A 112797-nucleotide genomic window follows, 5' to 3' on the forward strand; every position below is an offset into this window, starting at 1 on the left:
CGGTGACCCCGGTGAGGTAGTCGTCGAACCCCTCCACCGGCAGCGGCGGGTGCTCCGGGTCGGCCAGGTGCGCGTAGAACCAGGCCAGGGAGACCACATGCGCCAGCATGTCGGCCATCGACCAGTCGGCCGTGCACATGGTGTCGGGCCGGCAGGACCCGACCAGACCGGCGAAACGCTCGGTCTGGTCGGCCAGCGCCGTCCGTGCCGCATCCCACTGCTCGGTGGTGACCGTCGCCGTCATGCGCCCCCCTCTGGCCGCCATGCCGTCGACCAAAAGCTACATCGGACAGTCACGTCGCGGTGACCGCACGCAGTCAGCCGGCGGTGCGTTCCCAGTCCACAGTGGGCAGTCCCGCGTCGGCGAGTGCCTTGTTGGCCGCACTGAACGGCCGGCTGCCGAGGAAACCGCGCGGGTTCATCGGGCTCGGATGCCCGGCCTCCAGCACCACGTGAGCCGGGTTGGTGACCAGAGCGGCCTTCTTGCGGGCGTACCCGCCCCAGAGCAGGAAGACGACCCGCTCGTCGCGGGCGTCGAGGGCCCGGATGGTGGCGTCGGTGAACTCCTCCCAACCGGAGTTGGCGTGCGAGCCCGGGGTGGCCTGCCGGACGGTGAGCACCGAGTTGAGCAGCAGCACACCCTGCGCCGCCCAGCCGCCGAGGTTGCCGCTAGGTGGCTTCGGCACGCCCAGGTCCTCGCCGAGTTCCTTGAAGACGTTACGCAGCGACGGCGGCACCGACACCCCCTCGCGGACGCTGAAGCTCAGCCCGTGCGCCTGCCCCGCCTTGTGGTACGGGTCCTGCCCGAGGATCAGCACCCGGCACTGCTCCGGCCCGCACAGCCGGTAGGCGGAGAAGAGATCCTCCACCGGCGGGAAGACGGTCTGGGTGGCGTACTCCCGGGCGACGAACGCGGCCAGCGCGGCGGTGCGGGCCGGGTCGAGGTGCGGGGTGAGCACGGCACGCCACGCCTCCGGTAGCAGTGCCAGCAGGTCGAGGGTGGGGGCGTCGTCGGGCATCGGCAACCTTTCGCAGTCGGTCCCGGGCACTCTAGGCAGCGGGTACGACAGCACTCAGCGCAGGGCGTCCAGGCGGCCCACCCAGTCGCCCCCGACCGGCTCCAGCCCGACCACCCGGGTGTCGTCCTCGCGCCGGTCGATGCGGACCCGCAGGTGGGCGTCGACCAACTGCTCGACCAGCCCCTCACCCCACTCGACCACGGTCACCGAGTCGTCCACCGAGGCGTCCAGGTCGAGGTCGTCGATCTCGGCACGCGGGTCGGCCGCGCCACCCAGCCGGTACGCGTCGGCGTGCACCAGCGCCACGCCCCGCCCCCGGGCCGGGTCGGGCCGGTGCACCCGGGCGATCACGAAGGTCGGCGAGGTGATGTCGCCGAGCACCCCCAGCCCGGCACCGATGCCCTGGGTGAGCGCGGTCTTGCCGGCCCCCAGTGGGCCGGTGAGCAGGAGCAGGTCGCCCGCACGCAGCAGGTCGGCGAGCCGGCGGCCGAACGCGTGCGTCTCCTCGACCGTCGACAACGTGACGGTCACACTCATAGACCCTCCAGGAACTCGGTCAACGCCGCGTTGACCTCGTCGGCGTGCTCCAGCATCACCACGTGTCCACTGTCGTCGACCTTGACGTACCGGGCGTGCGGCAGCCGGCGGACGATCTCCTCCGAGTGGGTCACCGGCGTGATCATGTCCTTGTCGCCCACCACGACCAGCACCGGCGTGCCACTCAGCGCGGCCAGCGCCGGGAACCGGGAGTGGCTGGCGAGGGTACGCAGGTAGCGGGTCACCGTGTCCGCCGACGTCCGGGAGTTCATCCGCTCGACGTACGACACCAGGGCCGGACTGGGCCGGCGGGTACCGAAGCCGTACCGGCGGGTGAGCAGCCAGGCCACGTTGGACGTGGACTGCCGCGCCTTGTCGATCACCGTGCCGCCGTACCGGGCGGCGTTGCTCATCATGTAGAGCACCGGCGAGCCGACCCGGTTCAGCAGCGCCGGCGCGACCAGCCTGGTCTCCGCGAGCAGGCCGCCCGAGGTGGCCATCAGCACCGTGCCCACCACCCGGTCGCCGAACATCTCCGGGTACAGCTCGGCGAAGGCCATGATGGTCATCCCGCCCATCGAGTGGCCGACCAGCACCAGCGGCCCCTCCGGGGTGGTCCGGTCGATCACCCGGCGCAGGGTACGGCCCAGCGCGGTGAGGTCGTACTCACCGGACTCCAGCCGGCCGGAGCGTCCGTGCCCCGGCTGGTCGTACGCGACGATCCGGTGCTCGCCCCACTCGGCGAGCATCTTGCGCTGGAAGTGGAACGTCCCCATGTCCAGGCAGAAGCCGTGCACCAGCACCACCGTCGGGCGTCCCGGCACCGGCCGGGTCGGCTCGACCACCTCGACGTGGATGTCGGTGCCGTCCTCCAGCTCCAGCCGGAACGAGTCGTCGTACCGCTGCTCGCCGAAGACCTCCTCGGCGTACCGGTCGGAGGGGTCGGCCTTGAGCCGGCGGACCAGCGCGCGCTCGGTGGCGACACCGGCAGCGAGACCGGCGGCGGCGACACCGACGGTCGCCAGCGCGCCGGCCACCTTCCCGGCGGCGGTCCGCGGCCGGGGGACGCGGAAGCGGTGCGACGCGCTCACGGTGTCAGCTCAGTTCGCGACTGCGGGGCTCGCAAAACCGGCTCACTCCTCGCGCTCACGATGCCAGCCCAGGTTCCCGACTGCGGGGCTCGCAAAATCGGCTCACTCCTCGCGCTCACGATGCCAGCCCAGGTTCCCGACTGCGGGGCTCGCAAAATCGGCTCACTCCTCGCGCTCACGGCCGCTCGCCGTCGTAGACCCGGGGCACCCGGACCCCGCCGAACCGGGTGACGATCTCGTAGTTGATGGTGCCGACCGCGTCGGCCCAGTCGTCGGCGGTGGGCTCGCCGTCGGCGCCGCTGCCGAAGAGGGTCGCCACGTCCCCGGCGGTCACCTCGTCCGTGCCGCAGTCCAGCACGAACTGGTCCATGCAGACCCGGCCGGAAATGGTGCGCCGCCGGCCGGCGAGCTGCACCGGGCCGACGTTGGAGCCGTGCCGGGGCACTCCGTCGGCGTAGCCGAGCGGCACCACGGCCAGGTTCGTCTCGTCCTCGGTGGTGTAGGTGTGCCCGTACGAGACGCCGGTGCCGGCCGGGACGCGTTTGGTGATCATGACCCGGGCCCGCGCGGTCATCGCCGGGCGCAGCCCGAAGCGCTCCCCGGCGATCGGTGACAGCCCGTAGACGGCGATGCCGGGGCGGACCAGGTCGAAGTGGGTGTCGGGGCGGGTCAGCGTGGCGGCGGAGTTGGCCAGGTGCCGGTAGCGCGGGCGCAGCCCGGCCCGCTCGACCATGGCCAGGCCCTCGTGGAAGACCGCGAGCTGGCGGTCGGTGGTGGGGTGGCCGGGCGAGTCGGCGTACACGAAGTGGCTCCACACGCCGACCACCTCGACCAGACCCTCGGCCTGGGCGTTCGCGGCGGCCTCCAGCAGGTTCGGCCAGTCCGCGACGGTGGCCCCGCCCCGCGACAGGCCGGTGTCGATCTTCAGGTGCAGCCGGGCCGGGCGGTTCGCCACCCGACCCGCCTCGATCATCTCGGCGAGCTGCGGCAGGCTGGCCGCGGCCAGGTCCACCCCGGCCGCGACCCCCTCGTGCAACGGCAGCCCCGGGTCGAGCAGCCAGGCCAGCACCGGGACGGTGATCCCCGCCCGGCGCAGGGTCAACGCCTCGTCCAGGGTGCAGACACCGAGCCAGTCCGCCCCGGCGTCCAGCGCGGCGCGGGCCGAGGGGACCATGCCGTGGCCGTACCCGTCGCCCTTCACCACCGCCATCAGCTCGGCGCCGGTGCCCGCCCGGAGCCGGGCCACGTTGTCACGGATCGCGTCGAGATCGACGCGCACCTCGGCCTGCCACATACGCCCAGCCTACTTGCGCCGGTGATCACCCGGCCCGCTCCCGGCTCAGCGGGTGAGCACCGTCCCGTCGGACCGCGTCGACATCGACCTCGCCGACCCGCGCCCGCGCAGTACGGCCCCGGGCGGCGAAGCGGTTCAATCCAGCAGCGGCGCGATCACGGGGCGCAGCGCGGCCGCCACGTCCGGCGCGGTCACCGGGCCGCCCCGGGCCGCCTGCCGACCGGCCAGCCCGTGCAGGTACGCGGCGGTGGCCGCCGCCTGCTCCGGGGCAAGCCCGGCGGCGAGCAGCGAGCCGAGCAGCCCGGCCAGCACGTCGCCGGTGCCCCCGGTGGCCAGCGCGGGGCTGCCGGTCGGGTTGACGTACGCCCGGCCGTCCGGCGTGCCGATCACCGTGCGGTCCCCCTTGAGCAGGACCGTCGCGTTCATCCAGGCGGCCAGCCGCAGCACGGCGGCGACCCGGTCGGCGCCCGGCTCCTCGCCGCAGAGCCGGGTGAACTCGCGGTCGTGCGGGGTGACCACGATCGGGGCGTCCCGGTCGCGCAGCCGGTCGGCGAGCGAGCCGTCCACCAGCAGGGTGAGCGCGTCCGCGTCGAGCACCACCGGCACCGGGGCGGCCAGCACCGCGCGCAGCTCGGCGGCGGCCTGCTCGCCGGTGCCGAGGCCGGAACCGCACACCCAGGCCTGGACCCGCCCCGCGCCGGCGACCCGGTCGGTGGCGATCACCGACGGGTGCCGGCGGACCACGTCGGACCGCGCTCCCCCGGCGTACCGGACCAGGCCGGTCGGGCCGGCCAGCGCGCCGGCCACCGAGAGCACGGCTGCGCCCGGGTACGTCCGCGAGCCGGTGGCCACCCCGACCACGCCCCGGCTGTACTTCTCCGAGGACGGGCCGAGTCGCGGCCACCAGCCGACGACGTCCGACCACTCGACGACCTGCAGCGCGGGGGTGCCGCGCAGCCACGGCCCGAGCCCGATGTCGACCAGCTCGACCTGTCCGGCGAGCGGGGCGGCCGGGCCGACCACCAGCGCCGGTTTCCACGCGCCGAACGCGACCGTCACGTCGGCGCGGACCGCGGCGGGCCGGCCGGAGGCGGCCAGCGGCACATGCCCGGTGTCGACCGCGACGCCGCTCGGCACGTCCACCGCCACCACGGTGGCCCGGTCGCCGTCGCGCCCGCAGTACCGCACCAGGCTGGCCGCCAACTGCTCGGCGGTCTCCCGCAGCCCGCCGGTGCCGCCGATCCCGAAGATCCCGTCCAGCACCAGGTCGACGACGGCCGGTGGCCGGTCGACCAGCCGGCCGCCCGCGGCGCGCAGCGCGGCGAGCCCTTCGGCATGCGCCCGGCCGGGGGTGACCAGCAGCGCGGAGACGGCGGCGCCGCGGCGGGCCAGGTGCGCGCCCGCGTACAGGGTGTCGCCGCCGTTGTCGCCGGAGCCGACCAGCAACAGCACCCGGGCGCCGTACACCCCGCCCCGGTCGGCGAGCAGCAGCGCGCAGCGGCGGGCCAGGCCGGCGGCGGCCCGCGCCATCAGCGTCCCGGGCGGCAGGGTGGCCATCAGGCCCGCCTCCGCCGCGCGTACGTCCGCGACCCGCCACACCGCTTTCATGCCACCCGTCCCGTCGATCGGCCGGTGGGCGGGCCGGGTGGCCCACCCGGACGTATCAGCGTTCCGCGACCACCATCGCCGAGGCGATCCCGCCGTCGTGGGAGAGCGAGAGGTGCCAGCGGTTGATCCCGCGTTCGGTGGCGGCGTCCGCCACGGTGCCGGAGACGGTCAGCCACGGCCGGCCGTCCGGATCCGGCACGATCTCGCAGTCGTGCCAGCTCAGCCCGCCCGGGGCGCCCAACGCCTTGGCGACCGCCTCCTTCGCCGCGAACCGGGCGGCCATCGACTCGGTCGAGCGCGGGTTGCCGGAGCCGGTGTAGCGCTCCGCCTCGGTGAAGAGCCGGTCGGCGAGCAGCGGGGTGCGGACCATGGCTCGGGCGAACCGGTCCACCAGCACGACGTCGATACCGACCGCGACGATCACGGGACCCACCCTACCGGCGGTGCGGGCCGCAGATTAGCCGCCGGCCGCACGGCGGGCAACGCCTGTGGACAACCCGGGGGTACGACCACCGCCCGCTGTCCACAGGCCCGCCCGTCCGGCGGCGCAGCCGCCTAGCGTCGGCCCCGGTCGAGGTCACCGGGACGGGGAGGCGTGCGGGGTGGAGCCGTTGGAGGTACGACCGGAGGTGCTGCGCGAGGTCGCCGGCGGCCTCACCGACGAGGCGTACGCGCTGGCGCACGGGGTGGCCGCCGTGCCGGGGCTGGTGGTGCCCGTCCCCGAGTGGCGGGCCGCCGGCGCCCTGGCCCGGCTGGAGTCGGCGGTGCACTCCTGGCACGGCGTGCTGGGTGGTCGGGTGGCGCAGACGGCCGACGCCCTGCGCGCCGCCGCCGGCGCCTACGAGGCGGTGGACGACCGGGCGGCCGGTCGGCTCGCCGCGCTGCCCCGGTGACCGGGTACGCGCAGCTCTGGCGGGCCGCCCCGGCGGACTGGAGCGGTGCCGGGGCGGCCTGGCGCGGGCTGGCCGACCCGGTGGGGCGCCGCCGTCGAGGGCTCGCGGCGGGAGCGGGCAGGCTGCGTACCGGGTGGTCGGGTGGGGCGGCCGGCGCGGCCGGTGGGCGGCTCACCGGGCTGCGGGCCGAGCTGGCCGGGCTGCTGCCGGCACTGATCGAGGCGGACCAGGCGCTCACCGAGTTCGCGGTCCGGCTGCGGGCGGCCAAGGCCCGGCTGGCCGCGGCGGTGGCGCTGGCGGACCGCAGCGGGGTGCAGCTCGACCGGCACGGCATGGCCGGCGCCGCCCCCACGCCGGCCCGCCCGGTGTGGACCGGCCCGGAGTCGGGCGTCCTCCCGTCGGGCCTGCCGACCCGGTCACCGGGTGCGGACGGCTGGTCCCGGGGTCCCGGCGGCGTCGGTGCGCACGGAGCTGCCGGACCGCCCGGCGCGGGCCGGACCGTCCGGCCGCCGAGCGCGAGGGGACCGGTGGCGGTGGGCACCGGGAGCGGGCCGGCCGGGCCGACGGAGGTGGCACGGGTGGCGGCCGCCGTACGGGAGGCGCTCGCGCTGGCCGACGCCGCTGACCGGGAGGCCGCCGCCCGCCTCGACGAGCTGGCGGCGGCGGGCCGCACCGGCTGGGTCGCCCCGCCACCGCCCGGGCGGCCGGCGGCCGATGCCGCTCCCGCCCTGGTCCGCACCTGGTGGGCCGGCCTCACCCCGGCCCAGCGGCGCTGGTTGGTGCTGCACGAACCGGGCCGGGTCGGCCGCCTGGACGGTATTCCGGTCGCCGCCCGCGACCAGGCCAACCGGCTGCTGCTCGCCGATCGCCGGGACGCCCTCTCGGCCGACCTGCGGGAACTGTCGGCCGGGCCGGGCGACCGGGCGGCGCGACGCCGGGTCGAGGCGGCGCTGGCCGGGTTGGACGGGCTGGCCGGGCGGCTGGCGGTGGCGGGGCCGCCCCGGGCGTACCTGCTGGGGCTGGACGAGGGCGGGGACGGGCGGGCGATCGTCGCGCTGGGCAACCCGGACCGCTCGGCGCAGGTGCTGACGTACGTGCCGGGGATGACCGCCGACCTCGCCGACGCCCCGGGCGAGCTGAGCCGGGCCGCGCGGGTGCTCGCCCGGTGCGCCGACGTCGCACCCGGCGAGGAGACCGCAGCGGTGCTCTGGCTGGACTACGACGCGCCGGACTTCCTGCACGAGGCGGCCTGGCCGGCCCAGGCGCGGGACGCCGGCCCGGCGCTGCACCACTTCCAGGAGGGGCTGCGGGCCACCCACGAGGGTCCACCGGCCCGGCAGACCGTCCTCGGGCACAGCTACGGCTCGGTGGTGGTGGGCAACGCCGCCCGCGACCACGGGCTGGCCGCCGACGCGCTGGTCTTCGTCGGATCCCCGGGCGTCGGGGTGGACCGGGCGGAGGCGCTGCGCCTGCCGCCCGGTCAGGTCTGGGCGAGCACCGCGGCGGACGACGTGATCCGGTGGGTGGAGCCGCCGGCGCAGCTCACCGGCCGGGCGGCACTCGCCACGTCACCGCTGGCCACGGTGGTCTCGCTGCTGCGTCCCGACGACCACGAGCTGTGGTTCGGCCACGATCCGGCCGATCCCGGCTTCGGCGGCCGCACCTTCCCCAGCGCCCGGTACGGCCACACCGGCTACTGGGAGCCCGACAACCCGGCCCTCAACGGCATGGCCCGGATCGTGCTCGGCCGGCCGGTGACCCCGTGACCGCACCCCGGGGGACACGGCCGGGCCCCGCCGGCCCTGGGTACGGCGGGCGGGGCCCGGTGGACGTCGCGGTCGGATCACTCCACGGTGACCGACTTCGCCAGGTTGCGCGGCTGGTCCACGTCGTGCCCACGGGCGGCCGCGATCTCGGCGGCGAGCACCTGCAGCGGCACGGTGGTCACCAGCGGGGCGAGCAGCGTCGGCGTACGCGGCACGTAGATCAGGTGGTCGGCGTAACGGACCACCGCCTCGTCGCCCTCCTCCGCGATCACGATGGTCCGGGCGCCCCGGGCGCGGACCTCCTGGATGTTGGAGACGACCTTGTCGTGCAGCATGCCCCGGCCCACCGGCGACGGGACCACGCAGATCACCGGGGTGCCCTTGTCGATCAGCGCGATCGGGCCGTGCTTCAGCTCACCGGCGGCGAAGCCCTCGGCGTGCATGTACGCCAGTTCCTTGAGCTTGAGCGCGCCCTCCAGGGCCACCGGGTAGCCCACGTGCCGGCCGATGAAGAGCACGGTCGGCTCGGACTTCAGCTCCCGGGCCAGCTCGCGCACCGGCTCGATCCGGGCCAGCAGCTCGCGCAGCTTGCCCGGCATCTCCTGGAGCTGGGCGACCACCGCGCCCACCTCGTCGGCGAACTTGATGCCGCGTACCTGGGCCAGGTGCAGGCCGATCAGGTAGCAGGCGACGAGCTGGGTGAGGAACGCCTTGGTGGAGGCGACCGCGATCTCCGGCCCGCCGTGGGTGTAGAGCACCGCGTCGGACTCACGCGGGATGGTGGAGCCGTTGGTGTTGCAGATGGCCAGCACCCGGGCCTTCTGCTCCTTGGCGTGGCGCAGCGCCATCAGGGTGTCCATGGTCTCGCCGGACTGCGAGATCACCACGATCAGCGTGGAGCGGTCCAGCACCGGGTCGCGGTAGCGGAACTCGCTGGCCAGCTCGACCTCGCAGGGGATACGGGTCCAGTGCTCGATGGCGTACTTGGCGACCAGACCGGAGTGGTACGCGGTGCCGCAGGCCACGATGAAGATCTTGTCGACGTCGCGCAGGTCCTGGTCGCTGAGGCGGACCTCGTCGAGGGCGATCTCGCCGGTCTCGGTGAGCCGGCCGAGCAGCGTGTCGGCGATCGCCTGCGGCTGCTCCTCGATCTCCTTGAGCATGAACCAGTCGTAGCCGCCCTTCTCCGCGGCCGAGGAGTCCCAGTCGATGTGGAAGTCCTTGCCGGTGGCGGGCTGGCCGTCGAAGTCGGTGATCTCGATGTCGTCGCCGGTGATCAGCACGATCTGGTCCTGACCCAGTTCGACCGCCTCACGGGTGTGCTCGATGAACGCGGCCACGTCGCTGGCGAGGTAGTTCTCCCCGTCGCCCCGGCCGACGACCAGCGGCGAGTTGCGCCGGGCGCCGACCACCGCGCCCGGGATGCCGGCGTCGACGGCGAGCAGCGTGAAGGCGCCCTCCAGCCGCCGGCAGACCACCCGCATGGCCGAGGCGAGCAGCTGCGGGCTGTCGGCCTCCCCGGCCGCGCGCAGCTCGGCCAGGGCGTTGGCGAGCAGGTGGGCGGCGCACTCGGTGTCGGTGTCGCTGGCGAACTGGACGCCGTCGGCCTCCAGTTCGGCGCGGAGCTTCGCGAAGTTCTCGATGATGCCGTTGTGGATCACCGCGACCCGGCCGTCGGGCGCCTGGTGCGGGTGGGCGTTGCGGTCGGTCGGGCCGCCGTGGGTGGCCCAGCGGGTGTGGCCGATGCCGGTGGTGCCGTCACCGATGCCGATCGGGCTGGCGGCGCAGGAGGTGGGATCGGCGGCGGCCCGCTCGGACAGCACCTTCTCCAGGTTGGCCAGCTTGCCGGCCTTCTTCTCGGTCAGCAGCTCGTCGTCGCAGACGATCGCCACGCCGGCCGAGTCGTAGCCGCGGTACTCCAGCCGCCGCAGTCCGTCGAGCACGATGCCGAGCGCCGGGCGCGAGCCGGCGTAACCCACGATTCCACACATGGTCCGCAGCCTAACCCAGTTTCGCTCATCTCGCGTGCGCAGAAGTCGGCTAAACAATCACTGAATTTGAGCGATCGGCCAGCCGGAGTCGGCGCCCGGACAATCGTCCACGCGCTCCGGCCCGTCGCGCCCACGCAACCGGGTTGCGGGTCCGCTCCCGGTACGACAATCTCTCGGCGGATCCGGCACGTCCCTGGGACGGCCCCTTCGCCCCATTCCCCTCCCGTCCCGGAGCAGACATGTCCGACGCGTCCCCGCCCGCCGGGCCGTCCTCCCCCGAGCCGACCGGCGCGGAGCCGACCGGCGGCCCCGCCGTCGAGCCGACCGGCGGCCCCGGCACCACTCCGGCCGACCCGACCGCCGCGCCCGCCGGGCACCAGTGGGCGCCGTCGGATCCCTTCGCCGCGCCCCGGCCCTGGACCGCGCCGGAACCGTGGACCTCGTCCATGCCCACCGTCCCGGCCGACCCCGGTCGCTGGATGCCTCCCACCACACCGCCCGGCGCCGCGCAGCCCGGCGCGACCCCTGAGGCCGCTGAGGCCGCTGGCACGGCTGGGACCGGCCCGCACGACACCCACCCCGGCCCGCACGACACCCACGCCGGGCCGCACGGCACCCACGCCGGGCCGCACGGCACCCCGGCCGGGCCCGCCGGAGCGGTGCCCGCCGGCTGGCCGCCGGCGGCGTACCCGCCGCCGTACGCCCACCCCGGCCACCCGTCCGGCGGCTCCTCGGTCGGTGGACGCCAGGTGGTCGGCATCGTCATCGCGGTCGTCGCGGTGCTCGTCCTCGTCGTCTGCGGCTGCCTGGGGGTGGGCAGCGCACTGGTCGGGCGGTACACCCCGGGTCCGGGTCCAGGTCCGATCGCCGAGGACCCCTACTACGACAATCCGTACTACGAGGAGGACACTCCCGTCCCGACCTGGACCCCGCCCACGCCCAGCGAGCCGGCGACCGCCGCCGCCACCCCGTCCAGCGGTCGCGGCCGGATCAGCGTGACGTACGAGGTGACCGGGAAGGGCCGGGGCGACATCCGGTACTACGACGCCAACGGCGAGTTCATCCGCCTGGACGGGGTGCGGCTGCCCTGGCGCGAGAAGATCCGCACCGACGATCCGAGCCGGGTGATGGTGATGGCCTACAGCACCGGCGACGACACCCCGATCGCCTGCTCGGTCCGAGTCGGCGACCGCCGGTCGGTGACCGACGAGCATCCGCTGGGGTACCAGGTGACCTGCACGGGGAGGTGACCGGACGGGGTCGGGCCGTAGGCTGGCCATCGTGACGACAACCCCCGACGTCGATCCCCTCGTCGCCCGGATGCGTCCCTTCGGGACGACGATCTTCGCCGAGATGTCCGCGCTCGCGGTCCGCACCGGCGCGGTGAACCTCGGGCAGGGCTTCCCGGACAGCGACGGCCCGCCGGAGATGCTGGCCGCCGCGGCGGAGGCGCTGCGCACCGGGCAGAACCAGTACCCGCCGGGCCCGGGAATCCCCGCGCTGCGCCGTGCGATCGCCGAGCACCAGCGCCGCTTCCACGCTCTGGCGTACGACCCGGACGGCGAGATCGTCGTCACGGCGGGCGCCACCGAGGCGATCGCGGCCAGCATCCTCGCCCTCTGTGAGCAGGGCGACGAGGTGGTCTGCTTCGAGCCGTACTACGACTCGTACGCCGCCTCGATCGCGCTGGCCGGCGCGGTGCGGCGGCCCGTGACGCTGCGCCCCGGCGCAGCCCACGCCGATGACCGGCTGGTCAGCCGCGCCGGCCGGGACGACGGCCGGTACGCCTTCGACCCGGCGGAGCTGCGCGCCGCGTTCGGGCCGCGGACCCGGCTGGTCCTGCTCAACTCCCCGCACAACCCGACCGGCAAGGTCTTCACCCCCGACGAGCTGGCCCTGATCGCCGAGCTCTGCCGCGAGCACGACGCGTACGCGGTCACCGACGAGGTCTACGAGCACCTGGTCTTCACCGACGCCACGAGCGGGCATGTGCCGCTGGCGACGCTGCCCGGGATGCGGGAGCGGACGCTGCGCATCTCGTCGGCCGGCAAGACGTTCTCCTGCACCGGTTGGAAGGTGGGCTGGGTGAGCGGCCCGGCACCCCTGGTGTCGGCGGTGCTCCGGGTGAAGCAGTTCCTCACCTTCGTCAACGCCGCGCCGCTGCAACCGGCGGTCGCCGTGGCGCTGGCCCTGCCGGACAGCTACTTCACCGGGTTCCGGGACGACCTGCAGCGGCGGCGGGACCAGCTGGTGGCCGGCCTGACCGACGCCGGCTTCGACGTGCTCAGTCCGGAGGGGACGTACTTCGTCACCGCCGACGTGAGCGCGCTCGGCGGCCGGGACGGGGTGGACTTCTGCCGGTCGCTGCCGGAACGTTGCGGCGTGGTCGCCGTCCCCACCCAGGTCTTCTACGACGACCCGGAGGCCGGCCGGCGGCTGGTCCGGTTCGCCTTCTGCAAGCGGCCCGAGGTGCTGTCCGAGGCGGTCACCCGACTGCGCCGGCTGGCAGCGGCCCGATGACCGACGGGTACGCCGAGCGGGCCCGGCAGATCACGGCGTTGCGCGGCTGCGACCGAATCCTGACCCGCGCCCGGCCCACCTCGGTCCACGACCAGCTCGCGGTCATGCGGGCCACCGCCGACCCCGACGGCCTGCCGGACATCTACGGCGAGGGTGGTGCGGTGACGGCGGTGGAGCGCCGGGTGGCCGAGCTGCTCGGCACGGCGGACGCGGTCTTCTTCCCCACCGGCACGATGGCTCAGCAGGTCGCTATGCGCTACGGCGCCGAGGTCACCGGCCGCAGCGCCGTCGGCCTGCACCCGCTGAGCCACCCGCTGGTGCACGAGCGGGACGCGTACGCGGTGCTCGGCGGGCTGCGGGCGGTGCTCACCACGCAGATGCCGCGGAACCCGAACGCCGACGAGGTGGCCGCACTGGCCGAGCCGGTCGGCACGCTGCTGCTCGAACTGCCGCTGCGGGACGCCGGTTTCGTGCTGCCGAGCTGGGACGAGCTGACCGCGACGGTGGCGTCGGCCCGCGACACGGGGGCGCGGGTGCACGCCGACGGGGCCCGGCTGTGGGAGTCCACCACCCACCTCGGGCGGTCGCTGCCCGAGGTGGTCCGACTCTTCGACAGCGTCTACGTCTCGTTCTACAAGTCCCTCGGCGGCATCTCCGGGGCCGCGCTCACCGGCGACGAGGCGCTGGTCCGCTACGCCCGGGCCTGGCGGCACCGCTACGGCGGTCAGGTGTTCCAGCAGTGGCCGGCGGCCCTTTGCGCGCTGGCCGGGCTCGCCGAGGAACTCCCCCGGCTCGCCGGATACGTGGCGCACGCCCGGACCGTGGCGGCGGCGCTGGCCGAGCTGCCCGGCGCGCGGGTGTTCCCGGCACCGCCGCACACCCACCAGTTCCGGCTCTGGCTGCCGCATCCGGCCTGGCTGCTCGACGAGGCGAATCTCGCCCTCGCCGAGGAGGAGAAGGTGTGGTTCGCCGGTGGCTGGCAGGACAGCGAGGTGCCCGGCCTGGCGATGACCGAGGTGACGGTGGCCGGCCCGGCGCTGGAGTTCGACGCCGCCGCCGTGGCGGAGCTGGGCGAGCGCTTTTTGCGCCGGGTCGCCGCGGCCTGACTGCTCCGGCGGGTCAGCCGGCCGCGCGTGCTGAGCCCGCATCTTCGGTGGACGTCACGACGGGGCGCGCAGCGAGCCGGCTGAGCAGCGCGCTGCCGTCGGCGAGCAGGACCGACTCGGCGTCGTCGACGAAGGCGAGGTCCGCCTCGACGTGCCGGGCGGCGGCGGCGAGCAGCAGGCCGACCACCGGGTCCTCGGCGCGGCGCCGCAGCCCGTCGAGGTTGCGCAGCTCGCGCATGAGGTGACCGCGCTGGTTGCTCAGGACCGTCCGTACGATGGCCGGCTCACCGGAGCGGGCCGCGGCGGTGACCTTGAGAAAGAAGTCGTCCCGGAAGCCGCCGCTGCGCGGGCTGGGTTCGGTGAGCCAGCGGTCCAGCTCGACCCGGCCGCCGTCGGTGATCTCGTAGACCACCCGGTCCGGCTTGACGGGCTGGGCCTGCCGCTCGGCGACCACCAGGCCGTCCCGGGAGAGCCGGTCGAGAATCTGGTAAAGGTGCCCGATGTTCAGCGTGCCCCACTGTGGGCCGACCGCCTGCTCGAAGGCGCCCTTGAGCTGGTAGCCGTAGCTCGGGCCACGGGCGAGCAGGGCCAGGACCGCGTGCTGGATCGCCACCGTCTCCTCCAATCCGGCCCGGACCGGTCAGCCGGGCGGGTCTTGCATTGTCACAATGTATCGCGCACAGTGTGTTCAGCACACGGGGAGGCGCGACATGTTCCGATTGATCTGGGGACAGCTACGTGGCCGTGCGGGGCGGTCGGTGGCGCTGCTCGCCGGCGTGCTGGTGGCGACCACCGGCTTCGTCGTGCTGACCGGCGCCACCACCACCTCCCGGCTGGAGGTCACCGGCACCGTCGAGCGGGAAACCCGCGCGGCGTACGACATCCTCGTCCGTCCGCAGGGCGCGCGCACACCCCTGGAGGCCGCGCGTGGGTTGGTGCGGCCCAACTACCTCTCCGGCCGCTACGGCGGCATCACCACCGACCAGGTCGACCAGGTCGCGGCGGTGGCCGGCGTTGACGTGGCCGCGCCGATCGCGATGGTCGGCTACTCGACCACCCCGATCGACATGCCGGTCGACCTGACCGACACGATCGACCGGCGGCTCGACCGCCAGGTCATCCGGGTCGACCGCACCTTCTTCGCCGAACGCGGCCTCAGCCACGCCCCGGCGGACCCGTTCTACCTGTACGTGACGAAGCACCGGCTGCTCCACCCGACGTTCGACGACAGCTACCACCCGGACGCCGTGCGCTACACCGACGGCCGGACGTACGACACCCAGGAGTGCGGTCTGGTCCCGCGTGAGGTGCTGCCGGACGGCCGTAACGCCGCGGTCTGCGACCCGGGCGCGGCACAGGACCCGGTCCTGTACACCCTCACCGAGCGGCAGACGTGGCGGGTGCAGACGTTCCGGCTGCTGCCCGACGGACGCTTCGAGCGTTCCACGCCAGGCGGCGGGCCGGGCAGCCCGCAGGTCACGGTCGAGGACCGGCTCGTGCTGCACCTGCGTCTCAACGTGCCGTTCCTGCTCGCCGCCGTCGACCCGGAGGCCGAGCAACGGCTGGTCGGCCTCTCCGACGCCGTGGTGGACGGCCGGCCGCTCGCCGGCGACGACCGGGCCTCCGACAATCGCTACCAGGGCGGCCTGCGCTCGCGGACCCTACCCGTGCTGACCACCAGCCGCCCCTTCCTCGACGGCACGCTCCGCGCCGGCTACACCCGGATCGTCCCGGGCCGCAGCATCGCCGGGGTACGCCCGGAGGACCTGGCCGGGACGCTCCGTCGGGCACCCGCCCTCGCTGTCGGCGGCAGCACCCAGGACGCCGTCTCGGCGTACCGGAAACAGCTCGCCACCGGGCTCGACGGGCGCACCTGCTGCTTCGGTGAACTGCAACGAGTCCTGCAACCCGGCGAGACGGGCTACGACGAGCGCCCCGACGGCGCCCTGCGCGCCCGCGCCACCACAATCGACCCGTCCGTCTACGCCGATGCGGAGCTGGCCACCTGGTTCGCCCGACCGTGGCTGACCGAGGACACCTCGTTCCGGCCGGTGTCCGTGGTGAAGATGCCGCCCTCCCTTCAGGACGCCCGGCAGTGGAAGGCGGTGGGTGTCTTCGACCCGCAGAAGCTGGCCGGCTTCGCCGACCTGGGCCGGGTCCCGCTGGAGACGTACGAACCGCCGCAGGCCGAGGGCGCCGACGACCGCAGCCGGGCCGCCCTGGGCGGCCGACCCCTGGAGCCCAGCGGCAACCCGGCCGGTTACCTCTCCGCACCGCCGCTGCTGCTGACCAACCTGACCAGCGCGCAGGCGCTGCTGGCCGGCACCGGTCCGCAGGCCACGGCGCCGATCAGCGCAATCCGGGTCCGGGTGGCCGACGTGGACGGCTACAGCGAACGCTCCGCGGAGCGGGTTCGGCTGATCGCCGAGCAGATCAACCGGGTGACCGGGCTGGACGTGGACATCACCCTCGGCTCGTCCCCCGCCCCGCAGACCGTGGAACTGCCGGCCGGTGCGTTCGGCCGGCCCGAGCTGCGGTTGACCGAGAACTGGTCCGCGCTCGGTGTCGCGTCGGCAATCACGAAGGCGGCGGACCGCAAGAGCGTGGCGCTCTTCGTACTGGTGCTGGTGGTCTGCGTGCTCTTCCTCGGCAACGCGGTCTCCGCCGCGGTCCGGGACCGCCGGCCGGAACTGGCGGTGCTCGCCTGCTTGGGCTGGCCGGCCCGACGGATCGGCGCGCTGATCCTCGGCGATGTCGCCCTGCTGGGGCTGGTGGCCGGGCTGCTCGCCGTCGGCCTGGCGTTCCCGTTGGGCGCGGCGCTGGGCATCGACGTCGACTGGCGGCGGGCGCTGCTCGCCGTACCAGTGGCCCTGCTGTTGGCGCTGGTCGCGGGGCTGGCGCCAGCGCTGCGGGCCGCGCGTGCCCACCCGGCCGCGGCGCTCCGGCCGCCGGTGGCGACGGCCCGCTGGGTACACCGACCGCGCACCCTGCCCGGCCTGGCCCTGGTCAACCTGGTCCGCAACCCCGGGCGCACCCTGCTCGGCGCCGGTGCGCTGGCCATCGGGGTGGCCGCGCTGACCCTGGTCACCGCCGCCGCGTACGCCTTCCGCGGCGCGATCGTCGGCAGCCTGCTCGGCGACACTGTCTCGCTGAACGTACGCGGCGCGGACACCATGGCGGCGGTCGCCACCGTGCTGCTCGGCGCCGCCGCCGTCGCCGATGTGCTCTACCTGAACATCCGAGACCGGGCGTCCGAGCTGGCCACCCTGCGCGCGGTCGGCTGGACCGACGCCGCGCTGGGCCGCCTGATCGGGTACGAGGGAATCATCCTCGGTCTGCTCGGCGCCGTCAGCGGCGCGGCCCTCGGCCTCGGCGGCGCGGCTTGGCTGGTCGGCGACCTGCCCCGGTCGCTGGTGCTGGTCGCCGCCGCGGTGGCGCTGGCCGGGGTACTGGTCACCTCGCTGGCCGCCCTGGTTCCGGCCGCGCTGCTGCGCCGCCTCCCCACCGCACGACTGCTCGCAGAGGAGTGACCATGGACGCGACCAGGGGCAGTACGGTCCGGGCGGCCGGGCTGGTCCGGCAGTTCCGCACCGGCGTCGAGCGACTCACCGCCATCGACGACGTGACGCTGGACGTCGCCGCCGGTTCGGTGGTGGCGCTGACCGGCCCGAGCGGGTCGGGCAAGTCGACGCTGCTGCACATGATCGGGGCGATTGAGCAGGCCGACCGGGGCACCATCACGGTGGACGACGTCGAGGTGACCGCCCTGCGCCGGGCAGCCCTGGCCCGCTACCGGCAGCGGGTCGGCTTCGTCTTCCAGCGGTACCACCTGCTGCCGGCGCTGACCGTGCTGGACAACGTGGTCGCCCCGGTGCTGCCCCGCCGGGGCCACGGCGACCACGCCGCCCGGGCCCGGGAGCTGCTCGACGCGGTGGGCCTGGCCGGGCGGGAGCGGGCCCTGCCGGCACAGCTCTCCGGCGGCCAGCAGCAGCGGGTGGCGATCGCCCGCGCGCTGATGGGGGCGCCGCGGCTCCTGCTCGCCGACGAGCCGACCGGCAACCTCGACTCCACCACCGGTGGGCAGATCCTCGACCTGCTGCTGGACCTGCGCGGCCGGCACGGCATGACGATCCTGCTGGCCACCCACGAACGGGCCATCGCCGCCCGCTGCGACCGGCTGGTCCGGCTCGGCGACGGCCGGATCGTGGAGGACCTCGACCTCACCGAGGGCGAGGACCCGGCCGACACCTTCGACCGCGCCGCCCGGCTGCGGCTCTGACCTCCCGGCAGGTGCCGACCGGCCGAGCCCCGCCCGCCCGCCGACGCCGGTCCTCCCGGCAGGCCGCGGGTCCGATCAGCTTCTCCACGATGTCGATCTGATGGCGTGAAGGACAGGCCGGTTCGAGCACGGCGGCGGGGCCAGGCAAGCGGGTCAGGCGGTCGGGCTCGCCGCCCGGACCTGCTCGGCGATCCGCTCGGCCACCGCCCGGGCGGTCGGCTCGGTGGCGGCCTCGACCATCACCCGTACCAGCGGCTCGGTGCCGGAGGGGCGCAGCAGCACCCGGCCGGTCTCGCCCAGCTCGGCCTCGGCCCGTTCGACCTCGGCGCGGACGGCGGGGGCGGCCGCGCCGGCGGTACGGTCCCCGACCGGCACGTTGATCAGCACCTGCGGCAGCTTGGTGACCACCGAGGCCAGCTCGGCCAGCGACCTGCCGGTGTGCGCCATCCGCGCCATCAGGTGCAGCCCGGTGAGCACCCCGTCGCCGGTGGTCGCGTACGCCGGCATGACGATGTGGCCGCTCTGCTCGCCGCCGAGGGCGAGCCCGGAGGCGCGCAGCTCCTCCAGGACGTACCGGTCGCCGACCTTGGTCTCGACCAGCCGGATGCCCTCCGCGGACATCGCCAGCCGCAGACCGAGGTTGCTCATCACGGTCGCGACCAGGGTGTCGCGGGTGAGTGTGCCGGCCTCCCGCATGGCAAGGGCGAGGATCGCCATCACCTGGTCGCCGTCGACCACGTCGCCGTCGGCGGTGACCGCCACGCACCGGTCGGCGTCGCCGTCGTGCGCGATGCCCAGGTGGGCGCCGTGCTCGACCACGGCGGCGCGCAGCGCGTCGATGTGGTTGGAGCCGCAGTCGTCGTTGATGTTGAGCCCGTCCGGCTCTGCGTAGATGGCGACCACCTCGGCGCCCGCCTCCCGGTACGCCACCGGGGCCACCTCGGCCGCCGCGCCGTTGGCGCAGTCGACCACGACCTTGATCCCGTCCAGCCGGTGCCCGACGGTGCCGACGAGGTGCTGCACGTAGTGGTCCGCGCCGTCGAGCAGGTCGTGCACCCGGCCGACGCCGGCGCCGATCGGACGTTCCCAGGCGGTGGTGGCGTTCGCCTCGACCGCCGCCTCGATCCGCATCTCGATCTCGTCGGGCAGCTTGTGACCCCCGGCGGCGAAGAGCTTGATGCCGTTGTCCGGCATCGGGTTGTGCGAGGCGGAGAGCATGACGCCCAGGTCGGCCTTGGCCTCGGCGGTGAGGAACGCCACCGCCGGGGTGGGCAGCACCCCGACCCGGACCACGTTGGCCCCGGCGCTGGTGAGCCCGGCGACCACGGCGGCCTCCAGCATCTCGCCGCTGGCCCGGGTGTCCCGGCCGACCACGGCCAGCGGGGGATGGCTCTTGTCCGACTCGGCGAGCGTGTGCGCGGCGGCCACCGCCACCGCGAGCGCCAACTCGGGGGTGAGATCCGCGTTCGCCCGCCCGCGTACGCCGTCCGTGCCGAACAACCGGCCCATACCCGCCAACCTCCTATGAAACGGTCCCAGGGAAACAACGGACGGCCGGGCCACCTCCCGTCGAGGGGAGGCGGCCCGGCCGTCCGTCAGAAGTACAACGTGTCGCTGAAGGTCAGCGCTTCGAGTACTGAGGAGCCTTACGGGCCTTCTTGAGGCCGTACTTCTTGCTCTCCTTGACCCGGGCGTCACGGGTCAGGAAGCCGGCCTTCTTCAGGGCCGGGCGGTCGTCCGGCTCGCTCACGATGAGCGCCCGGGCGATGGCGAGCCGCAGCGCGCCGGCCTGGCCGGTGGTGCCGCCGCCTCGCAGGTTGGCGATGACGTCGAACGCCTCGGGCTTCTCGGCGGTGACCAGCGGGTCCTTGATGAGCTGCTGGTGCACCTTGCTCGGGAAGTAGGCCTCGAGGTCACGACCGTTGCAGGTGATCTTGCCGGTGCCGGGGACGATGCGGACCCGGACGATGGCCTCCTTGCGGCGGCCCACGGTCTGGATCGGCCGGTCACCACGAGGCGCGTGGGCGACGGGCGCCGGCGCCTCGGTGGCCTCGGGGGCGACCTCGGTCTCGGTGATGTCGGTCATGCTGTTTCCTTCGCCCGCGCTCACTGCGCGATCTGCTTGATCTCGAACGGCACCGGCTGCTGCGCGCCGTGCGGGTGCTCGGCACCGGCGTAGACCTTCAGCTTCTTGATGAGCTGACGGCCGAGCTTGTTGTGCGGGAGCATGCCCTTCACGGCCAGCTCGATGGCCCGCTCGGGACGCTTGGTCAGCAGCTCGTCGTAGCCGACCCGCTTCAGACCACCCGGGTAACCGGAGTGGCGGTAGGCGATCTTCTGCTGGCGCTTGTTGCCGGTCAGCGCGACCTTGCCCGCGTTCACGATGACGACGAAGTCGCCCGTGTCGACGTGCGGCGCGAAAGTCGGCTTGTGCTTACCACGCAGCAGCGTGGCGGCGTGGGTCGCGAGGCGGCCCAGCACGACATCAGAGGCGTCGATAACGTGCCACTGACGCTCGATCTCACCCGGCTTCGGGCTGTACGTACGCACAGGTCTACCTTGTCTCGTCGTCGGTCTGGGGTCGCGCGCCGAGGTGACCAGGCGCGCACGAACGACCAAGCGTACCTGATGCGGCACGCCTCTGAATGTCGTACAACAGCAGGCAACGATACCCGCCGCCCCGCCGGCAGGTCAAAACGGGGGGTCACCCAGCGTGGCCTGCGGCGGGACGATGAGCCAGATCACACGCCGGCCAGCCGGCGCGGCCCCGGCCGCAGGTACACGGCCCAGGTGAGGCCGAAGCAGAGGGCGTACCAGCCGATGAAGGCGACGTAGGCCGCCTCGGCGTTGCCGGAGGTCAGGAACGACTGCCGGAAGGCCACGTTGACCAGCACCCCGCCGAACGCCCCGACCGCCCCGGCGATGCCGATCAGCGAGCCGGAGAGCCGGCGGGCCCGCCGCTCGGCGGCCTCCGGGTCACCGGTCAGCTCCCCCTCCGTGACCGCCCGGGCCCGGAAGATCGCCGGGATCATCTTGTAGGTCGACCCGTTGCCGATCCCGGAGAAGACGAAGAGCGACATGAACCCGGTCAGGTAGAGCGGGAAGGACTCCTCCCGCGCCGCGTACAGCACCAGGCCGGCCCCGATCGCCATGCCGACGAAGTTCCAGAAGGTCACCCGCGCCCCGCCGAGCCGGTCGGCGAGCTGACCGCCGACCGGCCGGATCAGCGAGCCGACCAGCGGGCCGAGGAAGGTCAGCCAGGCGGCGTCGATCGGGGTCGGGAAGCGGTCCGCGAACTGGAGCTGGAGCACCTGCCCGAAGGCGAAACCGAACCCGATGAACGAGCCGAAGGTGCCGATGTAGAGCAGGGACATCACCCAGGTGTGCGGCTCGCGGGCGGCCTCGCGCAGCGCGCCCGGCTCGTTGCGGGCGTCGGGGAGGTTGTCCAGCCAGCGCGCCGAAGCCAACGCGGCCAGCACGATCAGCGGCAGGTATACCGCCGGCACCAGGCGGGGGTACGCGGCCCCGGCGGTGGCGAGCACCGCCAGCCCGACGAGCTGCACCGCCGGTACGCCGAGGTTGCCGCCGCCCGCGTTGAGCCCCAGCGCCCGGCCCTTGAGCCGCTCCGGGAAGAAGAGGTTGATGTTGGCCATGGAGGAGGCGAAGTTGCCGCCGCCCACGCCGGTCAGGCAGGCCAGCACCATCAGCGTGGGGTACGACACGCCCGGTTCCAGCAGGATCGCCATCGGCACCGCCGGCACCAGCAGCATCAGGGCGCTGACGATGGTCCAGTTCCGCCCGCCGAAGCGTGCCACGGCCAGGGTGTACGGCAGCCGCAGCACCGCCCCGAGCGCGGCCGGAACGGCGGTGAGCAGGAACTTCCCCGCCGGGTCGATGCCGTACGCGGGCCCGAGGAAGAGCACCGTGACGGACCAGAGACTCCACACGGAGAATCCGACGTGCTCGGCGAAGATCGAGACCCAGAGGTTACGCCGGGCGATCCGCGCGCCGGTCGTACGCCAGAAGGTGGGGTCCTCGGGTCGCCAGTCGGTGATCCGGTGCCTGCCCCCGGCGGTGGCCGCCGGTTCGGCGGTGACTGTTGTCGTGCTGGCCAGCGTACTCACGGCGGCTCCTCCTCGTCGGTGTGACGAGCAGGACGCTAGGAACGGCCGGTTACGGCGCGAGTCCCGTCAGGAGTCGTTCCGGAAACGGGGATCGCACGTCCGCCGGGCGGCGGTGGTGAGACGTCTCAGAGCTGCTGGAGGATGCGCAGCGCCCGGCCCACCCGCTGCATGGTCTCGGTGTCGGCGACGTCCACGCACTCACTGAACCACTTCTTCATCGGCGAGGAGAGCCGGTCCGGCATCACCACGTACCCGCCCATCCGCACCGCGAGCGGGGAGTCGCGCAGCAGCGCCTCCTCCACCACCTCGGCCACGATGACGATCGGCACGTCGGTGGAGTTGTAGACGTCGGAGCTGATCACCAGCCCGAGCCGCTCCCGGGCGCCCTCGATCCGCCAGATCTCCCCCCTACGCAGCACGCGGACGCCCGCCGAAGAGCGCGTCGTCGACCATGGCGACCTCCCGCGCGTCGGCGAGCGCGGCGGACTCCAGGTCGATCCCGGCCCGGCCGACCGCCTCGGCGTGCGCGGTGAAGACCTCGCGCAGCGCCTTCTCCCGGGCCGCCTGGTCCATCCATGCGGAGAGGCTCAGCCCTTCGCGCTTGGCGAACCGGCGTGCCTCCTCGATCGTCTCGTCGGAGAACGACAGGGTCACCTTGGCAGTCATGCGGCTGAGACTACCCAGTGGTATGACCATCAGTCATCCCCGCTCGCGTCGGCCGCCGAACCGGTCAAACCTCCCCCGGCGGCGAGGACGACCCGGCGGGTCGGCCCAGGGGGCGGGCGGTGGACGCCGCCTGGACTGGTCGTAGCTGCCCGCCACCGCGTCGAAGGCCGCCGCCACGCTCATCGTCGTCTACTGAACAATGAGAAGCCTGTCTCAGGGAATAGACCCAGCTGACCGGTCGCATGCTCCCGTGCGGTGTGAGGCGCTCTTGACAGGGCCGAAACAAAAGGGACCCGGACCGGAAACCGCCCGGCGGCACGCTTCGATGGCATGACAGACGGTGCACACGCCGCGACGCGACCGGGGGTACGGCCCCGTGAGGCGGAAACGCACTGCCCGTACTGCGCCCTGCAGTGCGGGATGGTCCTGCGCGCCGAGGGCGACCGGGTGGAGGTGCTCCCCCGACAGTTCCCCACCAACCGGGGCGGACTGTGCCAGAAGGGCTGGACCGCCGCCGAGCTGCTGGACCACCCCGACCGGCTGACCACCCCCCTGCTGCGCGACCCGTCCGGTGAGCTGCGCCCCGCGACCTGGGACGCCGCGCTCGACCGGGTCGCCGCCGGCATCCGCGCCGTCCAGTCCGGACACGGGCGGGACGCGGTCGCGGTCTTCGGCGGCGGCGGGCTCACCAACGAGAAGGCGTACGCGCTCGGCAAGTTCGCCCGGGTGGCGCTACGGACCCGGCACATCGACTACAACGGCCGGTGGTGCATGTCCTCGGCCGCAGCGGCCGGCATCCGCGCCTTCGGCGTCGACCGGGGGCTGCCCTTCCCGCTGGCCGACCTCGGCCGGGCCGACACCCTGCTGCTGGTCGGCGCCAACCCGGCGGAGACCATGCCGCCCCTGATGCGGCACCTGACCGACCAGCGGCGCCGCGGCGGCCGGCTGATCGTGGTCGACCCCCGGGTCACCGCCACCGCCCGCCAGGCCGACCTGCACCTGCAACCGCTGCCCGGCACCGACCTGGCGGTGGCCAACGCGCTGCTGCACATCGCGGTCATCGAAGGCCTGGTCGACAAGGCGTACGTCGACGCCCGCACCACCGGCTTCGAGCAGGTACGCCGAACCGTCGCCGGGTGCTGGCCGGCCGAGGTGGAACGGCTCTCCGGCGTGCCGGTGGCCGACCTGGAGGCGACCGTCCGGGCGCTCGCCGGCGGCAGCGCGATCATCCTCACCGCCCGGGGCGCGGAGCAGCACGCCAAGGGCGTGGACACGGTCAGCGCCTTCGTCAACCTGGCGCTCGCCCTCGGCCTGCCCGGCCGCCCCGGCTCCGGGTACGGCTGCCTGACCGGTCAGGGCAACGGCCAGGGCGGCCGGGAGCACGGACAGAAGTCGGACCAGCTCCCCGGGTACCGGAAGATCGACGACCCGGCGGCCCGCGCGCACGTTGCCGGGGTGTGGGGCGTCGACCCCGACGAGCTGCCCGGGCCGGGGGTACCGGCGTACCGGCTGCTGGACTCGCTCGGCACGCCCGGCGGGCCACGCGCGATGCTGGTCTTCGGCTCGAACCCGGTGGTCTCCGCGCCCCGGGCCGCCCGGGTCACCGAGCGGCTGCGGGGACTCGACCTGCTGGTGGTGGCCGACTTCCTGCTCTCCGAGACGGCGGCGCTGGCCGACGTGGTGCTGCCCGTCGCCCAGTGGGCCGAGGAGGAGGGCACCATGACCAACCTGGAGGGCCGGGTGCTGCGCCGGCAGGCGCTGCGCCGGCCACCGCCCGGGGTGCGCACCGACCTCGACATCCTCGCCGGCCTGGCCGCGCGCCTCGACGCCGGCGACCCGGAAGCCGGGCGGTTCCCGACCGACCCCCGGGTGGTCTTCGCCGAGCTGCGGCGGGCCTCCGCCGGCGGGCCGGCCGACTACGCCGGGATCACCTGGGAGCGGATCGAACGGGACGAAGGCGTCTTCTGGCCCTGCCCGGACCCGGACGGCCCGGACGCGCCACGGCTCTTCGCCGACCGGTTCCCCACCCCCGACGGGCGGGCCCGGTTCCACCCGGTGACCCACCGGCCGGCGGCCGAGGAGGTCTGCGCCGAGTACCCGCTGCACTTCACCACCGGCCGGGTGCTCGCCCAGTACCAGTCGGGCACCCAGACCCGGCGGGTCGCCGCGCTGCGCCGCGCCGCCCCCGGCGGCTTCGTCGAGCTGCACCCGGACCTGGCCGACCGGCTCGGCGTCGACGAGGGGGACGAACTGGTCGTCACCTCCCGCCGGGGCGAGCTGCGCGCGCCGGCCCGGCTCAGCCCGACGATCCGCCCCGACACCGTCTTCGCGCCGTTCCACTGGGCCGGCGCGGCCCGGGCCAACTCCGTGACCAACGACGCGACGGACCCGGTCTCCGGGATGCCCGAATTCAAGATCTGCGCCGTACGGGTGGAGAGGGCATGAGCGATCGGATCATCCGGCACCGCGCCGCCGCGTCTCGCGGCCGGTCGGAACGAAGCGGAGGACGGCCATGCGCGTCGTGATCGTGGGGTACGGCATGGCCGGCTCCCGGCTCGCCGCCGAGCTGCACGCCCGGGGCGGGGAACACAAGGTCACCGTGCTCGGTGCGGAGCCGCACCGGGCGTACAACCGGATCATGCTCTCCACCCTGCTGGCCGGGAAGATCGGCGAGCCGGACGTGGAGCTGGCCGAGGTCGCCGGTCAGGGCGTGGACGTCCGCACCGGTGCGGACGTCACCGCGATCGACCGGGCCGCCCGCGAGGTGCGCACCGACGACGGCGACCGGATCGGCTACGACCACCTGGTACTGGCCACCGGCAGCCGGGCGCTGGTGCCGCCGCTGCCCGGCCTCGACCCGACCGACCTGCCCGCCCGGGTGGCCGCCTTCCGCACCCTGGACGACTGCCGGCGCATCCTCGCCGTGGCGCGCGACGCACGCAGCGTCCTGGTGCTCGGCGGCGGGCTGCTCGGGCTGGAAGCGGCCCGGGGGCTGGCCGCCCGGGGGCTCGACGTGACCGTGGTGCACCCCGTGGGACACCTGATGGAGCGGCAGCTCGACCCGGCCGCCGGGGCGGTGCTCGCCGGCACCCTCGCCGGGCTGGGCGTCCGGACCGAGCTGGCGGTCGGCGGGTCCGGGGTCCAGGTGGACGCCGACGAGGTCCGGCTGCGGCTGACCGACGGCCGGACGCTCGCCGCCGACCTGCTGGTGCTCTCCTGCGGCGTACGCCCCGAGACCGGGCTGGCCGCCGCCGCCGGGCTGGCCGTCGAGCGGGGCGTGGTGGTCGACGACCGGCTGCGCACCACCGACCCGCACGTCTCGGCGATCGGCGACTGCGCCCAGCACGACGGCACGCTGACCGGGCTGGTCGCCCCGGCCTGGGCGCAGGCCCGGGTGGTGGCGCAGCTGCTGACCGGCGAGGACCCGACCGTCCGGTACCGGGCCCGGCCGGCGGTGACCCGGCTGAAGGCGGCCGGCATCGACCTCGCCGCGATGGGCGACCCGACCGACGGCCCCGGTGAGGAGCTGACCTTCGCCGACCCGGCCCGGGGCACCTACGCCCGGCTGCGCATCCACGACGAGCGGCTGACCGGGGCGATCCTGCTCGGCGACAACCCCACCGTCGGCACGGTGGTGCAGCTCTTCGACCGGGGCGGGCCGGTGCCGACCGACCGGCGGGCGCTGCTGCTCGGCCGGGCGGTCGGGGCGACGGCGGCGGCGCCGGCCGAGTCCCCGGCGCTGATGCCGGACGCGGCGACCGTCTGCCAGTGCAACGACGTGCGCAAGGGGGCGCTGGTGGCCTGCTGGCGCGACGGGGCCCGGACGGTCGACGAGGTGGTCGCCGCGACCCGGGCGTCCACCGGCTGCGGCGGCTGCCGGGAGGCCGTCGCCGGCATCGTCGACTGGCTCTGCGAGGCCGACTCGGTGGGAGCGGCCCGATGACCGGCCGGCGGGGTGGGCAGGTCCGCCGGGCGGGGCGGGTGACGGGACACGGATCTGACGCGATGGACCGCGAGGAGGTGACGCGATGACCGGCAAACGATTGGTCGTCGTCGGCAACGGCATGGTCGGGCAGCGGTTCGTCGAGGCGCTGCGCGCCCGCGACCACGACCGGCGTTGGCAGGTGACGGTGCTCGCCGAGGAGGACCGGCCGGCGTACGACAGGGTGCGGCTCTCGGCGTTCTTCGACGGGGTGAGCGCCGAGGAGCTGAACCTGCACACCCCCGACGACGGAGTGGAGCTGCGCCTCGGCGAGACGGTCACCGGGATCGACCGGGCGCGGCAGGTGGTGACCACCGCGGCCGGCGAGCACCCGTACGACATGCTGGTGCTCGCCACCGGGTCGTACCCCTTCGTGCCGCCGGTGGACGGCGCGGGCCTGCCCGGCGTCTTCGTCTACCGGACGTTGGACGACCTGGCGGCGATCCGCGACCACGCGGCCGGCCGGCGGGTCGGCGCGGTGATCGGCGGCGGCCTGCTCGGGCTGGAGGCGGCGAACGCGCTGCGCCTGCTCGGGCTGGACACCCATGTGATCGAGTTCGCGCCCCGGCTGATGCCGGTGCAGGTGGACGAGGCCGGTGGCGCGATGCTCCGCCGGTACGTCGAGGAGCTGGGGGTGCGCACCCACCTGGGGGTGGCCACCACCGCGCTGCGTCCAGGCCCGGACGGCACGGTCGCCGCGCTGGCACTCTCCGACGGCGCCACGGTCGACACCGACCTGGTCGTGGTGGCCGCCGGCATCCGCCCCCGTGACGAGCTGGCCCGCTCCGCCGGGCTGTCGCTGGGGCCGCGCGGCGGGGTGCTGACCGACGCCGCCTGCCGGACGTCCGACGAGCGGATCTGGGCGGTCGGCGAGTGCGCGGCGGTCGAGGGCAGCTGCCACGGCCTGGTCGCTCCCGGGTACGCGATGGCGGAGGTGGTCGCCGACCGGCTGCTCGGCGGCGCGGCCACCTTCCCCGGCGCGGACACCGCCACCAAGCTCAAGCTGCTCGGCGTGGACGTGGCCTCCTTCGGCGACGCGCACGGCACCACCCCGGGCTGCCTGGACGTGACGTTCACCGACCCGGCCACCCGGTCGTACGCGAAGCTGGTCCTCTCCGACGACGCGAAGACGCTGCTCGGCGGCGTGCTGGTCGGAGACGCGACCGCCTACCCGACGCTGCGGGCCAGCGTCGGCGGGCCGCTGCCCGCTCCCCCGCTGGCGCTGCTGGCGCCGGCCGGCGGGGCGGGGGCCGGCGCGGCCGCGCTGCCCGGCGCGGCGCAGGTCTGCTCCTGCAACGCGGTCACCCGGGACGACATCGACGCGGCGATCTCCGGTGGCGCGTGCGACGTGCCGGCGCTGAAGACGTGCACCCGGGCCGGCACGAGCTGCGGCTCCTGCGTGCCGATGCTCAAGCAGCTGCTCGACGCGGCCGGCGTGAAGCAGTCCACCGCGCTCTGCGAACACTTCGACGCCAGCCGGCAGGAACTCTTCGACATCGTGCGGGTACGCGGCGTCCGCACCTTCTCCCAGCTCGTCGCCGAGCACGGACGGGGGCGCGGCTGCGACATCTGCAAGCCGGTGGTGGCCTCGATCCTCGCCTCGCTCGGCACCGGGCACGTGCTCGACGGCGAGCAGGCGTCGTTGCAGGACACCAACGACCACTTCCTGGCGAACCTGCAACGCGACGGCAGCTACTCGGTGGTGCCCCGGATTCCCGGCGGCGAGATCACCCCGGACAAGCTGATCGTGATCGGCGAGGTGGCCCGCGACTTCCGGCTCTACACGAAGATCACCGGCGGGCAGCGGATCGACCTGTTCGGCGCGCGGGTGGAGCAGCTGCCGCAGATCTGGCGCCGGCTGGTCGACGCCGGCTTCGAGTCCGGCCACGCGTACGGCAAGGCGCTGCGCACGGTGAAGTCCTGCGTCGGCGAGACCTGGTGCCGGTACGGGGTGCAGGACTCCGTCGGGCTGGCCGTCGCGCTGGAGCTGCGCTACCGGGGGCTGCGCGCCCCGCACAAGCTCAAGTCGGCGGTCTCCGGCTGCGCCCGGGAGTGCGCCGAGGCGCGCAGCAAGGACTTCGGCATCATCGCCACCGAGACCGGCTGGAACCTCTACCTGGGCGGCAACGGCGGCTTCCGCCCCCGGCACGCCGACCTGTTCGCCACCGACCTGAGCACGGCCGACCTGGTCACCCTGATCGACCGGTTCCTGATGTTCTATATCCGCACCGCCGACCGGTTGCAGCGCACCGCCGCCTGGATCGAGGCGATGGAGGGCGGCCTCGACCACCTGCGCGCGGTGATCGTCGACGACTCGCTCGGGCTCTGCGCCGAACTGGACGAGGCGATGGCCCGGCATGTGGCGTCCTACTCCGACGAGTGGCGCGACGTCCTCGACGACCCGGAGCGGCTACGCCGCTTCACCTCCTTCGTCAACGCCCCGGACGTGCCCGACCCGTCGATCAGCTTCGCCTCCGAACGCGGCCAGCCGGTGCCGGTCCGTGGCGGTCCACCGCCCGGCGGGGACCACCGCCGGCAGCCGGTCACGCTGGGGATGCCCGAGGTGCGGCGATGACCGACATGATGACGCTGGAGTGGACCGCGGTGTGCGGGCTGGACCGGCTCGACCATGAACGGGGGATCGCCGCCCTGGTCGACGGGGTGCAGGTGGCGCTCTTCCGCACCGGCGACGAGCTGTACGCCGTGGACAACCTCGACCCCGTCGGCGGCGCGTACGTGATGTCCCGGGGCATCGTCGGTAGCCGGGGCGGCGTGCCGACCGTCGCGTCCCCGCTGCACAAGCAGGTGTACGACCTGCGGACCGGGCACTGCCTGGACCTGCCCGGCGTGGCGCTGCCCGTGCACCAGGTCCGCTGCCGGGACGGGCTGGTCGAGGTGCGGTTGCGACGGGAGGAGTAGATGCGGGACGAACTGGCCGGCTTCACCATCGGGGTGACCGCCGACCGGCGACGGGACGAGTTGGCCGCGCTGCTCCAGCGGCGCGGCGCCCGGGTGGTGCTCGCCCCCGCCCTGCGGATCGTGCCGCTGGCCGACGACAGCGAACTGCGCGACGCGACCCGGGCCTGCCTGGACCGGCGGCCGGACGTCCTGATGGCCAACACCGGCATCGGGATGCGCGGCTGGCTGGAGGCGGCCGAGGGGTGGGGGCTGGCCGAGTCGCTGCACGCGGTGCTCTCCCAGGCGTACGTGGTGGCCCGGGGTCCGAAGGCGCGCGGCGCGATCCGGGCCGCCGGGCTGCACGACCAGTGGTCGCCGGACTCGGAGAGCTGCGACGAGGTCATCGAGCACCTGGTCCGGCGCGGGGTCGCCGGCCAGGTCATCGCCATGCAGCTGCACGGCGACCGGCAGCCGGAGTGCACCGAGGCGCTGGAGGCGGCCGGGGCCACCGTGATCGAGGTGCCGGTCTACCGCTGGGCGCCGCCGACCGACCCGGCTCCGCTGCACCGGCTCATCGACCTGGTCGCCGGCCGGCTGGTCGACGCGGTCACCTTCACCTCCGCCCCGGCGGCGGAGGCGCTGCTGCGGGCGGCCGGCGACCGCACCGAGACGGTGCTGGAGGCGCTGCGCGGGGACGTGCTGGCCAGTTGCGTCGGCACGGTCACCGCCGAGCCGCTGGTGCGTCGGGGGGTGCCGGTGAGCGCGCCCAGCCGGGCCCGCCTCGGCGCGCTGGTCCGGCAGATCGTCGACGAGCTGCCCCGGCGTACGGTGACCGTGAAGGCGGCCGGGCACCTGCTGACCCTGCGCGGGCACGCCGCCGTCGTCGACGGTGAGCTGCGCCCCCTGGCACCCGCCCCGATGGCGGTGCTGCGGGCGCTCGCCGCCACGCCCGGGAAGGTGCTGTCCCGGACCGCCCTGCTGCGTACCCTGCCCCGGGGCGCGGACGAGCACGCGGTGGAGATGGCGGTGGCCCGGCTCCGGGTCGGGCTGGACGCCCCCCGGGTCGTGCAGACCGTGGTCAAGCGGGGTTACCGCCTCCGGGTCGAGTAGACCCGGAGGCGGTTCAGCCCACCGGGGCGTACCCTCGGCCGTGCTCGTTCTGCAGGCGCAGCATGGCGTGCTCCACGACGGTCACCAGCACCTGCTTCACCGAGTCCCGGTGCCGGGCGTCGCACATCACCAGCGGCACGTCCCGCGAGATCGCCAACGCCTCGCGGACCTCCTCCAGCTCGTACTGCGGCGCGTCGTCGAACCGGTTGAGCGCCACCACGTACGGCAGCTTGCGGTTCTCGAAGTAGTCCAGCGGCGCGAAGGCGTCGGTGATCCGGCGGGTGTCCACCAGGACGGCGGCACCCACCGCACCCCGGATGATCTCGTCCCACATGAACCAGAAACGTGTCTGGCCCGGGGTGCCGAAGAGGTACAGGATCAGGTCCTGCGCCATGGTGATCCGGCCGAAGTCCATGGCGACCGTGGTGGTCTCCTTGCCGGGCACCTTCGACGAATCGTCGATGCCCACCCCGGCCGCCGTCATCAGCGCCTCGGTGGTCAGCGGCGTGATCTCGGAGATCGCCCCGACCAGGGTTGTCTTGCCCACGCCGAAGCCGCCCGCGACCACGATCTTCGCGGAGATGATCTCCCGGCTGCGGCGCGCCCCGGCGGGGTCATAGTTCGCGAAGTCCACTTAGCACCCTTCCCAGCAGGTTCATTCGCTCCTCGTAGCCCGTGGCGGGAGCGGCAGTGTGTAGCGTCAGCAGGCCCTCGGCCACCATGTCGGCGACCAGCACCCGGGTGACCCCCAACGGCATCCGGGTGTACGCGGCGATCTCCGCCAGCGACTGCGCACGACCCTCGCAGACCGTGGCGATGCGGTACTTGTCGTGCCCGGCGAAGCGTGCCTCGGTGGCCTGGGTCGCGTTGGCCGACAGCACCGCCTCCAGGGCGATGTCCCGACTCGGTTCGGTACGGCCCCGGGTGACCGCGTACGGGCGCACCAACGCCCCGCGCGGGTCCCGCCGTGGTTCCATCTCCGATCACCTCCCCAGCCCGGAGCCACCACGGCACCGGATGCCCTGTTCCCGACCGGGCGCGGTCGCGCCCGGCCGTCGTACCGTCCGTCTCAGGAACGCACGGCGTCGCGCGGCAGCGGCACCAGCGCGGCGCCCACCCGTTCCACCAGCAGCGCCATCTCGTAGCCGACCTGCCCCACGTCGCAGCTGCGGGCCGCGAGGACGGCCATCGACGACCCGTCGCTGATCGACATCAGGAACAGGTAGCCGCTGTCCATCTCGATCACCGTCTGGAGCACGCCCCCGGCGCTGAACATCCGGGCGGCCCCCTCGGTCAGGCTCACCACGCCCGAGGTGATCGCCGCCAGCTGGTCCGCCCGGTCCGGTGGCAGGTCGCGGGAGGAGGCGAGCAGCAGCCCGTCCGCGGACACCGCCACCACGTGGGCGATGCCCGCCACGCTGTCGGCGAAGTTGGTGAGCAGCCAACCCATGTCCTGCATGGCCGCTGGCCTGTTCATCGGCGCGTCTCCTTGGTCGAGGTGCTGTTCTGGTCCGTACCGGCCGATCGGCCGCGCTGCACGCCGCGGTGGTAGGCGGAGAGCAGGCCGCGTACCTCGTCGGGGGTGCGGCGACTGCGGTCCCGCCCGCTCTTCGGCTCGATGCCGCCGGGGACGAGTTGGGCCTGGGGCACCCGCTTGGGCAGACCCGAGCGGGTGGTGCCACCGGCCGAGGGCTCGGCGGCCTTGGTCGCCCGGGTCCAGCCGTCGTCGGCCGCGGTGCGCCAGGCGTCCGCCGCGCCACCCGACGAGGGTGCGGAGGGCGCCGGCGGCGCGGTCGGCACCGACGGCGGGGCGTACGACGGGGGCGGCGCGGCGGCCGACGGCTCCGCGGCCGGGGCCGGGGCCGGGGCCACCGACGGGGTGCCGGCGGCGGTCGGCGCGCTCGGCACCCGGGTCGGCAGCTTGGGGCGCGGCGGGGCGGCGTCGTCCTGCCGGGCGGCCGGCGGGGCGGCGTCGAAGTTGGGCCGGGTGAAGATCGCGGTGGCGTCGTCCCCGTGGGAACGGAACCAGACCGCCTCCATCTCCCGGAATATCGGCGAGTCGGCCGGCCGTTCCGGGCGGGCCACCGCCGGGGCGGCCGGCGCGGCGGCCGGCGGCGTGTACGGCACCGCCGGGGCGGTCGGCGTCGGGGCCCCGGCGAACGGGAGGGCCGGCGCGGCCGGGGCGGCGGCGTACGGCGCGGCCGGGGCGGTGAACTGCGCGGGTGGGGCGAGCGGCTCGGCCGGCGCACCGGCGACCGGCCCGAGCGGGAGGGCAGGGGCGGGCTCGGCGGCCGGGGCACGCTTCGGCAGCGGGTCGAGGACCGGGTTGGCCACCGTCGGGGTGCCGACGGAGAAGCCGTACGACGGCTCGGCCGGCGGAGCCGAGGCGGGCACGGCCGACGTCGGCGCGGCCGAGACCGGGGTGCCGAGACCGACCGCCGGGGCGGTGTCCCGCGCGTCGACCGGCGGCCGCCACGGGGCCGGGGCCGGCGGGGTGGTCCGCCACGAGTCGGTCATGGTCGCCGCGCCGGTACGCCCACCGACCGCCGGCTCGCCGGGACCCGCCGTGGCGGCCGGGGTCTGCTCGACCGCCAGCGGCTGCCGCTGCCGGGGCAGCGAGGCGTCCCGACCCCGGTTGGCGGGAAGCACCACGGCGGAGTTCGGCAGGGTCACCTGGGCGACGGTGCCGCCCTCGACGTTGCGGCGCAGCTCCACCCGGATGCCGTACCGGGAGGCGAGCCGGCTCACCACGGCCAGACCCATCAGCCGGAACGCGGCCACGTCCACGCTCGGCGGCGCGGCCAGCCGGCGGTTGAGCGAGTCGAGCTGCTCGTCGGTGAGGCCGAGACCACGGTCCTCGACCTGGATCAGCACGTAGTCCCGGATCCGGCGGCCGTCGGCGACCACGGTGGTGGTCGGCGGCGAGAAGCGGGTCGCGTTGTCGAGCAGTTCGGCGACGAGGCGGACCACGTCGTTGACCGCGTGGGCGGCGACCGAGACGTCGGTGTCGACGGTGCCGAACTCGATCCGGTTGTAGAGCTCGACCTCGGACTGGGCGGCCCGCAGCACGTCCACCAGCAACGCGTCGTCGCGGCGCGGCACGGCCGAGTCGGCGCCGGCCAGGACGAGCAGGTTCTCGTCGTTGCGGCGCATCCGGGTGGCGAGGTGGTCGAGTTCGAAGAGCTGGGCGAGGCGCTTCGGGTCCTCCTCGCCGCGCTCGATCGCGTCCAACTCGCCGATCATCCGGTCGACCAGGGTCTGCGAACGGCGGGCCAGGTTGAGGAACATCGCCGAGACGCTGGTCCGCAGGGCGGCCTGTTCGGCGGCGACCCGGACGGCCTCCCGGTGGACGACGTTGAAGGCCAGCGCGACCTGCCCCACCTCGTCGCGGTTCGTCAGGCGGATCGGGTCGCGGACCTGACGGACGATCTCCTCCACCCCGCCGTCGCCGACGCTGCCCATGTTCTGCAGCCGCTTCACCGCGTCCGGCAGGTCGTGGTTGGCCACCGAGAGGGCGCCCTCGCGCAGCCGGCGCAGCGAGTGGTTGAGCGAGCGGGCCAGCACCACGGCGAGCGACACGGCGATGATCAGGGTGAGCAGCACCAGCACCGACTCGACGACGGCCTGCCGGATCACGTTGTTGCGGGCGTCCTCGGCCTGGCGGAGCAGGCGGTCCTGGAGCTCGACCTCGGTCCACCGCATCAGGTCGTTGACCGCGCCGATCGAGGCGACCGCGTCGCCCGCGGTGACCAGCGGCTGCTGCCCGACCGAACGGTTGATGTCGGCGGCCACCCGGTCGGCGAGGCCGACCGCGTCGCCGGAGACCGCCCCCTCGACCAGGTCACGCTGGTCGGGGGCGGCGGCCAGGGAGAAGGAGACCAGCGCCTCCTGCTGGCTGGTCAGCGTGGTGATGAAGGCGGAGAACTGTTCCTCGTCGACCCGACCACCGCTGAGTGCGGTGAAGGCGACCGCCTCCTCCTCGGCGACCGCGGCCTTCGCACGGCTGAACGCGGCCACCGCGCGGCGGGCGTCCGCCAGGCCCTCCTGGCCGGGAAGCTGGGCCAGGGTGTCGCCGTACGAGACCAGGTCGGTCAGAACGATGCCGTACCGCAGGGTGGCCTCGGCGACCGGCATCTGCCGGCGGTCGAGCACCTTCTGGCGGGTGCTGTTGAGCGTCTCCAGGTGGTCGTCGATGACCTTCAGCCGCTCCCGGACGGAGGCCGGGACCTCGCCGATCCCGTTCCGCTCGGCGCGGTACTCGGTGATCCGCTGGTCGGTGGCCCGCACCCGCAGGTTGTAGTCGTCGGCCCGCTGCTGCGAGTTGGCCAGGTAGAGCGCCGCGGCCATCCGCTCCTTGTGCAGGTCCTGGGTGAGCGCGGAGACGTCGGTCGAGAGCGCCGTGAGGGACCTGAGCCGGGTGGCGTCGACCGCACCTTCAACGGTGGAGACAAGTCGGATAGTCGCCAGAGCAATGACGGCGGCGACGGGGACCACCAGAATGAGGGCGAGCTTGGAACGGATCCGCGCATCCCTCAGTCGGGGTAGCCGGCGTCCCCGGTCACGATCGGCGGTGTCGCCGATTTCGGGCAGGGTCGTCGGTCCGGTGCTCACGACATCGCCTCCGTCGTTTCTTCCGCGCCTGCCCCGCCGACCCGTGCCGGTGCAGCGGAGAGCGCCACGCGCGGCACGGCCGCGATTTCATCAGAGATGATCGCGTTTGGGAAGCCGCGGTGAGACAGGAAACGGTCAACCGGCGACCTCGTCACCTTATGACCTCATTCCCGCGCACGCTCTGAACAGGCATTGTCACTCCAGAGTGGTCGTTTGTATCTCCGGAGTGAGCATCCGTAAATATCTGATGACCCCAACATGTGGGAAAGCCGTCCCGAAACCGCTCCCGGCACCCCGCGCTTGACCGCACGGCCCGGCATTGGCAAGGTTTTGCAGGCTTCGCGCACACCGTACGGCAGACAATCCCGTTTCTCCACTGAGGACGGATACTAGCGGCGGTGACCGGGCATCGCCCGTGCCGCACCTGGAGGACTGAGTTGAGCCCCATCCGCTCCGCGACCATCGTGGCGCTCGCATCGGCCGTGCTGGCCACCACGCTCACCGGCTGCTCGTTCGACGCGGGGCAGGAGGACCTCACACCGATCGTCATCGGCGCCGACCTGGAGCTCTCCGGCGCGTCGGCGCCGGTCGGCAAGGCGTACCAGCGTGCGCTGGAACTGAAGGTCGAGCAGTTGAACGCCTCCGGCGCCCTGGGTGGCCGCAAGCTCGAACTGCTGGTGAAGGACAACCGTTCCGACGCCAGTGAGTCGCTGCGCAACATCGGCGACTTCAGCAGCGATTCCAAGGTCAGCGCGATCATCATGGGCGGCTGCAACGAATGCGCCGTCGGCGCGGCCCTCACCATCAACGAGAAGAAGATCCCGACCATCGCGCTCGCCGCGTCCAGCGCCATCGTCAACCCGGTCGCCGATCGGCGGTACGTCTTCAAGCTGGCCCCGAACGCTGAGGACAGCGCGGCGGCGCTCACCACCGAACTGCGCCGAAAGGGCATCCGCAGGGCCGCGCTTCTGCACAGCGACGACGACTACGGCCGGGAAGGCCTGACCGCCCTGCGCGGTGAATTCGACAAGGCCGGAATCCGACTGGTCCGCAACGAGTCCGTCCGCTCCACGGACACGAACGTATCGCAGCCCGTACGCCGGCTGACGGCCACCAGCACCACCAACAAGCCGCAGGCGCTGATCATCTGGACCCCGCCGGAGCAGGCCGGGCTGGCCGCCACCAGCGCCCAGGAGGCGAAATTCTCCGGGTCGCTCTTCCTCGACGCGGCGGCCGCCGGCGACCTCTTCCTCGGCGGTTCCGCCCGGTCCACCGAACGGGCCACGCTGATCTTCACCCAGACCATGGTGATCGACGACGTCATCGCCACCACCCCGGCGAAGGCCGCCCGGCGGCAGTGGTTCCAGGACTACACCGCCCGGTTCGGCGGCTACAACGGGTTCTCGTCCTTCGCCGCCGACGCGGTGCAGCTCATCGCCGACGCGAACCTGCGAGCCGGTGGCGACGGGGTCAACCGGGACGGCGTCCGGGACGTGCTGGAGACCTCCCAGATGGACGGCCTCTCCGGCCCGATCCGGATGACCCCCGACAACCACTCCGGCCTGATGCCCCAGGCGCTGACGACGCTCGTGGCGCGGGGTGGGCGGTGGCGGCTGGCCGGCTAGTGGTCTGTGGTGGGGTGTGGCCGCGGTGAGTGGTCGCGGTGGGGTGTGGCCCCGGCACAACCGGCTCCGGGCGGTCAGGCTTGATCCCTCCGCCGGTTGCGCCGGGGCCACACCTCGGGTCGTTCGCCGTCCGGCCCCGCCTGGTGGATCTTGTCAGTTCAACGGTCGACGTCGGGGTGCCCGTTCGACGGGGGCTACCGGGCGCTGGTGGTGGCTCTGACCCAGGGCAGGGCGAGGCGCTCTACCAGGGAGAGGGCCGAGTAGAGCAGGATGCTCATCCCGGCGATCAGCACGATCGCCGCCCAGGCGGTCGCGGTGTCGCCGATGCCGTTGTACTGCAGGATCTGATAGCCCAGCCCCGGCCTGTCGGAGTAGAACTCCCCGATCACCGCGCCGATCGCGGCCAGCGGCATCGCCACCTTGAGCCCGACGAAGATCTGCGGCAACGCCGCCGGGAAACGCACCTTGCGGAACGCCTGCCACCACGAGGCGTTCAGCGACCGGGCCAGCTCCGCCAGGTCCGCCGGGGTGGTGGTGAGGCCGGTCGCCGTGGAGAGCACGATCGGAAAGAAGCAGAGCAGGAAGACCATGGTCAGGATGGGCTTCTCACCCCAGCCGACCGAGACCACCAGCAGCGGGCCGAGGGCGATCTTCGGCACCGCGTTGATCGCCACCAGCAGCGGCGCGAACATCCGCTCGGCCCGCCGGGACGCGGCCAGGGCCATCCCGATCAGCACCCCGGCGACCGTCGAGAGCAGGAAGCCGAGCAGCGTCAGCAGCGTGGTGAGGCCCAACGCCGGCAGCAGCACGTCCGCCGTGCCGGTCAGCGACGTCCAGACGTCCTGCGGGGGCGGCAGGGACACCGGGTGGACCAGGCCCAACCCGGCGGTCACCAGCCACCAGACGGCCAGCGCGATCAGTAGGCCGAGCAGGGGCAGGCCCACCGTCTCCGGGCGTACCCCGGACCACCGTGACGCGGTGGCGCCCGGCGGGGTCGCGACCGGGCCCGGGTCGACGGTGGCCGGCTCCGTCCCGGCCGCTCCGGAGCGGGTACGGGTCTCCGTCACGTTCTCCTCCTCTCCTGCCGGCACCGGCCGGCACGGCGACGGGGGCACGACCACCGGGCGTCCCGGTGACCGCACCCCCGTGTCCGGTCGGTCGGTGATCAGGCCTTCGGCGTGAGGTTGAAGTCGATGATCTGGTCCGGGTTGATGGCCGACTTCAGCGCGCCCGCGCCCTGCAGCAGGGCGATGCTCTTGGCCACCCGCTCCTGGTCCAGGGTGCCGAGCGCGGTGCCGGAGTTGCTCGACCGGACGTACGCGGCCATCAGCTGGAGCTCGGCGGCGGCCGCGCCCGTGTTGGTGGCGTTGACGTTCTTCTTCAGCAGGTCGGCGGCCTCCTGCGGGTTGGCCAGGGCGTACTCCAAGCCCTTGAGCAGCGCCGCGGTGAAGCGCTTGACCATCTCCGGCTTCTCCTTGGCGAGCTTGCTGGAGGTGATCAACGCGTTGCCGTAGAGGTCCGTCATCACGTCGCTGTACGGCAGTACGACCGGCTTCTTCTTCGTGACCACCTCGACGGTGGGCTGGCCGACCACGAACTGGCCGATGCCGTCCACGGTGCCGGAGCCGAGCATGCCCATCAGGCTCTGCGCCTCACCGTTGACGAAGGTGACCTTGCTGGCGTCCACGCCGGCGAGCCGGGCGTACGTCGGGAAGAGCAGCCGGACCACGGAGGTGGGGGTGTCGGCGAGCTTCTTGCCCTCCAGGTCCTTCGGCGTGGCGATGTTCTTGCCCTCGACGGTCACGATCGCCGCCATGGTGCGCTGCTGGATCGCGGCGACCGCCACGAAGTCCTTGGCGGCGCCGTTGCCGAGCTGGAGCAGGCCACCGGTCAGGTCGATCGGCCCGAAGTCCGCCTGGCCACCGACGATGGTCTGGATGACCGAACCGGTGCCCTGGCCCGGTTTGATCTCCACATCGAAGCCGGCCTCCTTGAAGAAGCCCTTCTCCTTGGCCACCCAGGCGTACGAGTCACGGCCGAAGTTGCCGAACGAAGTGAGGTAGGTCACCTTCTCCAGCGCCTTGCCCTCACCCCCCTTGGCCTCGGAGGAGTCGTCCCCGCTGCTGCACGCGGAGACCAGGGCGAGGGCGGTGGCCAGGGCCGCCGCGGCGACCGTACGGGTCAGCCTTCTCATCAGGCACCATGTCCTTTCCGACCGGGTGCTCGTCACCCGGAGGGGTCGTCGGTCCGGCGGTGCCGGCATGGGGGGGGGAGCCGAAACCACCGTAGTGAAGGGACTCTTCGCGCCGACAGCGTACGAGACACCCACCGTCACGACGCCAGGCGGATCGGGTTGCGGAACGGAAACAACTCACGGTCCACTCCGGACGGTGCGCATCGGACACGATCCGGATAGTGTTTGCCGGATTCCTGACCCACCACTCAGTGGAGGCCCGGCGGACATGATCCGACTCGCCGACGTGTCGCGTACCTTCGACGGCCGCTCCGGGCGGGTGGAGGCGCTGCGCGGCATCGACCTGGAGGTCGACGAGGGCGAGTTCGTCGCCGTCCTGGGCCGCTCCGGCTGCGGCAAGTCGACCCTGTTGCGCATGATCGCCGGTCTGCTGCCGGTGAGCGGCGGCGAGATCACCGTCGGCGGCGCCCCGATCACCGGGCCGCGCCGCGACATCGCCATGCTCTTCCAACGACCCGCCCTGCTCCCCTGGCGCACCGTGCTGGACAACGTGCTGCTGCCGGTGGAGATCTTCGGCTGGAGCCGGGCGAAGCACCGGGACCGGGCCCGCCGGCTCCTCGACGTGGCCGGGCTCGGCGGCTTCGAGAAGCGGCTGCCGCACGAGCTCTCCGGCGGCATGCAGCAGCGGGTGTCGCTGTGCCGGTCGCTGATCGGCGAGCCCCGGGTGATGTTGATGGACGAGCCCTTCTCCGCCCTGGACGCGCTCACCCGCGAGGAACTCTCCGGCGAGCTGCAACGGGTGCACATGGAGACCGGGGCCACCGTCGTCTTCGTCACCCACTCCATCGACGAGGCGGTGCTGCTGGCCGACCGGGTGGTCGTGCTCAGCCCGCGCCCCGGCCGGATCCGCAAGGTCGTCGAGGTGGCCATCCCCCGACCGCGCACCCTCGGCCGCAACGCGCACCTGGCCGACGTCGCCCGGGTCAGCGCGGAACTGCACGAACTGCTGATGGAACGCGATACGCCGGTACCGACCGGGACGAAGGGACGATGAGCATGCGGGTGGCCGTCTTCACCGAGCCGCACCGGGGCGCCGGCTACGACGACCAGCTGCGCTTCGCCCGGCTGGTCGAGGCGGGCGGCTTCGACGGCTTCTTCCGGGCCGACCACTACCAGGCGATGGGGGACGAGCCGGGGCTGCCCGGCCCGACCGACGCCTGGCTCACCCTGGCCGCGCTGGCCCGGGAGACCTCCCGGATCCGGCTCGGCACCCTGGTCACCTCGGCCACCTTCCGGCTGCCCGGCCCCCTGGCCGTGATGGTGGCCCAGGTGGACCAGATGAGCGGCGGCCGGGTCGAACTGGGCATCGGCGCCGGCTGGTACGAGCGGGAGCACACCTCGTACGGCATCCCCTTCCCGGCGGTCGGCGAACGCTTCGACCGGCTCGCCGAGCAGCTCGAGATCGTCACCGGCCTGTGGCGCACCCCGGTCGGCGAGACCTACAGCTACACCGGTGACCACTACCGGCTGGTCGACGCCCCCGCGCTGCCCAAGCCGGTGCAGCGGCCCGGCCCGCCGGTGATCGTCGGCGGACGCGGCCCGAAGCGCACCCCCGAACTGGCCGCCCGGTACGCCGACGAGTACAACATGCCCTTCAAGTCGGTCGAGGAGACCGCCGCCGCGTTCGAACGGGTCCGCGAGGCCTGCGACCGCACGGGCCGTACCAGCTCGGGGCGGGCGCCGCTGGTGCTCTCCGCCGGAGTCGTGGTGGCGATCGGGCGCACCGACGCCGAGGCGCACCGGCGGGCCGCGCCGCTGCACGTCAAGAGCGCCCTGCCGCCGGAGGACCCGGTGGTCGGCTCCCCCGCCCAACTGGTCGACCGGCTCGGCGAGTTCGCCGCGATCGGAGCCACCCGGGTGCACCTGCGCCTGATCGAACTGGACGACCTGGACCACCTGGAGCTGATCGCCGGCGAGGTGCTCCCGCAGCTGGACGGCACGCGATGACCGACGTGACCCACGAAGAACTCGGCCCGGTCGGGCAGGAGATCGTCTTCGAGAACGACCGGGTCCGGGTGTGGCACATCCGACTGGAGCCGGGCGAGCGGCAACCGCTGCACCGGCACGACCACCCGTACCTGGTGGTCGCGATCCAGGGGGCGAAGAATGTCGTGCAGACGGTCGACGGCACCCGGATCGACGCCGACGAGCCCACCGGCGGAGTGGTCTACCGCGACCCCGGTGCCGTCCACATGCTCACCAACGTCGGCGACACGACGTACCTGGCCCGCCTGGTGGAGTTGAAGTAACCCCAGGCTGACGCCCCGCCGCGCCACAGTGGCGATCGGGCGCACCGGGCCGTAACGTGCCCGACATGGCCTTTCGGACGTGGGGCAGACTGCTGCTCACCGCACTCGGGGTGAGCGTGCTGGCCGGGGCCGGTCAGCTCGGCATCGCGTACGGCTTCGGGATCGTCCGACTCACCGGCGCGTTCACCGACGGCACCGTCGACCGGTGGCCCGCCCAGCTCGCCTGGGTGGGCTGGTTCGCGGCGTCCGCCGCCGTCGTCGGCGCCGTGGTCACCGGGCGGCTCGCCCGCCGGGACGGGGTGCCCGAGCAGACGAGCGTGCAACTGGCCATCTCCGGCGCGGCGGCGCTCGGTGCGACCGTCGTCGCCCCGCTCTGCATGCAACCCGCCCGGGCGGCCGAGCTGAGCACCGTCGACCCGGTCTTCGCCGTCGGCATCTGCGCGGTCGCCGGGGCCGTGGTCGGTGCGGGGGCCGCCTGCGCGGTGCTGCTGAAGCCGCCGCTGGGCTGGAACATCGCCATGCTGACCGGCGTGGTCTGGCTGGTCGCACTGGTCTCGGTCGCGCCCGGGCTGTTCTCCGCCGGGCCGCTGCGCACCGTACGCCTCGGCGTGCTGGAGCCGACCTGGCTGGACGCCGACGCCGCACAGCGCCTGGCGATGCTGCTGCTGCCCACGACGGCGCTGCTCGCCGGCGCGGCGACCGGCGCGCTGGCCCGCTGGCAGGGGCACGTCCCGCTGATCGGCGGGGCCGCCGGCGCGGCCGGCCCGGTGCTGCTCGCCTTCGCCTATCTGACGGCCGGCCCGGGCGACTCGGCCGACCGCTACCAGCTCGCCCCGTACTACGGGGCGGTCATCGCCGTCGCGGCCGGCGCGCTCGGCTCGACCGCCGCCACACTGGTGCGCTGGCCGCTCGTCCCGGCGCGCCCGAATGACGGGGCGATCGCGCCCACCGACATCCTGCGCCCCCTCCCCGGCGGGCCGACGACGGCGACCGCCGGGGCGACCACGGTCGACCTGGTGAACACGGCCGGCGGGGCCCGGACCGCCGCACCCGGGCAGCCGGGAGCCGCCACCCCGGCGCACTGGGACTGGCCGGTCACGCCCGGTTCCCCCACCCCCGCGCCCGACCCTTCCGGAACGCCGCCCGCCCCGGCCGCCGACGGCCGTCCCACCGCCCCGCTCCCGGTCGACCCGTCCCCGGCGCAGGCCGCGACCCCGCCGACGGCCGACCCGCTGGTCGAGGCCGAGGCGTCCGCCGTGACCGGTACGTCCAGGCCGCCCGCCGCCCCGGCCTCCGCACCGGTTCCGGCTCCCGACCCGACGTCGCCACGGGCGGGCCGCGGCGATCACCGTGAACCACCGGTCGTCCTCGGGGACGCACCGGCCGCCGCCCCGGCGGCGGGTTCCGTCAGCCCACCGGGCGACGCCGCGCCGGTGGACTCCGACACGGTGGGGCCGAACCCCGCAGGACCGGCCGCGGTGGAACCGGTGGCCTCCACCGATGTGGCCGCCCCAGACCCCACGCCGGATTCCCCGCTCCCGTCGACCGGCGCGACCGGCACCGGCCCCCGGGCCGAGCCGGTGGAAAGCGGCCCGGGCGTCGCACCCCGACCGCGGCCGAAGCGGCCCCGCAAGGCCCGCGCCACCGAGGCCGACCCGACGGCACCAGGCCGGCCGACCGCCACGCCGACCGACCAGACATCGGGGCTGCCGCCGACCGACCCGGCGTCGGGTGCTCCGGCCGAGCCCACACCGGTCACACCGGCCGGATCCACCGCCACCACGCCGGCCGGGTCGGCACCGGCCGCGAGTGCGGCGACATCCGGCCGGGACACCGAGGAGACCGCCCCCCGCCGCGCCACCCCGACGGCCCGCACCGACGGCCCCACTCCGCGCGCCCCCCGGCAGCCGACCGGAAGCACCACCGAGGAACCGACCGGGAGCATCGCCGCAGACCCGGCCGGGAGCACCACCGGAGCCGGCCCGACGGCCACCGGCGACGCCACGAACCGGCCGGCCGGCACCGGTGGGCCCGGCGTCGACGGCGAGCGGACCGGGATGGGCGCGGCCGGCGTACCCGTCGCCCCGCCGGCCGCCGCGGAGCCGGTGCCCCGCCCGCGACACCGACTGCCCGACCTGGCCAGCGCGGGCGACTGGGAGGCCTTCGGCGTCCGCACCTCCCCCGCCGGTGGGACGCTGCCCTTCCCCGCCCCGCCCCCGGACGCGGCGGCCCCGAAGCCGGTCGCCTTCCGCTGGGACGCCGACGTCGCGGATCCCGCTGCCGCCGCCCCGGCCGACGACCGGCACACCGGCGCGACGGCCGGCCCGTCCGCCACACCCGCCGACGCGGAACCCGCCACCACGGCCCGGCCCCGGCGCGGCCTGTTCCGGCGTGGCAAGGGCAAGGGCGGCGACCCGGCCCCGGAGGTTCCGGAGAGCGAGCCGCTGGCCGCGCAGGACGAGGAATTCGTCGACTGGGTCGCCGGGCTGAGCAAGCCGCTGGCCGACAACGAGCCGGAGCGGGAGAGCGGCCGCCGGTCACTGCGGTCCAGCGGCCGCCACCACCGGGACTGAGTACGACACGCAACGGGGCCGGGACGTCCGAGACGTCCCGGCCCCGCCGCACTCGATCGTCAGGCCAGCGGGAGGTAGACCTTCCCGCCCGAGGAGACGAACTCCTCCGACTTGTCCTTCATGCCCCGCGCGGCGTAGTCCTTCAGCTCCTGGGTGATCTTCATGGAGCAGAACTTCGGCCCGCACATCGAGCAGAAGTGTGCGGTCTTCGCCGGCTCGGCGGGCAGCGTCGCGTCGTGGTACGACCGCGCGGTCTCCGGGTCCAGCGAGAGGTTGAACTGGTCCTCCCAGCGGAACTCGAACCGGGCCTTGGAGAGCGCGTCGTCCCAGGCCTGCGCGCCGGGGTGGCCCTTGGCCAGGTCCGCCGCGTGCGCCGCGATCTTGTACGCGATCACGCCCGCCTTGACGTCGTCCCGGTCCGGCAGGCCGAGGTGCTCCTTCGGGGTGACGTAGCAGAGCATCGCGGTGCCGAACATGCCGATCATCGCCGCGCCGATGGCGGAGGTGATGTGGTCGTACGCGGGCGCGATGTCGGTGGTCAGCGGACCGAGCGTGTAGAACGGGGCCTCGTGGCACCACTCCTGCTGGAGGTCCACGTTCTCCTTGATCTTGTGCATCGGCACGTGACCCGGGCCCTCGATCATCACCTGGACGTCGTACTCCCAGGCGACCTTCGTCAGCTCACCGAGGGTGCGCAGCTCGGCGAACTGCGCCTCGTCGTTGGCGTCCGCGATCGAGCCGGGGCGCAGCCCGTCACCGAGGGAGAAGGTGACGTCGTAGCGCGCGAGGATCTCGCAGAGCTCCCGGAAGTTGGTGTAGAGGAAGTTCTCCTCGTGGTGCGCCAGGCACCAGGCCGCCATGATCGAGCCGCCCCGGGAGACGATGCCGGTGACCCGGTCCACGGCCAGCGGCACGTACGGCAGCAGCACCCCGGCGTGCACGGTCATGTAGTCCACGCCCTGCTCGGCCTGCTCGATGACGGTCTCCCGGAACACCTCCCAGCTCAGCTTCACCGGGTCGCCGCCGACCTTCTCCAACGCCTGGTAGATCGGCACGGTGCCGATCGGGACCGGCGAGTTACGCACGATCGCCTCGCGGGTCTCGTGGATCCGCTTACCGGTGGAGAGGTCCATCACCGTGTCCGCGCCCCACCGGGTGGCCCAGGTCAGCTTCTCCACCTCCTCGGCGACCGAGGAGGTCACCGCAGAGGTGCCGATGTTGGCGTTCACCTTCACCAGGAACGCCTTGCCGATGATCGCCGGCTCGCACTCCGGGTGGTTGACGTTGAGCGGCAGCACCGCCCGCCCGGCGGCGATCTCGTCCCGGACGAACTCGGGCGCCACTCCCTCCCGGACCGCCACGAACTCCATCTCCGGCGTCACCACACCCGCCCGGGCGTACGCGAGCTGGGTGGGGCGCCTGCCGTCCGTGCCGGCCAGCGGCGTCCCCGCGCCGCGCGACGGGGCGACGTCGCCGCGCTCGGCGATCCACCCACCGCGCAGCGGCGGCAGCCCCACCTCGGGGTCCGACCCCGGCCCGGAGGTGTCGTACAGGCGCAGCGGGGGGTTGTCCCCGGTCAGCACCACCTCGGCGAACGGCACTCGGATGTCCGGCCGTGACCCCTCGACGTAGACCTTGCGACGTGCCTGCATGACAGCCTCCCTGATGGTCAACAGGACCAGCCGAAGTGGTCCAACGGGCCGCGTCCCGCGCCCAACTCCCAGTCCCGCGCGCCGGTCAGCGCGCGGGTGACGTACTCCTTGGCGGCGGCGACCGCGACCGGCACCGGGTCGCCGGCGGCCAGCCGGACGGCGACCGCCGCCGAAAACGAGCAACCCGTGCCGTGGTTGTGCCGGGTGTCCACCCGGGGCGCGCGCAGCAGCGTGGTCGTCCCGCCCCCGCAGAGCACGTCCACCGACTCGCCGTCGGCGTCCACGTCCCCGCCGGTCACCACCACGTACGCCGGGCCACCGGCCGCGAGCGCCTCGGCCGCCGCGACCATCTCCTCGACCGTGGTCACCGGGCGTCCGGTGAGGGCGGCGGCCTCCGCGCAGTTCGGCGTCGCCACCTGCGCGTACGGCAGCAGCCGCTCGACCGCCTCCACCACGCCGAGCGGGTGTCCACTGGTGGCGACCAGCACCGGGTCGACGACCAGGTGCGGCAGCCGGCCCGCCTTCGCCGCCTCGGCGATCGCGTCGGCGACCGCCGGGTTGCCGAGCATGCCGGTCTTCACCGCCCGTACCCCGAAGTCGCCCAGCACGCTGTCGAGCTGGTCGGTGACGGTGCGCGGGGGCAGCGGCAGCACGGCGTCCACGCCCCGGGTGTTCTGGGCGGTGATCGCGGTGATCACGCTGGTGCCGTACGCGCCGAGCGCGGCGAAGACCTTGAGGTCGGCCTGGATGCCCGCTCCCCCACCGGAGTCGGATCCGGCGATGCTGAGCACGGTCGTCGGCGTCACTGGTTCTCCCGTCGTCGCGGTTGGGGCTGCGGCCGACCGTGCCCACTCCGGGCGGTCAGGCTTGATCCCTGCGTGGGCACGGTCGGCCGCAGCCCTCTCGTGGTGACCTCCGCCGGGATGTGCCGGCTGCGCGACCCGGGGGCGACCGCCTCTTCGAAGGCTCCGCCCAGGGTGGTGGCCGCCTCGGCGGGGTCGTCGGCGCGCATGATCGCGCCGAGCACCGCCACCCCGGTGACCCCTGCCTCGACACACGCTCTGACCTGGTCGGGAGTTTCGATGCCGCCGAGGGCAAGGACCGGGACCCGGCTGTTCTCGATCAGATTGCGCAGGCCGTCGGGGTACAGGGGTGGGCCGTAGCCCGGTTTGGTCCGGGTGGGAAAGACCGGGGACAGCGTCACGTAGTCCTCGGTGGTGAGTCGGGCCAGCTCCGCCGCGTCGTGGCAGGAACGGCCGACGAGCCCGACAGCCGGCGGCGGGTACGGGCCGGCGGCGGGCAGGTGGACGGCGTCGCCGTCGAGCGGGTCCGGACCGGCGACGACCAGGGTGCCACCGGTGTCGGCGAGGACCGCCCGCAGCTCCGCCGCGAGCGCGGCGCGCTCGGCGCGGGGCAGGTCCTTCTCCCGCAGCACCACCCAGCGCACTCCCCCGCCGACGGCCCGGGTGACCACCTCGACCAGTGGCCGGCGGGCCACCCGCCGATCCGTCAGCAGCACGACGCCGGACGGCGCCGCCGCGGAGATCCGGGAGGCTTCCGGCCGCCGGAAGGACCCCAGCCTGCCGAGATCCGCCGGAGCCGAGGATGACGTGCCGAGGTGCACGGCGGTGCGGCCCGGCGTCACAGGTCGGGCCTTCCGTCATCGGGGGTGGACGCCAGGGCGTGGAAGCGGCGGGCGATCCGGCCCGCGCCGTACGCGAGCCGTCCGGCCTCGACGGCGTACCGCATGGCGGTGGCCATCGCCACCGGGTCGGCGGCCCGGGTCACCGCGCTCGCCAGCAGCACCGCGTCGCAGCCCAGCTCCATGGCGAGCGCGGCGTCGGAGGCGGTGCCGATGCCGGCGTCGAGGATCACCGGCACGTCCACGCTCTGCCGGATCAGCCGGATGTGGTGCGGGTTGTTGACGCCCAGCCCGGAGCCGATCGGTGCGCCGGCCGGCATCACCGCCGCGCAGCCGACGTCGGCCAGCCGGCGGGCCAGGATCGGGTCGTCGGACGTGTACGGCAGCACGGTGAACCCGTCGGCGACCAGTTCCTCGGCGGCGCGCAGCAGCTCCACCCCGTCGGGCAGCAGCGTCCGCTCGTCGCCGATCACCTCCAGCTTCACCCAGTCGGTGTCGAACGCGTCGCGGGCCAGGTGCGCCACCTTCACCGCCTCGGTGGCGGTGTAGCAGCCCGCGGTGTTGGGCAGCAGCCGCACCCCGCACCGGTCCAGCAGGTCGAGCAGCCCGCCGGCGGTGCCGGGCGCCGTGTCGACCCGGCGCAACGCGAGGGTGACCAGCTCGGTGCCGGACGCCCGGATCGCCTGCTCCAGCACGTGCAGGTTGGCCGCCCCACCGGTGCCGAGGATCAGTCGGGAGCCGAAGGTCACGCCGCCGATCTCGAAGCTCACCGCGCTCACCCGCCCTGGGCGGCGCTGAGCACCTCGACCCGGTCACCGTCCCGCAGCACCGTGGCCGGCCAGCCGGTACGCGGCACCACCTCGCCGTTGACCGCGACCGCGAGACCGCGCTGCTGCCCGGTGACCTGGCGGACCACGTCGGCCACCGTCGCTCCGCCGGGCACGGTCCGCCCGGCGCCGTTGACGATCAGTTCCACGTGCGCTCCTCCTCGGTGCTCGATTCGGGTCCGGCGGGCCCGACCCGGGCCGACCCCGGGTGCGTGGCGTCGGGCGGGCCGAACCGGTCCGGCGTGAACGGCGCGAGCAGCGGGTCCGCCTCCCCGGTGACGACCAGCTCGGTGATCAGATCGGCGGTGACCGGGGTGAGCACGATGCCGTGCCGGTGGTGCCCGGTCGCGACCAGCACACCGGGGTGGCCGGGCAGCGGACCGAGGATCGGCGCGTTGTCCGGGGTGCCGGGGCGCAGCCCGGCGGACGCCTCCACCAGGTCGTACTCGGCCAGGTCGGGGACCAGGTCGACGGCGGCGCGGAGCAGACGCAGCACCGCGCCGGCGGTCACCTCGGTGTCGGCACGTTCCTCGACGGTCGCCCCGACCACCACCTCGCCGTCGGCGCGGGGCACCAGGTAGACCGACTCGCCGTCGGCGTACCCCCGGATCACGTGCCGGAAGTCCGGCGCGGCGCGATCGGGCGCACGCAGCCGCAGCACCTGCCCCTTCACCGGCCGCACGGGCAGGCCGGTGAGGGCGGCGGCACCGCAGCCGGCGGCGACCACGGTGACCCGGGCGTCCACGTCGGCGAGCCGGGCGACCGGGCCGGGGGGCAGCGTGGCGCCGGCCCGCTCGGCCGCCGACCGCAACGCGACGACCAGCCGGCGCGGGTCGACCTGGTGGTCACCGGGCGCGACCGCACCGCCGCGCACCCGGGGCGCCAACGCCGGCTCGCGGTCGCGCAGCTGCGAGGGGCGCAGTGGGGTGATCGGCAGTCCCAGCCCCTGCTGGTACGACCACAGCCGGCGTGCCTCGGCCAGGTCGTCCGAGGTCAGCCCGACGACCAGGGTGCCCTCGGTCCGGTGGCCGAACTCGACTCCGGCGGCCTGGGCCAGCTCGGCGGCGAAGCCGGGCCAGCGGGCGGCGGACTCGGCGAGCAGCCCGGTCAGCTCGTGTTCCCCGAAGTACGCCTCGGCGACCGGGGAGAGCATCCCGGCGGCGACGTGCGAGGCGCCGGAACCCGGGGCGGGATCGTGGACGACGACACGCAGCCCACGCGACGCGCACCGCCACGCGATCGCCAGCCCGACCGGTCCCGCCCCCACGACGGCGACGTCCGGCCGGGTCAGCACGTCAGTGCCTCGACGAGCGCGGCGGTCGTACGGGCGGGATCGGGGCTGGCGGAGAGCGCCCCGACCACCGCCACCCCGTACGCCCCGGCGGCCCGCAGCTCGGGCACCGATTCGGCGGTCACCCCGCCGATGGCGATCACCGGCACGTTCACCGCCCCGGCGACGGCGCGTACCCCGGCCGGACCGATCGGGTCGGGCAGGCCGGCCTTGGTGGCGGTCGTGTGGCAGGGGCCGACGCCCAGATAGCTGGCCCCGGCGGCGACCGCCCCGGCGGCCGTTCCCGGCTCCCGGGCGGTCGCGCCGAGCACGGCGGTGGGGCCGAGCACCCGGCGGGCCGCCGCCACCGGCAGGTCCTCCGCGCCGACGTGCCCGCCGGCGGCACCCACCGCGAGGGCGACGTGCAGCCGGTCGTTGACCAGGCACGTCGCCCCGTACGGCACGCAGAGCGCAAGCACCCGCCGGGCCAGGTCGTACGCCTCGCGGTCGGTGGCGTCGTCGGTGACCCGGACCTGGACGACCAGTTCGGCGCGGGCCACCGGCAGGGCGGCGCGCAGCACGGCGAGCGGATCGCGCCCCGGCCGGGTGTCGGTGATCAGATGCAGTCGTCCGAGGGACGGCACGGCAACACTCCTCCCTGCGCCGGCATTACCCGGATCAGGTTCGACGGTCGGGGGCTTCAGCCCCCCTCTCAGCCCGGTGCACCGGGCTCCCGTGGGTCACTTGCGGGCCTACCGTACGACGTCCGTCCGGACGGCGGAAGACTGGGTGACGTTTTTCCCACTGACCGTCCGCTGTCGACGGCAGGGGCGGCACGTGACCGTCCGGCCCGACGGAGCGCTGATCGCGGCGGCGGCGGGCAGCAGCCGGCGCGCGGGGCGGAATGCGAGTCAGAGAACGGCGTCGAGGGCGTCCAGGTCCTCGTCGGTGGGCTGCCACTGCCCTGCCGCGGCGTTGTCGCGTACCTGCTCGGGGGTGGTGGCACCGGCGATCACCGAGGTCACCGCGGGCCGGGCGGCGAGCCCGCCGATGGCCACCTGGAGCAGGGTCAGCCCCCGCTCGGTGGCGTACTCCTCGATCGCCTCGATGGTGTCCCAGTTCGCGGCGGCGAGGCGCTGGGCGTACCGGCCGCCGCCGGAGAGCCGGCTGCCGGCGGGCGGGGCCTCACCGCGCTTGTACTTGCCGGTGAGCAGGCCGTTGGCGAGGGGGAAGAACGGCAGCATGCCCAGGCCGAACCGCTCGCAGGCGGGGATCACCTCGGCCTCGACGTCCCGGTGGAGCAGGTTGTAGTGGTTCTGGGCACTGATGAACCGGGTGCGGCCCTGCGAGGACGCCGTCCAGTCCGCGTCGGCGATCTGCCAGCCGGCGAAGTTGGAGTTGCCCAGGTAGCGGACCTTGCCGGCGCGGACCAGGTCGTCCAGCGCAGCGAGCGTCTCGTCGATCGGGGTGCCCGGGTCGGGCTCGTGCATCTGGTACAGGTCGATGTGGTCGGTGCCGAGCCGGCGCAGCGACGCCTCCACCGCGCGGGCGATGTAGCGGCGCGCGCCCCGGGCACCGAAGTCCGGGCCGTTCAGGCCGTGCATGTCCATGCCGAACTTGGTGGCCACCACCACGTCGTCGCGGCGGCCCTTCAGCGCCTGCCCGAGCAGTTCCTCGGAGCCGCCCTGCGGCTCGCCGTAGATGTCGGCGGTGTCGAAGAAGGTGATCCCGGCGTCGAGCGCGGCGTCCACGACCGCGCGGGTGCCGTCGAGGTCGAGCTTGCGGCCGAAGTTGTTGCAGCCGATGCCGACCACGGACACCACGAGCCCGGAGTCGCCCAGCCGGCGGTAGGTCATCTCAGTCACGAGATCCACCCTATGCCGGCCCACCCGGCCGTACCGGGCCGGTCGCCGGGGCCGGGCTGCCCGTCCATCCGCCCCGGGCGGCCGGCTCGACGTCAGGCGGCGACGTCCCACACCGGCTCGGGCGTCTCCACCACCTCGCCGTCGCCCCGGAACAGCACGAACCGGTCGAAGGAGCGGGTGAACCAGCGGTCGTGGGTGACCGCGACGACCGTCCCGGAGAACGCGGCCATCCCCGCCTCCAACGCCTCTGCCGACGCGAGGTCCAGGTTGTCGGTGGGCTCGTCGAGCAGCAGGAGGGTCGCCCCGGACAGCTCCAGCAGCAGCACCAGGAACCGTGCCTGCTGGCCACCGGAGAGGGTGCCGAAGCGCTGGTCGCCCTGGCCGGCCAGCTCGTACCGGCTGAGCGCGGCCATCGCCGCGTGCCGGTCCATGCCGGCCCGGTGCTCGTCGCCCCGCCAGAGGATCTCGACCAGCGTCTTCTCCATCAGCTCCGGCCGGTCGTGGGTCTGGGAGAAGTGGCCGGGGCGGACCCGGGCGCCGAGGCGGGCCACCCCGTCGTGGGCGACGGGGGCGAGCGCCGCCGCGCCGACCGGGGTCTGCGCCGGGTCGGGGTCGGTGCCGCCCCGGGCCAGCAGCCGCAGGAAGTGCGACTTGCCCGTGCCGTTCGCGCCGAGTACGGCGACCCGGTCGCCGTACCAGAGTTCCAGGTCGAAGGGGTAGGTGAGGCCGTCCAGCTCCAGCTGCTCGCAGACAACCGCGCGCTTGCCGGTCCGCCCGCCGGCCAGCCGCATCCGGATGTCCTGGTCCTTCGGGGGTACCGGCGGCGGCCCGGCCTCCTCGAACTTGCGCAGCCGGGTCTGCGCGGCCTGGTACCGCGACGCCATCCCGTCGTTGTACGCCGCCTTCTGCTTGTACATCAGCATCAGCTCACGCAGCTTCTGGTGCTCCTCGTCCCAGCGGCGGCGCAGCTCGTCGAGGCGGGCGTGCCGGGCCACCCGCGCGTCGTGCCAGCTCGCGAAGCCGCCCGGGTGCACCCAGGCGCTGCCGCCCTCGACGGCCACCACCCGGTCGGCGGTCTGCGCCAGCAGCTCGCGGTCGTGCGAGACGTACAGCACGGACTTGCCGGACTCGCGCAGCCGCGCCTCCAACCACCGTTTGCCGGGCACGTCGAGGAAGTTGTCCGGCTCGTCGAGGAGCAGCACCTCCTCGGTGCCGCGCAGCAGCAGCTCCAGGGCGAACCGTTTCTGCTGGCCGCCGGAGAGGGTACGCACCGGACGGTCCCGGGTGGCGTCCCACGGCAGGTCCAGCACGATGGTGGCGACGGTGTCGAAGAGCACCTCGGCGTCGTACCCGCCGGCCTCGCCCCAGGCGGCGAGCGCATCCGCGTACGCCAGCTGGGCCTTGCCTGCGGCGGTGCTGTACTTGCCGCGCAGCTCGGCCGCCCGCATGGCCGCCTCGGTCGCGGCGAGCCGGTGGCCGGCGTCGCGCAGCGGCGGCGGGGCGAGCGAGAGCGCCAGGTCGGCGAGGGTGGACTCGTCCCCGATCATGCCGATGAACTGCCGCATCACGCCGAGGCCGCCGGAGCGCGCGACCACCCCGGTCCGCACCGGAAGGTCGCCGGCGACCATCCGCAGCAGGGTGGTCTTCCCCGCTCCGTTCGGGCCGACCAGGGCGACCTTGGCGCCCTCACCCACCCGGAAGGACACGTCGGCGAAGAGCTCCCGACCGTCCGGGAGGATGTGCCCGACGCCTGCCACGTCCACGTAACCCACGCCGGCATCCTGCCGGAGCGGCCGGGGCGGGCGACACCGGATTACCGGGTGACCCGCAGCACCCGGTAGCCCTTCTGGCTGGCCGGCCGGTCGACCTGCCAGCCTTCGTCGACGAGCCAGCGGTGCAGCGAGTCGCCGCCGAGGTGGCGGGCGACCACCAGCCAGGCCACCCCGTCCGGGGCGAGCCGGGGCAGCCAGCGGCGCAGCAGCTCGTGCAGCTCGGCCTTGCCGATGCGGATCGGCGGGTTGGACCAGATCTGGGTGAAGGTGACGCCTGCGGGCACCTCGTCCGGGGCGACCGCGCGGATCCGGTCGGCGGCGCCGACCCGGCGCGCGTTCTCGGCGGTCAGGGCGCGGGCCCGCTCGTTGACGTCGACCGCCCAGACGGTGACGGCGGGCGCGGTGGTGGCGAGCACGCAGCTGATCGGTCCGAACCCGGAGCCGATGTCGAGCAGGTTGCCGCCGGTGCCGGCGGCCGGCAGCTCGGCCTTGCGCAGCAGCACCGCGGTGCCGGGGTCGAGCCGGGCGGCGGAGAAGACCCCGCTGGCGGAGGCGAGGGTGTAGTCGCGCCCGGCGACGTGGAACTCGACCTCCCGCGGGTGGGCCGCGGCGGTGGGTTCGGTGGAGAAGTAGTGGTCGCCGGTCACGACGGGCATTCTCGCACCGGCCCGGAGCCGGGTCGCGGTCGCCTCGGTCGGCAGGATCCGACGCGCCGTACCACAATTTCCCATTATTACCCTCTAAAGGGACAATGACCCCTACTCTAGCTCACATGGTGTATCGGTACGAGTCCGATGAGGACGCCTTCGTGGAACATCCGGGGTCCCGGTCGGACCTGCCGGACGTCGCCCCCGGCCCGCCCGCGCCCGCCGGGCCGTCCCCGTCCCGCTTCCCCACCCCGTCGCTGCCCCGGGCCACCCCGCCGGCACTCGGGGCCCCCGAGCCGGCCCCCGCCGCCGAGCCACTGCCGCGCCCCGAGCCGTTCCCCGTCCGCTCGTCCGTCCAGGTCCCACCGCCGCCACCCACCCAGGGGTACGCCCCCACGGAACCACTGGACCTGCCCCGGTCCCGCCGTTCCGGGCGGGGCGGCGGCCGGCTCTGGCAGGTGCTCGTCGGCGGCGCGGCCGTGCTGGTGCTGCTGGCGCTCTGCGGTCTCGGCGCAGCCGCCCTGCTGGTGGAGCGCAACTCCGACACCGACCGGGCTGCCCCCGGCGCGTCGGCCAGCGCGGCGGCCCTCACCCCGGAACCGTCCTCCGGGGACCTGGACTCCCGCGACACCGACCAGCAGCCGCTCACCGCCAAGGAGGTGTTCCCCGGCAAGAAGCTGGTGGTCGCCGACGGGCAGCCCGCGTACGAGGTGCTGAAGACGCACTCCGGCGGCAGCTGCGCGGTGGCGGCCACCGGGGAGATCGCCGACCTGCTGGGCCTTCTCGGGTGCAGCCAGGTCGTCCGGGCCACCCTCCGCTCCCCCGACCGCGAGCACCTGGTCACCGCCGGCCTGCTCAACCTGCCCGACGCGGCCACCGCCCAACGCGCCCGGGACCGGATCCGGCAGATGCTCGACGCGCGGCAGGGCCGCTTCCGGGGCCTGGCCGCCGGCGAGGACACCGAGGCGATCACCACCGCCGCCGCCCGGGTCGGCTGGCAGGTACGCGGCCACTACGTCGCCTACTGCCTCGTCGTACGAGCCGACGGCGACGCCGTACCGGCCGGCGACGGCACCGTCCGCGAGATCCTCTACGACATGATCGAACTGCACCTCAACCGGGGAGTGCTCGACCGGCGGGCGGCCGGCGGCACGGCCGTGCAGCCCACCGCCGGGAGCCGCGACTCCGACCAGAACGGCGAGGAACTCCCCGGCGACTGACCCGCCCACCCGCCAGCACGGCGGCCCGGCCCGCACCCCGCGGACCGGGCCGCCGTGCACCGCGGGTCAGGATTCGGCGGGGACGCGGAGCCGGCGGGTCAGGTCGGCGCGGCGGGCGTACTGCGCCGGGTCGTCCGGATAGCCGACCTCGACCAGGGCCAGCCCGTGCGCGGGCGCGACCGTCACCTCGCTGGAGCGTTCCCGCCGGGTGAGCAGGCTGGCCGGCCACTCGACGGGGCGGCGGCCGTCCCCGGCGACCAGCATCGCCCCGACCAGGCTGCGCACCATGTTCTGGCAGAACGCGTCGGCCTGCACGGTGGCGACCAGGATGCCGTCCGGGTCACGCCGCCAGTCCAGCCGGGTCACCTCGCGCAGCGTGGTGGCGTTCTCCTTGCGCCGGCAGTACGCGGCGAAGTCGTGCTCGCCCACCAGCCCCGCCGCCGCCGCGTTCAGCGCGGCCAGTTCCAGCGGCTTCGGCCAGGCCAGGGTGTCCCGACGGCGCAGCGGCTCGGCACCCCACGGCGCGTCGGTCACCCGGTACTCGTAGCGGCGGAACGTCGCCGAGAACCGGGCGTCGAAGTCGCCGGGCACCTCGGTCATCGCCCGTACCCGAACGTCGGTGGGGAGCAGCCGGGCCAGCCGGCGCAGCAGCCGCCCCTCGTGCTCCCGCCACACGGGGGCGGGCAGGTCGAGGTGGCAGACCTGGCCGGCGGCGTGCACCCCGGCGTCGGTCCGGCCGGCCACGGTCAGGCCGGTCGCGGTGCCCGCCCCGAGCACCAGGTCCAGTGTCGCGGTGAGCACCCCGGCGACGGTACGGCGGGTCGGCTGGGCGGCCCAGCCGGAGAAGTCGGTGCCGTCGTACGAGACGTCCAGCCGCAGCCGGGTCCGCTCGTCCACCTCGTACCTCCTCACGGCGTCGGGCCCGGCACCCCAGGAAGGGATGCCGGGCCCGACGATGATGCCTCTTGCTCAGGCCTTGTTCTCGGTGCCCTCGGCGGCCTCGTCGCTGTCCTGGCGGGCAGCGGCGGTGTCACCGGACGCCGACACCGGAGCCTCGGCGTCCTGGTCGTCGTCGGTCGACTTCGGGGTCTCGTCCGCGGGGGCGAGCGCCTCGACCTTGTCCTGCTGGGCGGCCTTGCGGGCGGCGGTCTTCTTGTTCGCCTTCGGCTCGGCGACCTGAAGCTCCTCGACCAGCTCGATGATCGCCATCGGAGCGGCGTCACCCTTGCGCGGACCGGTCTTCACGATCCGGGTGTAGCCACCGTTGCGGTTGGCGTACCGGGGCGCGATCTGGTCGAACAGGGAGTAGACCACGTCCTTGTCCTTGACGACGCCCAGCACCCGACGCCGCGAGGCGAGGTCGCCCCGCTTGGCCTTGGTGATGAGCTGCTCGGCCAGCGGGCGCAGCCGACGGGCCTTCGTCTCGGTGGTCTGGATCTTGCCGTGCTGGAACAGCGCGGTGGCCAGGTTGGCCAGCATCAGCCGCTCGTGCGCGGGGCTGCCGCCGAGGCGGGGGCCCTTGGTGGGCGTGGGCATGCTTGGTGCTCCTCAGGTGTGGCGGCAGCGCGGACTAGAGCTGCTCGGTCTCGCGGTAGTCGTCGGTGTCGTAGTCGGCCTCACCGAAGGCGTCCACGACGTGCGCCGGGTCGAAGTTCGGGGCCGAGTCCTTCAGCCCCAGACCCATCCCGGCGAGCTTCATCTTGACCTCGTCGATCGACTTCTGACCGAAATTCCGGATGTCGAGGAGGTCGGCCTCGGTGCGCCCGATCAGCTCACCAACGGAGTTGATGCCCTCGCGCTTGAGGCAGTTGTAGGAGCGGACGGTGAGGTCCAGCTCCTCGATCGGCAGAGCCAGGTCGGCCGCCAGCTGGGCGTCCTGCGGGGACGGCCCGATGTCGATGCCCTCGGCGGTCTCGTCCAGCTCCCGGGCCAGGCCGAAGAGCTCCACCAGCGTCGAGCCGGCGGAGGCCAGCGCGGTCCGCGGGCCCATCGACGGCTTGGTCTCGACGTCGATGATCAGCCGGTCGAAGTCGGTCCGCTGCTCGACCCGGGTCGCCTCGACGCGGTACGTCACCTTGAGCACCGGCGAGTAGATCGAGTCGACCGGGATCCGGCCGATCTCGGCGCCGGCCTGCTTGTTCTGCGCCGCCGTGACGTAGCCGCGACCCCGCTCGACGGTCAGCTCCATGTCGAGCCGGCCCTTGCCGTTGAGGGTGGCGAGCTTCAGGTCCGGGTTGTGCACCGAGACGCCGGCCGGGGGCTGGATGTCGCCCGCCGTCACGTCGCCCGGGCCCTGCTTGCGCAGGTACATGCTGACCGGCTCGTCGTGCTCGGAGCTGACGCACAGCTCCTTGATGTTCATGACGAGCTCGACCACGTCCTCCTTGACCCCGGGGATGGTGGTGAACTCGTGCAGCACACCGTCGATCTTGATCGAGGTGACCGCCGCACCCGGGATGGACGACAGCAGCGTACGACGCAGCGAGTTGCCCAGGGTGTAGCCGAAGCCGGGCTCCAGCGGCTCGATGGTGAACCGGGACCGGGTCTCGTTGATCGACTCCTCGGAGAGAGTCGGTCGCTGGCTGATGAGCATTTCTTCTCTTCTCTTCCGGGACGCCCGCTATATGACGCCCACGACAAAACTGTTCCGGTGGCCCGCCCTCCGGGGGCGGGCCACCGCAACGAGCCCTTACTTCGAGTAGAGCTCGACGATCAGCTGCTCCTGGACCTGGGTGTCGATCACCTGGCGGGCCGGGAGCGAGTGCACGAGAACCTTCATCTGGCTGGGGATGGCCTCCAGCCACGCCGGAACGGTCTTGGAGCCGGCCTCGGCCTGCGCGACGATGAACGGGGTGAGCTCCTTGCTCTTGCCCCGAACCTCGATGATGTCGTGCTCCTTGACGCGGTACGACGGGATGTCGACCTTCTTGCCGTTCACGGTGAAGTGACCGTGCTTGACCAGCTGGCGGGCCATGTCCCGGGACTTGGCGTAGCCGGCCCGGTAGACCACGTTGTCCAGCCGCGACTCGAGGATCTGCAGGAGGACCTCGCCGGTCTTGGCCTTCTTGCCCACGGCCTCCTCGTAGTAGCCGCGGAACTGCTTCTCCAGCACGCCGTAGACCCGGCGGGCCTTCTGCTTCTCACGGAGCTGGAGCAGGTACTCCGTCTCCTTGGTGCGGCCGCGGCCGTGCTGCCCGGGCGGGAACGGCCGGGACTCGAACGGGCACTTCGGGCCATCGCACTTGCTGCCCTTGAGGAACAGCTTCATCTTCTCCCGCCGGCAACGGCGGCAGTCAGCACCGGTGTAACGAGCCATCTCTCTCTAACCTCTCAGACCCGGCGACGCTTCGGCGGACGGCACCCGTTGTGCGGCTGCGGGGTCACGTCGGAGATCTGCCCGACCTCGAGCCCGGCTGCCTGCAGCGAACGGATGGCGGTCTCCCGGCCGGAGCCGGGGCCCTTGACGAACACGTCGACCTTGCGCATGCCGTGCTCCATGGCCCGACGCGCGGCGGCCTCGGCGGCCAGCTGCGCGGCGAACGGGGTCGACTTGCGGGAGCCCTTGAAGCCCACCTGGCCCGAGGAGGCCCAGGAGATGACCGCACCGGTCGGGTCGGTGATCGACACGATGGTGTTGTTGAAGGTGCTCTTGATGTGCGCCTGCCCGTGGGCGACGTTCTTGCGTTCCTTGCGCCGGACCTTCTTGACGGCGGCTCCGGCACGAGCCTTCGGTGGCATAAGTCTGTGCGCTCCTAGTTACTTCTTGCCGGGCTTCTTCTTGCCGGCGACGGTCCGCTTCGGGCCCTTGCGGGTCCGCGCGTTGGTCTTGGTCCGCTGGCCACGCACGGGCAGGCCCCGGCGGTGCCGGATGCCGGCGTAGCAGCCGATCTCGACCTTGCGGCGGATGTCAGCGGCGACCTCGCGGCGCAGGTCGCCTTCAACCTTGTAGTTGCCCTCGATGTGATTACGGAGCTGCACGAGCTCCTCGTCAGTGAGGTCCCGAACGCGCTTGTCCGGCGAGATGCCGGTCGCGGCGAGCGTCTCCAGGGCGCGGGTACGGCCGACCCCGAAGATGTAGGTGAGCGCGATCTCCATCCGCTTCTCGCGGGGGAGGTCGACGCCGACTAGACGTGCCATGTGCGGGCGTACTCCTCGTGATGTTGTGGCGGAGGTGTGGACCCGTCCCACCCCGCTACCGACCGTCCCGTCCTTCCGACGCCATCGGCGCCGGCGACCGGGAGTGGTCGCTGCCCAAGCGGGCCCCGGCCTCCGACCGGGGGTCGGCCACGATCGAGTACGCGCTGCGTACCGCTCGCGGCTGGGACGAGCTGGTGATGTGTTGTCCGGATCTGCGGCCCGGGCCTCGTTCCGCCGCCGCTCGTCACGGTCGGCGGACTCGGCTCAGCCCTGGCGCTGCTTGTGGCGCGGGTCGGTGCAGATGACCATGACCCGGCCGTGCCGGCGGATCACCCGGCACTTGTTGCAGATCCTCTTGACGCTCGGCTTGACCTTCACGGTTGCCTTACTTCCCATCTGGCCCGGAGACGCGACCACGCGCGACGCCGGACGTCGAAGACGGACACGGGGACGTCCCGGCCGCCGTCAGGCTTACTTGTAGCGGTAGACGATGCGCCCGCGGGTCAGGTCGTACGGCGAGAGTTCGACGACGACCCGGTCCTCCGGCAGGATGCGGATGTAGTGCTGCCGCATCTTGCCGCTGATGTGAGCCAGCACCTTGTGGCCGTTCGCGAGCTCCACCCGGAACATTGCGTTCGGCAGGGGCTCGATGACCCGACCCTCGATCTCGATGGCTCCGTCTTTTTTCGGCATGTCCTCCGCTGTCCTGACGTCGGTTGCTCCGGATGGCCCACAACGTCTTACACGGGTCTCCGACCATGATCGAAAAGCCCGCGCCAGCCGCGGCTCCGACTCCCACCGAAGCGCGGGGTGGGCATGCCGGAGTGGACGCTGTGCGCCGATCTGAAAGTGTACGCCCGCCTGCGGGTGGTCGCCAAACCGGCCACCATACTCGCCGTGATTCCGGGCGAAATCCCCCGACCGGGCAGCCCGTCCACCGCGTCGTCGGCGTGTCTCGACGTGGCGGTGGCGGTCGGCGGGTCCGGTCTCGACGTGGCGGTGGCGGTCGGCGGGTCCGGTTCTCCCGGCCGCCACACGGCACGCCGGCACCACAGGTCACACCGCCGTCGCAGGCCCGGGTGCTGCTCACGGGTGCCCGAGGCGGCCCGCCGTCGCGGCCTGTGGCCACCCAGCCGGGGTGTGATCGACTCCACGGCGGCGAGATGGCGGTGTCGCGGCCGGCGGGACACCGCAATGTCGCCGCCTCCGAGTCGATCACCTGCCGAAACGCGGGGCAGAGCGGCTGTGGGGGGGACGCGAGGGCCCGTCGCCCGACCGGGCGGGGGCGGGTCAGGCCGTCGGCGAGTCGGCCGGCTGCCGAGCGGTGACCAGGTCACCGAGGCGGGCCCGACCACCGTCGAACGCGGTCAGCACCCACACCCCGTCCGGGAGCAGCGCCATCGAGTGCTCGACGTGCACCGCCATCGAACGGTCCCGGGTGACCACGGTCCAACCGTCGGCCAGCTCCACCGTCCGGGGGGAGCCCATGGTGATCATCGGCTCGATGGCCAGGGCCATCCCCGGGACCAGCCGGGGACCCTTGCCGGGGCGGCCGTGGTTGAGCACGTGCGGGTCCTGGTGCATCTCCGTGCCGATGCCGTGCCCGCCGTAGCCGTCGACGATGCCGTACCGACCGCCCTTACGGACGGCGTTCTCCACAGCGTGCGAGATGTCGGTGAGCCGTCCCTTGCCGCTGGCGGCCCCACGGGCGGCGGCGGCGATGCCGGCCCACATGGCGTCCTCCGCGACCGCGGCCATCTTCAGCAGCGCAGGCTCGACCTCACCCACCCCGACGGTGATAGCCGCGTCGCCGTGCCAGCCGTCCAGCACGGCACCGCAGTCGATGGAGATCAGGTCCCCGTCGCGGAGCACCTGCTGCGCCGACGGGATGGCGTGCACCACCTGCTCGTTGACCGACGAGCAGATCGAGGCAGGAAACCCGTGGTAGCCCTTGAACGACGGGACCGCTCCGGCCTCGCGGATCGTCGCCTCGGCGATCGCGTCCAGGTCGGCGGTGCTGACCCCGGGAGCGACGGCCTCGCGCATCCGGCGCAGGGCCTCGGCGACCACCAGGCCCGCTGCCCGCATCTTGTCGATCTGGTCGGGGGTCTTCAGCTGGATGTCCAGCTGGTGACGGCGCATGGAGCAGTTACCTTTCGTTGCCGAACAGCGGGGCACGTCGCACGTACCCCGCTGTTCGCACTCTATCCGCCGGACGTCGGCGGGACCTCATCCGCCGTACGAACGCAGCGCGTCGATGGCGCGGACGGTGACGTCCTCCACCGGCCCGGTCGCGTCGATCCCGACCAGCTTGCCCTGGGCGCCGTAGTAGTCGACCAGCGGCGCGGTCTTGTCGGCGTACTCCCGCAAGCGGGCCGCGATCGTCTCCGGCTTGTCGTCGTCCCGCTGGAACAACTCGGCGCCGCACCGGTCGCAGATGCCCTCACGGGTGGTGGCGTCGAACTCGACGTGCCAGATCTTGCCGCAGCCGCGACAGGTACGCCGGCCGGAGAGCCGCCGGATCACCTCGTCGTCGTCGACGACCAGCTCCAGCACCAGGTCCAGCGCGGTGCCGAGATCGGCGAGGAGCTTGTCCAGCGCGGCGGCCTGCGGCGTCGTACGCGGGAAGCCGTCGAGCAGGAAGCCCTCGGCGGCGTCCGGCTCGGCGAGCCGGCCCCGGACCATGTTGATGGTGACCTCGTCGGGGACCAGCTTGCCGGCGTCCATGTACCGCTTGGCCTCGACACCCAGCGGCGTGCCCTGCGAGACGTTCGCCCGGAAGATGTCCCCGGTCGAGATCTTCGGCACCGAGAGGTGAGCGGCGATGAACTCCGCCTGTGTGCCCTTGCCCGCTCCCGGCGGGCCAACCAGAACGAGTCGCATCTACCGCAGGAACCCTTCGTAGTTCCGCTGCATGAGTTGGCTCTCGATCTGCTTCACGGTCTCCAGACCGACGCCGACCATGATGAGCACAGCGGTGCCGCCGAACGGGAAGTTGAGGAACTGCTCGCTGTTCAGCCAGATGAAGAAGAAGTTCGGCAGGATCGAGATGACAGCGAGGTAGAGCGCGCCCGGCAGGGTGATCCGGCTGAGGATGAAGTCGAGGTACTCCGCGGTCGGCTTGCCCGGGCGGATGCCCGGCACGAAGCCGCCGTACTTCTTCATGTTGTCCGCGACCTCGGTCGGGTTGAACGTGATCGACACGTAGAAGTACGTGAAGAAGATGATGAGCAGGAAGTAGATCGCGATGTGCTCCGGCGCGGTCGCCTTCACGATGTGGTTCTGGATCCAGGCCTGGACCTTGCCGGGGTCGTTCGGGTCGAAGAACTGGAGCGCCAACGTCGGCAGGTACAGCAGCGAGGAGCCGAAGATGACCGGGATGACACCCGCCTGGTTGACCTTCAGCGGGATGTAGGTCGAGGTGCCGCCGTACATCCGCCGGCCGATCATGCGCTTGGCGTACTGCACCGGGATCCGGCGCTGCGCCTGCTCGATGAAGCAGACCGCGGTGATGACCAGCAGGACCAGGACGAGCACCAGGCCGAACTTCGGCCAGCCCTCGTTGGTCTTGATCTTCCAGCCCTCGCTGGGCAGCCGGGCCGCGATCGAGGTGAAGATGAGGACGGACATGCCGTTGCCGACGCCGCGGTCGGTGATCAGCTCACCGAGCCACATCACCATGCCGGTGCCGGCGGTCATCGTCATGACCAGGATGCTCAGCGTCAGCCAGTTCGGGATGCCGGTGCCCTCGGGGACGATCGGGAACTCGTCGCACTGGTTGTTGAAGAGCTGCCCGGAGCGGGCCAGCGCCACGAACGCCGAGGACTGGAGGACGCCCAGGCCGAGGGTCAGGTAGCGGGTGTACTGGGTGATCTTCGCCTGGCCGGCCTGGCCCTCCTTGCGGAGCTGCTCCAGCCGCGGGATGACCACCGTCAGCAGCTGCAGGATGATCGACGCGGTGATGTAGGGCATGATGCCCAGCGCGAAGACCGAGAGCTGCAACAGCGCCCCGCCGGAGAAGAGATCCAGCAGGTTCAGCACCCCACTGCTGCCACCGGTCTGGACCTTGTCGAGGCACTTCTGCACGTTGCCGTACGAGACGCCCGGGCTGGGCAGCGTGGCGCCCAGCCGGTAGACCGCGATGATGCCTACTGTGAACAGCAGCTTCTTGCGCAGGTCAGGCGTACGGAACGCACTGAGAAAGGCGGACAGCAACTTCTTCCTCCTGCGCGAGGCGGGCCGCCGGTGTTCCCTGGCGGGGCGGGGTGGGTGCCGGGCGAGTGCCCGATATCCGTAGCTGGGAAGGGACTCTAACAGCCCGATCCCGGTCCGGGCAGATGTGCCCGGCTACATAAACCGAATCCGATGTTACTTGGCGCACACAGACCATGTAGACCATGGCGCCCGCCCAGTCGGTGACAACTGAGCGGGCGCCATGTTCGTCCTTACAGCTCGGTGACGGAGCCACCGGCGGCGGTGATCTTCTCCTTGGCCGACGCGCTGAACGCGTGCGCCGACACCTGGAGAGCCACACCACCGAGGTCGCCGGTGCCGAGGACCTTCACCGGCTGGCCCTTGCGGACCGCGCCGGCGTCGACCAGCTCCTGCGGGCCGACCTGGCCGCCGTTCGGGAACAGCTCGGCCAGCCGGTCCAGGTTCACGACCTGGAAGACGACCTTGAACTTGTTCTTGAAGCCCTTCATCTTCGGCAGTCGCATGTGGATGGGCATCTGCCCACCCTCGAACGCCGCCGAGATGTTCTTGCGGGCCTTGGAGCCCTTGGTACCGCGCCCGGCGGTCTTGCCCTTGGAGCCCTCACCGCGACCCACCCGGGTCTTGGTGGTCTTGGCACCGGGCGCCGGGCGCAGGTGGTGAACCTTGATCGTCATTACTCGACCTCCTCGACCTTCACGAGGTGGTTGACCGCGAAGATCATGCCGCGGATCTCCGGACGATCCTCCTTGACCACCACGTCGTTGATCCGCTTGAGACCGAGCGAACGCAGCGAGTCACGCTGGTTGCGCTTGGTCCCGATCTCGGACCGGACCTGGGTGACCTTCAGGCGTGCCATCAGGACGCCACCCCCGCCCGCGACGCCAGCATGGCCGCCGGCGCGACGTCCTCGACCGGCAGGCCACGACGGGCCGCGACCTGCTCCGGGGACTCGAGCCCCTTCAGGGCCGCCACGGTGGCGTGCACGATGTTGATCGGGTTCGACGAGCCGAGGCTCTTGGAGAGCACGTCGTGGATACCCGCGCACTCCAGCACGGCACGGACCGGACCACCGGCGATGACACCCGTACCGGCCGAGGCCGGCTTGAGCAGCACCACACCGGCAGCGTCCTCGCCCTGCACCGGGTGCGGGATCGACTGACCGATCCGCGGCACCTTGAAGAAGTGCTTCTTGGCCTCCTCGACGCCCTTGGCGATCGCCGCGGGCACCTCCTTGGCCTTTCCGTAGCCCACGCCGACGGTGCCGTCGCCGTCGCCCACGATCACCAGGGCGGTGAAGCTGAAGCGACGACCACCCTTCACGACCTTGGCGACGCGGTTGATCGCGACGACCCGCTCGAGGTGCGGGGTCTTCTCGACGGGCGCGTTTCCGCGGCCGCCCTCACGGCGGTTGTCGCGGCGACCACCCTCGTTGCCACCGGACCCGCCGCCACGGCGCTGTTGACCTGGCATCAGCAGCCTTCCTTCTCTCTCGTGACGGGGTTTCTAGAACTCGAGCCCGGCTTCGCGGGCGGCGTCGGCAAGCGCGGCAACCCGCCCCGCGTACCGGTTGCCACCACGGTCGAAGACGACCCTGGAGACGCCGGCCGCCTTGGCCCGCTCGGCGAGCAGGGTGCCGACCTTGCCGGCCAGGGCGCTCTTGTCGCCCTCCGCACCGCGCAGCGACGCGTCCAGGGTCGAGGCCGACGCCAGGGTGTGACCCTTGGTGTCGTCCACGATCTGGGCGACGATGTGCCGCAGGGAACGGGTGACCACCAGGCGGGGCCGCTCGGCGGTGCCGCTGATGTTCTTGCGGACCCGGAAGTGCCGGCGCGCACGCCCGACGGCGCGCTTGGCGGCGACGCCGCGGCGGCGCTTGAGCAGCGTGGCGCTCACTTCTTACCTGCCTTTCCAGCCTTGCGGCGGATGACCTCGCCCTGGTACTTCACGCCCTTGCCCTTGTAGGGCTCCGGCGGGCGGATCTTCCGGATGTTGGCGGCAACCTCGCCGACCTGCTGCTTGTCGATGCCGGCCACGTGGAACAGCGTCGGCTTCTCCACCGTGAAGGTGATGCCGTCCGGGGCCTGCACCAGCACCGGGTGCGAGAACCCGAGCGCGAACTCGAGGTCCTTGCCCTTGGCGGTGACACGGTAACCGGTGCCGGCGATCTCCAGGCTCTTGCGGTAGCCCTCGGTCACTCCGACGATCATGTTGGCGACCAGGGTACGGCTCAGGCCGTGCAGCTCCTTGGCCTTGCGCTCGTCGTTGGGCCGGTTGACGTGCAGCTGGCCGTCCTCGGCCCGCTCCGCCGTGATCGGCTCGGCGAGCGTGTGCGACAGCTCGCCCTTCGGGCCCTTGACCTTGACGGTCTGGCCCTCGATCGTGATGTCGACGCCGGCCGGTACCGGGATCGACTTACGTCCAATACGCGACATTTCTACCTGTCTCCCGTTACCAGACGAAGGCGAGGACTTCCCCGCCAACGCTCCGCTTGCGGGCCTGCCGGTCGGTGAGCAGCCCCTGGGACGTCGAAATGATCGCCACGCCCAGCCCGCCGAGCACCCGCGGGAGCCCGTCCGACTTGGCGTACACCCGGAGACCGGGCTTGGACACACGCTTGATGCCGGCCAGGCTGCGCTCGCGATTCTGGCCGTACTTCAGCTCGACGACCAGTCGCTTGCCGACGGCGCCCTCCTCGGGCTCCTCGACCGACCAGGTGGCGATGTAACCCTCGGTCTTCAGGACCTCGGCGATGTTCGCCTTGATCTTGGAGTAGGGCATCGTCACCCGGTCGTGGTACGCCTGGTTGGCGTTACGCAGACGCGTGAGCATGTCTGCGATCGGGTCGGTCATCGTCATGAATTCGTCAACCTTTCTCGCCGGGGTTCCCCGGGCTGGGCCCGGGGCCTACGGCGAAGAGACAGTTCAGCTGACGCGCCGGAGCGCGCCGGGCTATTACCAGGAAGCCTTGGACACGCCGGGCAGCTCACCGCGGTGGGCCATCTCCCGGATGCACACCCGGCAGAGACCGAACTTGCGGTAGACCGCCTTCGGACGCCCGCACCGCTGGCAGCGGGTGTACGCGCGAACCGAGAACTTCGGCTTCGCGGCCGCCTTGAGGATCAGCGCCTTCTTGGCCATTCGCTCAGTTCTCCTTGAACGGGAAGCCCAGGAGCTTGAGCAGCGCCCGGCCCTCGTCGTCGGTCGTGGCGGTCGTGACCACCGTGATGTCCATGCCCCGCTGGCGATCGATCTTGTCCTGGTCGATCTCGTGGAACACCGACTGCTCGGTCAGACCGAACGTGTAGTTGCCGTGCCCGTCGAGCTTGCGCCCGTCCAGGCCGCGGAAGTCGCGGATACGCGGCAGCGCGATCGACAGCAGCCGGTCCAGGAACTCCCACATCCGGTCGCCGCGGAGGGTGACCTTCGCGCCGATCGGCATGCCCTCACGCAGCTTGAACTGCGCGATCGACTTGGTCGCGCGCCGCACCTGCGGCTTCTGGCCGGTGATGGTGGCCAGATCGCGGACCGCGCCGTCGATCAGCTTGGCGTCGCGAGCGGCCTCGCCGACACCCATGTTGACGACGATCTTGACCAGCCGCGGAACCTGCATGGGGTTCGCGAAGCTGTGCTGCTTCTGCAGCTCGGCCACGATCTCGTTACGGTACCGCTCCTTGAGGCGCGGCATGGTCTTGGTTTCGGTAGCCGTGGTCATCACAGGTCCTTACCGGTGCTACGCGCGATGCGGACCTTCTGGCCGTTGTCGTCGATCCGGTAACCGACGCGGGTCGGCTTCCCGTCGGAGTCCAGGACCATCACGTTCGAGACGTGGATCGGGGCCTCCTGGGTGACGATGCCACCGGTCTTGGCGCCACGCTGGGTGGTGCTGATGCGGGTGTGCTTCTTGACCCGGTTCACGCCCTCGACCAGGACCTTGTCCTGCCGCGGGTAGGCCGCGATGACCTTGCCCTTGGCACCCTTGTCCTTGCCGGCGATGACGACGACCGTGTCGCCCTTCTTGACCTTCACGGTCACAACACCTCCGGCGCGAGGGAAATGATCTTCATGAACCGCTTGTCCCGCAGCTCACGACCAACCGGGCCGAAGATACGGGTACCACGCGGGTCCCCACCGTCCTTGATGATGACGGCGGCGTTCTCGTCGAAGCGGATGTACGAGCCGTCCGGCCGCCGCTTCTCCTTGGCGGTGCGGACGACGACGGCCTTGACGACGTCGCCCTTCTTCACACCAGCGCCCGGGATCGCGTCCTTGACCGTGGCCACGATGACGTCGCCGATGCTCGCGTAGCGCCGACCGGAGCCACCGAGAACCCGGATGCACAGGATCTCCCGGGCACCCGTGTTGTCGGCGACGCGCAGTCGCGACTCCTGCTGAATCACGTCTATCTCCTATGTCTGCCGGTTCTCCGGCCGCCCGGGGGCGGCCGGAGCCTGGCGGAACCTGCGCCCGACCGATGCCGGCCGAGCTCGAGCCTTCGCTACTTGGCCTTCTCGAGGATCTCCACGAGCCGCCACCGCTTGGTGGCGGAGAGCGGCCGGGTCTCCATGATCAGGACCCGGTCGCCGATGCCGGCCGAGTTCTGCTCGTCGTGCACCTTCAGCTTGCTGGTACGGCGCATGATCTTGCCGTACAGCGCGTGCTTGACCCGGTCCTCGACCTCGACCACGACGGTCTTTTCCATCTTGTCGCTGACCACGAGGCCTTCACGCACCTTACGGGGGGCCCGCGCGGTGGCGGTGGTGTTCTCGCTCATGATGCAGTCACCTCAGTCGGCGCGGCCGAGAGACCCAGCTCGCGCTCACGCATGATCGTGTAGATCCGGGCGATCTCCCGACGGATGACCTGCAGCCGCCGGTTGTTGTCCAGCTGACCGGTCGCGGCCTGCACGCGGAGGTTGAACAGCTCCGCCTTGGCCTCGCGCAGCTTCGTGACCAGCTCCTCCTCGGAGAGCTCACGCAGCTCGGAAGGCTTGACGCCCGCTGCCATCAGGATTCACCCACTTCGCGCGTAACAATGCGGCACTTCATCGGGAGCTTGTGGATCGCGCGACGCATCGCCTCTCGCGCGATCTGCTCGTTGGGGAAGGACATCTCGAAGAGAACCCGCCCCGGCTTGACGTTCGCGACCCACCACTCGGGCGAGCCCTTACCGGAACCCATCCGGGTCTCGGCCGGCTTCTTGGTCAGGGCCTGGTCCGGGAAGACCGTGATCCAGACCTTGCCGCCACGCTTGATGTGACGGGTCATCGCGATACGCGCCGACTCGATCTGGCGGTTGGTCACGTACGCCGGCTCGAGAGCCTGGATCCCGAACTCGCCGAACACCACCCGGTTACCACCCTTGGACGCGCCGTGGCGGTCCGGGTGGTGCGGCTTGCGGAAGCCCTTCGGGGGCTTGCGCGGCATCAGCATCTGTCAGCCCTCCTGCTGCGTTTCTGCCGCGGCGGCGACGGCGGAAGCGTCCACCGGCTCGCCACTCGGCGTCTCGGCCTGCTGCGCGATGGTGGTCGCGGCAGCACGGCCGGCCTCGGTGCCACCGGCGGTCGTGCCGGACGAACCCGACCGGCCGCGGCGCGGCCGCTCGGGGCGGTCACCGCGGTCGCGGCGCGGGCCGCGCGACGGCGCCGCCTCGGCCGGAGCCTCCCGGCCCGGGACGGCGTCGCCCTTGTAGATCCAGACCTTCACGCCGATCCGGCCGAAGGTGGTACGGGCCTCGAAGAAGCCGTACTCGATGTTGGCCCGCAGCGTGTGCAGCGGGACCCGACCCTCGCGGTAGAACTCGGTCCGGCTCATCTCGGCGCCACCGAGACGACCCGAGACCTGGACCCGGATGCCCTTGCAGACCGGGTTCTTCATCGCCGACTGCATGGCCTTGCGCATCGCCCGACGGAAGCTGACCCGGCTGGACAGCTGCTCGGCGACGCCCTGGGCGACGAGCTGCGCGTCCGACTCGGGGTTCTTCACCTCGATGATGTTGAGCTGCACCTGCTTGCCGGTGAGCTTCTCCAGCTCGCCGCGGATCCGGTCGGCCTCCGCACCCTTCCGGCCGATGACGATGCCCGGCCGGGCGGTGTGGATGTCCACGCGGACCCGGTCCCGGGTGCGCTCGATGTCGACCTTGGAAATGCCGGCACGCTCCAGGCCCTTGGACATCATCCGGCGGATCTTGACGTCCTCGCCGATGTAGTCCTTGTAGAGCTTGTCCGCGAACCAGCGGGACTTCCAGTCGGTCGAGATGCCGAGCCGGAATCCAGTGGGGTGAACCTTCTGACCCATTACTCGGCACCCTCCGTCGTGCTCTGCCCCTCGGCGGCCTCGGCCTGCGCGGCCTTCTTCGCCGACTTCTTCGGCGCGGCCGGCGCAACCGCCTCGACCACCATGGTGATGTGGCAGGTGCGCTTGCGGATCCGGAACGCCCGGCCCTGCGCCCGCGGCCGGAACCGCTTCATCGTCGGGCCCTCGTCGACGAACGCCTCGCTGACGAGCAGCGCATCGGGGTCCAGCCGCTCGTTGTTCTCCGCGTTGGCGATCGCGCTCGCGAGCACCTTGTACACCTGCTCGCTCGCAGCCTGCGGCGCGAACTGCAGCACCGTGAGCGCCTCCTTCGCGGGCAGGCCGCGGACGAGGTTGACCACCCGGCGCGCCTTCATCGGCGAGATGCGCACGTGCCGCGCAACCGCCCGCGCGCCCGGAAGCACCGGAGCGTCGCCCTTTCCTGGCATCGCTGTAACCCCTTGTTCCTCTATCCGTATGCCCGCGGCGTCAGCGCCGGCGGCTCTTCCGGTCGTCCTTCTCGTGACCCTTGAACGTGCGGGTCAGCGCGAACTCGCCGAGCTTGTGCCCGACCATGGCCTCGGTCACGAACACCGGGACGTGCTTGCGTCCGTCGTGCACGGCGATCGTGTGCCCCAGCATCTCGGGGATGATCGTCGAGCGCCGCGACCAGGTCTTGATGACGTTCTTCGAGCCCTTCTCGTTCTGCGTCTCCACCTTCTTGAGCAGGTGGTCGTCGACGAACGGGCCCTTCTTCAGGCTGCGAGGCATGCTCTATCTCCCTCAGCCGCGCTTACGCGTGGCGTAGCGGCGGCGGACGATCAGCCGGTCGCTCGGCTGGCCCTTACGACGGGTGCGGCCCTCGGGCTTACCCTGCGGGTTGACCGGGTGGCGACCACCGGAGGTCTTACCCTCACCACCACCGTGCGGGTGGTCGACCGGGTTCATCGCGACACCACGGACGGTCGGGCGCTTGCCCTTCCACCGCATCCGGCCGGCCTTACCCCAGTTGATGTTCGACTGGTCGGCGTTGCCGATCTCGCCGATGCTGGCGCGGCAGCGCACGTCGACCCGCCGGATCTCGCCGGACGGCATGCGGAGCGTCGCGTACGCGCCCTCACGGCCGAGCAGCTGGATGCCGACGCCGGCCGAACGGGCCAGCTTGGCGCCACCGCCCGGACGAAGCTCCACGTTGTGGATCGTCGTACCGACCGGGATGTTGCGCAGCGGCAGGTTGTTGCCCGGCTTGATGTCCGCGCTCGGGCCCGACTCGACCCGGTCACCCTGCTTCAGGTCCTTCGGCGCGATGATGTAGCGCTTCTCGCCGTCGGCGTAGTGCAGCAGCGCGATGCGCGCGGTGCGGTTCGGGTCGTACTCGATGTGGGCGACCTTCGCCGGCACGCCGTCCTTGTCGACCCGCTTGAAGTCGATCAGACGGTACTGGCGCTTGTGACCGCCACCGTGGTGCCGCGTGGTGATCCGACCGTGGGCGTTGCGACCGCCCTTCTTCGGCAGCGGAGCCAGCAGCGACTTCTCCGGCGTCGACCGGGTGATCTCGGCGAAGTCGGCGACGCTGGAGCCACGCCGGCCCGGCGTCGTCGGCTTGTACTTACGGATAGCCATTGTCTACACCCCTCAGCTGACCGGGCCGCCGAAGGCCTCGATACGGTCACCGTCAGCCAGCTTCACCATCGCCCGCTTGGTGGCCTTGCGCTGGCCGAACCCGGTACGGGTCCGCTTGCGCTTGCCCTCGCGGTTGAGCGTGTTGACCGTCAGGACGCGGACGTTGAAGATCTGCTGGATAGCGATCTTGATCTCGGTCTTGTTGGCGTCCGGGTGCACCAGGAAGGTGTACCAGTTCCGGTTCAGCTCGCTGTAGCTCTTCTCCGAGACGACCGGCGCGACGATGATGTCCCGCGGGTCGGCGATCGTGCTCACTTGCCACCCTCCTCGGTGGTCTCGGCGGGAACGCCCAGGAACTCGTCCAGGGCCTCCTTGGTGAAGACCACGTCGTCGGCCACCAGCACGTCGTACGTGTTGAGCTGGCCGGCCTCGATCAGGTGCACCCGCGGCTCGTTGCGCAGCGACACCCAGTTCAGCTCGTCCGTGCTGCTCAGCACGACGAGGACCCGACGGGCCTCGGTCAGCTTGGCCAGCGTGGCCAGAGCGGCCTTGGTCGACGGCTTCTCGCCCGAGACGAACGCCTCGACGACGTGCACCTGGCCGGCGCGGGCCCGGTCGGAGAGGGCGCCACGCAGGGCGGCGGCCTTCATCTTCTTCGGGGTCCGCTGGCTGTAGTCGCGCGGGACCGGGCCGTGCACCACGCCACCGCCGGCGAACTGCGGCGCGCGGATCGAGCCCTGCCGGGCACGACCGGTGCCCTTCTGCTTGTACGGCTTCTTGCCGCCACCGGCGACCTCGCCGCGGGTCTTGACCTTGTGCGTGCCCTGGCGGGCGGCGGCGAGCTGGGCCACCACGACCTGGTGCATCAGCGCGATGTTGGCCTGGACGTCGAAGATGTCGGCCGGCAGCTCGACGGAGCCGCTCTTGGCGCCTTCGACGTTGAGGACGTCAACGGTGGTCACTTGGCCGCACCGCCCTTCTTCACCTTGGTCTTGGCCGCGGTACGGACCAGGACCAGCGCGCCCTTGGGGCCGGGGATGGCGCCACGGACGAGCAGGAGGTTGTTCTCGGTGTCGATCGCCTGGACGGTCAGGTTCTGGACGGTGTAGCGCACGCCACCCATCCGACCGGCCATCCGGGTGCCCTTGAAGACGCGACCCGGGGTGGCGCACGCGCCGATGGAGCCCGGCGAGCGGTGCTTGCGCTCCACACCGTGGCTGGCGCGCAGACCGTGGAAGCCGTGCCGCTTCATCGGGCCGGCGTAGCCCTTGCCCTTGGTCTTTCCGGTGACGTCGATGACGACGCCGGCCGGGAACTCCTCGACCGTGACCTCCTGGCCCAGCGAGTAGTCCGCGGCGTCGACGGTGCGCAGCTCGACGATGTGCCGGCGCGGCGCGACGTCCGCCTTCGCGTAGTGCCCGCTGATCGGCTTCTTGACCTTGCGCGGGTCGATCGTGCCGTAGGCGAGCTGGATCGCGGAGTAACCGTCCTTCTCGGCGCTACGAACCTGACTGACGACGCACGGGCCGGCCTGAACCACGGTCACCGGGACAACGCGGTTGTTGTCCCAGACCTGGGTCATGCCGAGCTTTGCGCCCAGGATCCCCTTGACTTGCCTGTCCATTTGTCCGGTCCCTACAGCTTGATCTCGATGTCGACGCCAGCCGGCAGGTCGAGGCGCATGAGCGAGTCGACCGTCTTCGGGGTCGGGTCGATGATGTCGATCAGCCGCTTGTGCGTGCGCATCTCGAAGTGCTCGCGCGAGTCCTTGTACTTGTGCGGCGAGCGGATAACGCAGAAACGGTTGATCTCCGTGGGCAGCGGCACCGGGCCTGCGACCTGCGCCCCGGTACGCGTCACCGTCTCGACGATCTTCCGAGCCGAGGAGTCGACGACCTCGTGGTCATAGGCCTTGAGCCGGATGCGGATCTTCTGTCCCGCCATGGTGGCTTCTGTTCCTTCTCTCGATGCCGCTGTGTTGCGGGCACCTGTACCGGCTGGCACAGGCCCACTTCGCCGACCCCCGCGGTCGGGCGTGTCGCGCCCTCGGACCAGGCTCCGCCCCGGGACTCCGGAGCGATTGTCCTGACCACGCGGTGGGTCAAGGCGCCGATCGCATCACAGCGATCTGGACGCCGTGCGAGGGTGGTTGATCACCAGGGGTGATCAACCACCCTACGCGCGACTGTTGGTCTTCCCGGAGGTCCAGCTTTCACCGGACGCGGGCGACTAACCGTCGTTACGCAACCTGACTAGTATGCCGCACGACCGGCGGCGACGCTAATCGGGGTTACCCAGCTCACTTGACGATCTTGGTGACGCGACCAGCGCCGACCGTACGACCACCCTCGCGGATCGCGAACTTGAGGTTCTCCTCCATGGCGATCGGCTGGATCAGCTTCACGCTCATGGTGGTGTTGTCGCCCGGCATGACCATCTCGGTGCCCTCGGGCAGCGTGACGACGCCGGTGACGTCCGTGGTCCGGAAGTAGAACTGCGGACGGTAGTTCTGGAAGAACGGGGTGTGCCGGCCGCCCTCCTCCTTGGAGAGGATGTAGACCGTGGCCTCGAACTCCGTGTGCGGGGTCGTGGTGCCCGGCTTGATGACGACCATGCCGCGCTCGACGTCCTCGCGCTTGATGCCGCGCAGCAGCAGACCGACGTTCTCACCCGCGCGGGCCTCGTCGAGCAGCTTGCGGAACATCTCGATGCCGGTGCAGGTGGTCTTCATCGACTTCTCGCGAATGCCGACGATCTCCACCTCCTCGTTCGGCTTGAGGATGCCGCGCTCGGCGCGACCGGTGACGACGGTGCCACGACCGGTGATCGTGAAGACGTCCTCGATCGGCATGAGGAACGGCTTCTCGGTCTCACGCTCCGGCTGCGGGATCGCGGTGTCGACAGCGTTCATGAGCTCCATCAGGCGCCCGGTCCACTCCGGGTCGCCCTCCAGGGCCTTGAGCGCCGAGACCCGGACGACCGGCAGGTCGTCACCCGGGTACTCCTGCGAGGAGAGCAGCTCGCGGACCTCGAGCTCGACGAGCTCCAGGAGCTCCTCGTCGTCGACCATGTCGCTCTTGTTGAGCGCCACGACGATGTACGGCACACCGACCTGACGGGCCAGCAGCACGTGCTCGCGGGTCTGCGGCATCGGGCCGTCGGTCGCCGCCACCACCAGGATCGCGCCGTCCATCTGCGCGGCACCGGTGATCATGTTCTTGATGTAGTCGGCGTGACCGGGGCAGTCGACGTGCGCGTAGTGACGCGCCTCGGTCTGGTACTCGACGTGCGCGATGGAGATCGTGATGCCGCGGGCCTTCTCCTCCGGCGCCTTGTCGATCTCGTCGAACGGCGTGTACGGGTTGAGGTCCGGGAACTGGTCGTGCAGGACCTTGGTGATGGCCGCCGTCAGCGTCGTCTTACCGTGGTCGATGTGACCAATGGTGCCGATGTTGACGTGCGGCTTAGTCCGCTCGAACTTCGCCTTCGCCACTGGTGTCCTCCTGTGGACTTCTTGGTTCGTTCGCCCCGGCGCGCCGATTGGCGCTTAGGACTCTGTCGACAGCCTTTCCGACCTGATGGCCGGAGAGCTTGGTGGGTTCTGCGGCGATGAAGCCTACAGGCCCGGATTCACACAACCCGACCGAGGTGGCCGCGGGCGGGAGAACCTCCCGCGACCAGCCCCGGATCACCGGATCAGCTCAGGTGAGCGTCACTCACCCGTCGCCTTGGCGATGATCTCCTTCGCGACGCCCTGCGGGACCTCGGCGTAGGAGTCGAACTGCATGCTGTAGCTAGCCCGGCCCTGGGTCTTCGACCGCAGGTCGCCGACGTAGCCGAACATCTCCGACAACGGCACCAGGGCCCGGACGACGCGGGCGCCGCTGCGCTCCTCCATCGCCTGGATGATGCCACGGCGGGAGTTGAGGTCGCCGATGACGTCACCCATGTTCTCCTCAGGAGTGGTGACCTCAACGGCCATCATCGGCTCGAGCAGCGCGGGGTCGGCCTTGCGGGCCGCCTCCTTCATCGCCATCGAGCCGGCGATCTTGAACGCCATTTCCGACGAGTCGACCTCGTGGTACTGGCCGTCCACCAGAGTGAGCTTGACGCCCACCAGGGGGAAGCCGGCGAGGATGCCGTACTGCATCGCGTCCTGGGCGCCAGCGTCCACCGACGGGATGAACTCCCGGGGGATACGGCCACCGGTGACCGCGTTGGCGAACTCGTAGGTCGGCGCGTCGTTGCCCAGCGGCAGCGGCTCCAGGCTGATGATCACCCGGGCGTACTGGCCGGAACCACCGGTCTGCTTCTTGTGGGTGTACTCGATCTTCTCCACCTTGCGGCGGATGGTCTCGCGGTACGCCACCTGCGGCTTACCGATGTTCGCCTCGACGTTGAACTCGCGGCGCATCCGGTCGACCAGGATGTCCAGGTGCAGCTCGCCCATGCCGGAGATGACCGTCTGACCGGTCTGGTCGTCCAGCTTGACGCGGAAGGTCGGGTCCTCCTCGGCCAGCCGCTGGATGGCGGTGCTGAGCTTCTCCTGGTCAGCCTTGGTCTTCGGCTCGATGGCCACCTCGATGACCGGCTCCGGGAAGGTCATCGACTCCAGGATGACCGGGTTCGCCGGGTCGCACAGGGTGTCACCGGTGGTCGTCTGCTTCAGACCCTGCACCGCGATGATGTCGCCGGCCTGGGCGGAGCTGCGCTCCTCCCGCTTGTTGGCGTGCATCTGGTAGATCTTGCCGATCCGCTCCTTGCGGTCCTTGGTGGAGTTGACCACCTGGGAGCCGGACTCGAGCGTGCCGGAGTAGATCCGCACGTAGGTCAGCTTGCCGAGGTGCTTGTCCGTCTGGATCTTGAAGGCCAGGCCGGAGAACGGCTCCTTCACCGACGGCTTGCGCTGCAACGGGGTCTCACCGTCGGTGGCGGTGCCCTCGATCGCCGGGATGTCCAGCGGCGACGGCAGGTACGCCACGACCGCGTCCAGCATCGGCTGGATGCCCTTGTTCTTGAAGGCGGTACCGGTGAGGACCGGGTTGGCCTTGCCGGCGATGGTGGCCCGACGGATGGCGGCCTTGATCTCCTCGACGGAGACCTCCTCGCCCTCCAGGTACTTCTCCATCACCGCGTCGTCGACGTCGGCCAGGGTCTCCATCAGCTTCTCGCGCCACTCGGCGGCGGAGTCGGCGAGGTCGGCCGGGATCTCCTCGACCGCGTAGTCCTCACCCTTCTGGGTCTCGCCGCGCCAGGTGAGGGCCCGCATCTCGACCAGGTCGACGACGCCGATGAAGTCGGACTCGGCGCCGATCGGGATCTGGAGCACCAGCGGGGTGGCGTTCAGCCGGTCGATCATCATCTGCACGCAGCGGAAGAAGTCGGCACCGGTCCGGTCCAGCTTGTTGACGAAGCACATCCGCGGGACGTTGTACTTGTCGGCCTGACGCCAGACGTTCTCCGTCTGCGGCTCCACGCCGGCCACACCGTCGTAGACCGCGACCGCACCGTCCAGAACCCGCAGCGAACGCTCGACCTCGACCGTGAAGTCGACGTGGCCGGGCGTGTCGATGATCTGGATCGTGTGGCCCTTCCACTCACACTTGGTGGCAGCGGAGGTGATGGTGATACCACGCTCCTGCTCCTGCTCCATCCAGTCCATGACGGCAGCGCCCTCGTGGACCTCACCGATCTTGTACGTGATACCGGTGTAGAACAGGATCCGCTCGGTGGTAGTGGTCTTACCGGCATCGATGTGCGCCATGATGCCGATGTTGCGTACGTTGGCGAGCGCGTCTGCGGCGGCCACTTCAATCCCTACTTATCGTCGTCTCGACACAACTGGTGGCGGTTCCGGCGCCGGTGCGGCGCCGGAACCAAGGTGTTACCAGCGGTAGTGCGCGAAGGCCTTGTTGGACTCGGCCATCTTGTGCGTGTCCTCGCGCCGCTTGACGGCGGCACCCAGACCGTTGCTCGCGTCCAGCAGCTCGTTCATCAGCCGCTCGATCATGGTCTTCTCACGCCGGGCGCGGGAGTAGCTGACCAGCCAGCGCAGACCGAGGGTGGTCGCCCGGGCCGGGCGGACCTCGACCGGCACCTGGTAGGTGGCGCCACCGACACGGCGGCTGCGCACCTCGAGGGTCGGCTTGACGTTGTCCATCGCGCGCTTGAGCGTCACGACCGGGTCGGTGCCGGTCTTCTCGCGGCAGCCCTCGAGGGCCGCGTACACGATGCGCTCGGCGAGCTGACGCTTGCCGCGCAGCAGGATCTTGTTCACCAACTGGGTGACCAGCGGCGAGTTGTACACCGGGTCAGCGACCAGCGGCTTCCGCGGAGCGGGCCCCTTACGCGGCATGTCAGCTCTTCTCCTTCTTCGCGCCGTAGCGGCTGCGCGCCTGCTTGCGGTTGCGGACACCCTGGGTGTCCAGCGAGCCACGGACGATCTTGTAACGCACGCCGGGGAGGTCCTTCACACGACCGCCGCGGACGAGCACGATCGAGTGCTCCTGCAGGTTGTGACCGACGCCGGGGATGTAGGCGGTCACCTCGATCTGGCTGCTGAGCTTGACACGCGCGACCTTGCGGAGCGCCGAGTTCGGCTTCTTGGGGGTGGTGGTGTACACGCGGGTGCACACACCGCGCCGCTGGGGGGAACCCTTCAGCGCCGGGGTCTTGGTCTTGGTCGTCTTGGCCTGGCGGCCCTTTCGGACCAGCTGCTGGATGGTGGGCACCGGGTTTCTCCGCTCCCTTCGGCCGCTGCGAGGCGACCGCGCCGTCTGCTCGTCAGCCGCCCGTGATGGACGGCTCTCCTACATTCCAACCAGGGCCACCTCGCGGAGGTCCCAGCACCCGCGGTCGGGCGTGTCGCCCAGATCACGGTCCGGTGCCGTCGCTCGCGCGTGCCACCGGATGTGTTCACCGGCGCACGGCGGACCGCGAGCCGGCTCTTCGACTGTGTCGTGCCGCCGCCTGATCGCCGGATGGACCGGATCCCGCGCACGCACGAGTTGCCCGGGCAGGCCCGGGCACAAGGGGAAAGAGTACCTACCACAGCCTCGCAGGTCAAAACGGAATGGTCCGGCGGATCTCAGATCCCGCCGGCCGTTTCACCCGTCGTGCCTGTTCACCCGCGATGGGCACCTACGTCCTCAAGTGTACCGGCCACCCCCGGAGGCGGCCCGTCGGGCCCCCGGCGCGAGCCCTGTCAGGCGAGCTGGAGCAGCAGCGCCAGGCCCAGGCCCAGCAGGCTGAGCAGCAGCCCCACCGCACCGCAACTGATCCCCGCGACGGCGATCCCATTCCCGGTGAACCGGACGGCCGGTGGCGGTGCCGCCCGGCGGATCTGCCGGCGCGCGAGCAGGCCGGCGACGATCGCCGCAGCCCCGGCCAACGAGCCCGGCACGGTGAACGCCCCGGCCGCCCAGGCGCCGCCCAACCGCGCTCCCCCGACCCCGAAGCAGATCACCACCAGGGAGACCACGATCGACCCGATGCCGGCGACCAGCGAGCCGACCGCGGGGCCCGAGGTGACCGCCGGCACGTCGAGGTGGACCACACCGAAGGGCGTGCCGGGGACCGGATCGACCCGCTTCGGCGGTCGTGGCGCCTCCTGCGGCGGCGGAGGCAGCGGCCCCGGCCCGTGCGACGCCGCCGGCGGCCACGCACCCGGCGGGCTCGCACCGAGGTACGCCCCCGGATGCCCGCCCGGCTGGTCGGGGTACGCCCCGGACGGCCCGACCGGAGACGCGGGCCGGTACCCGACCGGCGGCGGGGCGTACCCGATCGGGGCGGCCTCCGACCCACCGGCGCCATCGGACCGGGCCCCGCCCGGGCCCGCAGCCGACCAGGGCGACCCACCACTCCCCTGCCAGGGCGACACAGACCCCGGCACCGGGTCGTGCTCCGGCGCCCCGGGACCGGACGACACCGGGCCGGGCTGCACGGGCCCGGGCTGCACCGGTCCGGGCTGCACGGAACCGGGCTGCACCGGACCGGACGACACCGGACCTGGTGACCCGGGGCCCGGTGGGGTCGGCGCGGCGGGGCCCGGCAGGGCCGGCCAGGCAGGGCTGGGTGCGCCCGTCTCCGGGGACCCCGCGGGCCGGCCGCCGGGATCGGCTCCCGACGGCGACGCCGGTTCCGTCACGTGGTCCTCCTGTCGAGAAGGTCAGGTCCACCGCCGCGCGACGGACACCGGCCAGGCTACCGCCGGGTCGCACGGCCGGTGCGGGCGCGAGCGGTCGTCACCGGGATCAGTCGACGTTCGAGGAGAAGTCCTGACCGAAGGGGGCCTCGGCGTAGCGGACCACGCCGATCACCACGAGCGTCACCACCGCCAGCGCCGCCAACGCCAGCCCCGTCCAGGCCATCCGCTCACCGCGCCGCAGCCGGGCGGAGCCGGTGAGATACCCGCCGGAGGCGTACGCCTCGCGCCGAGCCTGCCGGGCGAGCTGGAGCGCGACCGTCGCCGGCACCACGCCACCGACGAACAGCCCGGTCAGCGCCCCGATCAGGCCCAGGGCGAAGACGGCGCGCGCCTTCGTCGCGGGTGCCGGATCGGGGTCGAGCGGGTGGCGTGGCGGCTGGTGCGCCACGGGCAGCTGCCCGGGTGCGGTCGTCATGCCGTCCATCATGCCCGCCCCACCCCCGCGCCGGGCGGGTCCACGGGCGACCCGGGACACGACGAGGCCCCCGGCGCAGTGCCGGGGGCCTCGTCGGTGCACTGCTTAGCGGTACGACCCGAAGTCGAAGTCGTCCAGCGGCACCGCCTGGCCGCTGGCCGGCCCGAAGCCGTAGTCGGTCTCCGGGTAGCCGGTCATCGAGTAGACCTTCGCCTTCGCCTCCTCGGTCGGCTCGACCCGGACGTTGCGGTACTTGCTGATGCCCGTACCGGCCGGGATGAGCTTACCGATGATCACGTTCTCCTTGAGGCCGACGAGCGAGTCGCTGCGCGAGTTGATCGCCGCGTCGGTCAGCACCCGGGTGGTCTCCTGGAAGGAGGCCGCCGAGAGCCAGGAGTCGGTGGCCAGCGAGGCCTTGGTGATACCCATCAGCACCGGGCGACCCGCGGCGGGCTCGCCGCCCTCGGAGACGAGTCGGCGGTTCTCCGACTCGAACAGCGCCCGGTCGACCAGCACGCCCGGCAGGAACTCGGTCGAGCCGGAGTCGATGACCGTCACCCGCTTGAGCATCTGGCGGATGATGATCTCGATGTGCTTGTCGTGGATGAGCACACCCTGCGAGCGGTAGACCTCCTGGACCTCCTGGGTCAGGTGGACCTGGACCGCGCGCGGGCCGAGGATGCGCAGCAGCTCGTGCGGGTCGATGGTGCCCTCGGTGAGCTTCTCGCCGACCTCGACGTGGTCCCCGTCGTGGGTCCGCAGTCGGACCCGGTTGGAGATCTTGTCGTAGACGATCTCGTCGCTGCCGTCGTCCGGCACCACGATGATCTTCCGCGAACGCTCGCCGTCCTCGATCCGGATCCGGCCGGGGGTGTCGGCGATGGGAGCCTTGCCCTTCGGCACCCGCGCCTCGAAGATCTCGGTGACACGGGGCAGACCCTGGGTGATGTCCTCACCCGCGACACCACCGGTGTGGAAGGTACGCATCGTCAGCTGGGTACCCGGCTCACCGATCGACTGGGCGGCGATGATGCCGACCGCCTCGCCGACGTCCACGGTCTTGCCGGTCGGCAGCGAGCGGCCGTAGCACGCACCGCAGACGCCCAGCTTCGACTCGCAGGTCAGCACGCTGCGCACCCGCACCGTCTCCACCCCGGCGGCGACGATCCTGTCGACCAGGATCGAGTTGAGGTCCGAGCCCCGCTCGGCCACCACGGTCCCGTCCGGTCCCTTGATGTCGTCGGCCAGGGTACGGGCGTGCACGCTCGTCTCCACGTGCTCGTGCGCGACCACCCGGTCGTCCAGGCGCTGCCCGATCTGCATCGGGATCGCCCGGTCGGTGCCGCAGTCCTCCTCGCGGATGATGACGTCCTGCGAGACGTCCACCAGACGACGGGTCAGGTAACCCGAGTCGGCGGTACGCAGCGCGGTGTCGGCGAGACCCTTACGGGCACCGTGCGTGGAGATGAAGTACTCCAGCACGGACAGACCCTCCCGGTACGACGCCTTGATGGGTCGCGGGATGATCTCGCCCTTCGGGTTGGCCACCAGACCACGGATCGCCGCGATCTGCCGGAGCTGGAGCAGGTTACCGCGGGCACCCGAGTTGATCATCTTCCACAGCGGGTTCTCCTGCGGCAGCGCGGTGTCCATCTCCTTGGCGACCTCGTTGGTCGCCTTGGTCCAGATCTCGATGAGCTCGCCGCGACGCTCCTCGGCGGTCATCAGACCACGCTGGTACTGCTTGTCGATCCGGTCGGCTTCCTTCTCGTACCGCTCCAGGATCTCCCGCTTGCGCGGCGGAGCGATGACGTCCTCGATGCCGATGGTGACGCCGGACCAGGTGGCCCAGTGGAAACCGGCCTCCTTGAGCCCGTCCAGGGTGGTGGCCAGCGCCACCTTGGGGAAGCGCTCGGCGAGGTCGTTGACGATCGCGGAGAGCTGACCCTTGCGGATCTCGTAGTTCACGAAGCGGCAGCCCTGCGGCAGCGTCTCGTTGAACAGGACCCGGCCGAGCGTGGTCTCCACGGTCAGCGGCTCGCCCTCGACCCAGCCCTCGGGCGCGACCCACGGCTCGGCGCCGGCGCCGTTGTCGACACCGACCACGCCGCGCAGGCGGATCCTGACCGGGGTCTGGAGGTGCAGCTCGCCGTTGTCGAAGGCCATCCGCGCCTCGGCGTCCGAGCTGAACGTCCGCCCCTCGCCCTTGCCCCCCGGAGTGAGGTGGGTGAGGTGGTACAGGCCGATGACCATGTCCTGGGTGGGCATGGTGACCGGCTTGCCGTCGGCCGGCTTGAGGATGTTGTTCGACGAGAGCATCAGGATCCGCGCCTCGGCCTGGGCCTCGGCCGACAGCGGCACGTGCACCGCCATCTGGTCACCGTCGAAGTCCGCGTTGAACGCGGTGCAGACCAGCGGGTGGATCTGGATCGCCTTGCCCTCGACCAGCTGCGGCTCGAAGGCCTGGATGCCCAGGCGGTGCAGGGTCGGCGCACGGTTCAGCAGCACCGGGTGCTCGCCGATGACCTCTTCCAGCACGTCCCACACGACCGGCCGCTGCCGCTCGACCATCCGCTTGGCGGACTTGATGTTCTGCGCGTGGTTGAGGTCGACCAGCCGCTTCATGACGAACGGCTTGAACAGCTCCAGCGCCATCTGCTTCGGCAGGCCGCACTGGTGCAGCTTCAGCTTCGGGCCGACCACGATGACCGAACGGCCGGAGTAGTCGACGCGCTTGCCGAGCAGGTTCTGCCGGAACCGGCCCTGCTTGCCCTTGAGCATGTCGGAGAGCGACTTCAGCGGACGGTTGCCCGGGCCGGTGACCGGCCGGCCGCGGCGGCCGTTGTCGAACAGCGCGTCGACGGCCTCCTGGAGCATCCGCTTCTCGTTGTTGACGATGATCTCGGGCGCACCGAGGTCGATCAGCCGCTTGAGGCGGTTGTTCCGGTTGATCACACGGCGGTACAGGTCGTTCAGGTCGGAGGTCGCGAAGCGGCCACCGTCGAGCTGCACCATCGGACGCAGGTCCGGCGGGATGACCGGGACGCAGTCCAGCACCATGCCGAGCGGCGAGTTGCGGGTGTTCTGGAACGCCGCGACGACCTTGAGCCGCTTCAGGGCGCGGATCTTGCGCTGGCCCTTGCCGGAGCGGATGGTCTCGCGCAGGCTCTCGGCCTCGGCGTCGAGGTCCATGTTCTGCACCAGCGCCTTGATGGCCTCGGCACCCATGCCGCCGGTGAAGTACTCGCCGAACCGGTCGCGCAGCTCGCGGTAGAGCAGCTCGTCGGTGACCAGCTGCTTCGGCTCCAGCTTGCGGAAGGTCTCCAGCACCTCGCCGAGACGGTCGATCTCGCGCTGGGCCCGGTCGCGGATCTGGCGCATCTCGCGCTCTCCGCCCTCCTTGACCTTGCGCCGGACGTCCGCCTTGGCACCCTCGGCCTCCAGCTCGGCCAGGTCGGCCTCGAGCTTGGCGGCCCGCTTCTCGATCTCCGAGTCGCGGCTGTTCTCGGACTGCCGCTTCTCGGCCAGGATCTCGTTCTCGATGGTCGAGAGGTCACGGTGTCGCGACTCGGCGTCCACGCTGGTCACGACGTACGAGGCGAAGTAAATGATCTTTTCGAGGTCCTTGGGGGCGAGGTCCAGCAGGTAGCCCAGCCGGCTCGGCACGCCCTTGAAGTACCAGATGTGGGTCACCGGAGCGGCGAGCTCGATGTGCCCCATCCGCTCCCGACGGACCTTGGAGCGGGTCACCTCGACGCCGCAGCGCTCGCAGATGATGCCCTTGAACCGGACCCGCTTGTACTTACCGCAGTAGCACTCCCAGTCCCGCTGCGGACCGAAGATCTTCTCGCAGAAGAGCCCGTCCTTTTCCGGCTTGAGGGTGCGGTAGTTGATCGTCTCAGGCTTCTTGACCTCACCGTGCGACCACTGACGGATGTCGTCGGCGGTGGCGAGGCCGATGCGCAGCTCGTCGAAGAAGTTGACGTCGAGCACTATGTCCCCTATGTCGTCGTCTGTACTGCTTAGCTAGTGGGTAGGGTCGGGGGCCGGCGAACCGGCCCCCGACCGCTCACCTCAGACCTCTTCGACCGAGCTCGGCTCGCGCCGGGACAGGTCGATGCCCAGCTCCTCCGCGGCCCGGAAGACCTCGTCGTCGGTCTCGCGCATCTCCAGGGCCACACCGTCGCTGGAGAGCACCTCGACGTTGAGGCACAGCGACTGCAGCTCCTTGAGCAGCACCTTGAACGACTCGGGGATGCCCGGCTCGGGGATGTTCTCGCCCTTGACGATCGCCTCGTAGACCTTCACCCGGCCCAGGACGTCGTCGGACTTGATCGTCAGCAGCTCCTGCAGGGCGTAGGCGGCACCGTACGCCTGCATCGCCCAGCACTCCATCTCACCGAAGCGCTGGCCACCGAACTGCGCCTTACCACCCAGCGGCTGCTGCGTGATCATCGAGTACGGGCCGGTCGACCGGGCGTGGATCTTGTCGTCGACCAGGTGGTTGAGCTTGAGGATGTAGATGTAGCCGACCGCGATCGGGTCCGGCAGCGGCTCGCCGGAACGACCGTCGAACAGCTGCGCCTTACCGGAGGAACCGATCAGCTGCTTGCCGTCCCGGTTGGGCAGGGTCGACGCGAGCAGACCGGAGATCTCCTCCTCGCGGGCACCGTCGAAGACCGGGGTGGCCACGTTGGTGTCCGGCTCGGACTCGTGCGCCTCGATCGAGCGGAGCTGGCGCTTCCACTCGGCGTCGTCGCCCTGGACGCTCCAACCGGTCTTGGCCACCCACCCGAGGTGGGTCTCCAGGACCTGGCCGATGTTCATCCGGGACGGCACACCCAGCGGATTCAGCACGATGTCGACGGGGGTCCCGTCCTCCATGAACGGCATGTCCTCGATCGGCAGGATCTTGGAGATGACGCCCTTGTTACCGTGCCGGCCGGCGAGCTTGTCGCCGTCCTGGATCTTGCGCTTCTGGGCGACGTAGACCCGGACCAGCTCGTTCACGCCCGGGGGCAGCTCGTCGCCGTCCTCGCGGGAGAAGGTACGCACACCGATGACCGTGCCGGTCTCTCCGTGCGGCACCTTCAGCGAGGTGTCCCGGACCTCACGCGCCTTCTCACCGAAGATCGCGCGCAGCAGCCGCTCCTCCGGCGTCAGCTCGGTCTCACCCTTCGGAGTGACCTTGCCGACCAGGATGTCGCCGGGGACGACCTCGGCGCCGATCCGGATGATGCCGCGCTCGTCGAGGTCGGCGAGCATCTCCTCGCTGACGTTCGGGATGTCCCGGGTGATCTCCTCCGGGCCGAGCTTGGTGTCCCGGGCGTCGACCTCGTGCTCCTCGATGTGGATCGAGGTGAGCACGTCCTGCTGCACGAGGCGCTGCGACAGGATGATCGCGTCCTCGTAGTTGTGACCCTCCCAGCACATGAACGCCACGAGCAGGTTGCGTCCGAGCGCCATCTCGCCCTCGTCGGTGCAGGGACCGTCGGCGATGACCTGACCGGCCTCGACGCGGTCACCCTCGAAGACGACCGGCTTCTGGTTGACGCAGGAGCCGGAGTTGGAGCGACGGAACTTGTGCAGCAGGTACGTCCGGCGGTGGCCGTCGTCCTGGTGGATGGTGACGTAGTCGGCGCAGAGATCCTCGATCACACCGCCGGCCTCGGCGACCACCACGTCGCCGGCGTCCACGGCCGCGCGGTACTCCATGCCCGTACCGACCAGCGGAGCCTCGGCCTTGACCAGCGGCACCGCCTGGCGCTGCATGTTGGCGCCCATGAGCGCCCGGTTGGCGTCGTCGTGCTCGAGGAACGGGATCATCGCGGTGCCGACGGAGACCATCTGACGCGGCGAGATGTCCATGTAGTCGACGGCGGCCGGCGGCACGTCCTCCGTCTCACCACCCTTACGGCGGCACAGGACCCGCTCCTCGGCGAACGAGCCGTCCGCCTTCAGCGGCGCGTTGGCCTGCGCCTTGACGTACCGGTCCTCGTCGTCGGCGGTCAGGTAGTCGACCTGGTCGGTGACCCGGCCGTCGACGACCTTGCGGTACGGCGTCTCGATGAAGCCGAACGGGTTGACCCGGGCGAACGTCGACAGGTTACCGATCAGGCCGATGTTCGGGCCTTCCGGTGTCTCGATCGGGCACATCCGGCCGTAGTGGGACGGGTGCACGTCCCGGACCTCGAAGCCGGCCCGCTCCCGGGACAGACCACCCGGGCCGAGCGCGTTCAGCCGCCGCCGGTGGGTGAGCCCCGCCAGCGGATTGGTCTGGTCCATGAACTGGGACAGCTGCGACGTGCCGAAGAACTCCTTGATCGCCGCCACCACCGGCCGGATGTTGATCAGGGTCTGCGGCGTGATCGCCTCGACGTCCTGCGTGGTCATCCGCTCCCGGACGACCCGCTCCATCCGCGACAGGCCGACCCGGACCTGGTTCTGGATGAGTTCACCCACGGTGCGGATGCGACGGTTGCCGAAGTGGTCGATGTCGTCGGCCTCGTAGCCGTCCTCACCGGCATGCAGCCGGCAGAGGTACTCGACCGTGGAGACGATGTCGTCCTCGGTGAGCGTGCCGGTGGTGATCGGCACGTCCAGCCCGAGCTTCTTGTTGAACTTGTACCGACCGACCTTGGCGACGTCGTACCGCTTCGGGTTGAAGAAGAGGTTGTCGAGCAGGGTCTGGGCGTTCTCCCGGGTCGGCGGCTCGCCGGGGCGGAGCTTGCGGTAGATGTCGAGCAGGGCCTCGTCCTGGCCGGCGACGTGGTCCTTCTCGAGCGTGGTCATCATCAGCTCGGACCAGCCGAACCGCTCGCGGATCCGCTCGGCCGACCAACCGATGGCCTTGAGCAGCACGGTGACGGCCTGCCGGCGCTTACGGTCGATGCGGACGCCGACCGTCTCGCGCTTGTCGATGTCGAACTCGAGCCAGGCACCCCGGCTCGGGATGACCTTGACGCTGGTGAGGTCGCGGTCGGAGGTCTTGTCCGGCTGCTTGTCGAAGTACACGCCCGACGAGCGGACGAGCTGGCTGGTGACGACGCGCTCGGTGCCGTTGATGACGAAGGTGCCCTTCGGCGTCATCATCGGGAAGTCACCCATGAACACCGTCTGGCTCTTGATCTCGCCAGTGGCGTTGTTGGTGAACTCCGCGGTCACGAACAGCGGCGCGCAGTAGGTCAGGTCCTTCTCCTTGCACTCCTCGATCGAGGCCTTGACCTCGTCGAAGCGCGGAGCGGAGAAGGAGAGCGACATGGTGCCGGAGAAGTCCTCAATGGGACTGATCTCGTCGAGGATCTCCGCGAGACCCGAGCGTGCGTGCGGGTCGTCCGCCGACCGGCCCTGCCAAGCCTCGTTGCCGACGAGCCAGTCGAAGGACTCGTTCTGGATGGCGAGGAGGTTGGGGACCTCGAGGTGTTCGGTGATCCTGCCGAAAGAAACTCGGCGGGGCGCGAAAGCGCTCGACGTACGACTGGTCTTCGCAGGGCGGGAAGCTGCCAAGATGCGTCCTTCCGAGGACCGGTGCTGCAGAACGGCTGGTACGCGTGCACTCCAATGACCCCACCAGAAATATCCACAAACGGACATTTCCGAGCAGGGGTCAATTCGGAAGGCAGCGCAAACTAGCAGTGTAGCCGAGAGGCTAACCGCTGTCCAGCCCATCCCGCAGGTCGTCGCGGAACGCGCCTCGGGCCCCCTGGATCCAGGGGCTCCGGGCCGCTCGGAACGCGTCGTTCCTGCCGGGCCGCTCAGGTGCCGCGTCGATGGTGCCGCCGCTGCCATTACCCAAGAGGTGGCCGTCGCAAGCGCGGAAGGTCTTGCTGGTGTCAGCGTGCCTGGGAGTCCCGTGCCGCGTCAAGGGCCGACCGGGGTCACCGTCGCTTTCCCACCAACGGACTACCGTCGGACGCCTGCGCGGGGCCGTACGCCCGGCACTTGAAGCCCTGCTCACGCCGCTGCCACCGAACCCACCAACCACAGCGGGCGGTGATCCGTTCCCGGATCACCGCCCGCTGCGACGCGGTGTGCCCCGGCTCACGTGAGCCGGACGCGCGCCGAGGTCGACCAGAGGCCGACCTCAGGTCACTTGAGGGTGACCTTGGCGCCCTCGCCCTCGAGCTTGGTCTTCGCCTTCTCGGCGGTCTCCTTGTTGACCTTCTCCAGGATGGCCTTCGGCGCGCCCTCGACGACGTCCTTGGCCTCCTTCAGGCCCAGGCCGGTCAGCTCACGCACGACCTTGATGACCTGGATCTTCTTGCCACCGTCGCTCTCGAGGACGACGTCGAACTCGTCCTTCTCCGGCTCGGCCTCGGCGGCGCCACCGCCGGCGGCCGGGCCCGCCATCATCATCGCGGCCGGAGCCGCGGCGGTGACCTCGAAGGTCTCCTCGAACTGCTTCACGAACTCGGAGAGCTCGATCAGCGTCATCTCCTTGAACGCGTCGAGCAGCTCGTCGGTGCTGAGCTTCGCCATGTCTGGCGTCCTTTCTAAAAGTGAAAACTAAGAACGTGGGTACGCCGGGTGGCCTCAGGCCGCCTCGGCGCCCTCCTTCTCGCGCTTGTCCTGCAGGGCGGCCGCCAGACGGGCGGTCTTGGAGAGCGGAGCCTGGAACAGGGCCGCGGCCTTGCTCAGGTTGCCCTTCATCGCGCCGGCCAGCTTGGCCAGCAGCACCTCACGGGACTCCAGGTCGGCGAGCTTCGTGACCTCGGCCGCGGTGATGGCCTTGCCCTCGAAGACACCGCCCTTGATGACGAGCTTCGGGTTGGCCTTCGCGAAGTCGCGAAGCCCCTTCGCCGCCTCGACGACGTCGCCCGAAACGAAAGTCAGCGCGGTAGGACCGGAGAACAGCTCGTCGAGGCCGGAGATACCCGCGTCGGCCGCAGCACGCTTCGCCAGCGTGTTCTTGGCGACGGTGTAGGTGGTCTCCTTGCCGAGCGAGCGCCGCAGCTGGGTGAGCTGGGAAACCGTCAGACCACGGTACTCGGTGAGCACCGCAGCGCCCGCGTTGCGGAAGCTCTCGGTCAGCTCAGCGACGGCCGTGGCCTTGTCGGCCCGGATCGGCTTGTCCGCCATGTCCCTCCTCTCTCGTTACTCGGAGCTGGTCGCCGTCGTCGGACCCGGTCGGCCCGGGACGGCGGCGTAGGCATCACGACAACGAAAAAGCCCCGGCGCAGGGCGCACGGGGCGAGGGCCGGCACGATCACCGCAGTCCGCGGACCACGGGAAGAGCCGAGTTTCGCTTGCCGCCCTGCGCGGGTCGCCCGTCGTCGCGGGACCTTCGACCGTGCCGGGGCACGGTGACCAGCGGTCTCTGGGTGGAACTTCGCCACAAGGTTACGCCACGCGACCGTGAGCACCAAATCGTCCCCGCGTGCGCCCGGTCACGCCCCGCGCGACCGGCTCCCGGAACCCCACACCGGTCGGGCCGTGGTGACCGTCAGGGGCGGCCCGGTGCCAGGCGCGACCGGGCGACGCCACCACGGCCCGCACCAGCGCCCACGCCGACAGCAGCCGAACCGCGCCGAGCCGGCCACAACGGAAAGGGGCCCCGCCACGGTGTGGCGGGACCCCTCACCTCGGGATCGTGCTCAGCCCTCGGCGCCGGCTTCCTGCAGGTTCTTCACCACGTTCGGGTCGACCGGGACGCCCGGGCCCATGGTGGTGGTCAGGGTGACCTTCTTGAGGTACTTGCCCTTGGCCGCGGACGGCTTGGCCCGCAGCACCTCGTCGAGGACGGCGGCGTAGTTGTCGATCAGCTGGGCCTCGGAGAACGAGGCCTTGCCGATGATCAGGTGCAGGTTGGAGTGCTTGTCCACCCGGAAGGTGATCTTGCCGCCCTTGATGTCCGAGACGGCCTTGGTGACGTCCATGGTCACCGTGCCCGTCTTCGGGTTCGGCATCAGGCCGCGCGGGCCCAGGATCCGCGCGATCCGGCCGATCTTGGCCATCTGGTCCGGGGTGGCGATCGCGGCGTCGAAGTCCAGCCAGCCACCCTGGATCCGGGCGACGAGCTCGTCCGTGCCCACCTCGTCCGCACCGGCGGCAGCGGCCTCCTCGGCCTTCGCACCGGCGGCGAACACGATCACGCGGGCGGTCTTACCGGTGCCGTGCGGCAGGTTGACCGTGCCGCGGACCATCTGGTCCGCCTTGCGGGGGTCGACGCCGAGGCGCATCGCGACCTCGACCGTGGCGTCGAACTTGACGTTGGTGGTCTCCTTGGCCAGCTTGACGGCCTCGGCGGGGGTGTAGAGCTTCGACCGGTCGATGACGTCCGCGGCCTTGCGGTAGCTCTTGCTGCGCTGCATTTCTGGTTACTCCTGTGGTCTATGGCGGGCCGCGGCGTCCGCGCGCCCTCCCACGAACTGATCGGGTGAAGCGGTGACCGAGGTCAGTCGGCGACGGTCAGGCCCATCGACCGGGCGGTGCCGGCGATGATCTTCTCAGCCTGGTCGATGTCGTTGGCGTTGAGGTCGGCCATCTTCTTCTCGGCGATCTCACGCAGCTGGGCGCGGGTCACGGAGCCCACCTTCTCCTTGTGCGGGACGCCCGAGCCCTTCTGCACGCCGGCGGCCTTGATCAGCAGCCGGGCGGCGGGCGGGGTCTTCAGCACGAAGGTGAAGGACCGGTCCTCGTACACGCTGATCTCGGCGGGGACGATGTCGCCCCGCTGGGACTCGGTCTGCGCGTTGTAGGACTTGCAGAACTCCATGATGTTCACGCCGTGCTGGCCGAGCGCGGGGCCGACCGGCGGCGCCGGCGTGGCCTGGCCCGCCGGCAGCTGAAGCGTGAACGTCTTGACGAGCTTCTTCTTCGGAGGCATGTCTCTTCCTGGGGCTTGGAACTGGGATATTCACCGGCCGCGGGCGCGCACGGTCAGCGCGGTGCGACAACGGCGACGTTCTAGGGTAGCGCAGCCTTCCGCCGACCCGTCCGCCGAGGTCCGTCACGGAAGGGCCGGGAACACGGACGCCGGCGACGGGCTGCTGCCCACCGCCGGCGTCCGGTACGTCAGATCTTGGCGACCTGGTTGAAGTTCAGCTCGACCGGGGTCTCCCGGCCGAAGATCGACACCAGCACCTTGAGCTTCTGCTGATCGGCGTTGATCTCGCTGATCGTCGCCGGCAGCGAGGCGAACGCGCCGTCCGTGACGGTGACCGAGTCGCCGACCTCGAAGTCGAGGACCTTGACCTCGGGCTTGGCCTTCTTCTGCTCGGTCTCCACCGCCGGGGCCAGCCACTTGAGCACCTCGTCGAGGCTGAGCGGCGCCGGGCGGTCGACCCGGTCCGTCGCGCCGACGAAGCCGGTGACGCCCGGCGTGTTACGCACGCAGGAGTACGACTCGGCGGTCAGCTCCATCCGGACCAGGATGTAGCCGGGGAAGACCTTGGCCTGGATCTGCGACCGCTTGCCGTTCTTGACCTCGACCTCTTCCCGGGTCGGCACCTCGACCTGGTAGATGTAGTCCTCCATGTCGAGGGACGTGATCCGGGTCTCGAGGTTGGTCTTGACCTTGTTCTCGTAGCCGGCGTACGAGTGCACCACGTACCAGTCGCCCGGGGCGTAGCGCAGCTTCTGGCGCAACTCGGCGACCGGGTCGTAGTCCTCCTCCGGCGCGGGCTCGGTGGTCGGGAATTCCGGCTCGCTGGCGGCCTCGACCGACTCGTCACTGGCCGCCGTCGCCACCGTGGACTGCTCGTCCGTGGTCTCGGCGGTCTCGTCGTACTCAGGCACGCTCGCTCACTTCCGTCACTATCGGCTCAGTCGGCCGGTCAGCTGGGGTTGCCGAAGACCCACAGCACGCCCTTCGCGAACGCGAAGTCGAGAAGGCCCACGATCGTCAGCACCACCGCGACGAACGTCACCACCACGGCGGTGTAGGTCAGCAGCTCCTTGCGGGTCGGCCAGATGACCTTACGCAGCTCGGCGACCACCTCGCGGAAGAAACGCGCGATGCGGGCGAAGAGCCCCACCTTGTCGTTCTCGGTGCGGGTCTTCGGCTTGCTGTCCGCCGCCCGCTCACGGGTGGCGGTGCCGCCCCGGGAGACCGGCTCGTCCGCGCCGGTGGCGTCGTCGTCGGCAGCCACGTCGTCGACGAGCTCGTCGCGCTCGTCGCGCAGGCCCTCGTCGCCGGCGTCCTCGCCGCGCCGCTTGCTCTCGGCCACTTCGCCCTCCGTCGCGGGATGTCGGTCGTACGCCGATGGGCGTACGCGGCGCTGGTCACGCCGGCCGGACCAGCCGTCCCGCGACGGGCCGCGGCCGGCGGACCGGACGAAGGGGCCCCGATGCCTCGGAGCCACCCCGCCGATGCCACCACCACGGGCCGGACGCCGCCGTTCGGCGGCGCGACCCACGGGAACGGTCAGGCCTGAGGCGCAGGGGTGACAGGACTTGAACCTGCAGCCTGCGGTTTTGGAGACCGCTGCTCTGCCAATTGAGCTACACCCCTGTGCGGCAACGCTCGCCCCGCTCGGCCTACACGACCGCGCAGGGGTCACTTGCCCCACGGCGGACCAGTGTACGGGTAGTGCCCCGACTTTCCCAACCGGTCCCGCCCATCACGTCCGGAAGACCCCTCAGCGCGAGGTGCGCACCGTCGCCCGGGCCTGCGAGAGGACCTTCTCCCCGCGGCAGGTGGCGGTCACGTCGAGCCTGGTCAGGCCCGCTTCGGTGACCTCCTTCACCACCGCGTTCACCTCGATCTCGGTGCCCTCGTCGTCGTCCGGGACGACGACCGGACGGGTGAACCGGACGCCGAAGTCGACCACCGCGTCGGACGCGCCGGCCCAGGCGGTGACCGCCCGGCCCACGAGCGCCATGGTGAACATGCCGTGGGCGATCACCCCGGGCAGGCCGACCCTGGTGGCGGTCCGGTCGCTCCAGTGGATCGGGTTGAAGTCACCCGAGGCGCCCGCGTAGCGGACCAGGTCCGCCCGGGTGACCCGGAACGTCTGGGTGGGCAGTTCCATCTCAAGCCTCCCCGCGTACGACGATCTTGGACCAGACGGCGACCACCGGCTCGCCGGCGACGTCGGTCACGTCGGTGCGGGTGGTCAGGAAACCGTGCCCGCCCCGGTTGGTGATCTCCTCGATGGTGTTCACGCAGACCAGCTCGTCCCCGGCCACCACCGGCCGGGTGTACGCGAAGCGCTGGTCGCCGTGGACCACCCGGCTGTAGTCGACGCCGAGCGCCGGGTCGTCGACGATCTGCTGCGTGGCGGCCATGGTGAGCACCACGGGAAAGGTCGGCGGGGCGACCACGTCCGGATGGCCCAGCGACCGGGCCGCCTCCGGGTCGTGGTGCGCGGGATCGGTCGCGCCGATGGCGGTGGCGAACTCGCGGATCTTTTCTCGGCCCACCTGGTAGGGGGCGGTCGGCGGATAGGTCCGGCCGACGAAGGACGGGTCCAGGGACATGCCGCCGAAACTACACGTACGACACGAACGCCGACCCGTACGGGACGCACGGCTCAGGCCGCGCCATCCGTGCGGATCGGCGTTCGGGGTGTCGCTGCGGGACCGGGCCGGGGACTACCGGCCGTGGGTCAGCGGGTCTCGCGGTGGACCGTGTGCTTGCCGTCCCGGGGGCAGAACTTCTTCAGCTCGATGCGGTCCGGGTCGTTACGACGGTTCTTGCGCGTGATGTAGTTGCGCTCCTTGCACTCCACACACGCCAAAGTGATCTTCGGCCGGACATCGGTCGCCTTCGCCACGGCGGAGTGCCTTCCTCGTTAACGGGTAACAACTACGGCGCATCAGCCTACGCGGTCAATGCGCGGACATGCAAAGTGGGCGCCCTTGGCGCCCGTCCCACCGACCGCCGGGAACTAGCCCGGAGGACGAGAGTAGCGGTGGCCGGACTTGAACCGGCGACACAGCGATTATGAGCCGCTTGCTCTGCCATCTGAGCTACACCGCCGCAGGCGGGTCCAGCCGGACCCTCTGAGCCCCCTTACGGAATCGAACCGTAGACCTTCTCCTTACCATGGAGACGCTCTGCCGACTGAGCTAAGGGGGCCTACCCGATCACCCCGGAGGGCGTCGCGCAGGGGATACATTACACGGCCCCGAGCCGGTGACGAAATCGGATCCCCCCTCGGGACGTCCACCCAGCTCAGGGGACCACCCGCAGGCGGGGCAGCTCGCCGGCGGCGATCGTCTCCGGGTCCACCTGGGCGCCGAACCATGCCTCCAGCCGCTCGTACGGCAGCGGGCGGCTGAACAGGAAACCCTGGCCGATCTCGCAACCGATGTCCTGCAGCAGTTCCAGGGTCAGCTCGCTCTCCACCCCCTCGGCCACCACCGCAAGCCCGAACTGCTGGGAGAGGGTGACCACCGCGTTGACGATCGCCAGGTCACCCGGGTCGGTCGCCATGCCCTGCACGAAGGAGCGGTCGACCTTGACCTCGTGCACCGGTAGCCGGCGCAGGTGCGCCAGGGACGAGTCCCCGGTGCCGAAGTCGTCCACCGAGAGCCGGACGCCGAGATCCCGCAGCCGACGCAGGGTCGGGATCGGCCGGTCGGTGCCGTCCAGCACCCCCGACTCCTTGATCTCCAGCGTCAACCGCTGCGGCGGCACACCGTACTCGTCGAGCAGGTCCCGCACGTGCGCCGGGAAGTGCTGGTCGGTGAGCGTACGGGCGGAGATGTTGACCGCGACGGCGAGCGCCTGGTCGCCGTGCCCCCAGTCCCGGCTGCGGCGCAACCCCTCGCGGAGCACGAACTCGGTCAGCCGCCCGAGCTGGCCGGTGTGCTCCGCCACCGCGACGAAGTCCTCCGGGGCGACCGTGCCGTGCGCCGGGTGCTCCCATCGCGCCAGGCACTCGACGCCGACCAGGAGGCGGTCCCGCAGAGTCACCTTCGGCTGGAAGTAGACCGCCAGCTCACCCTCGTCCAGCGCGCGGCGCAGATCCCCGGCGAGCCCGAGTCGGCGCAGCGACCGGGACTCCAGCGCCGGGCTGAACAGCTGGACGCTGCCGGGCACCGACTTGGCCGCCGTCGCCGCCAGGTCGACCCGTTGCAGCAGCGTCGCGGCGTCACTGCCGTGCTCCGGATGGACGGCCACCCCGACGGCCGTGTCGACGTCCAGGGTGAGCGCGTCGAAGACCATCTCGTCGCGGATCTGGTCGCGCAGCTGTGCGGCGAGGTCCAGGGCCGCCTCCGCGCTCTCCAGGCGGAGCGTGACCAGGAACTCGTCACCACCGGCCCGGCCGACCAGGGCACTGGACGGGGCGCAGGCGCGCAGCCGGTCGGCGACCTCGACGAGGACCTTGTCACCGGCGGCGTGCCCGAGCGACTCGTTGACCTGGCGCAGCCGGTCCACGTCGAACAACAGCACCGCGACCACCTCGCCGGGCGCCCGGATACGCACCGCCTCGTCCAGGGCGCTGGTGATCCGCCGCCGGTTCGGCAGCTTCGTCACGGCGTCGTGGTACGCGTCGTGGCGCAGCCGGTCGACCAGCCGGGAGTTCTCCAGGGCGACGGCGGCGTGCGCGGCGACCGTCTCGAACACCGGGATGTCGGCGGAGGTGAAGTGGTACGTGTCGCCGAGCCGGTTGACGACCTCCAGGGTGCCGATGACGGCCTGACCGGAGCGGAGCGGTACGACGATCAGCTCCTTGACCCGGCTGTCCTCGGTGACGGTCCGCTGGTCCACCTCGGTGCCGAGCTGCCGGCCCGCGGCGACCGTCTCACCCGTACGGAGCACCCGGTCCCGCACCGCCATCGGGGCGGGCGCGAAGTCGAGCAGGCCGGGGTCGTCGACGCGGGCGGTGAGCAGCACCTCGGGATGCCGTCCCTGCGAGGGAAGCCAGAGGGTGGCGTACTCCGCCTGCATCAGGCCACGGACCCGACCGAGGAGCGCGTCGACGAGGGTGCCGTCCTGGCCGCTCTGCGTCATCGCCCGGGTGAGCTCGTACATGTCGCTGAGCGTGCGGTGCTGCCGGAAGAAGCGGGAGTACGACCGGTACACGAAGGCCACGGCCACCGCCACCGCGGCGAGCAGCAGGCTCGCCCACGCGTTGCTGTCCAGCACCATGAGCACGACGAGACCGATGGCGACGTTGACCGCGGCGGTCAGCAGCGTCGGCGCCGCCCTGCGGAGCATGTCCCACCCGGCCTGCCAACCCTGGATGAGGCAGATGACCCCGCTGACCGCGGCGAGGGCCGCCAGGGCGAAGGTGCTCACCACGACGAAGAGCACGCCCCAGGTCGTCGGCCCGACCCCCTCGATGGGAGGCATGGCCAACAGGACGAGGCTCGCCAGTGAGGCGGTCGCGCCCGCCTTGGCGACGTTGAACCAGGCCTTCGTCGCGGTCAACCGACGGCGCAGCTGACCGATCCCGGTGGCGAGCGCCGCGATGACGATGACCGTCACCGGTTTGAGGTAGAAGAAGGCCAGGACGAGCGGGATCTCGGTCAGGGTGACGGCCAGCGCCTGACGCCGCACGATGAACTGGAGGACCTGGGTGCCCGCCACCACCATCGCGACGAGGACGACCGCGCCGGGGATCAGATCGTCCGGGCCGGGCGGGTCGAGCGCCCCCAGGACCGTGCAGCAGACGACCGAGAGCAGGGCCATCGGACCGGTGATCAGCCAGGCCGCATCGGTCGGCCTGCGTGCTGAGGTTCGACTCCGTGCCATCCCGCTCCTCAAGAGGGTCGCGTCAGATCGGCTCGGAACCGCCGGCCGCCGCGGGCTCCGCGGCGACGAGCTGTCAGCGGAGGACGACCTGCGAAATCGGCGCCGCCCACTCGTAGTCGACGGGTGCCGCCCACTCGTAGTCGCCGAGGGCATCGCCGGACACGGGTACGAGTCCGGCGACGAGCGCGGCCAGCGCGAGCGACGCAAGGGTCATGCCGAGCAGCCGGCCAGGCCTACGACCAGACATCAGTGCGCTCCTGTCGGCAGGGGGAAGACGATGGAGGTTCCACGATGGTGCCATAGCTGTGTCGGAAGTGAGAAGCCGTGACGGGCGAGGTCGGTCCACCTGCGCGACGGGGAGAGCCGTCCGGTTGTCGACGATGGGCCGTCTGGCCAGGTCAGAGCATGACGGCACGGTCCCTCGTCCCGCAGAAACGACCAAGGTCGCAAACGGGCCCTAACGAGCGTAGCCGTACGTATCGCCCCCTGAGTGTGGCGGGACGCGCGGAGCGCCACCTGACCGGCACCGACCGACACATCGACCACCATACCTTCCTGTCGCCACCCTGGGTCAAAGGGCCGGAAGGCCTGTTCCCGACAGCGAAGGGCCGGCGCTCATCGCGTCCGGGAGGGTTCGCAGGCCGACCGACGCGGCCCGGCACGGCGCCTCCGGCCCGCGTCGGCCGTCCACCGGCACCGGGGCACACGTCGCGCGCGTCGTGACGACCTCCCGGCTCGACACCGCGCGGCGTGGCACGATCTCACAGGTGACCAGCACACCCGGCCCGGCGCAGCACCTGCGTGACCTCGCGCGGCTGCGCCGCGTACGCGACCGGATCGACCGGGAGTACGCGCAGCCGCTGGACGTCGAGGCGCTCGCCCACGGTGCGCACATGTCGGCCGGGCACCTCAGCCGCCAGTTCCGGCTCGCCTACGGGGAGTCGCCGTACAGCTACCTGATGACGCGCCGCGTCGAGCGCGCGATGGCGCTGCTGCGCCGTGGCGACCTCAGCGTCACCGAGGTCTGCTTCGCGGTCGGCTACGGGTCGCTGGGCACCTTCAGCACCCGCTTCACCGAACTGGTCGGGGTGCCGCCCAGCACCTACCGGCGTCAGGCGGCACGGGCGACGGCGGGAATGCCGCCGTGCCTGGCCAAACAGGTGACCAGACCGATCAGGAATCAAGAAGCACAGCCCACGCGGCCACACCTAGCCTGACTGCCATGAACCTCACCATCCACACCAGCGTGCTGCCCCACACCGACCCGGACGCCTCCCTGGCCTTCTACCGCGACACCCTCGGCTTCGAGGTCCGCAACGACGTCGGCGCCGGCACCATGCGCTGGATCACCGTCGGCCCCGCCGACCAACCCGACACCTCCATCCTCCTGGCGCCCCCGGCCACCGACCCCGGCATCACCGACGACGAACGCCGCACCATCGCCGAGATGATGGCCAAGGGCACCTACGGCTGGATCATGCTGGCCACCCCCGACCTCGACGACACCTTCGACAGGATCCAGGCCAGCGACGCCGAAGTCGTCCAGGAACCGATCGAGCAGCCGTACGGCGTGCGCGACTGCGCCTTCCGCGACCCCGCCGGCAACCTGATCCGCATCCAGCAACTGCGCTGAACCGTCCCCGATCACAGTCACGACCTGCACGGACGGTGCCGGGCAGGAAACCGCGAAGACGGGCCCGGGCAACAGATGGAGACACGATGAGCATGGCCACGAGGACGGACACGCAGTCGCCCACGCCGCACGTCGCCGACAGCCACGATCTGATCCGCGTGCACGGCGCGCGCGAGAACAACCTCAAGGACGTCAGCATCGAGATCCCGAAGCGCCGGCTGACGGTGTTCACCGGAGTCTCCGGCTCGGGCAAGAGCTCGCTGGTGTTCGGCACCATCGCCGCGGAGTCGCAGCGACTGATCAACGAGACCTACAGCGCCTTCGTGCAGGGCTTCATGCCGACGCTGGCGCGGCCCGAGGTCGACGTACTCGACGGGCTGACGACCGCGATCATCGTCGACCAGCAGCGGATGGGCGCCGATCCCCGCTCCACGGTCGGCACCGCCACCGACGCCAACGCGATGCTGCGCATCCTGTTCAGCCGGCTCGGCAAGCCGCACATCGGCTCACCCCAGGCGTTCTCCTTCAACGTGGCCTCGATAAGTGGTGCGGGTGCGGTCACCCTGGAGCGCTCCGGGAAGACCGTGAAGGAGCGGCGCAGCTTCAGCATCACCGGCGGCATGTGTCCGCGCTGCGAAGGCCGTGGCTCGGTCTCCGACATCGACCTCACCCAGCTCTACGACGACTCCAAGTCGCTGGCCGAGGGCGCGTTCACCATCCCCGGCTGGAAGTCGGACAGCTTCTGGACGGTGCGCGTCTACGCCGAGTCGGGCTTCGTCGACCCGAACAAGCCGATCCGCAAGTACACCAGGAAGGAGCTCCACGACTTCCTCTACAAGGAACCGGTCAAGGTGAAGATCGACGGCGTCAACCTCACCTACGAGGGGCTGATACCGAAGATCCAGAAGTCCTTCCTGGCCAAGGAGAAGGAGGCGATGCAGCCGCACATCCGGGCGTTCGTCGAACGGGCGGTCACCTTCGCCACCTGCCCCGAGTGCGGCGGCACCCGGCTCAGCGAGGCGGCCCGCTCCTCGAAGATCAAGGGGATCAGCATCGCCGACGCCTGCGCGATGCAGATCAGCGACCTCGCCGGGTGGGTTCGTGGCCTCGACGAGCCGTCGGTGGCGCCGCTGCTCGCCAAGCTCCAGCAGACCCTCGACTCGTTCGTGGAGATCGGGCTGGGCTACCTCTCGCTCGACCGGCCCGCGGGCACCCTGTCGGGCGGCGAGGCGCAGCGCACCAAGATGATCCGCCATCTCGGCTCGTCGCTCACCGACACCACGTACGTCTTCGACGAGCCGACCATCGGCCTGCACCCCCACGACATCCAGCGGATGAACAAACTGCTGCTGCGGCTGCGCGACAAGGGCAACACGGTGCTCGTCGTGGAACACAAGCCGGAGACGATCGCGATCGCCGACCACGTCGTCGACCTTGGCCCCGGCGCCGGCACGGCGGGCGGCGCCGTCTGCTTCGAGGGCTCCGTCGAGGGACTCCGGGCCAGCGGCACCCTCACCGGCCGCCATCTCGACTACCGGGCCGCCCTCAAGCAGACGGTACGCAAGCCCACCGGCACCCTGGAGATCCGCGGCGCGACGCGGCACAACCTGCGCGACGTCGACGTCGACATCCCGCTCGGAGTGTTCGTCGTCGTCACCGGCGTCGCCGGCTCGGGCAAGAGTTCGCTCGTGCACGGGTCGATCCCCGCCGGCGCGGGCGTGGTGTCGGTCGACCAGAGCCCGATCCGCGGCTCGCGACGGAGCAACCCGGCGACGTACACCGGACTGCTCGACCCGATCCGCAAGGCGTTCGCGAAGGCCAACGGCGTGAAGCCGGCGCTGTTCAGCGCCAACTCCGAGGGCGCCTGCCCCGCCTGCAACGGCGCCGGTGTCATCTACACCGACCTGGCGATGATGGCCGGCGTCGCCACCACCTGCGAGGAGTGCGAGGGCAAGCGGTACCAGGCCTCGGTGCTGGAGTACCACCTCGGCGGCCGCGACATCAGCGAGGTGCTCGCGATGTCGGTGAGCGAGGCCGAGGAGTTCTTCGGCACCGGCGAGGCGCGTATCCCGGCCGCGCACACCATCCTCGACCGGCTCGCCGACGTCGGACTCGGCTACCTGAGCCTCGGCCAGCCGCTCACGACGCTGTCCGGCGGCGAACGGCAGCGGCTCAAGCTGGCCACCCACATGGCCGAGACGGGCGGCGTCTACGTCCTCGACGAACCGACCGCCGGACTGCACCTCGCCGACGTCGAGCAACTGCTCGGCCTGCTCGACCGGCTCATCGACTCCGGCAAGTCGGTGATCGTCGTCGAGCACCACCAGGCCGTCATGGCGCACGCCGACTGGATCATCGACCTCGGCCCCGGCGCGGGCCACGACGGCGGCCGGATCGTCTTCGAGGGCACCCCCGCCGATCTTGTCGCCGCCCACTCCACCCTCACCGGCGAGCACCTCGCGGCCTACGTCGGCGGCTGACCGGGACGGGTTCACGCAGAACGGCCCCCGATCAGCATCTCTGCTGGTCAGTGGCCGTTCTGTGCACCTGGTGGCGGGTAGAGGATCCGAACCTCTGCAGCTTTCGCGACGGATCCACAGGGCGTCCGCGTTACTGATCGGCTCCGTGGCCGTGACCTGGGGCCTTACTCCTTCAAGGCGCCACCGGAAACGGGACCGCCCACCATCCGCCCGCTGCCGCGGTTGCTCACCCGTCACCTGAGCATGTCGACCTCGCCAGTCTCCGGATCAACAGCCACGCTGAGCTTGAAGTGCCCCCGGGCCCTGGTCTCGCGCTGAGGAACGAAGTCGACAATGAGGTAACGCCTGCTGCCCCGGAGTCCCCGTATCTGCGCTTCGTACGGCTCGGAGATCTCCCAGTCCTCGACCGGGAACCCGCCCCGAGGCTTGGCGACGCCCATCCGTCTGGCGAACTCAGCGGTAGCCAGTTCCCGAGCCTCATCGTGATCCACGGTTCCCAGTATCAGTCGATTCATCCGAGCGCGTCGTTCGGAGGCATGTGCTACGCCGTGCTGCGGGCCCGAGGAGGTGCTTCACCTGAGGGAAGACGAATACGAACGGCCCGCCCAGCGTGGGGGGTGGGGCGTGCTGCACCTGACCGGCTCGACGGTGGCCGTAGGTCGGGACTGGGGCGACGGAGACGACACCGCCGAGGACCGAGGGCTCAAGCACCGGCCAAAGGCAGCGACCCGGGACGTACCCGTAGCGCCGCCGCTCGTGCGGCTGCTCAACCATCACATCAAGGAGTACCCGCCGGGATCGAACGACAAGCTGTTCGTGACCCGACGCGGCGCCGGCGGGCGGTACGTCCCCACCGCCGGCCAGCCGATCCCGAACAACACCTACGGGAAGGCGTGGCGCGACGCGCGGGCAAAGGTGCTCACCCCGGCTCAACAGCATTCCCCGCTGGCCCGGCGACCGTACGACCTACGGCACGCCGCCGTGTCGCTCTGACCTGAGTTGTAGCGGTTTGGTGACCACTCCAGCCGAGGTCGTTCAGGAGGGGCCGGGTCTCGGCGGGGATACGCGGCTGGGCGGTCACTTGCTGGGCGCCGATGGTGATGGTGGCTGAGCGGAGGGGTCGTAGGGTCTTGAGGATCTTGTTGATGCTCAGCCCGGAGCGTGCTTGGGCTTCGCGGGAGACGGCCAGGGCTGCGAACACGACGGTCAGGTGGGCCTGGATGCTGTCGTCGAGGCGGTGGAAGACCGGTCGTGCGGCCAGGTCGGACTTGGTCATCCGGAAGGACCGCTCGACTTGGTAGAGGTCGTGGTAGGCGGCCACGACGGCGGCCCTCGACCACCGCGGACGTACCGACCGCGTTTGCCCCGGCGTCATCCAGATCCAGGGCCAGCTGCCCAACATGACGGCGTTCCTCGGCGACCTGCAGCAGCAGCGCCAACTCGTCGTCGGTGTGAGCCGAACCGATGTGCTCGATACTCAACACCCGCCGGCCTCGCTTGTGCACAATCTGGACCGCAGTCGCTCCCGAGGCGGTCTTCACCCGCCGCACGAAACGCCACCCTGTCGAGGCTACCCACGCAGGCAAGCCGCGTTAGTGACCACACCAGCGCCAATCCGCCGGCAAACGCCCAGGTCAGCGGCACCCACGATCACAAGATCGCCAGATCGCTACAACTCAGGTCTGACTCAACGCCGGGGTGCCGGCGACCCAGGTAGCCGAGTGGGCCGGGCACAGCGTCCACGTCCTCATGCGGGTCTACGCGAAGTGCGTCTACGGCCAGGAGGAAGCCGCTCGCCGCCGGGTGGAGGCCGCGCTCGGCCTTACCACCTCGCCGGCTGGCCCAGCACCGCCCGCTCAATGACGAGTCTTGGCCCTGCGGCTGTCCGCATCCGCGATGGCGTGACGCACGGCCAACCGGATCACCCAATAGAGGACCGCAAGTCCGATTGCCCAACTGACGAGGGCCGCCACCAATTGATCGGGAGTATTGAACATCATGGCTTGCAGCCTAGAGACCGCTTGCCCGCTCTGGGTTCCCCGTCGATCTCGGTGACCGCATGTGACACAACCAGCGAGATTGAGCGGGCAAGAGCGGGACTGAGCGAGACTCACGAAAGAGGCCACTGACCGGCGTTCTCGCTGGTCAGGGGCCTCTTTGTGCACCTGGTGGCGGGTAGAGGATTCGAACCTCTGTAGCTTTCGCGACGGATTTACAGTCCGCTCCCATTGGCCGCTCGGGCAACCCGCCAGGGCGTACCACCGCACTCGCGCGCGGCGGCGGAGCCAAGGATAGCGGTTGTCCCCGGGGTCACCGCAAGCGGGTACCGTCAGGGGGTCGCACCGCTGGCCAGCGGGGGACATACCAGCACAGACCGCCAGACAGCAGGAGCATGAGCATGGCAGCGAACCCGTCGTTCGACATCGTGAGCAAGGTCGACCGCCAGGAGGTCGACAACGCCCTCCGCCAGGCGGAGAAGGAGCTCGCGACGAGGTTCGACTTCCGCGGCACCGGCGCGGAGATCTCTTGGTCGGGCGAGGAGGCGATCGGCCTCCAGGCGGAGACCGAGGAGCGGGTCCGGGCCGCCCTGGAGGTCTTCAAGGAGAAGCTGGTGAAGCGGAACATCTCGCTGAAGTCGTTGGACGCCGGCGACCCTCGCCCCTCCGGCAAGATCTTCAAGATCGACGCGAAGGTGATCCAGGGCATCGACTCGGACAAGGCCAAGGCGATCAGCAAGAAGATCCGCGACGAGGGACCGAAGGGCGTCCAGGCGCAGATCCAGGGCGACCAGCTGCGGGTCACCGGCAAGAAGAAGGACGACCTCCAGGCCGTCATCGCCCTACTCAAGGGCGAAGACTTCGGCATCGCCCTCCAGTTCACCAACTACCGGTAAGGAGGGTCCAGCCGGTCTGGTGGTCGGACCGGCCACGCCTTGCCACCTGGGCAGACGTCGTACCAATGGTCGTCATTGGTCGCCCACGATCGGCCTCCGACGGCCTGGCCCTCGTCGACCCCTGGCCCCCGGAAACGCAGCGCTGGTGGCCGCCAAATTCGCAGGAGTGCGGTCCGCTGACGGCGCTAGCATCGGCTACCCGTCACCGGTTGCGGCCGGCTCAGCAGAAGGAGCGGCAATGGCGGACGTGTCGGTCGAAATACCATCGCCCCTGAGCAAGTGCATCATTTTCTGCGAGACCGAGTGCGTCCTCGGTTGCTGCGGAATCGACGCCGTCTCCACTGACTCCGCCCTTATCGAGGCGTGGTGCCGTCGGGTGGGGTCTGTCGCGGTGGTCGAGGCTCGGCTTCAACTTGCCGAGCTGATCGAGATGGTAGAGGACCGTTCACACTGCCTCGCATCGACATTTCTGAACTTCCGCACGCCCGACGATGCCGCACGGCGTCAGTTGCTGGATTTCCTGGCCGCGCTTGATGCGGGACTTGCGGCCGGTGATGCGTCGTGAGCGGTCGAGGCCGGCGAAGGACTGATTGGAGGGCCGTGATCGCTACTCGGCGAAGCTGCCATTCGGTTGCGAGCGCCGCGGCAGTTACCGTACGTGGCAGTTCCCGATGGTCGCCGTCGGGCTAGCACCGTTCTTGACCTTGCGCCCAGGGATCACGCGCCGTTGCCATCCCGCCTGCCGCCGACCCGCCCGTCTGGGGAGCGGGCCGCCCGGCCCGCCACGTCAAGCGGACCTTGACGCCTCGTACGGACGCTGGCGGATCGGGCGGTGGTCTGCTCGGCTCGCCCGGGTCGGTGGCAGACGGGATGACCCTGGGCAACCACCCACGAACCGCAGCGCGCGCACGATGGCTGCCGGCGCGGTGGCGGCGTCGATCCTGGCCCCGTCGATGTCGATGCGGTCCGCCAGTTCACCCGCGACTGGTTCGCCGACCCCCGCTCCAAGCCCGTCGAGTAGAGCGCCGCTCAGTCGTGCTCCGGGGCACCGGTCACCTGGTGCGACGCCGCGTGCAGCACCTCGGTCACGAGCCGGCGCACATGCCCGCCTCTGGCCTGGTAGAGCGCTCGGCGACCCTCCCGACGGACGCTGACCAACCCGGCCAGCCGCAGCTTGCCCAGGTGCTGCGACACCGCCGGCCGTGCCATCCCCACTGCCGCCACGAGCGCGGTCACGTCGTACTCGCCCTCACTGAGCAGCGACATGAGTCGTAGCCGGGTGGGGTCGGCCAGCATGCGCAACATGTCCGTGGCTGCCTCGACCTGCTGCCCGCCAGGGAGGCGTTGTTGCAGGTCACTGGCATCTGCAACGTTGTCGCGTGCGTACATGAGCACATATTATCGCCGCTGTCACGGGCAGAGATCCTCGGTGCGACCGACAGACCTGGGGGAACGGTGCAGGACCACGAGCACGGTCATGATCACGGCCACTCGCACGATCACCACGGCTGGTGGCGCCGACTGACCCATGCCGTCGTCCTGCACTCCCACGACTCCCGCGCGAAGACCGACCCGGCGCTGGAGTCCTCCCGGGACGGCCTTCGCGCACTGTGGATCTCGCTGATCGGCCTCGGGATCACAGCCGTTGCCCAAGCGGTCATCGTCGCGCTGTCCGGCTCCGTCGCGCTGCTCGGCGACACGCTGCACAACGTCGCCGACGCCCTGACCGCCGTACCGCTGGGGATCGCCTTCCTCCTCGTCCGACGCGCCGCCACCCGCGCCTACACCTACGGCTACGGCCGGGCCGAAGACCTCGCCGGCATCGTCATCGTCGTGGTCATCGCCGCCTCAGCCGTCGCCGCCGCCTGGACCGCCGTCACCCGGCTACTGCACCCCGCCGAGATGACCCACGTGCCCTGGGTCGCCGCCGCCGGCATCGTCGGGTTCATCGGCAACGAGCTGGTCGCCCGGTACCGCATCCGGGTCGGCCGGCGCATCGGCTCTGCCGCCCTCGTCGCCGACGGCCTGCATGCTCGTACCGACGGCTACACCTCACTCGCCGTCCTCGCCGCCGCCGGCGGCGCCGCGCTCGGCTGGCGCTGGGCCGACCCCGTCATCGGCCTGGTCATCGCCGCCGCCATCACCTTCGTCCTCAAGGACGCCGCCCGCGAGGTCTACCGGCGACTCATGGACGCCGTCGACCCCGACCTCGTCGACCGGGCCGAGACCACCCTCCGGGCCGTGCACGGCGTCCAGGACGTATCCGCCGTGCGCCTCCGCTGGATCGGCCACCGGCTGCACGCCGAAGCCGACCTGGTCGTGGACTCCCACCTCAGCCTCGTCGCCGCACACGAGATCGCCGCCGACGCCGAACACCAGCTCACCCACGCCGTACCGCGGCTGATGACCGCCACCGTGCACACGGACCCCGACAGCCACCCGGGCGGCCACCACCACACCAACCTGTCACACCAGCGCCGCCGACAGAACTGATCCGGTTCCGGGGACGGCGCCCCGGCCCTGGACCGTCACCTCCACGACCGACCATCGCCAATCAGCGTTATCATCACGGTGTGGCGATGAACTCTTCCCCAGCACTGGAGCCCGCCGCAGCGTTGTTCCGGTCCCTCGGTGATCCGACCCGGTTGGCGATCCTGCGCCGGCTGGCGTCCGGTGAGGCACGGGTGGTCGACCTGACCGGCGAGCTGGGCCTGGCCCAGTCGACCGTGTCGAAGCACCTGGCGTGTCTGCGCGACTGCGACCTGATCGACTACCGGGCCGAGGGCCGCCAGTCGTTCTACGCGCTGACCCGGCCGGAGCTGCTGGACCTGCTGCGCTCGGCGGAGCAGGTCCTCGCCGCGACCGGCGAGGCGGTCGTCCTCTGCCCGGTCTACGGGGCACCGACCGGCGCCGGGGCGGGGGCGAGCGCGTGAGCGCCTCTCTGCTGACGCCCGAGCGTCGGGCGGCGCTGTCCCGGCGCAGCCTGTGGCTGGCCTACGCCACCGCCGGCTACAACCTGCTGGAGGGCCTGGTCGCGATCGTCGCCGGCACGGCGGCCTCCTCCACCGCCCTGATCGGCTTCGGCCTGGACTCGTTCGTCGAGGTGTCCAGTGCCGCCGTGCTCATCTGGCAGTTCCGCTCCCGGGTGCCCGAGGATCGCGAGCGGCTGGCGCTGCGGCTGATCGGCGCGTCGTTCTTCGCCCTGGCCGCCTGGGTGACCGTCGACGCCCTCCGCGCACTGTTCACCGGGGGCGACGCCGACGCCAGCCCGGTCGGCATCGGCCTGGCCGTGGCGTCGCTGCTCGTGATGCCGCTGCTCGTCCGCGCCAAGCGGCGCACCGGTCGGGAGCTCGGATCGGCCACGGTCATGGCCGACTCCACCCAGACGATGCTGTGCACCTACCTGTCCGCGGTGCTGCTCGTCGGCCTGGTGCTGAACGCTCTCTGGGGCTGGTCGTGGGCGGATCCGGTCGCCGGGCTCGTCATCGCCGGGGTCGCGGTCAAGGAAGGTGTGGAGGCCTGGCGCGGCGAGCACTGCGAGGATTGCGCCCCGCTGCCCGCGAGCGCCGCCACCGGCGAGACAGAGGCGTGCGGCGGCGACGGCTGCTGCACCGGCTAGCGGAAAGAGCCCCCGGCGCGAGAAGAGCTGCCCGGTCAGCGCGAGAAGATCAGGATCAGCACCACGGTCAGGATCGCGCTGATCAGGATCGAACCCAGGCACCCCAGCCGGTTCGAGAAGAAGACGAACATGACCGATGACGTACCCGTCGCCCTGCCCGGCACACCTCGCCGCCGGCAGCCCGGTCAGACCGGGGCGGGCTGCTCGGCGCGTACCGCTCTCGCCTCGGCGCGGGCGACGGGGCCGGCGGGCATCCCGGCGACCGCCGCCCCGACGGCGACCGCGGCCCCGGCGAAGAGGAACGCCCAGGGCACGCCGCCGGCCTGGTCGACGATCAGCCCGGCCACCGCGCCGCCCGCGGCGCTCGCCGCCACCGACATGGTGACCACCCAGGTGTACGCCTCGTTCAGCATGCTGGCCGGGGCGATCCGCCCGACCAGGGTGTTCTCCAGGGTGAGCGCGGGCGCGATGGTGGCTCCGCCGACCACCAGCGCGACACCGAGCGCCAGCGGGGTCGGCATCACCGCGAAGAGCGCGAAGCTGCCGGCGACCGCACCGAGCAGCCAGGAGAACTGGCGGGCCATGTTGGCCGACGGCTTGCGTACGCCGAACCAGAAGCCCCCGGCTGCGCTGCCGACGCCCCAGACGGCGAGCAGCAGCCCAGCGAGCCCTTCCGGGTCGCCGGTGGACTGGTTGCCGGCGTAGGCCGGCACGATCACCCCGGCCGCGCCGAATGCGATGCCGAGGCTGGCGACGCAGACCAGCAGGGCGGGGAAGCCCTCGACGCGCAGCGGGCCGAGCCCCTTGGCGTGGTGCTCGTGGGGGTGCGGCCGCCAGCCGCGCATGACCTTGCCGAGCGCCACCGCACCGGTGCCGACCAGGGTCACCACGGCAGCCCCGACCAGCGCGGCGGCGGCGTCGGCGACCAGCACGAAGCCGGCCACCAGCAGTGGGCCGAGCACGAAGACGACCTCGAAGAGCGAGGTCTCGGCGGCGAGCGCGGTGTTGCGCAGCCGGTAGCGGCCGGAGGCCGGGCCGGTGAGGTCGTTCCAGGCACCCCGGATCGCGGCGGTCAGCGGCGGGTACGTGGCCCCGGCCAGCCCGGCGACGAGGTAGATCAGGGCGAGACTGCCCGCCTCGGACCGGCTCGCCCAGAGCAGCCCGAACAGGGCGAGCGGGTGGGCGACGGCGGTGGCCAGCAGCACCGGGGTGGGGCCGATCCGGTCGGCGATCCGCCCGGCGACCGGGCTGAGCGCGGCGCCGGAGAGGGCGTAGATGCCGCCGGCCACCGCGGCGAGCGAGTACCGGCCGGTCACCCCCTCCACGACCAGCAGCAGCGCCAGCGGCGTCATGCCGATCCCGAGTCGCCCGATGATGCCGAGGATCAGCAGCATCGGCGCCCCGGGAATCCGCCAGACGCCCAGGTACTGGCGCAGAGCGGCCACGGTCGACCTCCTGGAGATGTAACGGGTGGGAGCCGTGCCGACCCTAACGCCGGGCCGGTCCGGCGGAAAGCGGATATGACGCGCGCGACGACGCCACGCCACCCGTACGCGAAGGTCCACCCGGGTCCGGCGGACCGGACACGGGCGGACCCGGGTGGTACGGGGGCCTCAGCGTTGGAACTGCACCGGACCGCTGCTGGCCGCCATCTGCTCCAGCCGGGCGACCCGCTCCTCCATCCGCGGGTGGGTGGAGAAGAGCGCGGCGATGCCGCCGCCCCGCTTGAACGGGTTGTCGATCATCAGGTGGGCGGTGCTGGTCAGCTGGCCCTGGGCGGGCAGCGGACGCGTCCGGGTCCCCATGTGGATCTTCCGGAGGGCGCTGGCCAGGGCCAGCGGGTCGCGGGTGAGCCGCGCCCCGGAGGCGTCCGCCTGGAACTCCCGGCTCCGGCTGATCGCCAGTTGGATCACGGTGGCGGCGATCGGGCCGAGGATCAGGGTGAGCAGCAGCACGGCCGGGTTCGGGGCGTCCTCGTCGTCGCCACCGCCCAGCGGGATGAACCAGGCGAGGTTGGCCAGCATGGTGATGATGCCGGCCAGGCCGGCCGCCACGCTGGAGATGAGAATGTCCCGGTTGTAGACGTGCGACAGCTCGTGCCCGATCACGCCGCGCAGCTCACGGTAGTCGAGGATCTCGGTGATCCCCCGGGTCACGCAGACCGCCGCGTGCTGCGGGTTGCGCCCGGTGGCGAACGCGTTGGGCTGCGAGGTCGGACTGACGTACAGGCGGGGCATCGGCTGCCGCGCCTCGGTGGCCAGCTCACGCACCATCCGGTACAGCTCGGGGAACTCCACCTCGCTGACCGGTTGCGCCCGCATCGAGCGCAGCGCGAGCTTGTCGGAGTAGAAGTAGGTCACGCCGTTCATCAGCAACGAGACGACGACGGCGATGACGAGGCCGCCGCTGCCGCCGAACCAGTAGCCGACCACGAGGATCAGCGAGGTCAACAGGCCGAGCAGCGCTGCGGTCTTCAGACGGTTGTGATGCACGATCGCTCCTTCGGTGCGCGGGCCACGCGGGGCCCGCCGACCGGTACAACAACACCGGTACCCCACAACCATCCTGCTCATGACTGAGAGTTGCCTGGAGCATGCTGAGCGCCCGCTGCAAACCGACCCCGACCTCGGGTTCATCCGACTGCGGCAGATCACGGCGTCACTCCCCGTGATCTGCCGCCGATACCGCACGGCACCGGCGTCCCCCGCCCGGAACACCCCGGGATGCACCGTTCCGCTGCCTCGATCAGCAGCGAAGCGCGCGGCGGATCGGGCGGGTCAGCGCGCGGCGAGGTCGAGGACGAGCTGCGGGGCGAAGCCGAGCACCACGGCGACGGCGGTGGCGAGGGCGAGCGCCACGCCCACGGTCCAGGCCGGGCGGCCGACCGGGGCACCGGAGACGGGTGCGGGGTCGACGGCGTAGAGAGTGGCGGCGAGGCGCAGGTAGTAGGCGAGCCCGACCACGGCGTTGACCGCCACCACCAGGGCCAGCCAACCCGCGCCGCCGTCCAGCAGTGACCGGACCACGGTCACCTTGGCGAAGAGCCCGGCCAGGCCCGGTGGCAGCCCGGCCAGCCCGATCAGCGCCAGCGCGAACGCCGCCCCGACCCACGGATGCCGGCGGGCCGCCCCGCCCAGCTCGTCGACGCTGCCGCCGTCCCCACCGGCCGGGCGCAGCGCCACCAGCGCCGCGAAGGCGGCCAGCTCCAGCACCACGAAGAAGACCGCGTACGCGACGGCGGCGGCGTACGCGGTCGCCGGGGCTTCACCGGTACGGCCGGCGGCCAGCGCCAGCGCGCCCAGCGGGGCCAGGATGTAGCCGGCCTGGGCCACCGACGACCAGGCCAGCAGTCGGACGGTACGCCGCTGGCGCAGCGCCACCAGGTTGCCGACGGTCATGGTGAGCACGGCCAGCAGGGCGAGCACCGGGCCGGTGACGTCGGCCGGCAGCGCCCGCTGCACCACGGCGAGCAGAGCCACCACACCGCCGAGCTTCGAGGCGGTGGAGAGGTACGCCGCCACCGGCAGGGGTGCGCCGTCGTAGGTCGCCGGAGCCCAGGCGTGCAGCGGCACCGCCGCCACCTTGAAGGCGATCCCGACCACCACCAGCGCGATCGCGGCGGTGGTGAGCGGCAGGTCACGCCCGTCACCGAGGAGTACGCCGAGCCGGCCCAGGTGCAGGCCGCCGGTGACCGCGTACAGCAGGGCCGCGCCGAGCAGGGTGAGTGTGGTCGCCACCACGCTCACCACGAAGAAGGTGACCGCCGCCTCGGCGCTGGCCAGACTGCCCCGACGCAGCCCGACCAGGACGTACAGCGGGAGGGTGAGGGTCTCCAGGGCGACGATCAGGGTGATCAGGTCACCGGCCGCGCCGAGCACCACGCCGCCGGTCATCGAACAGGCGAGCAGGAAGCAGTACTCCCCCGCCGGGGTCGGCCCGCTGCGCAGCAGTGGCCCGGAGAGCCCGAGCACCCCGAGGGCGAGCAGCGCGAAGACGGCGGCGACGAGGGCGGCGCGCCCGTCCATGATCCAGGAGCAGTCGGCACCCACGCAGAACGTCCGCCGGGTCTGGCCCGCACCCACCACCGCCGCACCGACCGCCGTGGCGACCGCGCCCACGGCGGCCACCGCCGCCGTCGCGCCGGCCCGGGCCAGCAGCAGGTCGGCCAGGAGCACCAGCACGGCCGTGCCGGCAGCCAGGTACGCCGGCAGCAGCGCCACGTTGTCGACGCTCTGCACCACGCTCATCCCGCCACCTCGCCCCACCCACGCTCGTCCGGGACCGCACTCCGCGCCATCACCGCAGCACCCCCACCAGCGCGTCCACCGGTTCGGCGGCCAGGCCGAGCACCAGCGTCGGGGCCAGCCCCACCGCGAGGGCGAGCAGCACCAGCGGCGCCCAGGCGGTCAGCTCCGCCCCGGCCAGGCCGGGCGTGAGCCGGGCCACCGCCGGGCTGGGCCGGCCGTGGGTGAGCAGTCGCAACAGCCGGAGGAAGTACGCCGCGGTCAGCGCCCCGCCGATCGCGGCCAGCACCGCCAGCGTGGTCCACAGTCCACCGCCCCGTTGCACGGCCGCGACGACGGCGAACGCCTCACCCCAGAAGCCGGCGAGTCCGGGCAGCCCGAGCGAGGCGACCGCCGCGAAGCCGAGCAGCCCGGCGAGCCGGGGGGCGGTCTCCCGCAGCCCGGACAACTCCGTCAGCGAGCCGGCGTGCGTACGGTCCTTGACCGCCCCGGCGAGGAAGAAGAGCAGGCCGGTGATCACGCCGTGCGCGATGTTGCCGATCAGCGCCGCCTGGATGCCGGTGGCGGTCAGCGTGGCCACCCCGAGCAGCACGAAGCCCATGTGCCCGACGCTGGAGTACGCGATGAGCCGCTTCAGGTCGGACTGCATCAGGCAGACCAGGGAGCCGACCAGGATCGCGGCGACGGCGAGCACACCGAGCACCGGGGCGGCCCACCGGGCGCCCTCGGGAGCCACCCCGACCGCGATCCGCACCAGGCCGTACGTGCCCATCTTGAGCAGCACCCCGGCGAGGATCACGCTGCCGACGGTGGGCGCCTGGCTGTGCGCGTCGGGCAGCCACGAGTGCAGCGGCCAGAGCGGGCTCTTCACCGCGAAGGCGAGCGCCAGCAGGGTGAACGCGGCCAACTGGGTGCCCCGGGACAGCCCGGCCCCACCGGTCAGGGCGACGACGTCGGCGGTGCCGGCCGCGGCGACCACCACGTAGACGCCGACCAGCAGCAGCACCGAGCCGAAGAGCGTGTAGAGGGCGAACTTACGGGCCGCCCGCCGCCGGTCCTCGCCGCCCCATCCGGCGATGATCGCGTACATCGGCAGCAGGACGACCTCGAAGAACACGAAGAACAGGACCAGGTCCAGGGCGAGGAAGGTGCCGAGGATGCCCACCTCGACCACCAGCAGCAGCGCCACCAGCGCCCGCCCGCTGCCGCCGGCCGGCACCCGCCAGAGCGTGTAGCCGCAGCAGAGCAGGGTGAGCAGCGCGGTGAGCACCACCAGCGGCCAGGAGATCCCGTCCACCCCGAGGTG

General features: G+C 71.8%; 115 protein-coding genes, 4 tRNA genes, 3 pseudogenes and 1 riboswitch (2 of these 123 cut by a window edge). Of the genes and pseudogenes, 28 read left to right on the forward strand and 94 right to left on the reverse strand.

Annotated features, from left to right (window positions below; all coding sequences use genetic code 11):
- The 7 genes from GA0070560_RS01435 to GA0070560_RS01465 form a co-directional block, all read right to left on the reverse strand.
- Positions 1-244 carry the 5' portion of a maleylpyruvate isomerase family mycothiol-dependent enzyme gene (locus GA0070560_RS01435; RefSeq protein WP_245675306.1) on the reverse strand. 608 nt of this gene lie to the left of the window's left edge, so 244 of the gene's 852 nt are visible here — the first part of the coding sequence; it begins with the start codon at positions 242-244; the stop codon falls past the left edge of the window.
- Between the two features lie 73 nt (positions 245-317).
- Complete coding sequence (ung, locus tag GA0070560_RS01440) at positions 318-1019, reverse strand: uracil-DNA glycosylase (RefSeq protein WP_091290222.1); 702 nt, start codon at positions 1017-1019, stop codon at positions 318-320.
- A gap of 54 nt (positions 1020-1073) precedes the next feature.
- Complete coding sequence (tsaE, locus tag GA0070560_RS01445) at positions 1074-1556, reverse strand: tRNA (adenosine(37)-N6)-threonylcarbamoyltransferase complex ATPase subunit type 1 TsaE (protein ID WP_091290225.1); 483 nt, start codon at positions 1554-1556, stop codon at positions 1074-1076.
- A complete protein-coding gene (locus GA0070560_RS01450; RefSeq protein ID WP_091290227.1) occupies positions 1553-2647 on the reverse strand; it encodes an alpha/beta fold hydrolase in 1095 nt (364 codons plus the stop codon). The genes tsaE and GA0070560_RS01450 overlap by 4 nt, the downstream gene beginning before the upstream one ends.
- Positions 2648-2822: 175 nt before the next feature.
- A complete protein-coding gene (gene alr / locus GA0070560_RS01455) occupies positions 2823-3941 on the reverse strand; it encodes an alanine racemase (protein WP_091290230.1) in 1119 nt (372 codons plus the stop codon).
- A gap of 135 nt (positions 3942-4076) precedes the next feature.
- Positions 4077-5540, reverse strand: coding sequence for an NAD(P)H-hydrate dehydratase (locus tag GA0070560_RS01460; protein ID WP_425412593.1), 1464 nt, complete (start codon positions 5538-5540; stop codon positions 4077-4079).
- Between the two features lie 64 nt (positions 5541-5604).
- Entirely contained in the window at positions 5605-5973 is a 369-nt protein-coding gene (locus GA0070560_RS01465; RefSeq protein WP_091290233.1) for a holo-ACP synthase, read from the reverse strand.
- Positions 5974-6160: 187 nt separating this feature from the next.
- Between GA0070560_RS01465 and GA0070560_RS01470 the strand changes: the two genes are divergently transcribed.
- Together GA0070560_RS01470 and GA0070560_RS29720 are read left to right on the forward strand one after the other, a co-directional pair.
- Positions 6161-6442: a hypothetical protein gene (locus GA0070560_RS01470; RefSeq protein ID WP_425412589.1), complete on the forward strand. Its 282-nt coding sequence runs from the start codon at positions 6161-6163 to the stop codon at positions 6440-6442.
- Positions 6439-8208: an alpha/beta hydrolase gene (locus tag GA0070560_RS29720; protein WP_281183461.1), complete on the forward strand. Its 1770-nt coding sequence runs from the start codon at positions 6439-6441 to the stop codon at positions 8206-8208. Before GA0070560_RS01470 ends, GA0070560_RS29720 begins: the two co-directional genes overlap by 4 nt.
- 77 nt (positions 8209-8285) lie before the next feature.
- Here the strand turns inward: GA0070560_RS29720 and glmS are convergent, their stop codons facing one another.
- Positions 8286-10199 carry a glutamine--fructose-6-phosphate transaminase (isomerizing) gene (gene glmS, locus GA0070560_RS01480; RefSeq protein WP_091290238.1) on the reverse strand — a complete coding sequence of 638 codons (1914 nt, stop codon included), beginning with the start codon at positions 10197-10199 and terminating at the stop codon, positions 8286-8288.
- 239 nt (positions 10200-10438) lie between these two features.
- Here glmS and GA0070560_RS01485 point away from each other — a divergent pair, with 239 nt between their 5' ends.
- Genes GA0070560_RS01485 through GA0070560_RS01495 form a run of 3 tightly spaced genes read left to right on the forward strand, consistent with a single transcriptional unit; the run spans position 10439 to position 13825 of the window.
- The gene (locus GA0070560_RS01485; RefSeq protein WP_091290241.1) at positions 10439-11449 is read left to right on the forward strand and encodes an MmpS family transport accessory protein; all 1011 of its coding nucleotides are present in this window, start codon (positions 10439-10441) and stop codon (positions 11447-11449) included.
- Positions 11450-11480: 31 nt separating this feature from the next.
- Positions 11481-12719, forward strand: a complete 1239-nt coding sequence (locus GA0070560_RS01490; RefSeq protein WP_091290243.1) for a pyridoxal phosphate-dependent aminotransferase — start codon at positions 11481-11483, stop codon at positions 12717-12719.
- A complete protein-coding gene (locus tag GA0070560_RS01495; protein ID WP_091290245.1) occupies positions 12716-13825 on the forward strand; it encodes a threonine aldolase family protein in 1110 nt (369 codons plus the stop codon). Before GA0070560_RS01490 ends, GA0070560_RS01495 begins: the two co-directional genes overlap by 4 nt.
- 13 nt (positions 13826-13838) lie before the next feature.
- Here the strand turns inward: GA0070560_RS01495 and GA0070560_RS01500 are convergent, their stop codons facing one another.
- Complete coding sequence (locus tag GA0070560_RS01500; protein ID WP_091290248.1) at positions 13839-14438, reverse strand: helix-turn-helix transcriptional regulator; 600 nt, start codon at positions 14436-14438, stop codon at positions 13839-13841.
- A gap of 97 nt (positions 14439-14535) precedes the next feature.
- Between GA0070560_RS01500 and GA0070560_RS01505 the strand changes: the two genes are divergently transcribed.
- Entirely contained in the window at positions 14536-17355 is a 2820-nt protein-coding gene (locus tag GA0070560_RS01505) for an FtsX-like permease family protein (protein WP_139131429.1), read from the forward strand.
- A gap of 2 nt (positions 17356-17357) precedes the next feature.
- Positions 17358-18104 carry an ABC transporter ATP-binding protein gene (locus GA0070560_RS01510; protein WP_091290253.1) on the forward strand — a complete coding sequence of 249 codons (747 nt, stop codon included), beginning with the start codon at positions 17358-17360 and terminating at the stop codon, positions 18102-18104.
- Positions 18105-18257: 153 nt separating this feature from the next.
- Here the strand turns inward: GA0070560_RS01510 and glmM are convergent, their stop codons facing one another.
- The 6 genes from glmM to GA0070560_RS01540 form a co-directional block, all read right to left on the reverse strand.
- Positions 18258-19613, reverse strand: a complete 1356-nt coding sequence (gene glmM / locus GA0070560_RS01515) for a phosphoglucosamine mutase (RefSeq protein WP_091290256.1) — start codon at positions 19611-19613, stop codon at positions 18258-18260.
- A gap of 112 nt (positions 19614-19725) precedes the next feature.
- Complete coding sequence (rpsI, locus tag GA0070560_RS01520; protein ID WP_091290259.1) at positions 19726-20190, reverse strand: 30S ribosomal protein S9; 465 nt, start codon at positions 20188-20190, stop codon at positions 19726-19728.
- A gap of 20 nt (positions 20191-20210) precedes the next feature.
- Complete coding sequence (rplM, locus tag GA0070560_RS01525; RefSeq protein ID WP_088976076.1) at positions 20211-20654, reverse strand: 50S ribosomal protein L13; 444 nt, start codon at positions 20652-20654, stop codon at positions 20211-20213.
- Positions 20655-20845: 191 nt separating this feature from the next.
- On the reverse strand, positions 20846-22228 hold the full coding sequence (locus GA0070560_RS01530; protein WP_091290262.1) for an MFS transporter: 1383 nt from the start codon (positions 22226-22228) through the stop codon (positions 20846-20848).
- Between the two features lie 125 nt (positions 22229-22353).
- The gene (locus tag GA0070560_RS01535) at positions 22354-22647 is read right to left on the reverse strand and encodes a type II toxin-antitoxin system PemK/MazF family toxin (protein ID WP_091290265.1); all 294 of its coding nucleotides are present in this window, start codon (positions 22645-22647) and stop codon (positions 22354-22356) included.
- Positions 22637-22924 carry a DUF6364 family protein gene (locus GA0070560_RS01540; RefSeq protein WP_091290268.1) on the reverse strand — a complete coding sequence of 96 codons (288 nt, stop codon included), beginning with the start codon at positions 22922-22924 and terminating at the stop codon, positions 22637-22639. Before GA0070560_RS01540 ends, GA0070560_RS01535 begins: the two co-directional genes overlap by 11 nt.
- Before the next feature lie 300 nt (positions 22925-23224).
- On the opposite strand from GA0070560_RS01540, the gene GA0070560_RS01545 reads away from it, so the two are divergent.
- The 5 genes from GA0070560_RS01545 (at position 23225) to GA0070560_RS01565 (ending at position 30884) form a co-directional block, all read left to right on the forward strand.
- Positions 23225-25339: a molybdopterin oxidoreductase family protein gene (locus GA0070560_RS01545; protein ID WP_091290271.1), complete on the forward strand. Its 2115-nt coding sequence runs from the start codon at positions 23225-23227 to the stop codon at positions 25337-25339.
- Between the two features lie 67 nt (positions 25340-25406).
- Positions 25407-26837 carry an FAD-dependent oxidoreductase gene (locus GA0070560_RS01550; RefSeq protein ID WP_091290274.1) on the forward strand — a complete coding sequence of 477 codons (1431 nt, stop codon included), beginning with the start codon at positions 25407-25409 and terminating at the stop codon, positions 26835-26837.
- Between the two features lie 85 nt (positions 26838-26922).
- A complete protein-coding gene (gene nirB, locus GA0070560_RS01555; protein ID WP_091290276.1) occupies positions 26923-29451 on the forward strand; it encodes a nitrite reductase large subunit NirB in 2529 nt (842 codons plus the stop codon).
- The gene (gene nirD / locus GA0070560_RS01560) at positions 29448-29795 is read left to right on the forward strand and encodes a nitrite reductase small subunit NirD (RefSeq protein ID WP_091290278.1); all 348 of its coding nucleotides are present in this window, start codon (positions 29448-29450) and stop codon (positions 29793-29795) included. The genes nirB and nirD overlap by 4 nt, the downstream gene beginning before the upstream one ends.
- Positions 29796-30884: a uroporphyrinogen-III synthase gene (locus GA0070560_RS01565; protein ID WP_091290280.1), complete on the forward strand. Its 1089-nt coding sequence runs from the start codon at positions 29796-29798 to the stop codon at positions 30882-30884.
- A gap of 13 nt (positions 30885-30897) precedes the next feature.
- On the opposite strand, the gene GA0070560_RS01570 is transcribed toward GA0070560_RS01565, so the two are convergent.
- The 4 genes from GA0070560_RS01570 to GA0070560_RS01585 form a co-directional block, all read right to left on the reverse strand.
- Positions 30898-31518: a GTP-binding protein gene (locus tag GA0070560_RS01570; RefSeq protein WP_091290282.1), complete on the reverse strand. Its 621-nt coding sequence runs from the start codon at positions 31516-31518 to the stop codon at positions 30898-30900.
- On the reverse strand, positions 31499-31861 hold the full coding sequence (locus GA0070560_RS01575) for a DUF742 domain-containing protein (RefSeq protein WP_091290284.1): 363 nt from the start codon (positions 31859-31861) through the stop codon (positions 31499-31501). Before GA0070560_RS01575 ends, GA0070560_RS01570 begins: the two co-directional genes overlap by 20 nt.
- 92 nt (positions 31862-31953) lie before the next feature.
- Positions 31954-32361 (reverse strand): roadblock/LC7 domain-containing protein, encoded by a 408-nt coding sequence (locus tag GA0070560_RS01580; protein ID WP_088976088.1) that lies wholly within the window; start codon positions 32359-32361, stop codon positions 31954-31956.
- Positions 32358-35495: a sensor histidine kinase gene (locus GA0070560_RS01585; protein ID WP_091290286.1), complete on the reverse strand. Its 3138-nt coding sequence runs from the start codon at positions 35493-35495 to the stop codon at positions 32358-32360. The genes GA0070560_RS01580 and GA0070560_RS01585 overlap by 4 nt, the downstream gene beginning before the upstream one ends.
- Positions 35496-35932: 437 nt before the next feature.
- Between GA0070560_RS01585 and GA0070560_RS01590 the strand changes: the two genes are divergently transcribed.
- Positions 35933-37120: an ABC transporter substrate-binding protein gene (locus GA0070560_RS01590; RefSeq protein WP_091290288.1), complete on the forward strand. Its 1188-nt coding sequence runs from the start codon at positions 35933-35935 to the stop codon at positions 37118-37120.
- A 194-nt stretch (positions 37121-37314) separates the two neighbouring features.
- Here GA0070560_RS01590 and GA0070560_RS01595 read toward each other — a convergent pair whose 3' ends face one another.
- Both GA0070560_RS01595 and GA0070560_RS01600 read right to left on the reverse strand, forming a co-directional pair.
- Positions 37315-38187: an ABC transporter permease gene (locus GA0070560_RS01595; protein ID WP_091290290.1), complete on the reverse strand. Its 873-nt coding sequence runs from the start codon at positions 38185-38187 to the stop codon at positions 37315-37317.
- Positions 38188-38285: 98 nt separating this feature from the next.
- The gene (locus GA0070560_RS01600; RefSeq protein ID WP_091290292.1) at positions 38286-39314 is read right to left on the reverse strand and encodes an ABC transporter substrate-binding protein; all 1029 of its coding nucleotides are present in this window, start codon (positions 39312-39314) and stop codon (positions 38286-38288) included.
- Between the two features lie 268 nt (positions 39315-39582).
- Between GA0070560_RS01600 and GA0070560_RS01605 the strand changes: the two genes are divergently transcribed.
- The 4 genes from GA0070560_RS01605 to GA0070560_RS01620 all read left to right on the forward strand — a co-directional run bounded on the left by GA0070560_RS01605 (position 39583) and on the right by GA0070560_RS01620 (position 44196).
- Positions 39583-40368: an ABC transporter ATP-binding protein gene (locus GA0070560_RS01605; protein ID WP_091290294.1), complete on the forward strand. Its 786-nt coding sequence runs from the start codon at positions 39583-39585 to the stop codon at positions 40366-40368.
- A 2-nt stretch (positions 40369-40370) separates the two neighbouring features.
- Positions 40371-41321, forward strand: a complete 951-nt coding sequence (locus tag GA0070560_RS01610; protein ID WP_091290296.1) for an LLM class F420-dependent oxidoreductase — start codon at positions 40371-40373, stop codon at positions 41319-41321.
- The gene (locus GA0070560_RS01615) at positions 41318-41623 is read left to right on the forward strand and encodes a cupin domain-containing protein (RefSeq protein ID WP_091290298.1); all 306 of its coding nucleotides are present in this window, start codon (positions 41318-41320) and stop codon (positions 41621-41623) included. The genes GA0070560_RS01610 and GA0070560_RS01615 overlap by 4 nt, the downstream gene beginning before the upstream one ends.
- 65 nt (positions 41624-41688) lie before the next feature.
- Positions 41689-44196: a hypothetical protein gene (locus GA0070560_RS01620; RefSeq protein WP_245675307.1), complete on the forward strand. Its 2508-nt coding sequence runs from the start codon at positions 41689-41691 to the stop codon at positions 44194-44196.
- Positions 44197-44255: 59 nt separating this feature from the next.
- On the opposite strand, the gene thiC is transcribed toward GA0070560_RS01620, so the two are convergent.
- From thiC to GA0070560_RS01670, 10 genes and pseudogenes are all read right to left on the reverse strand, one after another.
- Positions 44256-45848 (reverse strand): phosphomethylpyrimidine synthase ThiC, encoded by a 1593-nt coding sequence (gene thiC / locus GA0070560_RS01625; protein WP_091290300.1) that lies wholly within the window; start codon positions 45846-45848, stop codon positions 44256-44258.
- A 17-nt stretch (positions 45849-45865) separates the two neighbouring features.
- Positions 45866-46654, reverse strand: a complete 789-nt coding sequence (thiD, locus tag GA0070560_RS01630; protein WP_091290302.1) for a bifunctional hydroxymethylpyrimidine kinase/phosphomethylpyrimidine kinase — start codon at positions 46652-46654, stop codon at positions 45866-45868.
- 128 nt (positions 46655-46782) lie between these two features.
- A pseudogene (locus GA0070560_RS01635) lies at positions 46783-47394 on the reverse strand (thiamine phosphate synthase); the annotation flags it as partial.
- 95 nt (positions 47395-47489) lie between these two features.
- Positions 47490-48269, reverse strand: a complete 780-nt coding sequence (locus tag GA0070560_RS01640) for a thiazole synthase (RefSeq protein ID WP_091290306.1) — start codon at positions 48267-48269, stop codon at positions 47490-47492.
- Positions 48266-48466, reverse strand: a complete 201-nt coding sequence (thiS, locus tag GA0070560_RS01645) for a sulfur carrier protein ThiS (RefSeq protein ID WP_091290308.1) — start codon at positions 48464-48466, stop codon at positions 48266-48268. The genes GA0070560_RS01640 and thiS overlap by 4 nt, the downstream gene beginning before the upstream one ends.
- Complete coding sequence (thiO, locus tag GA0070560_RS01650) at positions 48457-49611, reverse strand: glycine oxidase ThiO (protein WP_091290310.1); 1155 nt, start codon at positions 49609-49611, stop codon at positions 48457-48459. Before thiO ends, thiS begins: the two co-directional genes overlap by 10 nt.
- Positions 49605-50231, reverse strand: a complete 627-nt coding sequence (locus tag GA0070560_RS01655) for a thiamine phosphate synthase (protein ID WP_091290312.1) — start codon at positions 50229-50231, stop codon at positions 49605-49607. The genes thiO and GA0070560_RS01655 overlap by 7 nt, the downstream gene beginning before the upstream one ends.
- Positions 50226-50333, reverse strand: a riboswitch (TPP riboswitch). (Overlaps the previous gene by 6 nt.)
- Before the next feature lie 165 nt (positions 50334-50498).
- Complete coding sequence (locus tag GA0070560_RS01660; protein ID WP_170839237.1) at positions 50499-51461, reverse strand: aldo/keto reductase; 963 nt, start codon at positions 51459-51461, stop codon at positions 50499-50501.
- 83 nt (positions 51462-51544) lie between these two features.
- Positions 51545-53224 carry an ABC-F family ATP-binding cassette domain-containing protein gene (locus GA0070560_RS01665; protein ID WP_091290316.1) on the reverse strand — a complete coding sequence of 560 codons (1680 nt, stop codon included), beginning with the start codon at positions 53222-53224 and terminating at the stop codon, positions 51545-51547.
- 41 nt (positions 53225-53265) lie between these two features.
- On the reverse strand, positions 53266-53871 hold the full coding sequence (locus tag GA0070560_RS01670; RefSeq protein ID WP_091290867.1) for a class I SAM-dependent methyltransferase: 606 nt from the start codon (positions 53869-53871) through the stop codon (positions 53266-53268).
- A gap of 125 nt (positions 53872-53996) precedes the next feature.
- On the opposite strand from GA0070560_RS01670, the gene GA0070560_RS01675 reads away from it, so the two are divergent.
- On the forward strand, positions 53997-55091 hold the full coding sequence (locus GA0070560_RS01675) for a hypothetical protein (protein WP_211565724.1): 1095 nt from the start codon (positions 53997-53999) through the stop codon (positions 55089-55091).
- A 66-nt stretch (positions 55092-55157) separates the two neighbouring features.
- Here GA0070560_RS01675 and truA read toward each other — a convergent pair whose 3' ends face one another.
- From truA to GA0070560_RS28550, 54 genes are all read right to left on the reverse strand, one after another.
- Positions 55158-55988 carry a tRNA pseudouridine(38-40) synthase TruA gene (gene truA / locus GA0070560_RS01680; RefSeq protein ID WP_091290319.1) on the reverse strand — a complete coding sequence of 277 codons (831 nt, stop codon included), beginning with the start codon at positions 55986-55988 and terminating at the stop codon, positions 55158-55160.
- A 72-nt stretch (positions 55989-56060) separates the two neighbouring features.
- Entirely contained in the window at positions 56061-56627 is a 567-nt protein-coding gene (rplQ, locus tag GA0070560_RS01685; protein WP_091290321.1) for a 50S ribosomal protein L17, read from the reverse strand.
- 34 nt (positions 56628-56661) lie between these two features.
- The gene (locus tag GA0070560_RS01690; protein WP_013735931.1) at positions 56662-57684 is read right to left on the reverse strand and encodes a DNA-directed RNA polymerase subunit alpha; all 1023 of its coding nucleotides are present in this window, start codon (positions 57682-57684) and stop codon (positions 56662-56664) included.
- A 96-nt stretch (positions 57685-57780) separates the two neighbouring features.
- Positions 57781-58407, reverse strand: coding sequence for a 30S ribosomal protein S4 (rpsD, locus tag GA0070560_RS01695; RefSeq protein ID WP_091290324.1), 627 nt, complete (start codon positions 58405-58407; stop codon positions 57781-57783).
- A 14-nt stretch (positions 58408-58421) separates the two neighbouring features.
- A complete protein-coding gene (gene rpsK / locus GA0070560_RS01700; RefSeq protein WP_014440747.1) occupies positions 58422-58829 on the reverse strand; it encodes a 30S ribosomal protein S11 in 408 nt (135 codons plus the stop codon).
- A gap of 18 nt (positions 58830-58847) precedes the next feature.
- On the reverse strand, positions 58848-59228 hold the full coding sequence (gene rpsM, locus GA0070560_RS01705) for a 30S ribosomal protein S13 (protein WP_091290326.1): 381 nt from the start codon (positions 59226-59228) through the stop codon (positions 58848-58850).
- Positions 59229-59492: 264 nt separating this feature from the next.
- Positions 59493-59606 (reverse strand): 50S ribosomal protein L36, encoded by a 114-nt coding sequence (gene rpmJ, locus GA0070560_RS01710; RefSeq protein WP_012184307.1) that lies wholly within the window; start codon positions 59604-59606, stop codon positions 59493-59495.
- Between the two features lie 93 nt (positions 59607-59699).
- On the reverse strand, positions 59700-59921 hold the full coding sequence (gene infA / locus GA0070560_RS01715) for a translation initiation factor IF-1 (protein WP_007073013.1): 222 nt from the start codon (positions 59919-59921) through the stop codon (positions 59700-59702).
- Between the two features lie 597 nt (positions 59922-60518).
- Complete coding sequence (gene map / locus GA0070560_RS01720) at positions 60519-61370, reverse strand: type I methionyl aminopeptidase (RefSeq protein WP_091290329.1); 852 nt, start codon at positions 61368-61370, stop codon at positions 60519-60521.
- A gap of 87 nt (positions 61371-61457) precedes the next feature.
- Positions 61458-62111, reverse strand: a complete 654-nt coding sequence (locus GA0070560_RS01725) for an adenylate kinase (RefSeq protein WP_091290332.1) — start codon at positions 62109-62111, stop codon at positions 61458-61460.
- Positions 62112-63443: a preprotein translocase subunit SecY gene (gene secY / locus GA0070560_RS01730; protein WP_091290334.1), complete on the reverse strand. Its 1332-nt coding sequence runs from the start codon at positions 63441-63443 to the stop codon at positions 62112-62114.
- Between the two features lie 230 nt (positions 63444-63673).
- Positions 63674-64117, reverse strand: coding sequence for a 50S ribosomal protein L15 (gene rplO / locus GA0070560_RS01735; protein WP_091290337.1), 444 nt, complete (start codon positions 64115-64117; stop codon positions 63674-63676).
- Entirely contained in the window at positions 64117-64299 is a 183-nt protein-coding gene (rpmD, locus tag GA0070560_RS01740) for a 50S ribosomal protein L30 (protein WP_088976114.1), read from the reverse strand. The genes rplO and rpmD overlap by 1 nt, the downstream gene beginning before the upstream one ends.
- Entirely contained in the window at positions 64299-64913 is a 615-nt protein-coding gene (gene rpsE, locus GA0070560_RS01745; RefSeq protein WP_091290339.1) for a 30S ribosomal protein S5, read from the reverse strand. Before rpsE ends, rpmD begins: the two co-directional genes overlap by 1 nt.
- Before the next feature lie 33 nt (positions 64914-64946).
- Positions 64947-65336 carry a 50S ribosomal protein L18 gene (gene rplR, locus GA0070560_RS01750; RefSeq protein WP_091290341.1) on the reverse strand — a complete coding sequence of 130 codons (390 nt, stop codon included), beginning with the start codon at positions 65334-65336 and terminating at the stop codon, positions 64947-64949.
- Complete coding sequence (gene rplF / locus GA0070560_RS01755; protein WP_091290344.1) at positions 65333-65875, reverse strand: 50S ribosomal protein L6; 543 nt, start codon at positions 65873-65875, stop codon at positions 65333-65335. The genes rplR and rplF overlap by 4 nt, the downstream gene beginning before the upstream one ends.
- Before the next feature lie 16 nt (positions 65876-65891).
- The gene (gene rpsH / locus GA0070560_RS01760; RefSeq protein ID WP_007073022.1) at positions 65892-66299 is read right to left on the reverse strand and encodes a 30S ribosomal protein S8; all 408 of its coding nucleotides are present in this window, start codon (positions 66297-66299) and stop codon (positions 65892-65894) included.
- Between the two features lie 96 nt (positions 66300-66395).
- On the reverse strand, positions 66396-66581 hold the full coding sequence (locus GA0070560_RS01765; RefSeq protein WP_007073023.1) for a type Z 30S ribosomal protein S14: 186 nt from the start codon (positions 66579-66581) through the stop codon (positions 66396-66398).
- Positions 66582-66585: 4 nt separating this feature from the next.
- Positions 66586-67155, reverse strand: coding sequence for a 50S ribosomal protein L5 (gene rplE, locus GA0070560_RS01770; protein WP_091290346.1), 570 nt, complete (start codon positions 67153-67155; stop codon positions 66586-66588).
- Positions 67155-67475, reverse strand: coding sequence for a 50S ribosomal protein L24 (rplX, locus tag GA0070560_RS01775; RefSeq protein WP_013288626.1), 321 nt, complete (start codon positions 67473-67475; stop codon positions 67155-67157). The genes rplE and rplX overlap by 1 nt, the downstream gene beginning before the upstream one ends.
- A complete protein-coding gene (gene rplN, locus GA0070560_RS01780) occupies positions 67472-67840 on the reverse strand; it encodes a 50S ribosomal protein L14 (RefSeq protein ID WP_007073026.1) in 369 nt (122 codons plus the stop codon). The genes rplX and rplN overlap by 4 nt, the downstream gene beginning before the upstream one ends.
- Before the next feature lie 98 nt (positions 67841-67938).
- Positions 67939-68214 carry a 30S ribosomal protein S17 gene (rpsQ, locus tag GA0070560_RS01785; protein WP_091290349.1) on the reverse strand — a complete coding sequence of 92 codons (276 nt, stop codon included), beginning with the start codon at positions 68212-68214 and terminating at the stop codon, positions 67939-67941.
- Positions 68211-68447 carry a 50S ribosomal protein L29 gene (rpmC, locus tag GA0070560_RS01790; protein ID WP_013288628.1) on the reverse strand — a complete coding sequence of 79 codons (237 nt, stop codon included), beginning with the start codon at positions 68445-68447 and terminating at the stop codon, positions 68211-68213. Before rpmC ends, rpsQ begins: the two co-directional genes overlap by 4 nt.
- The gene (gene rplP, locus GA0070560_RS01795; RefSeq protein WP_088647000.1) at positions 68447-68872 is read right to left on the reverse strand and encodes a 50S ribosomal protein L16; all 426 of its coding nucleotides are present in this window, start codon (positions 68870-68872) and stop codon (positions 68447-68449) included. The genes rpmC and rplP overlap by 1 nt, the downstream gene beginning before the upstream one ends.
- A 3-nt stretch (positions 68873-68875) precedes the next feature.
- Complete coding sequence (gene rpsC, locus GA0070560_RS01800) at positions 68876-69736, reverse strand: 30S ribosomal protein S3 (protein ID WP_091290352.1); 861 nt, start codon at positions 69734-69736, stop codon at positions 68876-68878.
- Positions 69736-70182, reverse strand: coding sequence for a 50S ribosomal protein L22 (gene rplV / locus GA0070560_RS01805; protein ID WP_091290354.1), 447 nt, complete (start codon positions 70180-70182; stop codon positions 69736-69738). Before rplV ends, rpsC begins: the two co-directional genes overlap by 1 nt.
- A gap of 40 nt (positions 70183-70222) precedes the next feature.
- The gene (gene rpsS / locus GA0070560_RS01810; RefSeq protein WP_091290357.1) at positions 70223-70504 is read right to left on the reverse strand and encodes a 30S ribosomal protein S19; all 282 of its coding nucleotides are present in this window, start codon (positions 70502-70504) and stop codon (positions 70223-70225) included.
- 12 nt (positions 70505-70516) lie between these two features.
- Entirely contained in the window at positions 70517-71356 is an 840-nt protein-coding gene (gene rplB / locus GA0070560_RS01815; RefSeq protein WP_088976123.1) for a 50S ribosomal protein L2, read from the reverse strand.
- A gap of 12 nt (positions 71357-71368) precedes the next feature.
- Entirely contained in the window at positions 71369-71671 is a 303-nt protein-coding gene (rplW, locus tag GA0070560_RS01820) for a 50S ribosomal protein L23 (protein ID WP_088997375.1), read from the reverse strand.
- On the reverse strand, positions 71668-72318 hold the full coding sequence (rplD, locus tag GA0070560_RS01825; protein ID WP_091290359.1) for a 50S ribosomal protein L4: 651 nt from the start codon (positions 72316-72318) through the stop codon (positions 71668-71670). The genes rplW and rplD overlap by 4 nt, the downstream gene beginning before the upstream one ends.
- Positions 72315-72980 (reverse strand): 50S ribosomal protein L3, encoded by a 666-nt coding sequence (rplC, locus tag GA0070560_RS01830; RefSeq protein ID WP_091290362.1) that lies wholly within the window; start codon positions 72978-72980, stop codon positions 72315-72317. Before rplC ends, rplD begins: the two co-directional genes overlap by 4 nt.
- An 11-nt stretch (positions 72981-72991) precedes the next feature.
- Positions 72992-73300 (reverse strand): 30S ribosomal protein S10, encoded by a 309-nt coding sequence (gene rpsJ / locus GA0070560_RS01835; RefSeq protein WP_007073037.1) that lies wholly within the window; start codon positions 73298-73300, stop codon positions 72992-72994.
- A 355-nt stretch (positions 73301-73655) separates the two neighbouring features.
- Entirely contained in the window at positions 73656-74849 is a 1194-nt protein-coding gene (gene tuf, locus GA0070560_RS01840; RefSeq protein WP_091290364.1) for an elongation factor Tu, read from the reverse strand.
- 219 nt (positions 74850-75068) lie between these two features.
- Positions 75069-77165, reverse strand: a complete 2097-nt coding sequence (fusA, locus tag GA0070560_RS01845) for an elongation factor G (protein ID WP_091290367.1) — start codon at positions 77163-77165, stop codon at positions 75069-75071.
- A gap of 75 nt (positions 77166-77240) precedes the next feature.
- Entirely contained in the window at positions 77241-77711 is a 471-nt protein-coding gene (rpsG, locus tag GA0070560_RS01850; RefSeq protein WP_091290369.1) for a 30S ribosomal protein S7, read from the reverse strand.
- Between the two features lies 1 nt (position 77712).
- Positions 77713-78087 carry a 30S ribosomal protein S12 gene (rpsL, locus tag GA0070560_RS01855; RefSeq protein WP_007465318.1) on the reverse strand — a complete coding sequence of 125 codons (375 nt, stop codon included), beginning with the start codon at positions 78085-78087 and terminating at the stop codon, positions 77713-77715.
- Positions 78088-78560: 473 nt separating this feature from the next.
- Entirely contained in the window at positions 78561-78983 is a 423-nt protein-coding gene (locus GA0070560_RS01860; RefSeq protein ID WP_091290874.1) for a hypothetical protein, read from the reverse strand.
- Between the two features lie 625 nt (positions 78984-79608).
- Positions 79609-79977, reverse strand: coding sequence for a hypothetical protein (locus tag GA0070560_RS01865; protein WP_091290876.1), 369 nt, complete (start codon positions 79975-79977; stop codon positions 79609-79611).
- Between the two features lie 105 nt (positions 79978-80082).
- Complete coding sequence (locus GA0070560_RS01870) at positions 80083-83970, reverse strand: DNA-directed RNA polymerase subunit beta' (protein WP_091290371.1); 3888 nt, start codon at positions 83968-83970, stop codon at positions 80083-80085.
- An 81-nt stretch (positions 83971-84051) separates the two neighbouring features.
- Positions 84052-87483 (reverse strand): DNA-directed RNA polymerase subunit beta, encoded by a 3432-nt coding sequence (rpoB, locus tag GA0070560_RS01875; RefSeq protein WP_091290373.1) that lies wholly within the window; start codon positions 87481-87483, stop codon positions 84052-84054.
- A 582-nt stretch (positions 87484-88065) separates the two neighbouring features.
- Complete coding sequence (gene rplL, locus GA0070560_RS01880; RefSeq protein WP_091290375.1) at positions 88066-88455, reverse strand: 50S ribosomal protein L7/L12; 390 nt, start codon at positions 88453-88455, stop codon at positions 88066-88068.
- 54 nt (positions 88456-88509) lie between these two features.
- Positions 88510-89055: a 50S ribosomal protein L10 gene (rplJ, locus tag GA0070560_RS01885; RefSeq protein WP_091290376.1), complete on the reverse strand. Its 546-nt coding sequence runs from the start codon at positions 89053-89055 to the stop codon at positions 88510-88512.
- A gap of 515 nt (positions 89056-89570) precedes the next feature.
- Positions 89571-90287: a 50S ribosomal protein L1 gene (gene rplA / locus GA0070560_RS01890; RefSeq protein WP_091290379.1), complete on the reverse strand. Its 717-nt coding sequence runs from the start codon at positions 90285-90287 to the stop codon at positions 89571-89573.
- An 83-nt stretch (positions 90288-90370) separates the two neighbouring features.
- A complete protein-coding gene (gene rplK / locus GA0070560_RS01895; protein WP_088976134.1) occupies positions 90371-90802 on the reverse strand; it encodes a 50S ribosomal protein L11 in 432 nt (143 codons plus the stop codon).
- Between the two features lie 188 nt (positions 90803-90990).
- Entirely contained in the window at positions 90991-91713 is a 723-nt protein-coding gene (gene nusG / locus GA0070560_RS01900) for a transcription termination/antitermination protein NusG (protein WP_091290381.1), read from the reverse strand.
- 38 nt (positions 91714-91751) lie between these two features.
- Complete coding sequence (gene secE, locus GA0070560_RS01905) at positions 91752-92144, reverse strand: preprotein translocase subunit SecE (protein ID WP_091290382.1); 393 nt, start codon at positions 92142-92144, stop codon at positions 91752-91754.
- 211 nt (positions 92145-92355) lie between these two features.
- Positions 92356-92428: transfer RNA gene (locus GA0070560_RS01910), tRNA-Trp, on the reverse strand.
- 127 nt (positions 92429-92555) lie between these two features.
- Positions 92556-92948 carry a MaoC family dehydratase gene (locus GA0070560_RS01915; RefSeq protein ID WP_091290384.1) on the reverse strand — a complete coding sequence of 131 codons (393 nt, stop codon included), beginning with the start codon at positions 92946-92948 and terminating at the stop codon, positions 92556-92558.
- A 1-nt stretch (position 92949) separates the two neighbouring features.
- Positions 92950-93396, reverse strand: coding sequence for a MaoC family dehydratase N-terminal domain-containing protein (locus tag GA0070560_RS01920; protein WP_091290387.1), 447 nt, complete (start codon positions 93394-93396; stop codon positions 92950-92952).
- Positions 93397-93524: 128 nt separating this feature from the next.
- On the reverse strand, positions 93525-93692 hold the full coding sequence (gene rpmG, locus GA0070560_RS01925; protein WP_013288652.1) for a 50S ribosomal protein L33: 168 nt from the start codon (positions 93690-93692) through the stop codon (positions 93525-93527).
- A 133-nt stretch (positions 93693-93825) separates the two neighbouring features.
- Positions 93826-93898 (reverse strand) — tRNA-Met (locus tag GA0070560_RS01930).
- 26 nt (positions 93899-93924) lie between these two features.
- A tRNA-Thr gene (locus tag GA0070560_RS01935) sits at positions 93925-93997 on the reverse strand.
- Between the two features lie 96 nt (positions 93998-94093).
- Entirely contained in the window at positions 94094-96622 is a 2529-nt protein-coding gene (locus GA0070560_RS01940; RefSeq protein WP_091290388.1) for a bifunctional diguanylate cyclase/phosphodiesterase, read from the reverse strand.
- 73 nt (positions 96623-96695) lie between these two features.
- Positions 96696-96869: a hypothetical protein gene (locus GA0070560_RS28550; RefSeq protein WP_170839238.1), complete on the reverse strand. Its 174-nt coding sequence runs from the start codon at positions 96867-96869 to the stop codon at positions 96696-96698.
- Between the two features lie 520 nt (positions 96870-97389).
- Between GA0070560_RS28550 and GA0070560_RS01945 the strand changes: the two genes are divergently transcribed.
- The 3 genes from GA0070560_RS01945 to GA0070560_RS01955 all read left to right on the forward strand — a co-directional run bounded on the left by GA0070560_RS01945 (position 97390) and on the right by GA0070560_RS01955 (position 100735).
- On the forward strand, positions 97390-97839 hold the full coding sequence (locus tag GA0070560_RS01945) for a helix-turn-helix domain-containing protein (RefSeq protein WP_091290880.1): 450 nt from the start codon (positions 97390-97392) through the stop codon (positions 97837-97839).
- 5 nt (positions 97840-97844) lie between these two features.
- On the forward strand, positions 97845-98255 hold the full coding sequence (locus GA0070560_RS01950; protein ID WP_091290390.1) for a VOC family protein: 411 nt from the start codon (positions 97845-97847) through the stop codon (positions 98253-98255).
- 86 nt (positions 98256-98341) lie between these two features.
- Entirely contained in the window at positions 98342-100735 is a 2394-nt protein-coding gene (locus GA0070560_RS01955) for an ATP-binding cassette domain-containing protein (protein ID WP_091290392.1), read from the forward strand.
- A 233-nt stretch (positions 100736-100968) separates the two neighbouring features.
- Here the strand turns inward: GA0070560_RS01955 and GA0070560_RS01960 are convergent, their stop codons facing one another.
- Complete coding sequence (locus tag GA0070560_RS01960) at positions 100969-101226, reverse strand: hypothetical protein (protein ID WP_245675308.1); 258 nt, start codon at positions 101224-101226, stop codon at positions 100969-100971.
- A 133-nt stretch (positions 101227-101359) separates the two neighbouring features.
- Between GA0070560_RS01960 and GA0070560_RS29260 the strand changes: the two genes are divergently transcribed.
- Positions 101360-101728, forward strand: coding sequence for a hypothetical protein (locus GA0070560_RS29260; RefSeq protein WP_245675309.1), 369 nt, complete (start codon positions 101360-101362; stop codon positions 101726-101728).
- 25 nt (positions 101729-101753) lie between these two features.
- On the opposite strand, the pseudogene GA0070560_RS30000 reads toward GA0070560_RS29260, so the two are convergent.
- Positions 101754-102065, reverse strand: a pseudogene (locus GA0070560_RS30000) (IS1634 family transposase); the annotation flags it as partial.
- A 356-nt stretch (positions 102066-102421) separates the two neighbouring features.
- Here GA0070560_RS30000 and GA0070560_RS29725 point away from each other — a divergent pair.
- Positions 102422-102598, forward strand: a pseudogene (locus tag GA0070560_RS29725) (integrase); the annotation flags it as partial.
- On the opposite strand, the gene GA0070560_RS28555 reads toward GA0070560_RS29725, so the two are convergent.
- Both GA0070560_RS28555 and GA0070560_RS01980 read right to left on the reverse strand, forming a co-directional pair.
- Positions 102592-102735: a hypothetical protein gene (locus GA0070560_RS28555; protein WP_170839239.1), complete on the reverse strand. Its 144-nt coding sequence runs from the start codon at positions 102733-102735 to the stop codon at positions 102592-102594. The pseudogene GA0070560_RS29725 and the gene GA0070560_RS28555 sit on opposite strands and share 7 nt — an antisense overlap.
- A gap of 166 nt (positions 102736-102901) precedes the next feature.
- A tRNA-Tyr gene (locus GA0070560_RS01980) sits at positions 102902-102985 on the reverse strand.
- A 148-nt stretch (positions 102986-103133) separates the two neighbouring features.
- On the opposite strand from GA0070560_RS01980, the gene GA0070560_RS01985 reads away from it, so the two are divergent.
- Both GA0070560_RS01985 and GA0070560_RS01990 read left to right on the forward strand, forming a co-directional pair.
- Positions 103134-103628, forward strand: coding sequence for a YajQ family cyclic di-GMP-binding protein (locus GA0070560_RS01985; RefSeq protein ID WP_170839240.1), 495 nt, complete (start codon positions 103134-103136; stop codon positions 103626-103628).
- A gap of 238 nt (positions 103629-103866) precedes the next feature.
- The gene (locus GA0070560_RS01990) at positions 103867-104193 is read left to right on the forward strand and encodes a DUF6331 family protein (protein WP_091290398.1); all 327 of its coding nucleotides are present in this window, start codon (positions 103867-103869) and stop codon (positions 104191-104193) included.
- A gap of 464 nt (positions 104194-104657) precedes the next feature.
- Here the strand turns inward: GA0070560_RS01990 and GA0070560_RS01995 are convergent, their stop codons facing one another.
- Positions 104658-104933 carry an ArsR/SmtB family transcription factor gene (locus tag GA0070560_RS01995; protein WP_245675310.1) on the reverse strand — a complete coding sequence of 92 codons (276 nt, stop codon included), beginning with the start codon at positions 104931-104933 and terminating at the stop codon, positions 104658-104660.
- A gap of 150 nt (positions 104934-105083) precedes the next feature.
- On the opposite strand from GA0070560_RS01995, the gene GA0070560_RS02000 reads away from it, so the two are divergent.
- From GA0070560_RS02000 to GA0070560_RS02010, 3 genes are all read left to right on the forward strand, one after another.
- Complete coding sequence (locus tag GA0070560_RS02000) at positions 105084-106121, forward strand: cation diffusion facilitator family transporter (protein WP_211565726.1); 1038 nt, start codon at positions 105084-105086, stop codon at positions 106119-106121.
- Between the two features lie 86 nt (positions 106122-106207).
- Positions 106208-106561: an ArsR/SmtB family transcription factor gene (locus tag GA0070560_RS02005; RefSeq protein ID WP_425412590.1), complete on the forward strand. Its 354-nt coding sequence runs from the start codon at positions 106208-106210 to the stop codon at positions 106559-106561.
- Positions 106558-107247 carry a cation diffusion facilitator family transporter gene (locus GA0070560_RS02010; RefSeq protein ID WP_091290404.1) on the forward strand — a complete coding sequence of 230 codons (690 nt, stop codon included), beginning with the start codon at positions 106558-106560 and terminating at the stop codon, positions 107245-107247. The genes GA0070560_RS02005 and GA0070560_RS02010 overlap by 4 nt, the downstream gene beginning before the upstream one ends.
- 185 nt (positions 107248-107432) lie before the next feature.
- Here the strand turns inward: GA0070560_RS02010 and GA0070560_RS02015 are convergent, their stop codons facing one another.
- The 4 genes from GA0070560_RS02015 to GA0070560_RS02030 all read right to left on the reverse strand — a co-directional run.
- Positions 107433-108692, reverse strand: coding sequence for an MFS transporter (locus GA0070560_RS02015; protein ID WP_091290407.1), 1260 nt, complete (start codon positions 108690-108692; stop codon positions 107433-107435).
- A gap of 168 nt (positions 108693-108860) precedes the next feature.
- The gene (gene htpX, locus GA0070560_RS02020; RefSeq protein ID WP_091290410.1) at positions 108861-109739 is read right to left on the reverse strand and encodes a zinc metalloprotease HtpX; all 879 of its coding nucleotides are present in this window, start codon (positions 109737-109739) and stop codon (positions 108861-108863) included.
- A 285-nt stretch (positions 109740-110024) separates the two neighbouring features.
- Entirely contained in the window at positions 110025-111494 is a 1470-nt protein-coding gene (locus tag GA0070560_RS02025; protein WP_091290412.1) for an NADH-quinone oxidoreductase subunit N, read from the reverse strand.
- Positions 111495-111543: 49 nt separating this feature from the next.
- A protein-coding gene (locus tag GA0070560_RS02030) for a complex I subunit 4 family protein (RefSeq protein ID WP_091290414.1) crosses the window boundary here: on the reverse strand, positions 111544-112797 show its 3' portion. The gene runs 249 nt beyond the window's last position; only the last 1254 of its 1503 coding nucleotides appear in the window; its start codon lies off the right edge, out of view — the gene reads right to left on this strand; it ends in the stop codon at positions 111544-111546.

Origin of the sequence: Micromonospora halophytica (assembly GCF_900090245.1) — a bacterium.
Classification (GTDB): domain Bacteria; phylum Actinomycetota; class Actinomycetes; order Mycobacteriales; family Micromonosporaceae; genus Micromonospora; species Micromonospora halophytica.

Excerpts from the sequence above, each read along its gene's own strand:
- ung (WP_091290222.1), bottom strand. The coding sequence starts at position 1,019 with ATGCCCGACGACGCCCCCACCCTCGACCTGCTGGCACTGCTACCGGAG.
- tsaE (WP_091290225.1), bottom strand. The coding sequence starts at position 1,556 with ATGAGTGTGACCGTCACGTTGTCGACGGTCGAGGAGACGCACGCGTTC.
- alr (WP_091290230.1), bottom strand. The coding sequence starts at position 3,941 with ATGTGGCAGGCCGAGGTGCGCGTCGATCTCGACGCGATCCGTGACAAC.
- glmS (WP_091290238.1), bottom strand. The coding sequence starts at position 10,199 with ATGTGTGGAATCGTGGGTTACGCCGGCTCGCGCCCGGCGCTCGGCATC.
- GA0070560_RS01485 (WP_091290241.1), top strand. The coding sequence starts at position 10,439 with ATGTCCGACGCGTCCCCGCCCGCCGGGCCGTCCTCCCCCGAGCCGACC.
- GA0070560_RS01495 (WP_091290245.1), top strand. The coding sequence starts at position 12,716 with ATGACCGACGGGTACGCCGAGCGGGCCCGGCAGATCACGGCGTTGCGC.
- GA0070560_RS01505 (WP_139131429.1), top strand. The coding sequence starts at position 14,536 with ATGTTCCGATTGATCTGGGGACAGCTACGTGGCCGTGCGGGGCGGTCG.
- GA0070560_RS01510 (WP_091290253.1), top strand. The coding sequence starts at position 17,358 with ATGGACGCGACCAGGGGCAGTACGGTCCGGGCGGCCGGGCTGGTCCGG.
- glmM (WP_091290256.1), bottom strand. The coding sequence starts at position 19,613 with ATGGGCCGGTTGTTCGGCACGGACGGCGTACGCGGGCGGGCGAACGCG.
- rpsI (WP_091290259.1), bottom strand. The coding sequence starts at position 20,190 with ATGACCGACATCACCGAGACCGAGGTCGCCCCCGAGGCCACCGAGGCG.
- GA0070560_RS01540 (WP_091290268.1), bottom strand. The coding sequence starts at position 22,924 with ATGGTCATACCACTGGGTAGTCTCAGCCGCATGACTGCCAAGGTGACC.
- GA0070560_RS01545 (WP_091290271.1), top strand. The coding sequence starts at position 23,225 with ATGACAGACGGTGCACACGCCGCGACGCGACCGGGGGTACGGCCCCGT.
- GA0070560_RS01550 (WP_091290274.1), top strand. The coding sequence starts at position 25,407 with ATGCGCGTCGTGATCGTGGGGTACGGCATGGCCGGCTCCCGGCTCGCC.
- nirB (WP_091290276.1), top strand. The coding sequence starts at position 26,923 with ATGACCGGCAAACGATTGGTCGTCGTCGGCAACGGCATGGTCGGGCAG.
- nirD (WP_091290278.1), top strand. The coding sequence starts at position 29,448 with ATGACCGACATGATGACGCTGGAGTGGACCGCGGTGTGCGGGCTGGAC.
- GA0070560_RS01565 (WP_091290280.1), top strand. The coding sequence starts at position 29,796 with ATGCGGGACGAACTGGCCGGCTTCACCATCGGGGTGACCGCCGACCGG.
- GA0070560_RS01575 (WP_091290284.1), bottom strand. The coding sequence starts at position 31,861 with ATGGAACCACGGCGGGACCCGCGCGGGGCGTTGGTGCGCCCGTACGCG.
- GA0070560_RS01580 (WP_088976088.1), bottom strand. The coding sequence starts at position 32,361 with ATGAACAGGCCAGCGGCCATGCAGGACATGGGTTGGCTGCTCACCAAC.
- GA0070560_RS01600 (WP_091290292.1), bottom strand. The coding sequence starts at position 39,314 with ATGAGAAGGCTGACCCGTACGGTCGCCGCGGCGGCCCTGGCCACCGCC.
- GA0070560_RS01605 (WP_091290294.1), top strand. The coding sequence starts at position 39,583 with ATGATCCGACTCGCCGACGTGTCGCGTACCTTCGACGGCCGCTCCGGG.
- GA0070560_RS01610 (WP_091290296.1), top strand. The coding sequence starts at position 40,371 with ATGCGGGTGGCCGTCTTCACCGAGCCGCACCGGGGCGCCGGCTACGAC.
- GA0070560_RS01615 (WP_091290298.1), top strand. The coding sequence starts at position 41,318 with ATGACCGACGTGACCCACGAAGAACTCGGCCCGGTCGGGCAGGAGATC.
- GA0070560_RS01620 (WP_245675307.1), top strand. The coding sequence starts at position 41,689 with ATGGCCTTTCGGACGTGGGGCAGACTGCTGCTCACCGCACTCGGGGTG.
- thiC (WP_091290300.1), bottom strand. The coding sequence starts at position 45,848 with ATGCAGGCACGTCGCAAGGTCTACGTCGAGGGGTCACGGCCGGACATC.
- GA0070560_RS01675 (WP_211565724.1), top strand. The coding sequence starts at position 53,997 with ATGGTGTATCGGTACGAGTCCGATGAGGACGCCTTCGTGGAACATCCG.
- rplQ (WP_091290321.1), bottom strand. The coding sequence starts at position 56,627 with ATGCCCACGCCCACCAAGGGCCCCCGCCTCGGCGGCAGCCCCGCGCAC.
- GA0070560_RS01690 (WP_013735931.1), bottom strand. The coding sequence starts at position 57,684 with ATGCTCATCAGCCAGCGACCGACTCTCTCCGAGGAGTCGATCAACGAG.
- rpsD (WP_091290324.1), bottom strand. The coding sequence starts at position 58,407 with ATGGCTCGTTACACCGGTGCTGACTGCCGCCGTTGCCGGCGGGAGAAG.
- rpsK (WP_014440747.1), bottom strand. The coding sequence starts at position 58,829 with ATGCCACCGAAGGCTCGTGCCGGAGCCGCCGTCAAGAAGGTCCGGCGC.
- rpsM (WP_091290326.1), bottom strand. The coding sequence starts at position 59,228 with ATGGCACGTCTAGTCGGCGTCGACCTCCCCCGCGAGAAGCGGATGGAG.
- infA (WP_007073013.1), bottom strand. The coding sequence starts at position 59,921 with ATGCCGAAAAAAGACGGAGCCATCGAGATCGAGGGTCGGGTCATCGAG.
- map (WP_091290329.1), bottom strand. The coding sequence starts at position 61,370 with ATGCGCCGTCACCAGCTGGACATCCAGCTGAAGACCCCCGACCAGATC.
- GA0070560_RS01725 (WP_091290332.1), bottom strand. The coding sequence starts at position 62,111 with ATGCGACTCGTTCTGGTTGGCCCGCCGGGAGCGGGCAAGGGCACACAG.
- rplO (WP_091290337.1), bottom strand. The coding sequence starts at position 64,117 with ATGACGATCAAGGTTCACCACCTGCGCCCGGCGCCCGGTGCCAAGACC.
- rpmD (WP_088976114.1), bottom strand. The coding sequence starts at position 64,299 with ATGGCACGCCTGAAGGTCACCCAGGTCCGGTCCGAGATCGGGACCAAG.
- rpsE (WP_091290339.1), bottom strand. The coding sequence starts at position 64,913 with ATGCCAGGTCAACAGCGCCGTGGCGGCGGGTCCGGTGGCAACGAGGGT.
- rplF (WP_091290344.1), bottom strand. The coding sequence starts at position 65,875 with ATGTCGCGTATTGGACGTAAGTCGATCCCGGTACCGGCCGGCGTCGAC.
- rpsH (WP_007073022.1), bottom strand. The coding sequence starts at position 66,299 with ATGACGATGACCGACCCGATCGCAGACATGCTCACGCGTCTGCGTAAC.
- GA0070560_RS01765 (WP_007073023.1), bottom strand. The coding sequence starts at position 66,581 with ATGGCCAAGAAGGCGCTGATCCTCAAGGCGGCCGCGAAGCCGAAGTTC.
- rplE (WP_091290346.1), bottom strand. The coding sequence starts at position 67,155 with ATGACCACGGCTACCGAAACCAAGACCATGCCGCGCCTCAAGGAGCGG.
- rpsQ (WP_091290349.1), bottom strand. The coding sequence starts at position 68,214 with ATGAGCGAGAACACCACCGCCACCGCGCGGGCCCCCCGTAAGGTGCGT.
- rpmC (WP_013288628.1), bottom strand. The coding sequence starts at position 68,447 with ATGGCAGCGGGCGTCAAGCCTTCCGAGCTGCGTGAGCTCTCCGAGGAG.
- rplP (WP_088647000.1), bottom strand. The coding sequence starts at position 68,872 with ATGCTGATGCCGCGCAAGCCCCCGAAGGGCTTCCGCAAGCCGCACCAC.
- rpsC (WP_091290352.1), bottom strand. The coding sequence starts at position 69,736 with ATGGGTCAGAAGGTTCACCCCACTGGATTCCGGCTCGGCATCTCGACC.
- rplV (WP_091290354.1), bottom strand. The coding sequence starts at position 70,182 with ATGCCAGGAAAGGGCGACGCTCCGGTGCTTCCGGGCGCGCGGGCGGTT.
- rpsS (WP_091290357.1), bottom strand. The coding sequence starts at position 70,504 with ATGCCTCGCAGCCTGAAGAAGGGCCCGTTCGTCGACGACCACCTGCTC.
- rplB (WP_088976123.1), bottom strand. The coding sequence starts at position 71,356 with ATGGCTATCCGTAAGTACAAGCCGACGACGCCGGGCCGGCGTGGCTCC.
- rplC (WP_091290362.1), bottom strand. The coding sequence starts at position 72,980 with ATGGACAGGCAAGTCAAGGGGATCCTGGGCGCAAAGCTCGGCATGACC.
- rpsJ (WP_007073037.1), bottom strand. The coding sequence starts at position 73,300 with ATGGCGGGACAGAAGATCCGCATCCGGCTCAAGGCCTATGACCACGAG.
- rpsG (WP_091290369.1), bottom strand. The coding sequence starts at position 77,711 with ATGCCGCGTAAGGGGCCCGCTCCGCGGAAGCCGCTGGTCGCTGACCCG.
- GA0070560_RS01865 (WP_091290876.1), bottom strand. The coding sequence starts at position 79,977 with ATGACGACCGCACCCGGGCAGCTGCCCGTGGCGCACCAGCCGCCACGC.
- rplL (WP_091290375.1), bottom strand. The coding sequence starts at position 88,455 with ATGGCGAAGCTCAGCACCGACGAGCTGCTCGACGCGTTCAAGGAGATG.
- rplJ (WP_091290376.1), bottom strand. The coding sequence starts at position 89,055 with ATGGCGGACAAGCCGATCCGGGCCGACAAGGCCACGGCCGTCGCTGAG.
- rplA (WP_091290379.1), bottom strand. The coding sequence starts at position 90,287 with ATGCAGCGCAGCAAGAGCTACCGCAAGGCCGCGGACGTCATCGACCGG.
- rplK (WP_088976134.1), bottom strand. The coding sequence starts at position 90,802 with ATGCCTCCGAAGAAGAAGCTCGTCAAGACGTTCACGCTTCAGCTGCCG.
- GA0070560_RS01915 (WP_091290384.1), bottom strand. The coding sequence starts at position 92,948 with ATGGAACTGCCCACCCAGACGTTCCGGGTCACCCGGGCGGACCTGGTC.
- GA0070560_RS01920 (WP_091290387.1), bottom strand. The coding sequence starts at position 93,396 with ATGTCCCTGGACCCGTCCTTCGTCGGCCGGACCTATCCGCCGACCGCC.
- GA0070560_RS01940 (WP_091290388.1), bottom strand. The coding sequence starts at position 96,622 with ATGGCACGGAGTCGAACCTCAGCACGCAGGCCGACCGATGCGGCCTGG.
- GA0070560_RS28550 (WP_170839238.1), bottom strand. The coding sequence starts at position 96,869 with ATGTCTGGTCGTAGGCCTGGCCGGCTGCTCGGCATGACCCTTGCGTCG.
- GA0070560_RS01950 (WP_091290390.1), top strand. The coding sequence starts at position 97,845 with ATGAACCTCACCATCCACACCAGCGTGCTGCCCCACACCGACCCGGAC.
- GA0070560_RS01955 (WP_091290392.1), top strand. The coding sequence starts at position 98,342 with ATGAGCATGGCCACGAGGACGGACACGCAGTCGCCCACGCCGCACGTC.
- GA0070560_RS28555 (WP_170839239.1), bottom strand. The coding sequence starts at position 102,735 with ATGATGTTCAATACTCCCGATCAATTGGTGGCGGCCCTCGTCAGTTGG.
- GA0070560_RS01985 (WP_170839240.1), top strand. The coding sequence starts at position 103,134 with ATGGCAGCGAACCCGTCGTTCGACATCGTGAGCAAGGTCGACCGCCAG.
- GA0070560_RS01990 (WP_091290398.1), top strand. The coding sequence starts at position 103,867 with ATGGCGGACGTGTCGGTCGAAATACCATCGCCCCTGAGCAAGTGCATC.
- GA0070560_RS01995 (WP_245675310.1), bottom strand. The coding sequence starts at position 104,933 with ATGTTGCGCATGCTGGCCGACCCCACCCGGCTACGACTCATGTCGCTG.
- GA0070560_RS02005 (WP_425412590.1), top strand. The coding sequence starts at position 106,208 with ATGAACTCTTCCCCAGCACTGGAGCCCGCCGCAGCGTTGTTCCGGTCC.
- GA0070560_RS02025 (WP_091290412.1), bottom strand. The coding sequence starts at position 111,494 with ATGAGCGTGGTGCAGAGCGTCGACAACGTGGCGCTGCTGCCGGCGTAC.